The organism is Streptomyces sp. GD-15H (assembly GCF_045291515.1).
Taxonomy (GTDB): domain Bacteria; phylum Actinomycetota; class Actinomycetes; order Streptomycetales; family Streptomycetaceae; genus Streptomyces.
The window spans coordinates 4,572,501-4,684,280 of sequence record NZ_CP149447.1; the positions used below are offsets into that span (position 1 = coordinate 4,572,501).

The following is a 111,780-nucleotide window of genomic DNA, read 5'->3' on the forward strand; positions in this document are numbered from 1 at the left end:
GTGAGACCGACGGGTCGAGCAGGGACGAAAGTCGGGACTAGTGATCCGGCGGTGGCTTGTGGAAGCGCCGTCGCTCAACGGATAAAAGGTACCCCGGGGATAACAGGCTGATCTTCCCCAAGAGTCCATATCGACGGGATGGTTTGGCACCTCGATGTCGGCTCGTCGCATCCTGGGGCTGGAGTCGGTCCCAAGGGTTGGGCTGTTCGCCCATTAAAGCGGTACGCGAGCTGGGTTTAGAACGTCGTGAGACAGTTCGGTCCCTATCCGCTGCGCGCGCAGGAGTCTTGAGAAGGGCTGTCCCTAGTACGAGAGGACCGGGACGGACGAACCTCTGGTGTGCCAGTTGTCCTGCCAAGGGCATGGCTGGTTGGCTACGTTCGGGAGGGATAACCGCTGAAAGCATCTAAGCGGGAAGCCTGCTTCGAGATGAGGGCTCCCACCCACGTGATGGGGTAAGGCTCCCAGGAGATGACTGGGTTGATAGGCCGGATATGGAAGCACGGTAACGTGTGGAGTTGACCGGTACTAATAGGCCGAGGGCTTGTCCCCAGGTTGCTCGCGTCCACTGTGTTGGTTCTGAAACCACGAACGCCGCCATGTGTGGTGCATGGTGTCGGTTGTCGAGTGTTTCGTAGTGTTTCGGTGGTCATAGCGTAGGGGAAACGCCCGGTTACATTCCGAACCCGGAAGCTAAGCCCTACCGCGCCGATGGTACTGCAGGGGGGACCCTGTGGGAGAGTAGGACGCCGCCGAACAATTGTTGTGGAAAGCCCCGTGCCCTTCGGCACGGGGCTTTCCGCGTTTCCCGTTGTGTTTATGACGACTCCACCAGTTTTGTGTCTTACGCCAGGACGACGGCCTGGATGCGGTCCCTTGAGCCCGTCTTCGCGAGGATGCGGCCCACGTGGGTCTTCATCGTCGATTCGGCCAGGTGGAGGCGGGTGGCGATTTCCGTGTTGGTCCAGCCCTGGCCGATGACGGTGAGGATCTCGCGTTCGCGCTCGGTGAGAGAGACCAGGCGGGGGTCGGTGTGCGGGCCTGTGGGCAGGGAAGGGTCCGAGTCCGGGTTCGGGTTGTTCGTCGGCAAGTGGTGGACGTAGGCGTCCAGGAGGCGGCGGGTCAGGTTGGGGGCGACGACCGCGTCTCCGGTGGCGACGGTCCGGTCGCCGTAGCGTTTGGTGAGTTCCTGTGCCGTAATCATGGTTCGATGCTCGTCCGCGCGGGGGCGGCGGGCGTCGGACCACGGGTGGTATTTCGGGTGAGGGCGGTGGTACCCGGGTACTACGGTGGGCCGGTATGAGGACTACGAGTTCCGGGAAGGGGCCGGCACCCCCTTCGGGGAGTATGTGATCCGGCCGGTGCGGGCTGAGGAGTGGCCCGCGGTGAAGGGGTTGCGGCTCATCGCGCTGCGGGACCCGGTCGCGCACATCGCCTTCCTGGACACGTACGAGACGGCGGTGGCGCGTCCCGACACGTACTGGCAGGAGCGGACGGCGGGCGCGGCCGAGGGTGCCGGCGGGGTGCGGCAGTTCATCGCCGAGACGGCGGACGGCACCTGGGCGGGCACGGTCGCCGTGCTGGTCGAGGAGGCCGGCACGACGGACTGGGCCGGGTTTCCCGTCGAGCGGCGGCAGGGGCACCTCGCCGGGGTGTACGTACGGCCCGAGCACCGGGGGAACGGGCTCACCAAGGCGTTGTTCGAGGTCGCGCTGGAGTGGGCGTGGGCGCGGGGTATGGAGCGGGTGCGGCTCATCGTGCACCCGGAGAACGGGCGCGCCCTCGGCTTCTACCGCAAGGCGGGCTTCGTGGAGAGCGGGGTGACCGTGCCGTTGGCGGGGAATCCGGGCGAGCACGAGCTGGAGATGGTCGTCGAGCGCTGAACGTCCCTCAGCGGGAGAGCGTCCCCGCTCACACCGGCAGTTCGTCGTGCGGCCAGCGGGCGCGGGCCTGTTCGCGGGAGCGGAGGAGGACCAGGGTGGGCATGCCCCGGTCCGTGCCGGTGGTCAGGAGCTCCGGGAGCCGGGGGAGCGGGGCCACGGCCGCCACGTCGTCCAGGACCAGCGTGAATGGTGGGTCGAGCCGACCGGAGGATGACCGTTCGGCCATGCGGCGGCCGTGCTCGACCACGCTTGCGGTGAGGGCCGTCAGCAACGGCATCGCACCCGGTTGGGTGCGGGGATCCTCGATGGATTCACCCACCACATAAAGTGTGCCCGTTTCGTGGACGAAGGAACCCAGGGCGAGGGCATCAGTTCGGTTCGGAGTGCAGGCCTCACGGATGTTGACCGTGAGCAGGGCGGACAGCGCGCGCGTCGTCAACTGCTGGGCGATGTCCCGGCGTTCCGGGTAGGCGGTGAGGGTCGCCTCGAGTTCGCCCGCGGCGCCCGGGGCGGCCTTGGGGCTGGTACGCAGGATGCGTACCGCGTCCTGGACCTGGGTGCCCTGCGCCCAGCGGTGGACGTGGCGGATGGTACGGCCGTCGATGGCGGCGGCGTGCAGGTAGCTCCGCAGGAGGGTCTGTGCGGTGTCGCTGATGGCCTGGTCCAGCCGGGAGGCGGGGCGGACCGGGGCCAGCAGGGCGGCGGCGCGTGCGGCGGCCGTCTCCTTGTCCTCGCAGCCGGCCGTGGGGGACCAGTGGAGGCGGGCTGGGGCGTCGCAGAGGTGGGTCGGGTCGTAGAGGTGGGTGGGGCCGAGTTTCGCCCGCGCGTCCTTGGTCTCCGCCCAGAGGGCGGGGTCCGAGGTGACGACGAGGGCGGGGCCCTCCGCGTCTCGTACGGCCGAGGCGGCGGTGGTGCGACGGGTGTCCGGGGGACCGTAGAACACCGGGTGGGCCGAGAGCGCCGAAGACGCCGAGTCCGCCGAGGGAGGGAAAGCTTCAGCGGGGGCGGCTTCCTGCGGCGGTACCGTGACGGCGGGGAGTGGTGCCGTGCCGGGGAGTGGTGCCGTCTCCCGTTCCCGTACGGGCTCGGATCTGGGCTCGGGTGCCGCTCTCGGGGTCGGTACCTCGTGCTGGACCGGCTCCGGCGCCGCAGTCGCGCCCGCCGCCCGCTCCGCCTTCTGCCGGGCCCTTACCGCCCGCCACCGGGCCACCGTGCCCAGGACGAAGAGGGTGAGGACGAGCAACAGCATCAGCTGGCCGATGAACAGGCCCCAGAAAAGCCCGTACCCCGAGAGGGCGGACGCCGGGGTGTCCGGCCAGGCGCCCGGGATGTCGTGGGGCTCGGCGACTAGATGCCGCATGGCGACCGGGGTGCGGGTGAAGGTGACGCCGGACGGCCAGGAGCCGCGGGCGAAGAAGCCCGCGAGGCCGGTGGCCGTCCAGACCAGCAGGGTGGTGCTGAGCAGGAACGCGAGCAACCCGACCAGCAGCCCGTCCGGGATGCCGCCCTGGCCGTCCCGGCCTTGACCCTGCCCGCCACCGTGACCGTCCGGTCTCACGCGCGTTGCCCTCCCTTGTCGCCCCGACGCCCTTACGCCACCGTCGATTCGGAGTCGCCGACGTGCTGCTCCACGAAGGCCGCCGCCCGCTCCTCCGCCTCCAGTTCGGCGGCGCGCAGAGCGTCGTGGGACAGGTCGGCGGAGGACTCGGTCATCGCGCGGTCGGTGAAGACCAGCGGGCGCTCGGTCTCGGTGATCAAGTGTTTGACCACCTGCACGTTGCCGTTGACGTCCCAGACCGCGATGCCCGGGGTGAGCGAGGGGATGATCTCCACCGCCCACCGGGGCAGGCCCAGTACTCTGCCCGTCGCCCGCGCCTCGTCGGCCTTCTGGGCGTAGATGGTCCGGGTCGACGCCATCTTCAGGATGGCCGCCGCCTCCTTCGCCGCCGCCCCGTCCACCACGTCGGACAGGTGGTGGACGACCGCGACGAACGACAGACCCAGCCGGCGCCCGAACTTGAGCAGCCGCTGGAACAGCTGCGCCACGAACGGGCTGTTGATGATGTGCCAGGCCTCCTCGACCAGGAAGATGCGCTTCTTCCGGTCGGGGCGGATCCAGGTGTGCTCCAGCCAGACGCCGACGATCGCCATCAGGATCGGCATGGCGATGGAGTTGCGGTCGATGTGGGAGAGGTCGAAGACGATCAGCGGCGCGTCCAGGTCGATGCCGACCGTCGTCGGGCCGTCGAACATGCCGCGCAGGTCACCGTCGACGAGCCGGTCGAGGACCAGGGCGACGTCCAGGCCCCAGGCCCGTACGTCGTCTATGGCGACGTTCATCGCCTCCGCCGACTCCGCCTCGGGGTGGCGCAGCCGCTCGACGATGTCGGTGAGGACCGGCTGGCGTTCGACGATCGTCTCGGTGACGTAGGCGTGCGCGACCTTGAGCGCGAAGCCGGCGCGCTCGTCCAGACCGTGCCCCATCGCGACCTCGATGATGGTGCGCAGCAGCGCGAGCTGGCCCGTCGTGGTGATCGTCGGGTCGAGCGGGTTGAGCCGGATGCCGTGGTTCAGGGCGGCCGTCGGGTCCAGCCGGATGGGAGTGATCCCCAGCTGCTGCGCGATGAGGTTCCATTCGCCGACCCCGTCCTCGCCCTGGGCGTCCAGGACGACGACCTGGCGGTCGCGGAAGCGCAGCTGGCGCAGGACGTACGTCTTCTCCAGGGCCGACTTGCCGTTGCCGGACTCGCCGAGGACCAGCCAGTGCGGCGCGGGGAGCTGCTGGCCGTAGAGCTGGAACGGGTCGTAGATGTAGCCCTTGCCGGAGTAGACCTCGCGGCCGATGATGACGCCGGAGTCGCCGAGGCCGGGGGCGGCCGTCGGCAGGTAGACGGCCTGCGCCTGGCCTGTGGACGTACGCACCGGCAGTCGTGTCGTCTCGACCTTCCCGAACAGGAAGGACGTGAAGGCGTCGGTGACGACGGACAGCGGATCCCGCATCGGACTCAGCCCCTACCTTCGAATGCCGGTGGCGAACGGGAGTGTGTTCACGAAGGCGCGGTGGTGCTCGCGGTCGCACCACTCCAGCTTCAGGTACGACTTTCCGGCTGAGGCCCGGATGGTCCGCTTGTCGCGGGCCAGCGCCTCGGGGTTGCGGGAGGAGACGGTGATGTAGCCGACGAGGTTGACGCCGGCCGCGCCGCTGGCGAGGTCCTCGCCGCGCTGGTCGAGCCGGCCGTGCGCGGCGATGTCCCGCGGGTCGACCGTGCGGTTCATCTTCGCGGCGCGGGACGCCTCGGCCTCGTCGTTGGTCTTCTCCGTCAGCATGCGCTCGATGGCGACCTCGGTGGGTTCGAGGTCCATCGTGACGGCGACGGTGCGGATCACGTCCGGCGTGTGGACGAGGAGGGGCGCGAGGAAGTTGACGCCCACCGGGGTCATCGGCCACTCCTTCACCCAGGCCGTGGCGTGGCACCAGGGGGCGCGGGTGGACGACTCGCGGGTCTTGGCCTGGAGGTAGGTGGGCTCCATGGCGTCCAGCTCGGCCGGCCAGGCGTTGCGCTTCGTCATCGCCTGGATGTGGTCGATCGGGTGGTCCGGGTCGTACATGGAGTGGATCAGCGAGGACAGCCTGCTCTGGCCGAGCGGCTGCCGTACGCGGATGTCGGCCTCCTGGAGCCGGGAGCAGATGTCGGTCAGCTCACGGGCCATGACGACGGCCAGCCCGGCGTCCCGGTCCACCTTGCGGCGGCCCTGGGTGCGCACCGCGCGGGCCATCGCGTTGGCCTCGGCGGCCAGCTCACGCGTGTAGTGCATGCAGGCGACGAGGTACGCGCGGTGCTGCTCGCTGCTGGTCGACACCATCGACTGCAGCTGGTCGTACGACTGCTGGAGCCACTGCGGCGCCCTCTCGTCGCCGCGGAGGGAGACGTCCTTGGCGTGTGCGTCGGGGTCGGCGGGCAGCGTGCGGGCGAGCATCTGGATGCGGGTCACGAAGCCGTCGCCGTTCGCCACGTGCTTGAGCAGCGTGCCGAAGCGGTCGACGAGCGCCTCCTGGTCCTCGGAGTCGCGCAGACCCACACCGGGGCCCTCGATCTCGATGGCCGCGGTGACCGTCTTGCGGTCCGCGTGCAGTTGCACGGCGATCTCGTCGGGCCCGAAGGGGGCGGCGAGCCAGGTGATCCGCCCGATCCCGGGCGGCGGTCCGACCTCGACCTCCCGGCCGTCCAGCCGGGTGCCCGCTTCCACGACGCCCGAACGGTACGTCGTTCCCCGGCGCACGGTCCGCCGGTAGCTCCGGTTGATCTCGAACCACTTGTAGAACGTGCGGCCCCGGTACGGCACGTACACCGCGGCCAGCGCGATCATCGGGAGGCCCGCGAGCAGCACGATCCGCAGGGACAGGACGGGGACGAGCAGACCGGCCATCATGCCGAAGAACGCGCCCAGGACGATCAGCGCGATCTCTCCGGTCTCCCGATTGCGGCCGACGATCGCGTTCGGCCGGGCCCGGCCGATCAGATACGTACGGCGGGGCGTGACCGGATGGGACAGGTGGGACTCGGTCGTCAACGCCCTTCACCTCCCGTGCTGTTGTTACTGCTGTTGTTGCTCCGGCCGGCGTGCGGCGTACTCACCGGGCTGCCCGAGCGGGGTGCGGGTGCGGCGGAGGGGACAGATCCGCCGCCACCGTTCGAGGGGCGCGAGCTGTGCGCGGCCACTCCGCCGGAGGCTGGATTGGAGGGGCGCGCGCCGCCGGACGACGAGGACTGGCCGCCCCCGTTGCTGTCGGCGCGGGTGCTGTGGGTCTTGATGCCCTGCGCGACGAGGGTCGCCGGGGAGCTCATGACCGCGGCGGCCTTGCTCTCGGCGCCCTGCATGATGCGGTTGCTGCGGGAGTTCGCGATCTCGTCGCCGAAACCCGGCACGAAGCGGTAGATCATCGCGCTGGCGAAGATGGCCAGCAGGATGATCGCCAGACCCGACACCACGGCGGAGAAGGCGTTGGGGCCGTCGTCGGCGGACAGCGCGCCCGCCAGGCCCAGCACTATGACGATGACCGGCTTCACCAGAATCACCGCGATCATGATGCCCGCCCAGCGCCGGACGTGCCCCCACAGGTTCTTGTCGACCAGCCCCGCGTACACGACGGTGCCGAGCAGGGCGCCCACGTAGAGCAGGGCGGCGCGGATGACCAGCTCCAGCCACAGGACACCGGCCGCGAGGATCGAGACCAGCGAGACGATGATCAGCATGATCGGACCGCCGCCGATGTCCTCGCCCTTCTCCAGGGCGCCCGCGAACGTGCCGAAGAACGTGTCCGTCTGGTCGCCCGTCGCCTTCGCCAGGACGTCGGTCACGCTGTCCGTGGCCGACACGATGGTGTAGAGGATCAGCGGGGTGAACGCCGAGGCCAGCACCGTGAGCCAGAGGAAGCCGAGGGCCTCCGAGAGGGCGGTCGTGAGGGGGACGCCTCGTACGGCCCGCTTGGCGACGGCCAGCAGCCACAGCAGCAGCGTCAGGATCGTCGACGCCGCGAAGACGACGGCGTACTGCTGACGGAACGTCGGGTTCGTGAAGTCCACGGCGGCCGTCTTGTCGACGGCGGCACTGAGCTTCTTGATCGTCCAGGACGCGGCGTCGGCGCAGCCCCTTGCCAGGGCGGCGAGGGGGTCGAGGGCGGAGGTGGGGTCGTTGAGGGTGCCGGCCCCGCCGGAACCGCCACCGGAGCCTCCGCCGCCGCCTCGATCGCAGTAGTCCTTGGCGGGGCCGCGGATCAGATCACAAGGGTCGTTGCTGCCCGTCGGGTTCGGTGTGGGCTCGGCGGCCGCGCGGGTGGCGAGCAGCACCACTGCGCCCTGTACGACGGCGACGGCGGCTGTGAGCTTGAGGAAGCGGTGGTTAGCGCGCATACGTGAACCCTCCGAACTCCTCGACAGCCTTCGTCATGTCGTCGGCAGTGGAGGCCTTCTGATCGCGCCCGACCGGGACAGGGCCGTCCCTCTGCTGGAAGTCCGTGACCTTCCAGTCTTCGTCGATCCACGTCAACTGGTACGTGGTCGTGTACCAGCTCTCCGTCACGGGGTTGGTCGAGCCCTCGCCGGACAGACCGAACAAGGACGTGTACCAGACCTCGACGGTGGCGTCGCTGGCGTTGGACTTGGCGACCTTGGTGCCCACCGGGATCACCCGGGAGACGAAGGTCTGTCCGGTGGGTGCCTTGCCGTTCTTGTCGAGACCGATGTTCGTCAGGAACTCCTCGTTGGAGTAGGCCCGGTCAAGGTCCGCCTGCCGAGCGGCGGCGACGTCAGGGGCGTAGACGGCGGTGACGATCTCGCGCCGGCGGTTCTTGTCGAACAACTCGGCGGAACCCAAAGCGATGGAGTAGTTCGCCGCCGCGCTCTCCGCCCCCTGGCGGTTGTGGGCGAAGCCCGAGGGGATGCCGGCTTCCTTCGACTGCACCGGCTTCTCCCCGGAGGGGGCCGTCGCCGCCGCCTTCGGGGAGTCGTCGCCCTCGCCCGTGGAGGAATCGTCTCCTCCACGGTTCGCGAAGGCGATCGCGGCGATCAGGAGCACCACCACGCCGACCACCGTGACCAGGCTGCGGGACGACGTACGGCCGCCTCTGCGCCCACCGGCGTACGGGTTGACGTCGGCCTCCGGCAGGCGGGTGTGCGTCTGGCCCGTGCCGCCGTACCCGCCGGAGTTCCCGTGCTCGTCTCCGAGACTCATACCGCGTACGCCCCCTCAGCGTCGTGCGGAAACACCTCGTACTCCACGTACTCCATGTACGACGGTAGCCGTGCTGGTTCCCGCGCGGGCGCGGTGTTATGAGTCGACATCAGGGAAACGCAACCTCAGCCGGTGGGCGCGACGGGCGGGTGGGGTGGAAGGAGGGACCGGACGGGCCCGGTCGGAGGCATGGGGGGTCTCCTACACGGCCATTCCGTACACGATGGTGAACACCGTGCCCAGAGAGCCGATGATGAAGACCCCTGTCAGGCCCGCGATGATCAGGCCCTTGCCCTGCTCCGCGCTGAAGGTGTCGCGCAGCGCCGTCGCGCCGATGCGCTGCTTCGCCGCTCCCCAGATGGCGATGCCCAGGCAGATCAGGATGGCGAGCGCCATGACCACTTCGATCATGACCTTGGCCTCGTTGCCCAAGCTGCCGAAGGGGCCCCAGTCGGGAGCGATCCCGCCGATGATGGTGTTGATGTCTCCCTCGTCGGCCGCGAAGAACATGTAAGTCACCGCCCCTGTCGGGTCGTTCCGTGCCCTCTGCGGGCATGCAGAGGTCAGGCCCCATTGTCGCCGACGATGACGCCGTCGTATGTCGACTCGGCGTCATTAGTTGGCGGGTTTCGTATGAAGAAAGCTTCTCACCGGCGCGCGCCGGTCCCTGGCAGGGGCGCGGACCGATGGGTGATGAGTCGTATCGTCACTCTGTGTATCACGCTCCGGCCACGAAATGGTCGAACTCACCCGCGCGCACGCCGAGGACGAAGGTGTCCCATCGGCGGCGGTCCGTGGTGACGGTGGTGCCGGGGGTCGCGTCGGCGTGGATACGGACGGTGCGGTCGTCTTCGACGGTCACGTCGAGGGCAGTGGGCCGGTTGCCCGTCACCTCCCTTTCCTCCTTGAGTACCTGAAGAAGTCTCAGGAAGTCGTCGGGCGTAGTGGTGAGTATCGCTCCGGTGGGGTCGGCGGACTCGGTTATGTGGATGGCGGCCCGGGGGGCCGACGTCGCGGCGACGTGGACGCAGGAGTCGCCTTCGCCGCAGTACGACGACTTCTGCCAGCTGAGCTGGGGCATCTCGGGTCCCTTCAGAGGTCTTGGAGGATGGTGTGGATGACGTCCCGCGACTTCTCAGGGGCGAGAGCTCGGGCTTCCACCCGGTCCAGAAGGACGCGGTACTTGTTGAGCTGGGCCTCGGCGTCGAGGAACGCGGGGCCGTGCGCCTGGTCGAGGTGGACGGTGTCGAGCTGGGGGACAGGACCACGTGAGTAGAAGATCGACTGTCCCGACCCCGGGAAGCCTCCGGCGTCGAACGGGATGACCTTGATGGTGATGTGGTCCCGCTCGCTCATGTCCAACAGGTGCCGCAGTTGCGCGGCAGCGGTGGCGGGGCCACCGAACTGCATCCGTAGTGCGGCCTCGTGAATGAGCGCCAAGTAGGGGGTCGCCGGGTTCCCGTAGATCACGGTCTGGCGCTTGATGCGGAAGGAGACGCGGTGCTCGATGTCGGGTGGCGCGAGATCCGGCACGACCTGGCGGAACAGTGCGCGGGCGTGGTCCGTGATCTGGAGCAGGCCGGGGATGTGCGCAGTCACGGAGGCGCGCAGATGCGTCGCGTGGCATTCGAGTTCGGCCAGATCCAGCAGTCCGGCAGGCAGGATCTCGCGGTACTCCTCCCACCAGCCGCGCTTGCGCTCGCCCGTCATCGCGGCGACGGCATCCACCAGGGCCGTGTCGGCGCAGTCGTAGTGGCAGGCCATGGTGCGGACGCGCTCGGGGCTGACGCCCGCTCGTCCGGCCTCCATGTTGCTGATCTGGGTCGGCTTGACGCCAAGGAGTTGACCGGCCTCGACCGCGGTGAGGCCGGCCCGCTCTCGGAGTTTGCGCAGTTCGGTGCCCAAGCGGAGCTGGCGACCCGTCGGATTGCTTCTCACGGGCTGGCCCGCCTCCTAGCCGTGCGTGTCACTCACACGAGTGCAGTTTGAAGGTTTCAATGGAATCTGTGTAAAGGCTTTTACGGAGCCCACTGGCTTAGTTGCAGGCGCCCCCACCCAGAAGCGCACCGATCGACGGATCGGCATGCCACTGGGTCACCACCGTACGCAATCCATCAACTGCCCACTGTGATAGGAGACTTCCATGCCCACCGTAAACCCGCCCTGGTCGTACACCCTTCAGCTCCCGCACGATCCCCGCGCTCCGCGCATCGCCCGCGTCACCCTGCGGACCGTGCTGGGGGCGCACGAACTCGTCGAACTCGTGCCCACAGCGGAGCTGGTGGCCGCCGAGCTCCTCGCCAACGCCCATCCGCACACCACCGGCCCCTACGCCCTGCGGCTGCGCTCGGCGGAGCCGGGGCGGTTGCGGGTGGGGGTGTGGGACACGGACCCGCGTGTTCCGCCCGGGTTCGCCGACGGGGCGCCACTCGACGTACCGCCGGACGAGGCGGAGGGCGGGCGGGGGCTGCCGCTGGTGCGGGCCTGCGCGTCCTCGTGGGGTGTGGGGGCGCTGACCGGGGGAAGCTCTTGTGGGCGGAGTGCGGCTGACGCCGCGCGTCCTGCCCCTTGCGGCGTGTACGTTCCCGCTCCTCCCATGATCACCCCGGAGAGGGACGGGCGCCTCTACACTGACGTGGCTGACGGACTCCCGGACGGTGAGGGGCGGTTGACGGTGCGTAAGGCCTGGATCGCGGCAAGTGTCGCTGTGGGCTCCGCGCTCGCCTTCGTCATGCTGCTCGCCGTCGGCGTCTTCGTCGTCGCGGGGAACCTCGTGGGCGGGGTCGGCGGCGGTGCCGCGAAGACGCTGGCGAGGGGATCCGTGCCGGCCGCGTACCAGGCCCTCGTGCAGAAGTGGGGCAATCTCTGCCCGGCCATCAACCCGGCGCTGCTCGCCGCCCAGTTGTACCAGGAGAGCGGGTTCAACCCGAAGGCGCAGAGTCACGCGGCGGCGCAGGGCATCGCCCAGTTCATCCCCGGCACCTGGGCCACCCACGGTGTCGACGGGGACGGCGACGGCGACCGGGACGTATGGGACCCGAACGACGCGATTCCCTCGGCGGCGTCGTACGACTGCGCCCTCGCGGGCTATGTGAAGGACGTGCCGGGGAATCCGACCGAAAACATGCTGGCCTCGTACAACGCAGGGGCGTACGCGGTCATCAAGTACAGAGGTGTGCCGCCCTACAAGGAGACGCAGAACTACGTCAAGCGCATCCTCTCGCTGGAGAAGAGCTTCGCCGCGCCGGTCGGCCGGGTCGACCCGTCCAAGCAGGCCGCCGGAGCCATCGACTACGCGCAGAAGAAGCTCGGCACACTCTACCTCTGGGGTGGTAACGGCACCGCTGACCAGGGAGGACGCTTCGACTGCTCGGGGCTGACCAAGGCCGCGTACGAGAGCGTGGGGATCACGCTCCCGCGCGTGGCGAACGACCAGTACAACGCGGGACCGCACCCCGCGCGGGACGAACTGCTCCCCGGCGATCTGGTCTTCTTCTCGGACGACCTCACCAATTCACGGGCCATCCGGCATGTGGGCATTTATGTCGGCGGCGGGTACATGATCGACGCGCCGCGTCCGGGTGCCGTGATCCGATTCGACCCGATTGACACACCTGACTACTTTGGTGCCACCCGCGTCACCGAAGATGGCGCGAAAGCGCTCTCCACGACGATCTGAGCGGTGCGTGAACCAGCCTCCTGAGCTGCGACAACGCATCTCTCTTCGATAACGTCTGCGTGATCATTCGATGGAGGGCGGAACGTATCGACGGGGGCCGTGCGTTCCTGTTGTCGTAGCCGAACAGGCCAGCGGATCTACACACCACGGGGGTGGGGTAGCGGCGTACGCAGCGTGCGCCGAGAGAGATGACGAAGGGGCCTCAGCACCATGGCTGGACTCGCAGATTCCGGGTCGAACCCCGACGTCGACCTGCTCTATGACATCAACGGCCTGGCGAAGGCCGCACCACCGTGGTTCGACCGCATCATGGAATTCGTGGGTGAGTTCGGCCTGCTGTTCGCCTTGTTGGCGTTGGTGATGTGGTGCTGGTGGGGCGTCAGACAGCGGGGCGGCGAGGACGCGGCCCCGACCGTGGCGGCCTTGGTGTGGGCCCCGCTCGCGGCGGGCATCGCGGTCCTGGTGAACGTGCCGATACGTGAGTTCGTGGAGCGTCGCCGGCCCTTCCTCGACCATGAGGGGCTCGAGGTCCTGGTCGACGGCAAGACCGACTACTCGTTCGTCAGCGACCATGCGACGCTCTGCATGGCCCTGGCGGTGGGGCTGTTCCTGGCCAACCGGCGGCTCGGGGTCATCGGCCTGGTGCTCGGGGTGGTAGGGGGGTTCATCCGGGTCTACATGGGTGTGCACTACCCGACGGACGTCGTGGGCGGGCTCGCGCTCGGTACGGCCGTCGCGCTGCTGCTGTCGCCGCCCGCCATGGCGCTGTTGACCCCGCTGATGCGGGCGATCGAGCAGTCGCGGCGGGGTGGATGGCTGGTCAAAGGGAACGGGACCGAGGCGCGGGTGACCCCGGGAGAGGCCCGGCCGTCCGGGCCGGAGGAGCGCGACCTGGCGGCGTAGCCCGTCGTCCTGTGTGACGCATGCCATGAGGTGGAGTGGCCCCGGGGGTGGTTTTCCCGGTACGGGTCACTCCACCGAGTGTTTTTGGGCGTCCGTACGGGCCTGGCTTCTGGCTCTCCTCGCGGGGCCGCGCCAGCCGCAGGTGCAGCGGGCGACGCAGAAGCGCCCCTGTTCGGATGTGGTTGTCCTGTGTTCCTGGAGGCTTACCGCGACTCCCTGCTGTTCCACCGGACCACCGTACCGCTCCGCCATGTCTGCGTGACGGGCTCCCCTACCGGTCGTTAACCGGGAGAACAGGCGGCCCGTGTCGGACGTAGCGGGGGTAGGCGGACCATGGCAGGACGAGTACTGCGGCGCGGGCGGACCGGTGATGCGGTCGTTGCCCTCGGAGCTGTCGGCTGTCTGGTGTTCGGCGGTGTCGCGGGGTGCGGCGGCAGGAGCGGGGCGGCGACCGGCGGGTCGTCCGGCAGCTCCGCGGTGGCGGTGGTGCGGGAGGCCGCGGACGCGCTGGTGGACGCGGGCAGTTCGAAGGCGCGCACCTCCATGGAGATGGCCACCGGCGGTACCCGGGTGACCATCCGCGGGGAGGGTGTGTACGACTACCGAAAGCGGCTGGGGCGGCTGAAGGTGCTGCTGCCGCAGGACCCGTCCGGTACGTCGATGCGCCGGCCGATCACCGAACTGCTCGCTCCGGGCGCGCTGTTCATGAAGAACCGGGGCGCCGGGGTGCCCGCCGACAAGTGGGTGCGGGTGGACACCGGGACGCTGTCCGACGGGAACCTCGTCACCGGCGGCGTCACCGACCCGTTCGCCGCGGCCGAGCTGCTGCGCGGGACGCGGTCCGCGACCTTCGTGGGCAGGATGGAGCTGGCCGGGGCCGAGGTGCGGCACTACCGGGGCACGGCGGATCTGCACGAGGCCGCGCGCGCCGCCTCGGACGCGAACAAGGGGCCGCTGGGCGCGGCGGCGACCGGCTTCGCCACCGCCGAGGTCCCCTTCGACGTCTACCTGGACGACGAGGGGCGCATCCGGAAGGTCCGCCACCGGTTCAGCTTCATGAACGGGGAGCAGGAGAAGCCGGTCGCGGTCGCCTCCACCACCCTCCTCTACGACTTCGGCACCCCCGTCGACGTACGCCTCCCGGAGCCCGCCGACATCTACGCGGGCCGCATCGCCGAGGAATGACCGGCGGGAACTAGCCCTTACGTGCCATGCGCGGGGCGTGGGGCGCTGCCTAGGCTGGGGAACCTCTGCCCGTATGACGGTATGGATATGAGGTGACGCGTGTGGCCCCGCTCGGTGGCGGGTTGGTTCAGGACCATGTGGCCCTCGCCGAGATCGAACTGTGCGGAGAGCTGATCATCGCCGCCTCCGCCGCCCAGGGCCGGCTCAGCCTGGAGAACATAGACAAGGTGCTGAAGGTGGCCGAGGCGTGTACGGAGCCGGGGGTCGGCTCACGTCCGTAGCATGCGGGCGATGGCCTGGGTCGCTTCCTTCACCTTGACGTCGATCTCGTCGCCGCCCTTGAGGGCCGCGTCCGCCACGCAGTGGCGCAGGTGTTCCTCCAGGAGCTGCAGTGCGAAGGACTGCAGGGCCTTGGTGGAGGCGGACACCTGGGTGAGTATGTCGATGCAGTAGACGTCCTCGTCGACCATGCGCTGCAGGCCCCGGATCTGGCCCTCGATGCGGCGCAGGCGTTTGAGGTGTTCCTGCTTCTGGTGGTGGTAGCCGTGGATGCCCCGGTCGTGATCGGTCACGAGGGCCGTCGGGTCGGTCACTTCGGTCACGTCCGTCGCTTCCGTCACGCCCGGCATGTCCGTTGCGTCCGGAGAGGAGGGCGCGCCGGCGCTGGCCTTGGTGGTCGTCATCGCGTCCTCCTGGTGCAGTGGCGGGCGACATATACCCCTGGTGGGTATATGGTAGCGAACTTTGCTGGGTATAGGCACTGTGGCTGATGTCCATGACATCAGCCACGTCGCGGCCCTCGGACCGCCCCCGTGCCTGTTGCCGTACTTGATGGGTGACACTGGTGGGCGGCCCGACAGTCGTGGCTGGATGGTGCGCCTTGCATCAGCCTCACCGAAACCGATGCACCCCGAGGACCCCACGTGCGCTTTCGTCTGACCCCCAGGGAGACGAGCTTCTACGACATGTTCGCCGCGTCCGCGGACAACATCGTCACGGGCTCCAAGCTCCTGATGGAACTGCTCGGGGCGGACGGCCCCGCCCGGGTCGAGATCGCAGAGCGCATGCGGGCGGCGGAACACGCGGGTGACGACGCCACACACGCGATCTTCCACCAGCTGAACTCCTCGTTCATCACGCCCTTCGACCGCGAGGACATCTACACCCTCGCCTCGTCCCTCGACGACATCATGGACTTCATGGAGGAGGCCGTCGACCTGGTCGTCCTCTACAACGTGGAGGAACTGCCCAAGGGCGTCGACCAGCAGATCGAGGTGCTGGCGCGGGCCGCCGAGCTCACGGCCGAGGCCATGCCGAACCTGCGCACCATGGACAACCTCACCGAGTACTGGATCGAGGTCAACCGCCTGGAGAACCAGGCCGACCAGATCCACCGGAAACTGCTGGCCCACCTCTTCAGCGGCAAGTACGACGCCATCGAGGTGCTCAAGCTGAAGCAGATCGTGGATGTGCTGGAGGAGGCGGCCGACGCCTTCGAGCATGTGGCGAACACGGTGGAGACCATCGCCGTCAAGGAGTCCTGAGCCCCTTCATGGACACCTTCGCTCTGGTCGTGACCATCGGGGTCGCGCTCTTCTTCACGTATACGAACGGCTTCCACGACTCGGCGAACGCCATCGCCACCTCGGTCTCGACCCGTGCGCTCACCCCGCGCGTGGCCCTCGCGATGGCCGCCGTCATGAACATGGCCGGCGCGTTTCTGGGGTCCGGGGTCGCCAAGACGGTCAGTGAGGGGCTGATCCAGACCCCCGAGGGCTCGACGGGCATGGGGATCCTGTTCGCCGCGCTCGTCGGCGCGATCACCTGGAACCTCATCACCTGGTACTTCGGACTGCCGTCCTCCTCCTCGCACGCCCTGTTCGGCGGCATGGTGGGGGCGGCACTGGCCGGCGGGACGACCGTGTACTGGGACGGGGTGCTGGAGAAGGTCATCGTCCCGATGTTCGTGTCGCCGGTCGTCGGTCTGCTCGCCGGCTACCTGGTCATGACCGCGATCATGTGGATCTTCCGGCGGGCCAACCCGCACAAGGCCAAGCGCGGTTTCCGTATCGCGCAGACGGTGTCCGCGGCGGGCATGGCGCTCGGGCACGGTCTCCAGGACGCGCAGAAGACCATGGGCATCGTGGTGATGGCCCTCGTCATCGCGGACGTCGAGGACTACGGCGATCCCATCCCGATCTGGGTGAAGATCGCCTGTGCGGTGATGCTGTCGGCCGGCACGTACGCGGGCGGCTGGCGGATCATGCGGACGCTGGGCCGGAAGATCATCGAGCTGGACCCGCCGCAGGGGTTCGCGGCCGAGGCGACCGGCGCGACGATCATGTTCGCCACGGCGTACCTGTTCAAGGCGCCGGTCTCCACCACGCATGTGATCACGTCGGCGATCATGGGTGTCGGGGCGACGAAGCGGGTCAACGCGGTGCGGTGGGGCGTCGCCAAGAACATCATCCTGGGGTGGTTCATCACCATGCCCGCGGCGGCGCTGGTGGCGGCGGCCTCGTACGGGCTGGTCCACCTGGCGGTCCTGTAGCGGAAAGGTTCCGCTCCCCGGCAAATGCTCGGGCCCGCCCCCGGTAGTGGGGGCGGGCCCTTCGCGTCCTCGCGGTGGCACCGCCATGCAGCACCGCGAGGGGTTCGGATCAGCCGAAGCGGCCGGAGATGTAGTCCTCCGTGGCCTGGACCGACGGGTTGGAGAAGATGCGCTCCGTGTCGTCGATCTCGATCAGCCTGCCCGGCTGGCCGACGGCCGCCAGGTTGAAGAACGCGGTGCGGTCGGAGACGCGCGCCGCCTGCTGCATGTTGTGCGTGACGATGACGATCGTGAACTGCTCCTTGAGCTTCCCGATCAGGTCCTCGATGGCGAGGGTGGAGATCGGGTCCAGGGCGGAGCAGGGCTCGTCCATCAGCAGCACCTTCGGCTCGACCGCGATCGCGCGGGCGATGCACAGACGCTGCTGCTGACCACCGGAGAGGCCCGAACCGGGCTTGTTCAGGCGGTCCTTGACCTCGTTCCAGAGGTTGGCGCCCTTGAGGGACTTCTCGACGACGTCGTCCAGCTCGGACTTCTTGTACTTGCCGTTCAGGCGCAGACCGGCCGCCACGTTGTCGTAGACCGACATGGTGGGGAACGGGTTGGGGCGCTGGAAGACCATGCCGACCTCGCGCCGCACGGCGACCGGGTCGATCTCGGCGCCGTAGAGGTTCTCGTCGTCGAGCATGACCTTGCCCTCGACCCTGCCGCCGGGCGTGACCTCGTGCATGCGGTTGAGCGTGCGCAGGAAGGTCGACTTGCCGCAGCCGGACGGGCCGATGAAGGCCGTCACGGCGCGGGGCTCGACGGTCATCGAGATGTCCTCGATGGCGAGGAAGGAACTGTAGTAGGCGTTGAGGCCGCTGATGTCGATGCGTTTGGCCATGTGGATCACTGCTTCTTTCGAGTCCGAGTCGCTGATGGCCGCGTCAGCGACCGGTCTGTGGGGCCTTCCAGCGGGCGATGCCGCGGGCCACGAGGTTGAGGATCATGACGAACGCGATGAGCGTCAGGGCCGCCGCCCAGGCGCGGTCGTAGGCCGCGCCGGAGCCGCCGCTGTTGGTGTACTGCAGGTAGATGTACATCGGCAGCGACGCCTGCGGGTCGGAGAACGGGTTGGCGTTGATCACGCTCGTACCCCAGACCAGCAGCAGCACGGGAGCGGTCTCACCGGTGATGCGGGCGATGGCCAGCATGATGCCGTTGGTGATGCCGCCGATGGACGTCGGCAGGACGACCTTCAGGATGGTGCGCCACTTCGGGATGCCGAGCGCCAGTGACGCCTCGCGCAGCTCGTTCGGGACGAGCTTGAGCATCTCCTCCGTGGAGCGGACGACCACCGGGATCATCAGGATGCACAGGGCGAGCGAACCGGCGAAGCCGGAGTAGCCCATGCCCAGCATCACGATCCACAGGCTGAGGATGAACAGACCCGCGACGATCGACGGGATGCCCGTCATGACGTCGACGAAGAAGGTGACGGCCTTGGAGAGCTTGCCGCGCCCGTACTCGACCAGGTAGATCGCGGTGAGCACACCGACCGGCACGGAGATCGCGGTGGCGATGCCGACCTGCTCCAGGGTGCCCAGGATGGCGTGGTAGATACCGCCGCCGGGCTCGCTGTCGGCGACGACGCCCATGGAGTGGCTGAGGAAGTAGCCGTCGAGGACCTTCACACCGCGCTTGACCGTCTCCCAGATGAGGGAGGCCAGCGGGATGACGGCCATCAGGAAGGCGACCCAGACCAGGCTGGTCGCGGTGCGGTCCTTCGCCTGGCGCTTGCCCTCGACCATCGCGGAGGCGGCGTAGGAGCCGACGACGAAGAGGATCGCGGCGATCAGCGCCCACTGGATGCTGCTGTGCAGGCCGGCCAGGCTGCTGATGCCGAGGCCCAGCGCGACGGAGGCCGCGGCGGCCGCCCAGGAGAACCACTTGGGGAGCGTGGCACCGCGCAGGGAGCTCGCGGACTTGGGGGTGAGGGTTGCGTGGCTCATGCGTTGGCCCCCGAGTACTCCTTGCGGCGGGCGATGATCAGGCGGGCGCCGCCGTTGACCAGCAGGGTGATGACGAAGAGCACCAGACCGGACGCGATCAGCGCGTCCCGGCCCATCACGGTGGCCTCGTTGAACTTGCTGGCGATGTTCTGGGCGAACGTGCCGCCGCCCGGGTCGAGCAGGCTGGCGTTGATGTCGAAGGACGGCGAGAGCACCATGGCCACGGCCATCGTCTCGCCGAGCGCGCGGCCGAGGCCCAGCATCGAGGCGGAGATCACGCCGGAGCGGCCGAACGGGAGGACCGACATGCGGATCACCTCCCAGCGGGTGGCGCCCAGGGCGAGGGCGGCCTCCTGGTGCATCTGCGGCGCCTGCCGGAAGACCTCACGGCTGACGCTGGTGATGATCGGCAGGATCATCAGGGCGAGCAGGATGCCCACGGTGAACAGGGAGCGCGGGGCGCCGCCGTTCCACTCGAGGATGCCGGTCCAGCCGAGGTACTCGTCCAGCCAGCCGTAGAGGCCGGCCATGTTCGGTACCAGGACGAGGGCGCCCCACAGGCCGTAGACGATGGACGGCACGGCGGCGAGCAGGTCGATCACGTACGCGATGGGGCCGCCCAGCCTGCGCGGGGCGTAGTGCGTGATGAACAGCGCGATGCCCACCGAGATCGGGACCGCGATGAGCATGGCGATGACCGACGACACGATGGTGCCGTAGACCAGGACCGCGATACCGAACTCCGGCGGGTTGCCGCTGGGGTTCCAGTCGAAGGACGTGAAGAAGTTGGCTTCGTTCTCGCTGAGCGCGAGAACGGTGCGGTAGGTCAGGAAGGCCGCGATCGCGGCCATGATCGCCAGGACGAAAATGCCGGAGCCTCGGGAGAGCCCGAGGAAGATCCGGTCACCGGGGCGGGTGGCGCCGCGGGCGGCGCGCTTCTGCTCGGTGGTGGCGGGCGGGGGACGGGGGGTGGGGCGGTCTGCTGTGTCGATGTGTCCATCAGGGGGTCTCCGGTCTGCGGGGCCTCTCGCTGGTCGAGGGCCCCTGGCGGCGGTGCACCGGACGGTGCGGTCCGGCCCCTGGTCGGGAACCGGACCGCACTCGGGGTCAGCTCAGGCTCGAGATGGTGTCGCGAACCTTGGTGATGATCTCGTCGGGCATCGGGGCGTCAGCCGGCGTCCGCCAGCAGGCCCTGGCCGTCCTCCGAGGCCATGTAGTTCAGGAAGGACTTGGTGGCGGGCAGGGTGTCCGCCTTGTTGCCCTTGTCACAGGCGATCTCGTAGGTCACCAGGACGAGGGGGTAGGCGCCCTCGGCCTCGGGGGTGTAGTCCAGCTCCAGCGCGAGGTCCTTGCCGGTGCCGACGACCTTGGCGGCGCCGATGGCGGCCGTGGCGTTCTCGATGGTGGCCTTGACCGGCTCGGCGGCCTCGGTCTTCATGTCGACGGTCTTGATGCCGTCCTTGGCGTAGGAGAGCTCGAAGTACGAGATCGCACCCTCGGTCTGCTTCACCTGCTGCGCCACACCGGAGGAGCCCTGAGCGGACTGGCCGCCCTTGGCCTCCCACGACTTGCCCGGCTCGTAGGGCCAGGCCTTCGGCGCGGCGGCCTTCAGGTACTTGGTGAAGTTGTCCGTGGTGCCGGACTCGTCGGAGCGGTGGAACGCCTGGATCTTGAGGTCGGGGAGCTTCGCGTCGGGGTTCAGCTTCGCGATCTTCTCGTCGTTCCAGTTGGTGATCTTGCTGTCGAAGATCTCCGAGAGGGTCGCGGCGTCCAGGACGAGCTCGTCGACACCCGGGACGTTGAAGCCGACCGCGATCGGACCGCCGACCATCGGCAGGTCGATGGCCTGGCCGTCGGTGCAGATCTTCTTGGAGTCCTCGATCTCCTCCGGCTTGAGCGCCGAGTCGGAGCCGGCGAACGAGGTCTGACCCTGGAGGAAGGCGGTGATGCCGGCGCCGGAACCGTCAGGACGGTAGTTGATCTGCACGTCCTTGCACGCGGCCGTGTAGTTCTTGACCCAGGCGTCGATCGCGTTCTTCTGCGCGGAGGAGCCGGAGGCCTGGAGCTGGCCCTTGGCGTCGTCGCACTGGATGTTGCCGGTCTGCGCGCTGGCGGAGGAGTCGCCGCTGCCACCGCCGGTGTCGTCCGACCCGCACGCCGTGAGGGCCAGGGCGCCGGAGACGGCGAGAGCGCCGAGAGCGAGGGCCCGCCGGTTCTTGCGCTGAAGCTTCACTTGAGTTCCTTCCAGGTGCCGCCGTCCTGAATTCGGCGGCGTGCGAAGTCTGAAGTCAGAAGTCCGATTGATGCGGGTGCCCGATCGACGGGTGGTTCGCATCGCGTAAGGCCGAAACTAGGCAGAAGAGGTGAAGGCGCCGATTGGCGTAAATGAACGGGAGGTGAACCCCTGAGGGCGGTGCGGTGAGGTCACGGAAAGCTCACGTCAAGGACACAGGCGGATACCGGGCGGGAAGGGGGCAGTCCCGTACGGCCGGGGCCTCGGCCGGATCGTCGTCCGGGCGTTGCCGGAGGGCTGTCTGCGCGTCGCCGGGGGGCGGTTCGGGTGGTGTCAGGGGATTGCTGCGACCCGTGTGGTCGCTGTGATCCCTGTGGTTCCGGGGCTGGTGCGGTCCCTGCAACCCCGGGGGCGGCCTTGGTGGGCGCGAGGGGACGGGCTCTGCGGTGTCGGGCTCTGCGGTGCCGGGCTCTACGGTGCCGGGCGGAAGGTGGCGAGCAGGGCGTCCACCAGGTCCGCGTCCCTCGGCTCGGTGAGCCGGTGGCGGGCCATGCGCGGGGGGAGCCAGAGGACGCGGTCCACCTCGTCGTTGGGGGTGAACGTGCCGGAGACGGCCTCGGCCGCCCAGTACCGGACCCGCTTCGGCCGGCCGTTCGCCAGATAGCGTGCCGACGGGAGTTCCGCGACCGGTACCGCGGAGTGGCCCGTCTCCTCCGCGACCTCGCGCAGCGCCCCGGCGAGCGGGTCCTCGCCGCGCTTCAGCTTGCCCTTGGGCCAGGACCAGTCGTCGTATTTGGGACGGTGCACGAGACACAGTTCGAGCGTGCCCCTCACAGGTGAACGGCGCCACAGGACACAGCCGGCCGCCTGGACGGTCAGCGTGACGGCCGGGCGCGGGCCCGTTCGCGGGCGGGAGCTGTCGGACGGGCTCACCGGGCGCCTCCCTACAACGAGCCGACGACGTCCGTCTGCCAGCAGTGCTGGAACGCGTACCGCGCCGCCTCCACGTCGTGCCGCTGGTCCGCGTGGAGCACACCGAGCGCGTACGCCGTGGCCGGGGCGATCCGCGGGGTACGGGCGGCGTGCGCCGCGGCCGCCGACGCCTCGGAGGCGTCCCGGTGCCGGTCCAGGGCTTCGCCCGCGGCGAGGAGACGGACGTCCGGGGGCGGGGCCGCGGTGGTGCCGCCGATGCTCCCGGCGCGGGCGACGCGGTCCGTGCGGTCTTCGGCGCCGGGCGTGCTGCCGTCGGTCGCGGTCGCGGCTGTGGCGGTGCCGAGGGGGGCCGTGCCGGCGGCGTACAGGACCTCGTGTGCGTACCGGTGCAGGCGCAGCAGCAGGCGGACCCGGTGCCAGGGGGCGTCCTGCGGATGCGGGGCCGGGTCCGGCGACAGCCCGTGGAGCAGCGCCTCCGCGTTGTACGGGCTGCCCGCGGTGACCAGGGGCAGCGCGGCGACGGCGTCGACGAGCCGCTCCCGCGCGGCCTCGGCCAGCGGACGCAGGTCGGCGGAGTCGGCGGCCGAGGTCAGCGGAACCTCGCTGGCCAGCACGGCGACCTTGTCGGCGACCGCGTGGAAACGGGAGGAGCCGAGGGCCTGCAGCGCCGCGGAGTGCGCCCGGGTCCGGGCCAGCGTGAGCTGCCGGTCCAGCAGGGCACCGGCCTTGGCGGCACCCACGGTGAGGCTGCCGCGGTCGGGCGCCGCGGTGGCGGTCGCTCTGCCGGTGGGGCCGGAGGCGGTCGCCGTACTCGTACGCGTGCCCGTACGCGCGCTCGACCCGGTGGCGACGGCGGCCGGGGCGGACGACCGGGCCGTCCCGCCGGCCGTCCCGGTCCCGGCTCCGCTTCCGGCGTTTTCCTGCGCCGGGAACACCGGGCCCGACAGCCGGTGCAGGGCCAGGAGCAGCCGCTCCAGGCGGGCCGAACAGGCGTGTTCCAGGGCCAGGGTGCCGGAGACCCAGGCCAGTTCCGGGCGCATCGCCTCGGACCAGTCGGGGTCCAGGACCGCCTGGAAGGTGTGCAGGCTGCCGCTGATCCGGCGGGCCGAGCGGCGCAGCGCGAGCGCCGCCTCGACGGAACCCTCCAAGGCCGCCGTGCCCGCCCCCGCCTCCCTGTGGAGGCGCAGCGCGCGCAGGAACTCGGTGGCCTGGGCCCGCAGATAACCGGCGAGGGCCTCCGCGGGCACCGGGCCGGTCATCGGGCCGGTCATCGGGTCCGGGCCCGTCGGTTCAAGGTGTTGCTGTGCCACGCCGGCGCCTCCGGGCGTCAATGAGCATCTCCTGGACGTGCCGCAGGGGTCGGCCGTCCGCGTCCACCGCGTGCCGGGTCCACGCTCCGTCCGAGCCGAGGTGCCAGGACGAGGTGGCGTCGGCCATGCCGGTCTCCAGCAGCCGGTTCAGCGCCGCCCGGTGGGCGGGGTCGGTGACCCTGACCAGGGCCTCGATACGGCGGTCCAGGTTGCGGTGCATCATGTCCGCGCTGCCGAACCACACCTCGGGCTCGCCGCCGTTGCCGAAGGAGAAGACACGGGAGTGTTCGAGGAAGCGGCCGAGGACGGAACGGACCCGGATGTTCTCCGACAGGCCCTCGACGTCCGGCCGGATCGCGCAGATGCCGCGCACCCACACGTCGACCGGCACCCCCGCCTGCGACGCCCGGTAGAGGGCGTCGATGATCGCCTCGTCCACCATCGAGTTGACCTTGATGCGGACGTAGGCGGGGCGCCCGGCCCTGTGGTGCTGGGCCTCCTTGTTGATCCGTGAGATCAGGCCGTCGCGCAGGGACTTGGGCGCGATGAGCAGACGCCGGTACGTCTCGCGGCGGGAGTAGCCGGAGAGGCGGTTGAACAGGTCGGAGAGGTCCGCGCCGACCTGCGGGTCGGCGGTGAGCAGGCCGATGTCCTCGTAGAGCCGGGCCGTCTTCGGGTGGTAGTTGCCGGTGCCGACGTGGCAGTAACGCCGCAGCGTCTCGCCCTCCTGGCGAACCACCAGGGACAGCTTGCAGTGGGTCTTCAGACCGACCAGGCCGTAGACGACGTGGCAGCCCGCCTCCTCCAGCTTGCGCGCCCACTTGATGTTGGCGGACTCGTCGAAGCGGGCCTTGATCTCGACCAGGACCAGCACCTGCTTGCCGGCCTCGGCGGCCTCGATCAGCGCGTCCACGATCGGGGAGTCGCCCGACGTCCGGTACAGGGTCTGCTTGATGGCGAGGACGTCCGGGTCGGCGGCGGCCTGCTCCAGGAAGGCCTGGACGGACGTGGAGAACGAGTCGTACGGGTGGTGCAGGAGCACGTCCCGGCTGCGGAGCGCGGCGAAGACGTCGGGTGCGGAGGCCGACTCGACCTCGGCGAGGTCGCGGTGGGTGCCGGCGATGAACGAGCGGTACTTCAGCTCGGGCCGGTCGAGGCCGTGGATCCGGAAGAGGCCGGTGAGGTCGAGCGGCCCCGGCAGCGGGTACACCTCGGCCTCGCCGATCTTCAGCTCCCGCACGAGCAGGTCCAGGACGTCGCGGTCGATGGACTCCTCGACCTCGAGGCGCACCGGCGGCCCGAAGCGGCGCCGCATGAGCTCCTTCTCCAGGGCCTGGAGCAGGTTCTCCGTGTCGTCCTCCTCGACCTCCAGGTCCTCGTTGCGGGTGACCCGGAAGGCGTGGTGCTGCAGCACCTCCATGCCCGGGAACAGCTCCTCCAGGTGGGCGGCGATGACGTCCTCGACGGGGACGTAGCGGCCCGGGGAGCTCTCCAGGAAACGGGACAGCAGCGGCGGCACCTTCACCCGGGCGAAGTGCCGGTGACCGGTGACCGGGTTGCGCACGATCACGGCCAGGTTCAGCGACAGACCCGATATGTACGGGAACGGGTGTGCCGGGTCGACCGCCAGGGGGGTCAGCACGGGGAAGATCTGGTGCCGGAAGAGGGTGAACAGGCGGGCCTGCTCCTTTTCCGTCAGCTCGCTCCAGCGGACCAGGTTGATGCCCGCGTCCGTCAGCGCGGGCAGGACGTCCTCGTGGAAGCAGGCGGCGTGCCTGGCCATCAGCTCGCGCGAACGGCCCCAGATCATCTCCAGCACCTCGCGCGGCTGGAGGCCAGAGGCGGAGCGGACGGCGACGCCGGTGGCGATCCGGCGCTTCAGACCGGCCACCCGGACCATGAAGTACTCGTCCAGGTTGCTCGCGAAGATCGCGAGGAAATTGGCCCGCTCGAGCAGGGGGGTGGCGGGGTCCTCGGCGAGTTCGAGAACCCGCTCGTTGAACGCGAGCCAGCTGCGCTCCCGGTCGAGGAATCTGCCCTGGGGCAGCGGTGCGCCGTCCGTCTGCGCCTCCACGTAGGCATCGAGATCCGGGTCGATGTCGGGTGCCAGGTCGGAGACCGTACCGGCCACGGTGCGCGGCCGGTGTGCGGCGAGGGAGCCCACGGAGGGCTGCGCGTGCTGTACCTGTGCCTTTGCGTGGGTGTTCGGCTGGCTCATGGACCCATTGTTCCGCGTCGGCAGCCGCACGGGCGCGTCGGAAAGCGCGGGTGGGAGAGACGGTGCCCCTGGGACGTCCCAGTCGCCCCTCCGGGGCGGCGGCGGCTCTGACGCGGCGGGATTCATTCGCTGAGCGTCGCAAGGCTGTCTGAATCAGGGGTTACGGAGACATGACGTGCGGGACAGCGGAGGGCGACTCGCGGGGATCGCGTCCGGGACGCGAACCGCACATTCCCGACGGTATGTCCCTCCGTCGATCATGTGTCCCGCCCCGGTCGGTCGTACGGCCCTCCGCCGACCGTATGCGCCCGCTCCCAGCGGGCCCACGCGGGGGCTGGATTCAGGCTCTTGGCAGAGACGTCGGGCCGGAGCCCGGTGAGCTGTTGCGCGCCGTCGCCGTCGCCGACGACGCGGACCGGCGGACCTTCGAGGAGCTGTACCGGCGCTACGCACCCTGGCTGACCGCTCGGATGCGTGTCCGGTGCGCCGACGCGGGGATCGGCGACGACGTCGTACAGGAGACGTTCCTCGCGGTCTGGCGGGGCACGGCCCGTCACCGGGGGAGGGGGCCGCCGGTGGGGCTGCCGCCGGGTGGCTGTGGCGCGGCGCGTCGCGCCGGCTGATCGACGCGCTGCGCGGTGCCGGGGCGCGGGGCCGGCTGCGGCACCGGGACGAGGTGTCGGCCGAGGAGCGCGTACTCGCGGGGGTGGAGCAACGGGGACCTGGCCGGCGCCCTCGTCGGCGACCCCCGGCTTCCTCGTCCTCGACGGGCCCACCGTCGGGCTGGACCCCGAGCAGCGCATGCGGCTCGGCGAGTTGATCGCGCAGGCTGGTGAGGGCCGTACCGTACTGCTGCCCACGCACCAGACCGAGGACGTGGCGATGCTCTGCCACCGGGTCGTGGTCATGGCCGCCGGTGCCGTCCGCTTCGACGGCACCGGCGCCGAGCTGACCGCACGGGCCGCCGGACGGGTGTGGAGCAGCGCCGAACGCGATCCCGGGGCGAGGGCGGGATGGCGCACCGGACTGGGCACCTTCCGCAACGTGGGCGATCCGCCCGACGGCGCCGATCTCTTCGAACCCACCCTGGAGGACGGCTACTTGCTCACCCCCGACGGCGCCGAGGACGACACCGGTACCGGCGCCGGCGCGGGGGTGACGGCGTGACCTCGGCGACCGGGACCCCGGCCGTGACGACCGCGCCGGCCGAGCCGCGCGCGTCCTGGGCGGCGTGCGGGGCGGAGCCGGTACGCCGGTCGGGGGTCCGGTATCTCCGGTCTGTCAGGTCTCCGTCCGGTACATCAGGTCCGTCTCGTGGGTGAGGAAGCCCAGCCGTTCGTAGACGGTCACGGCCGCCGTGTTGTCGGCGTCGACGTACAGCATCGCGGTGGGCAGCCCCTGCCCCGCCAGGTACCGCAGCCCGATCGTCGTCAGGGACTTGCCGAGGCCGCCGCCCTGGGCCTGCGGGCTCACGCCGAGGACGTACACCTCACCGAGGCCCTCCGCCCGGTGCACCTTGGTCCAGTGGAAGCCGACGAGCCGGCCGTCCCGCTCGGCGATGAAGAAGCCCTCGGGGTTGAACCAGGGCTCGGCCTTGCGGTCGTCCAGGTCGCGCTGGGTGAGGGAGCCCTGCTCGGGGTGGTGGGCGAAGGCGGCGGCGTTCAGCGCGAGCCAGGCGGCGTCGTCCCGGCCGGGGACGAAGGCCCGCACGGTCACGCCCTCCGGCAGCACCGGGTCGGGCAGCTCCAGCCCGGCCAACGGCCGCCGCATCTGCCGCAGTTCGCGGAAGAGCGTGAGCCCGAGGACCTGGGCGAGATGACGGGCCGCGGAGTGACCGCCGTGCGCCCATACCCGCAGCCGCTTGCCGGAGGCGGCGAGCAGCGCGGACCCGAGCGCCCGCCCGTGCCCCTGCCCCCGGTGAGAGGGGTGCACGACCAGTTCGGCGGCCGGGGGCTCGACCGGGTCGGTGTCCTCCAGCTGGGCGTACCCGACGAGTTCGCCGTCGCCGCCCTCACTTCCCTCGTGGGCGAGGAAGAGCAACAGGTGGGACACGCCCGCCCGCTCCCCGCCGCGCAGCTGCAACCGCCCCTGCTCGGACACCGCCTGCTGCCCGTCGGTCCGGGCGGCCTCGTCGAGCAGGGCGAGGACCGCCTCGGTCTGCCCCGGGGAAAGCACGGTGTACGTCTGGAGCGAGCGGGTGCGGCCCGGCCGTGCGAAGTCGTCGCTGGTCATGCGTATGAGGGTAAGCGGAGGGCGCCGAAAACGGACGACGACGGCATCGGACGCGGCCCCGGCCGCACGATACGACCAGCGAAGGCGAGGACGTGACCAGTGCCGGGACGCGAACGATGACCAGGATGCAACCACGAACCGTTCCCGTGGGCCGAGCAGGAGTGAGCCCGCTCAGCCGCGCGCCCCGAACGGTCCTGGGCGCTCCCCCGCTGCCTCACGGGCGGGGGAGGTGCCCCGGGCCCCCGGCGTACTCGGCCCCGGGGCGGCGACACGCATCTCGTGCGTGGTCCGGTCCCAGGAGGATGCCGCCGAAGACGACGGAGAGGCCCTGAACCATCACTCCGGTGGAGCAGGGGCTCCGCGCGCCGACACCGCACCCGCGCCCCGGATCGCGCTGCTCGGGCTACGCCAGTCGCACCGGAGCGCCGCGAGCCCGCGAGTGAACCCTCACACGACCGAGCCAAAGCACCCCCTTGTGCGCACCTCGAAGAACAATCACCAACCCCCTGGTGCGCTACGCGCGTTGACCCTAGGCTGCGCCGGGCGGTCGGCGCGCGCCGCACGCGGGCCCGGCCCGGTCCCCCGTGGACAGGCCCCGACCGACTCCGACTCACGCAGACCCACAGGGGGGCGCATGCCAGCCACACCCACGTCAATTTCTCCGGCGTACCACCAGCGCCGCAGACGCCGTACGAACCGTCTCCTCGCGTCCGCCGCCGGTGTGCTCACCGTCGGCGCGCTGGCCGCGGCCGCTCTGCCCGCCGGGGCTGCGAGTGCCGGTGAGGACAGGGGTGGCGGGCCGCACGGCCACCACAAGGGTCACCCGGGCCGCTACCAGGACGTGCAGTTGCTGTCCTTCAACGACCTGCACGGCAACCTGGAACCCCCGACGGGCTCCTCGGGCCGGGTCACCGAACTCCACCCGGACGGTACGACGGAGCCCATCGACGCGGGCGGTGTGGAGTACCTCGCCACCCATCTGCGTGAGGCCCGTAAGGGCAACCGTTACTCCGTCACCGCGGCCGGCGGCGACATGGTGGGCGCGTCCCCCTCGTCTCCGGTCTCTTCCACGACGAGCCCACGATCGAGGCGCTGAACAAGCTCGACCTGGACGTCACCTCCGTCGGCAACCACGAGTTCGACGAAGGCGCCCAGGAGTTGGGCCGCCTGCAGAACGGCGGCTGCCACCCGGTCGAGGGCTGCTACACGGCCAAGGAGTTCAAGGGCGCCGACTTCCCGTACCTGGCGGCCAACGTCCTGGACGAGAAGACGGGCAAGCCCGTCCTGAAGCCGTACTGGGTGTGGAAGCAGAAGGGCGTCAAGGTCGGTTTCATCGGCGTGACGCTGGAGGCCACCCCCGACATCGTCTCGGCGGAGGGCGTGAAGGGCCTGTCCTTCAAGGACGAGGTCGAGACGATCAACAAGTACGCCAAGGAGCTCCAGCGCCAGGGCGTGAAGTCGATCGTCGCCCTGGTGCACGAGGGCGGCTTCCCCGCCTCGTCCTCCTACAACTACGACTGCGACTCCCCGGGCGCCGGCGACGGCGTCTCCGGCCCGATCGCGGACATCGCCAAGAAGGTCTCGCCCCAGGTGGACGCGTTGGTCACCGGCCACACCCACGCGGCGTACGTCTGCACGATCCCGGACCCGGCGGGCAAGCCCCGCACGGTCACCTCGGCCGCGTCCTTCGGCCGCCTCTACACGGACACGACGCTGACGTACGACCGCGTGACGGGTGACATCGCCCGTACGGCCGTGAAGTCGGCGAACCACGTGGTGACGCGGGACGTCCCGAAGGCGCCGGACATGACCCGGCTGATCGACAAGTGGAACACCCTCGCCGCCCCCATCGGCAACCGCCCGATCGGCCACATCTCCGGTGACATCGTCAAGGACGGCACCGAGTCCCCGCTGGGCGACCTGATCGCCGACGCCCAACTGGTGTACGGCAGGACGCTGGACCCGGAGACCGACCTGGCCCTGATGAACCCCGGCGGCATCCGTGCCCCCCTCACCTACGCGGCGAGCGCCGCCGAGGGCGACGGCGTGGTCACCTACGCCGAGGGCTTCACCGTCCAGCCGTTCGCCAACACGGTAAACCTCCAGGACTTCACCGGCGCGCAGTTGATCCAGGTCCTCAAGGAGCAGGTGAGCGGCGCGAACGAGGCCGCGCCGAAGATCCTCCAGATCTCCTCGGGCCTGACCTACACCCTGGACCTGACCAGGACCGGCGCGGACCGGGTGGTCACGGACTCCCTCAAGCTGAACGGTGAGCCGCTGGACGAGGCCGCCACCTACCGCGTGGCCACGAACAGCTTCCTCGCGGGCGGCGGCGACGGCTTCCCGACCCTCGGCGAGGGCACGGCCGACCTGGTCGGCGACGACGACCTGACGGCCCTGGAGCAGTACCTGACAGCCCACTCTTCACCCACCGCACCGATCACCCCGCCGAAGGCGGACCGCATCACGATCGTGCAGTAGCCGACCGACGGCCTGGGGAGGGGCCCGGCACACCTGGCAGGCCGTGCGAGGCCTACGGGTGCCGGCCCCTTCTTCCTGTTCCGGCTCAGGGCCGCTCGGGGCCTGTGAGCGCCTCTCCACTCACGAAGCCCGCGGCGGGACCTTTCGGGAGGGCGACGTCGGTTCCGTGGGGGACCCCGCACGACGCCCGGCCGGCCGGCCTTGCCGGGCCGGGGTTCAGTGAGGACGGTGACGGTGCCCTGTGCGTCGTGGTCGTCGATGATCACCTGCACGGGAATGCCTGCGAGGGCGTATCCACGGCGCTTTCCGACCCGGTCGCGGACCTCGTGGCGCTTTCCGGGAGAGACCACCTCGACCAGCGGGCGAACCACCGCCGTGCCGGCATCGAGCCCGTCCTCGTCCGCGTACGGCTGTGGGCCGCAGATCCACGGTGGAACGCGGGAGATGTCCGGTCGTTAGCCCGCCCGCCCGCCCGCCCGCCCGCCCGCCCGCCCGCCCGGCCCGCCCGGCCCGCGAGCGTGGCGATGCGCTCTGCGGCCGCCGGCCGCACCATGGACATGTTGCCGACCGGCAGACCGATCGGCACCGGCCGGATGTGTAAGGAGGCCCCGCTGTGGGCGAGCTGTACATCGACGGCGAGTGGACCCAGGCCGTGGCCGGCGGACAGCGGGAGGTGGTCAACCCGTTCGACGCCTCCGTCATCACCACGGTCGACGAGGCGGACGCCACCGATGTGGACCGCGCGGTGCGCGCCGCCCGGCGCGCCTTCGACGAGGAGGAGTGGGCGAACACCCCCACCCGCCACCGCGCCGACCTCCTGCTGCGTGTCCACGACCTGCTGCTGCGCGACAGGGAGGAGATCGCCCGCACCGAGACCCTCGACACCGGCAAGACGCTGACCGAGGCCCGCATCGACGTGGAGGACGTGGCGAACGCCTTCCGCTACTTCGCCGAACTCGCGGGCAAGGACGGCGGCCGTGTCGTGGACGTCGGCCCGGACGTCCTCAGCCGTGTCGTCCACCAGCCGGTCGGGGTGTGCGCGCTCATCGCCCCCTGGAACTACCCGCTGCTGCAGGCCTCGTGGAAGGTGGCGCCGGCGCTGGCCGCCGGCAACACCTTCGTCCTCAAACCCAGCGAGACCACACCGCTCACCACGATCGCCATGATCCGGCTGATCGAGGAGGCCGGCGCGCCCCCCGGCGTCGCCAACCTGGTGCTCGGCTCCGGGGCGACCGTCGGCGCCGCCCTGACCGGGCACCCCGAGGTGGACCTGGTGTCCTTCACCGGCGGCCTGGCCACCGGACGCACCATCATGGCCGCCGCCGCCCAGGGGCCGAAGAACATCGCCTGGAACTGGGCGGCAAGAACCCCAACATCGTCTTCGAGGACGCCGACTTCGCCGCCGCCGTGGACTACGCGCTGGACGGCGCCTTCCTGCACTCCGGGCAGGTCTGCTCCGCCGGCTCACGTCTGCTGGTCCAGGACTCCCTGCACGACCGGTTCGTCGACTCCCTCGCCCGACGCGCCCGGGCGATCCGCCTGGGCAACGGCATGGAGGAGGGCACCGAGAGCGGCCCGCTCAGCTCCGCCGAGCACCGTGACAAGGTCGAACGCCACATCGCCGTCGCACAGGAGGAGGGCGCCAGGCTCGTCACCGGCGGCACCCGCCCCGACGACCCGGCGCTGAGCCGCGGCTTCTTCCTGCTGCCGACGATCTTCGCCGACTGCGACAGGTCCATGCGCATCGTCCAGGAGGAGGTCTTCGGACCGGTCGTCACCGTCGAGCGCTTCCACACCGAGGACGAGGCGGTGGAACTGGCCAACGACACGCCCTACGGCCTGGCCGGCGGCGTGTGGACCTCTGACGCGAGCCGCGCCCAGCGCGTCGCCCAGCGGCTGCGGCACGGCACCGTGTGGATCAACGACTTCCACCCCTACGTGCCGCAGGCCGAGTGGGGCGGCTTCGGCCGCTCCGGCGTCGGGCGCGAGCTGGGCCCCACGGGGTTGCGCGAGTACCAGGAGGCCAAGCACATCTACCAGAACCTCGCCCCCGCGCCCTCCGGCTGGTTCAAGGGCTGAGACCGGGCGGCAGCACACCGCACGCCCGCCACCACCCGGCGGCCACGGCCACCGCAGAAAGGCACTCCATGGCCCCCACCACCCCGCACGGCGCCGAGTCCGCCTACGACTACGTCATCGTCGGCGGCGGCACCGCCGGATGTGCGCTCGCCGCCCGCCTGAGCGAGGACCCCGACTGCCGTGTCTGCGTCATCGAGGGTGGCCCCAGCGACATCGGCGACGACCGCATCCTGCGCCTGCGCAACTGGATCAACCTGCTCGGCTCGGAGTTCGACTACGGCTACACCACCGTCGAGCAGCCGCGCGGCAACTCCCACATCCTGCACTCACGTGCCCGCGTACTCGGCGGCTGCTCCTCCCACAACACGCTGATCAGCTTCCTGCCGCTGCCGCAGGACCTCGACGACTGGGTGGCCCACGGCTGCACCGGCTGGGATCCGGCGACGATCCTTCCCTACCGCGACCGGCTGCTCACCCGGATCGTCCCGGTGGCCGAGGCCGACCGCAATCCCATCGCCAAGGACTTCGTCACCGCCGCCGCCCGCGCTCTCGGCGTCCCCGTCATCGACGACTTCAACGCCGCGCCCTTCGCCGACGGCACCGGCTTCTTCTCGCTGGCCTACGAGCCGGAGGGCAACCTGCGCTCCTCCGCGTCCGTCGCCTACCTTCACCCCGTCATGGACCGCCCCAACCTCACCCTCCTCTTGGAGACCTGGGCCCACCGGTTGCTCGACGACGAGTCGGGGAGGCTGACCCGCGTCGCCGTCCGCGGCGCCGACGGCGAGCCCGCCGCCGTGCGCGCCGAGCGCGAACTCCTGCTGTGCGCCGGCTCCATCGACACCCCGCGGCTGCTGTTGCTGTCCGGCATCGGCCCGGCCGACGACCTGCGCGACCTGGGCATCGACGTGCGGGCCGACCTGCCCGGCGTGGGGGAGAACCTGCTGGACCACCCCGAGTCCGTGATGGTCTGGGAGACCGCAGGCCCGCTGCCGCCCAACTCCGCGATGGACTCCGACGCCGGCCTGTTCCTGCGCCGCGACACCGGCCAACCACGCCCGGACCTGATGTTCCACTTCTACCAGGTGCCGTTCACCGTCAACACCGAACGCCTCGGCTACCCCGTTCCGGAGCACGGGGTGTGCATGACGCCGAACGTGCCGCGTGCCCGCTCCACCGGCCGCATGTGGCTGCGCAGCGCGAACCCCACCGAGCACCCCGCCCTGGACTTCAGGTACTTCACCGACCCCGACGGCCACGACGAGCGCACCATCGTGGAGGGCCTGAAGATCGCCCGGGAGGTCGCCGCCACCGACCCCCTGAGCGGCTGGCTCGTCCGCGAGGTCGCGCCCGGCCCGGACGTCACCTCCGACGCCGACCTGTCGGAGTACGGACGCCGCGCGGCGCACACCGTCTACCACCCGGCGGGCACCTGCCGCATGGGCGCGGCGGACGACCCGATGGCCGTCTGCGACCCCCAGCTGAGACTGCGCGGCGTCGAGGGCGTGCGCATCGTCGACGCGTCGGTGTTTCCGACGATGCCCGCCATCAACCCCATGGTGACCGTCCTGCTCGTCGCCGAACGCGCCGCCGACCTGCTCACCGGCCGCTCCGGGCCCGTCGGCCGGGAGGCAGCGCAGTGACCGGGCCGCCGCCTCCCGCGCCCGCGGACGGCTGCCCGGAAGTCAACACATCGGGCCGGTACTGGACCGAAACACCGGGTCGCCAGACACTGTCCTGTGATGTGCGTCACAGACGCTCGAGTGCCGACAAGAGGCCTTCCGCGCTCCGCCGCAGATGCCGTCGGCCGCCGAGAGCCCACGTTCTCGTCCTCAGCGAAGGAGAAAAACGACCGTGTCGACCGCTGGAGAGAAGGGCACCGGAGCGGCGCTGGAGAAGACGTCGCCAGAGGTCGAGCCGACGGGCACGGGCAGGCTCAAACCCGTGGTCTTCTTCGGGTCGGGCGCGTTGATCCTCGCGATCTCGATCTGGGCGATCGTCACGCCCTCCGGTGCGGAATCGGTCATCGGGGTGGCGGTCGACAGGATCTCCTCGTGGTTCGGCTGGTACTACTTCCTCGCCGCGACCCTGTACCTCGCGTTCGTCGTCTTCATCGGTGTCTCCAAGTACGGCACGATCAAGCTGGGGCCCAGGCACTCCACGCCCGACTACGGCCTCTTCACGTGGGGGGCGATGCTCTTCGCGGCGGGCATCGGCATCGACCTGATGTTCTTCTCGGTCGGCGGACCCGTCAGCCACTACCTCGCGCCACCGGAGGGTGACCCGGAGACGACCGAGGCCGCCCGGCAGGCCGTGGTGTGGACCCTCTTCCACTACGGCATCACCGGCTGGGCCATGTACGCGCTGATGGGCATGGCGCTCGCCTACTTCTCCTTCCGGTACCGGCTGCCGCTCGCGATCCGCTCCGCGCTCTATCCGCTCATCGGCCGCCGGATCCACGGACGGATCGGTGACACCGTCGACCTGGCGGCCATCCTCGGCACCGTGTTCGGCATCTCCGTGACGCTCGGTATCGGCGTGGTGCAGCTGAACTACGGACTGAAAGTCCTCTTCGGCGTCCCGGAGGGGCTCTCCGCGCAGATCGGCCTGATCGTCGTGGCGGTGCTCATGGCCACGGCGTCCGCGGCGTCCGGCGTGGACAAGGGCATCCGCCGGCTGTCGCAGCTGAACGTCCTCCTCGCCCTCCTGCTGATGCTCTTCATCCTGTTCGTCGGCGAACCGTTCCGGTTGCTCAACGCCCTGGTCCAGAACGTCGGGGACTACGTCAGCCGCTTCCCGTCGATGACCCTGAACACCTTCGCCTACGACCAGCCCATCGAATGGCTGGACTCGTGGACGCTCTTCTTCTGGGCGTGGTGGATCGCCTGGGCGCCGTTCGTCGGGCTCTTCCTGGCCCGCATCTCCCGCGGCCGCACCCTGCGTCAGTTCGTCGCGGCGACGCTGATCATCCCGTTCATCTTCACCGGCACCTTCCTGTCGATCTTCGGCAACACCGCCCTGTTCGAAGTGCGCGACGGGAACACCGAGTTCGGCCAGACGGCCGTGAACTTCCCCGAGCAGGGCTTCTACGGCCTGCTGGAGCAGTACCCGGGTGCGCTGTTCAGTGCCGGGCTCGCGACGGTCGTCGGGCTGCTGCTGTACGTCACCTCCGCGGACTCCGGGGCCCTGGTCATGGGCAACCTCAGCGCGGACCTGCCCACTCCGGTGACCGACGCGGCCCCGTGGTTGCGCATTTTCTGGGCGGTGGCGACGGGGCTGCTGACTCTTGCCATGCTCATCGTGGGTGGTGTGCAGGCGCTTACCGACGCCACGATCATTATGGGTTTGCCTTTCTCCTTCGTCATGTTCCTGATTATGGCGGGGCTCTATTTGGCGTTCCGTACGGAACGGATGCGGGCGCAGGTGTTGACCACCACGCTGCCGGCGTCGCTTTCCGGGCGTACCGCGCTACAGGGCCCGGTGGGGGCGCGGAACTGGCGGCATCGGCTCGCGCGGGCGATGGCGTTCCCCAATCGGCGGGCGGCCGGTAAATTCGTTGACGAGGTGTGCCGCCCCGCCTTCCAGGAGGTTGTCCAGGAGCTGCGGGAGCAAGGGGCGGAAGCAGAGCTCCTGGAAGGGGTCGATGAGGACAGCGGCCTCGTACATGTCGGTTTCAGCGTCCCGGTCGGTCCCGGAGACGCATTCGTCTACCAGGTATGGCCCGTGGAGTTGCCGACGCCTGCGTTCGCCACCAGGTCGGTCAGCACCCATGACACCTATGTGCGTTTCGAGGTCCAGCTCGCCGAGGGCAACCAGGGTTACAACGTGATGAACTACACCAAGGAGCAGCTCATCGCCGACAGTCTCGACCAGTACGAGCGGCATCTGGAGTTCCTGCGGGTGCGCAACGAGGCGGCTGCCCGGTCGGCCTTCCCCGGCCACCGCCCGGACGCGCCGGAGGCACACCTGCCGGAGTAGACCTCCACGGGGGGCCGTGCCTCCCCATGCCTGCCGGCGCGGATCGACGTCCGCGCCCTCCGGGGATCACCCGGCCGGTCCGCCGTCGATGCCACGTTGCACGAGCAGGGCGGAAAGGGCTTCGACCGCGGGGGAGGTGTCTGCCTCGCGGGTCGTGATGTGGATGTCGTGGGTGAGGCCGGTGGGGCGGGTGACCTCTAGGTAGGCCACGCCCTTGCGCGGTGCTGCGGCCAGGGCGGGAATGAGGGCGACGCCGAAGTCCGCGGCCACCAGCTGGAGGAGGAGCTCGTACTGGTCGGAGCGGAAGGTGATGTCGGGTTCGAAGCCCTCGGCGCGGCAGAGGAGTTCCGTCGCCGCCTGGAAGCCGGAACTCGGCAGCGCGGACAGCCAGGTGGCATCGGCGTAGTCCCGCAGTTCGGCGGTGGTGCGGCCCGCCCGCTGCAGGTGGGGAGGTACGGCCAGGAGAAGCCGGCCCGGTGCAGGAGCACTTGGCGCAGGCCGTGGAGGTCGGGTTTCGGCAGGCGTCCGTACTCGTGGGTGACTGCCAGGTCCAGCTCCCCGTTCGCCACGGCCGGCATGGACGTCTCTGGCTCCGCCTCGGTGAACGTCATGCCGACGTCCTCGTATCGCCGGCGGAAGGCCGTCAGCGTGGGCACGATGAGGCCGGTGGCGACGCTGTTGAAGGCCGCGACGCGGACCTTGCCTCCGCGCAGTCCCGACACGGCCCGCACGGCGGCCTCCGCGGCATCCAGTTCGACGAACACGCGATGGGCGTGTTCCACCAGAACCCGCCCCGCCTCCGTCAGGCGTACGCTGCGGGGGGAGCGCTCCAGCAGGGCGATCCCCAGTTCCTGCTCCAGGGCGGAGAGCTGTTGGGAAGCGGCCGAAGGCGTGCAGTCCGCCAGCTGGGCTGCTCCGGCGATGGTGCCGGTGCGTGCGAGGTCTCGAAGCATGCTGAGCCGACGAGTGTTGAGCATGGGAGAAACATAGGCGCCGGGACGCGGGGGTCAGCCGGCTCCACCGGGGCGGCTGCGCGCGATGAGCGAGATGAGTTCCCAGGCGGTGTGCGCGGCGGCGAGTCCGGTGATGTCGGCGTGATCGTAGGCGGGTGCGACCTCCACGACGTCGCACCCGACGATGTTCAGCCCCGACAGGCCACGGAGCGTCCCGAAGAGTTCACGGGTCGACAGTCCGCCGACCTCCGGGGTCCCGGTGGCCGGGGCGTGGGCCGGGTCCAGGACGTCGATGTCGACGGATAGGTAGACGGGCCGCGTACCCAGCCGCCGCCGGATCCGCGCGACGACATCGCTGATCTTCCGGTCCTGGAACTCCTGGCTGTCGATGATCTCGAACCCGGCCTCCCGGTCATCGGCCAGTTCGCTCGGATCGTAGATGCCGCCGCGCGTTCCGACGTGCTGGCAGTGGTTCAGGTCGATGATTCCCTCTTCGGCCGCGCGCCTGAAGGGCGAGCCGTGCCACACGTTCGCGCCGTGGCAGGTGTCCCAGGTGTCCAGGTGTGCGTCGAAGTGCAGGACCGCCAGCGGGCCGTACGCCGCGGCCGCAGCCCGCAGGAGCGGCAGGGCGACGGTGTGATCACCGCCGAGGGCGACGATGCGCGTTCCGCTGTCCACCAGGCGTCGTGCGGCGGTCTCGATCGCTCCCACCGCCCGCGGTATGTCGTACGGGCCGACCGCGACGTCGCCGGCATCGGCGACTTGCTGCGAGGCGAACGGATGGACGTCGAGGAACTGGTGGTACGGATGCAACTGCCGTGAATTCTCGCGAATGTGCGCGGGACCGAATCGGGCGCCGGGGCGGAAGCTGGTACCGCTGTCGAAGGGAATACCGAGGACGGCCACGTCGGCGTGAGCGACCTCCTCGATGCGGGGAAGCAGTGCGAAGGTCGCGATACCGCCATAGCGAGGCATCTCGGGGTCGTTGCGCTGTCCGACCGGTGCGGAGTCGCCCATCGGGTCATGCCTCTTTCCTTCGGCGGGGGTGTCGGAGTCCGAGCAGCGCCGTGCAATCAAGCCTTCCGGCGGCTCACCGACAGCAGGGCGCTTGGCCGGGCTTTGCGCCTGCGTGACCAGCCTGACTCACCAGTACCGGTAGAAGAAGTAGCTCCGCATGACGCAAACCGTAAGCCGCGCTAATGCTGACTGCCGTGACGGACCACCCGCGGCACGCCGCTGGCGTGGCCGTTCACGCGGCCGACTGCCCGGCCCGCAGCCATGTCCTGCTACGGCACCCCAGGCGGTGGGACAGGCGCCCCCGGGAGGCGGATCGTGGCGGTCGTGCCGCCGCCGTCCGCGCGGGTCAGGGTGACCTCGCCGCCCGCCTGCTGGACCGTGCGGGCCACGATGGACAGGCCGAGGCCCGAGCCGGGGAGCGCGCGGGCGGTCGGGGAGCGCCAGAAGCGGTCGAAGACGTGGGGGAGTTCGTCGGCGGCAACGCCGGGGCCGTGGTCGCGGACGGTGAGGACGCCGTCGGCGAGCCGTACGTCGATCGTGTCGCCCTCCGGACTGAACTTCACCGCGTTGTCCAGGATGTTGACCACGGCCCGCTCCAGCGCGGAGGGCTCCGCGCGTACGTACCAGGGCTGGACGTCCGCCGTGATGGTCAGCTCCGGGCCGCGCAGCCGGGCGCGGCGCAGCGCCGACTCCACGACGTCCTGCCAGGCGACGATCTGCGTACGGCCCTCGTGCTGGCCGGTGTCCGGCCGGGACAGCTCCTGCAGGTCGCCGATGAGCGCGGCCAGTTCCGTCATCTGCGCCTTGACCGAGGCGAGCAGCGCCTTGCGGTCCCCGGCGGGCAGGGGGCGGCCCGTCTCCTCACTGCGGGTGAGGAGTTCGAGGTTGGTACGGAGGGAGGTGAGCGGTGTGCGCAGCTCGTGGCCGGCGTCCGCGATGAGCTGCTGCTGCAGGTCGCGGGAGCTGGCCAGGGCGGACGTCATCGAGTTGAAGGAGCGGGAGAGGCGGGCGACCTCGTCCTCGGAGCCGTCCTCCACGGGGATGCGGACGCCCAGGTCCTCAGTGCGCGCCACGTGCTCCACGGCCTCGGTGAGTTCGTCGACGGGGCGCAGACCGGCGCGGGCGACCGCGAGCCCCGCGGCGGCCGCGCCGAGCACTCCGACGCCGGAGACGAGGAGCAGGATCAGCGCGAGGTCGCCCAGCGTCGACTCGGTGCCCTTGAGCGGTACGGCGACGAGGACGGCGGCCTTGGAACTGGTCAGGGTGCTCGGGTCGTTGATCACCAGCGGCAGCGTCAGCACGCGCACCTCGGCGCCGTCCTGGGCGGTGCCGTCGCGGTAGAGGCCCGTCGAGCCGTTCCCCGCGCTCGCGAGGACGTCCCGGTCGGACTCGGTGACCTCGATCCTGCCCGCCGAGCTGGGGAACAGACACACGGTTCCGTCGTCCCTGACCACCTGGGAGAAGGTCTTCCCGAAGCCTCCGTCCATGCTGTCCCGGGGGGTGTCCGTGCAGTTGTCGAGGGCGCTGCGGATCTCGTCCACCCGCTGCGGGCCCTGGAGCACCGTCGCCTTCTTCAGGTCGTTGTCGACCTGCTCGTACAGCTTTCCCTGCACGATGAACCAGCACGTCACCGACACCGCCGCCACCGCGAACGCCACCGCCGCCGCCACCAGCAGCGACAGCCGCGCCCGGATGGGCAGCGCGCGGAACCGGCGGACCAGCCTGGTCACCCCCCGCCGCCCTGCCGCAGGGCGTAGCCGACGCCCCGCACCGTGTGCACCAGGCGCGGCTCGCCGCCCGCCTCGGTCTTGCGGCGCAGATACATGACGTACACGTCGAGGGAGTTCGACGACGGCTCGAAGTCGAAGCCCCAGACCGCCTTCAGGATCTGCTCGCGCGTGAGCACCTGGCGCGGGTGCGCCATGAACATCTCCAGCAGCGTGAACTCCGTACGGGTCAGCTCCACCCGTCGCGTACCCCGCGTCACCTCGCGTGTCGCCAGGTCCATGCGCAGGTCGGCGAAGGCGAGGACATCGTTCTCCTCCGCGGCGCCGGCCACGGCCGCCGCGTACGAGCTGCGGCGCAGCAGCGCGCGGATACGGGCGAACAGCTCGTCCAGCTCGAACGGCTTGACCAGATAGTCGTCCGCCCCGGCGTCCAGCCCCGTCACCCGGTCGCCGACCGTGTCCCGGGCGGTCAGCATCAGGATCGGCGTGGTGTCGCCGGTGGCCCGGATGCGGCGGGCGGCGGTCAGGCCGTCCATCCGGGGCATCTGGATGTCGAGGACGACCAGGTCGGGCCGGTAAGAGGCCGCCTTCGCCAGGGCGTCCGCGCCGTCGACGGCGACCTCGGTGCCGTATCCCTCGAAGGCCAGGCTGCGCTGGAGCGCTTCGCGCACCGCCGGCTCGTCGTCGACGATCAGGATGCGCTGGGAGTCACGGTCGCCTTCTGCGGGGCTCATGGAGTCGGGGTTCCTCTGTCTGCCGGTCTGCTGGACGGGGCGGGGAGCACGGCTGGGGGCTCGCGCTCCCCGGGTCCCAGGCTCGCATGATTGCCCGGGGAGCGGAGAGCCGCGCTCCGCCGCGGAGCAGCCGTGATCAGGTGCGGATCAGCCGCGTACGGCGGTGTCCGCGCCCGCCGGCGGCCCTGCGGCGGGTCGTGGTCGGGGTGACCTCCGGGACCCGCTGTCCCGGCGCGTGCGGCTCGGCCGCGACCTCCCGCGCGAATGCGAGACCGGCCGGGCCGGCGCCGGGGACCTCGTGGGTGACCTGCTTGATCTGCCCGGCCTGGATGACCACGTCGGACTCCTCGGGTGAGAACCGCGTCGGATCGGGGTGCACCGCGTCAATGTCAGTTCATGGCACCGGACCGCAGGGCCGGGAGGTCCGCCTTGACCGTGTTGATCGGGATGGCGAAGCCCAGGCCCACGCTGCCGGCGTCGGACGAGGAGGAGCCGCTGCCGCTCGACGCGTACATCGCGGAGTTGATGCCGATGATGTCGCCGTTCATGTCGATCAGCGCGCCGCCGGAGTTCCCCGGGTTCAGGGACGCGTCGGTCTGGATCGCCTTGTACGTCGTCGTGGACCCGCTGGTGTCGCCGTTGAACTGCTGCCCGCCGAACTCGAAGGACCGGCCGCCGCCCGGCTGCCCCTGTTGCTGGCCCTGGCTCTCGTCCGTGGAGACGGTCACGTCACGGTTGAGCGCCGAGACGATGCCGCTGGTGACGGTGCCGGTCAGGCCCTCGGGGGAGCCGATCGCCACGACCTCGTCGCCGACCTGTACGCCGTCGGAGTCGCCGAGGGCGGCCGGCGTCAGGCCCGAGGCGTTGTTCAGCCTGATCAGCGCGAGGTCCTTCGCGCTCTTTGTGCCGACGACGTCCGCGGTGTACGTCTTGCCGTCGCTGGTCCGCACCGTGACCGAGGAGGCGCCGGCGACGACGTGGTGGTTGGTGATGATCTCGCCGTCCTCCGTGACGACCACGCCGGATCCTGTGGACGATCCGGCGGGGGAGGCGGCGTCGATCTCGACGATGCTCGGGCTGACCGCCTTGGCGACGCCGGACACCGTGCCCTTCTGGCCGGTCGGCACCACGTGGGTGCTGCTCGCGCTCGACGAGGCGACGGTGCCGTTGCCGGACAGCTCCTGGATGCCGTAGGCGGTGCCGCCGCCCACGGCCGCCGCCACGATCGCCACGGCGGCGAGCAGGGCGACCGGGCCCCGGTTCCGCTTCCGGCGGGCCCCGGCGGTGTCGGTGATGACCGGCTGCCCCGGCGCGAACGCCGGCGGGGGCGGCCACTCGGGGTTCACAGGGGAGGAGAGGTGCCGCGGGCCGCCCGCGTGAGGGCTCTCGTGCTCGCCGCTGCGGTGAAAGGTCTCGGTCATGTCGATGAGCCTCGCGCCCGACCATGAGAGCGCCCTGAGTGTCCGCTGAGAAGCCCGACAGAACCTCGTAGGCCCGAGAGGAGGACGCCCTCGGTGGCCTGGCGACTACGCGCAGCCGCAGGAGCGGCGGACCACCAGGCCGGACGGGAAGACCTTCAGCCGCTCGCGCGGCGAGCCGGCCACCCGCAGCCCGTCGTCGAGGACGAGGTCGACCGCCGCGCGGGCCATCGCCGGACGGTCGGAGGCGACCGTGGTCATCGGCGGATCGGTGAGCGCCGCCTCCTTGATGTCGTCGAACCCGACGACCGCGAGCTCGCCGGGCACGTCGATGCGCAGCTCGCGCGCCGCGCGCAGCACGCCGATCGCCTGGTCGTCGGTGGAGCAGAAGATCGCGGGCGGGCGGTTCGGCCCGGAGAGGACGTCGAGTCCGACGCGGTAGGCGTCGTAGCGGTTGTACGGGGCCTCGAAGAGGCGGCCCTCGGTCGGGATACCGGCCTCCCCCATCGCCCGCCGCCAGCCCTCGACGTGGTCGGAGACCGGGTCGCCGACGGAGGGGGTCTCCGCGGTGCCGCCGACGCAGGCCACGTACGCGTTGCCGTGCTCCAGCAGGTGGCGGACGGCGAGCTGGGCGCCGCCGAGGTCGTCGGTGACGACGGCGACGTCGTCCATGGCCTCGGGACGCTCGTGCAGCAGGACGACCCTGGCGTCCCAGGCGTCGATCTCCGCGGCGGCCAGGTCGTTGAGCGCGTGACTGACCAGGATCAGCCCGGAGACCCGCATCCCCAGGAACGCCCGCAGGTAGTGGACCTCGCGCTCGCCGATGTAGTCGGAGTTCCCGACGAGCACCATTTTTCCGCGCTCGGAAGCGGCCTGTTCGACCGCGTGCGCCATCTCCCCGAAGAAGGGCTGGCGCGCGTCCGGGACGATCAGACCTATCAGGTCCGTGCGCCGCGACGCCATCGCCTGGGCGACCCGGTCGGGCCGGTACCCCAGCTCCTTGATCGCGGCGAGTACGCGTTCGCGCGTGGCCGGGGCGACCGGCCGGGGTCCGTTGTTGATGACATAGCTGACGACGGCGGTGGAGGTACCCGCCAGCCGCGCCACGTCATCCCTAGTCACCTTGGCCACGCGCGGAGTCTACGCGGATACAACCAGTCCCGGCAGAGCAAGAAGGAGCCTTTGAACAGCGGGAAAGCGACTCGTGCCCGCGAACGCGCGCGAACGTGAAGCTGGTACGGGCTCGCACGAGCCGCTGAGGGTCCATATGCGGGCTCATGCGTGCTGACGCGAGCTCGGACGAGCCCGTGGGGGCTCGGGCGGGGACCGCTCACGCCTGCGTCCGCGCCTCTGCGGTGCCCCGGGCGGCCGTCTCGTCCGTATCCGCCGCCTTTCGCCGGTCGGCGGCTCTGCCCCTGCCCTCCTTGGCGGCCCGCTCGTCCTTCTCCGGCGTGACGAATCGGTAACCCACGTTCCGGACGGTGCCGATCAGCGACTCGTGTTCGGGTCCGAACTTGGCCCGCAGTCTCCGTACGTGGACGTCGACCGTGCGGGTGCCGCCGAAGTAGTCGTAGCCCCAGACCTCCTGCAGCAGCTGGGCGCGGGTGAACACCCGGCCGGGGTGCTGGGCGAGGTATTTCAGCAGCTCGAACTCCTTGAACGTGAGATCGAGGACGCGCCCCTTCAGCTTGGCGCTGTAGGTCGCCTCGTCGACGGACAGGTCGCCGCTGCGGATCTCCATGGGGGAGTCGTCGCCGGCGATCTGCAGTCGGCCCATGGCGAGCCGCAGCCGGGCCTCCACCTCCGCCGGTCCGGCGGTGTCGAGGAGGACGTCGTCGATGCCCCAGTCCGCGGTGACGGCGGCGAGGCCGCCCTCGGTCACCACGAGGACGAGGGGGCAGCCGGGGCCGGTGGAGCGCAGCAGCTGGCAGAGGCTGCGGACCTGCGGGAGGTCGCGCCGGCCGTCGACGAGGATGACGTCGGCGCCGGGGGTGTCGACCAGGGCGGGACCCTGTGCCGGGGCCACGCGCACACTGTGGAGCAGCAGGCCGAGGGCGGGGAGTACCTCCGCCGACGGCTGGAGGGCGTTGGTCAGCAGGAGTAGTGAACTCATCGCACCCCTCCCCCGAGATCTCGGCGCCGGGAGCCGAGTTCGCGGAGCCGCCTGTCGGGCTCCCGGTCCGGCGCGGGTGCTGCCCACTTCCGGGTCGTCGTACGGTCGTGCACGGTTCGCTCGCCCATAACGTCTGGTTCCTCCTCGGTCCCTGCGACGGGGGTACCTCCCACGCCATGGGGGCGGGGGAGTTCATGGCATTGCCTCGTGCGTTCGACGGCCCGTACACCGGCGGTTTCCCGCGTCGTACACAATGCTTCCGAAAGCACAAAAGGACCCGGGGGCTTCGCTGCCCGAGTCCTCTCCCCCGCAGAATAGCGGACATGAGCACCGGTCCGGCAGGTCATGTGGCACGTTCCGCCATTCGTCCGAATTCCGAGACGCGTGGCGTCACACGTGGTGGTACGTCTTTGCGGACGTTTCTGCGTACTGCGGACGGCGTACGGATCGATTCCGTTTACGAACCGGCGGCCGAACCGGCGGCGACCGGGAACAACGGTTTCCGGCCGCTCTCCCGTGACCCCTCTCATGACGTGGTTTTCGTGATCGCGCACGGGTTCATCGGGCACGTGGACCGGCCGCACGTACGCAGGGTGGCGCGGGCCTTCGCGCGGCACGGGGCGGTCGTGACGTTCTCCTTCCGCGGGCACGGCGCGTCGGGCGGACGGTCCACGGTCGGGGACCGCGAGGTGCTGGATCTGGCGGCGGCGGTGTCGTGGGCGCGGGGACTGGTGCACGCGCGCGTGGCGACGGTCGGGTTCTCGATGGGCGGTTCGGTGGTGCTGCGGCACGCGGCGCTCGATGCGGGCGGCCCCGGTGGTGCGGACGGTCCGGATGCCGTGGTGTCCGTCAGTGGGCCCGCCCGGTGGTTCTACCGGGGGACGGCTCCCATGCGGCGACTGCACTGGCTGGTGACCCGTCCCTCGGGGCGGTTGGTGGGGCGGTACGGGCTGCGGACGCGGATTCACCACCGGGTGGGGGCACCCCCTGCTCGAAGAGCTTGGGGGAGGGACCCCGTTCCGCTGTCCCCCGTCGAGGCGGTGCCGCGCATCGCGCCGACGCCGCTGCTGGTCGTGCACGGCGACCGCGACGGCTACTTTCCCCTCGACCATCCGCGCATGCTGGCGGCCGCGGCCGGCGGGCACGGGGAACTGTGGGTGGAGCCGGGCATGGGGCACGCGGAGAACGCGGCGCCCGACGGGCTGTTGCACCGGATCGGGGACTGGGTGGCGGCCCGGTCGGGCTAGCCTGGCGGTGTTCACCGTCAACCCGATTGAGGACCAGCAGATGGCAAAGGTCACGGTGCGGTACTGGGCCGCCGCCAAGGCCGCGGCCGGGGTGGCCGAGGAGACGCTCGAGGCGGCCACGCTCGCCGAGGCGCTCGACGCGGCGCGCGAGCGGCACCCCGGCGAACTCACGCGCGTCCTGCGGCGATGCTCGTTCCTCGTCGACAGCGATCCCGTGGGCACCCGCGAACATGAGACGGTACGGCTGGCCGACGGCGGCACGGTCGAGGTGCTCCCGCCGTTCGCAGGAGGGTGAGCGATGACCAACCAGCCGTATCAGGGCCACGACGGGCACGAGGGACAGGGGGCTACGACCCCTACGGGCGGCCCTCACCTCAGCAGCACCAGCATCAGCAGAACCACCAGAACCAGCACCCCCAGCACCTCCAGCACCCTCAGCACCCCGAGTCGCAGGCGTGGCCCGGGGGACAGCAGGGGTGGTACGACGATCCGCACGCCGCCATGCAGGACACGCAGCAGTGGCAGGGACAGACGTGGGAGACGCAGATGCAGCCGCCGGTCCCGGCGGCGACCTCGGCGGAGGAGACGTCGTACCTGCCGCAGACCCCACCGCCCCCGCAGGGACATGGCGGGCCCGCGGTGTACGCCGGGTACGGTGCGGCCTCGACCCACGGGGTCCCACCGGGCGCCGTTCCCGCAACCGGGGCCGGGACCGTTCCCACACCCCCGCCCGCACCCTCCGCTCCCGCTTCCGCGGACGGCCCCGAGTACGGGCCCGCCACCCTCGCCGGGAACACCCGTGTCACGGACGCGCAGCGCGCCCGCGCGGAGGGGCGCTCGCCGATCATCGAGCCCGGCATGCAACCGGCGGCGCTCACCGCGCTGTTGGGGCTGCTGATCGCCGGTGGGGCGGCGCTGGGGACGTACGCCCTGCTCGTACCGCTGGTGGCCCTCCAGGGGCTCACCGCCGCGGGCTGGTTCCGGCTGAACGGGATGTGGCCCGCGCGGCAGGGCATCGCGCTGGGCTTCCTCGGGGCGCTGGTCGCCGACGTGGCGCTGCTGGCGTCCGACCGTTCACCGTCGGCCATCCTCGGCACGCTGGGGGTGTGGGTGGCGCTGTCGCTGGTGCTGCAGCTGCGCTCGCACGCCGACCCCGACGAGCGGATGTACGGCCTGACGGCGACGGTCGCCGCGTCGGCGCTGGCGATCGTGGCGAGCGGATACCTGGCGGCCGACGCCGACGCGGTGACGGTCGGCGGGGTCGCGCTGGCGGCGGCGGTCGTGGCGCGTGCGCTGCCGTTGCCGACGCCGGCGTCCCTCGTGGTCGCGCTGTTCGTGGCGGCGGGTGCGGGCGCGGCGGTCGGCGGGGTGACGGGGTTCGGCGTCTCGGGCGCGCTGATCGGTGCGGGCGCGGCGGTCTGCGCCCTGATCGGGCACCGCGTCGCGAGCTACGACTACCCGTCCCGGTTCGTCCACTTCACGGCCGGGGTGGCCCTGCCGCTGGCCGCGGCGGCACCGGCGGTGTACGTACTGGGGCGTGTCGCCGGCTGACGGCACCGGCGCCCGGCGGACCGGCGACCCCTGTCACAGGTGATCGACAATCCCGTGGTTTCCCTGGTCGTGCGGGTTACCCTCGCGCAGGACGGCTGCCCGGCCGTCCGTGGGGGACTGCCGTCGAAAGCACCTAGGTGGGGAATCAACCGCATGCGCGCACTGCGAATACTGCTGATCATCGTCGTGATTCTCGGTGGCATCTTCGTGATCGTGGACCGGGTCGCGGTCAACTTCGCGGAGGGCGAGGTGGCCGACCGGCTCAAGTCGACCGAGAACCTCGCCACCACTCCCGACGTGTCCATCAACGGTTTCCCCTTCCTCACCCAGGTCGCCGGCGGCACCCTCGACGAGGTGCAGATCGGCATCGAGGGCTACGAGGCCACCACCGGCGACGGCGCGAAGAGCATCCGCATCGACGACCTGCGCGCCGACATGGAGGGCGTCGAGTTCTCCGGTGACTTCAGCTCCGCCACCGCCGCCGCCGCGACCGGCACCGCGACCGTGACCTACGACGAGCTGCTCAAGACCGCCAAGTCCGAGCCGACGCGGGTGGCCCCCGGTGTCACCGCCAGCGTCGTCGGCCTCTCCGACGGCGGCGACGGGAAGATCAAGGTGACGGTGGAGGCCACCGTGCTCGGCACCAAGCTGCCCGAGCCGATCTCCGTGCTCAGCTCCGTGACGGTCGTGGACGGCGACACCGTGCGGGTGCAGGCGGACGCGCTGCCGAAGTTCGGCGGCGTCGAGATCGCCGAGACGCGGGTGCGGGAGATCACCGACTTCGAGCAGACGATCAACGGCCTGCCCGGCGGCATCAAGCTGGACAAGGTCGAGGCGGCGGAGGCCGGCGTCCACATCAACGTGAAGGGCTCCCACGTCCGCCTGGCCGGGTAGGTAGCGGGTGGGCCTCCCGGCGGACCTCGGGCGAGCCCCCGGCGAACCCCAGCGTCCGGCAGGTGAGACGGAGGAGTCCGTAGAGCAGATGTGACGGTGCACGCGGTCCCGCCCGGGGTACACGGGGGCGGACTCGGCAACACGGTCATCCCGCATCGCGGACAAACTTGTATCAGCATGTGACATGCCGGTGACACGCCCGCCCTGCCCTCCCTACGATCGAGGGCATGCAGTGTCAGACGAGCGTCCTCCGAGCGCGAGGACAGGCGGATCTCACGAAGCGGCGGGCAGTGGACCTGTGCCGCGTCTCCGCCATGCTCTGTCGACCCTTCTGAGCGGCCGCATCGCCGTCCGCGTTTCCCGCCCCGCCCCGCCGAGGGGCGTCCGTGCGCCGACCCCGTAGGGGCGCGCAGCCTCTCACCCGCACGCCCCGCCGCAACTGCCCCGGAGGAGACAGAACATGAGCCGTAACGACGTACTGGTCGACGCCGACTGGGTCCAGGAGCATCTGGACGACCCGACCATCGCCATCGTCGAGGTGGACGAGGACACCACCGCCTACGAGAAGAACCACATCAAGAACGCCATCCGGATCGACTGGACCAAGGACCTGCAGGACCCGGTCCGCCGTGACTTCGTCGACCAGGAGGGCTTCGAGAAGCTCCTGTCGGGGAAGGGCATCTCCAACGACCACACGGTGATCCTCTACGGCGGCAACAACAACTGGTTCGCCGCGTACGCCTACTGGTACTTCAAGCTGTACGGCCACGAGAACGTCAAGCTCCTCGACGGCGGCCGCAAGAAGTGGGAGCTGGACGCCCGCGAGCTGGTCGCCGGCGACGAGGTGCCGGAGCGGGCGAAGACCGAGTACAAGGCCAAGCCGCAGGACCTGTCCATCCGTGCCTTCCGCGACGAGGTCGTGGACGCCATCGGCGTGCAGAACATCGTCGACGTGCGTTCGCCCGACGAGTTCTCCGGCAAGCTGCTCGCGCCGGCGCACCTGCCGCAGGAGCAGTCGCAGCGCCCCGGCCACGTGCCGAGCTCCCGCAACATCCCGTGGTCCAAGAACGCCAACGACGACGGCACCTTCAAGTCCGACGAGGAGCTCAAGAAGCTCTACGAGGACGAGCAGATCGACCTGTCGAAGGACACCATCGCCCTGTGCCGCATCGGTGAGCGCTCCGCGCTGTCCTGGTTCGTGCTGCACGAGCTGCTGGGCGTGGAGAACGTCAAGAACTACGACGGCTCCTGGACCGAGTACGGCTCCCTCGTCGGCGTGCCGATCGAGCTCGGCGACGGCAAGTAAGCCCTCCCGCCGACCTGTCCAGCCTTTCCAGACCACTAGACCACTTCAGGAGTACGCCATGTGCGGTGCGAAGGCCGGTGGCCCGGACGCTTCGACGATCAAGCCCGGCGAGACCACCATCCAGGGTCATGTGACCCGTGACGGCGAGCCGGTGACGGGCTACGTCCGTCTGCTGGACTCGACCGGCGAGTTCACGGCCGAGGTTCCGACCTCCGCCACCGGGCAGTTCCGCTTCTACGCGGCCGAGGGCACCTGGACCGTCCGTGCCCTGGTGCCCGGCGGCAGCGCCGACCGCACGGTCGTCGCCCAGCAGGGCGGGCTGGCCGAGGTCGCCATCGCGGTGTGAGGGCTCGGCCCCGCGGTCCGTCCGCGGGGCTCGTGACGCCGAAGGGCCGCATCCCACGGGTTGGACACCGGGGATGCGGCCCTTCGGCGTGCGTGCCTGCGTGTTTGCGTGCCCGGTTCTACCCTGGAGGCATGTACGCGCGCAGGCGGCACGCCTACTTCGTCATGATGGGCACGTGCATCGCGTTGTTCGTCCTGGCCTGGGGCGTCGTGCGGCTGTGGTCGGTGCCGGTGGCCGTGGGCATGTGCCTGGTGGCCATGGTCATCCCGCCGCTCGCCGCGATGATCGCCAACCGGCGCGGCCCCGAGGACCGCTGGTGGGACGACCCCTCCGGCGATCCCGAGTCCGACGCGTGGTGGGACGAACTGGACGGCAAGAAAGGACCACGGCCGCCCCGGTGAGACGTCGGTGGGGGCGGGTGGATCCCTCAGTACACGAGTGCCTGCGTGTCGTCCGCCAGCGCCTCCTGGACGAACACCTGCGCGCCCGCGATGCGCACGCCCTCGATGACGTCCTTCTCCGTGATGTCCCGGCGGGCCGCGCACTGGGTGCACAGGGTGAGGCGGCCACCCACGACGATCGAGTCCAGCAGGTCGGGCAGCGGGGCCGCGTGCGGCAACTCGAACTCCGCGGCACGGCCCGGCAGCGCGAACCACGAGGACTCGCCGGTGAGCCACAGGGATACATCGACACCGCTCGCCACGGCCAACGCCGCCACCGTGAACGCCTGCGAGCAGCGTTCGGGGGCGTCGGCCCCCGCGGTCACCTTGATCACAAGCTTCTTCGCCATGTCTGAATCGTAATCAACTTCCTTACAACTGCTCGTGTGGCCTGTGTGTCTTCTGTGACACGTGATGCGGAACGCGTGCTTCACGTTTTGAGGGGGATGTTATGGAAGATCCCGAAAGATCGGGGACTGCTGGAGCAGTTGAGGTGTCCGAGGCGGCCGAGGTGCCGGAGCCGGTGCTGGAGCCGGATGACATGGGTGAGACGGAAGGGCCGCCGGTGTCCGACCCGGCTGCCCGTCACCGTCCCCGCCGCCGTGGCCGTACGACACTGATGATCGCCGCGGCCGCCGCCCTGGGCGCCGTCGCCGGGACCTGCACCGGCTATCTCGTCCAGGCCGACCGTGAGCCCACCGTGCTGCCGTCGCTCTCCCAGCCCGTGGTCGAGCAGGCCAAGGGCAAGGGCCCGGCCCCGTTGCCGGCCGCACAGGACCGGCGGCTGAAGACCGACGGCGACCTGCGCGAACTACTGTTGAAGAAGCCGCGTGGTGCCACGGAAGAGGAACTGCTGTCGGACGACGGCTGGATGAGCCTCGCCGACTACGCGGACACCTACGATGAACCGGACGAGGCGTTCCACCGACTCGTCAACTTCGGGTTCCGCCGGGCGGCCACGGTCATGTGGGCGCAGGGCGACAGGGTCGTGGAGATCCGGCTCATCCAGTTCAGGCAGGAAGACGACGTCGCGGCCGACGCCCACACCTCCAGCAGCCAGTACTGGGCTGACGAGGACGGTGCCGGCGAATGGGACATACCCGGTTCCGCCACGGGTGGGGCGTACGTCCCGGCCGAGCCCCACGAGGAGCCCGGCTACCTGCCGATGTACACGGCCGAGGCGCATGCCTGGCGCGGTGACATCTCCATGGAGATATGGGTCTCGGACACCAAGCCGGTCCCCAAGGCGACGATCCTGGACCTGGCCGAACGGCAGATGGAGCGGCTGTGAGCGACGACCCGAGCGAACTCCCGAGGCCGGCGCCTGAGGGAGAGCCCGCGAAGAAGCCCGTACGCAGTGGCCGTATCGCCGCCGTCACCGGGGCCGTACTGCTGGCCGTGGCCGTGCTCGGCGGCACCGGCTACACGGTCGTGACCGTCCAGAACGCCGACCGCGACCCGGGTGCCCCCGTGTGGACCTTCGAGAAGACCAAGAGCGCCGAATCCACAGGGAGGGGGACCTCCGCTTCCGGTCTCGCCGGCATGCTCGTGCCGTACGGGACCGACGGCTGGGACCGCGGCCCGGACCGGGGAGAATTCGGTGAGGACGCCGCACTCGGCGGGGAACGGGCAGCGGCCTTGCGCAAGGAACGGCTGAAGGGCCTGCCGCGCTCCACGCGCAAGGAGCTGGAGAAGGCGATCGACCGCCAGCACACCAAGGGGCTGGCGATGCGCAGTTACCAGACGAAGGACGACTTCGTCCGGGGCTCCGCGGAGGGCACCCTCACGATGAGCATCGAACTCGTGCAGTTGGAGGACCGGTCGGCGGTCCGGGACATCTCACGCGTCCAGAGCAGCTTCGTCGAGGCCCTGGACGTCCTGCGTGCGGGGCCGAAGATCAAGGGCCACAAGAACGCCAAGTGCTTCCTGCCGCCGAAGGACGACAAGGCGGACCTGGAAACCATGTACTGCACCGCCTACGTGGGCGATGTGCTGGTCACCGCGACCGCCGACGGTGTCGCGCCGCTCGGGACCAAGGAGGCGGCCGTGCTGCTGCGCGCACAACTCGACCGGATCGCCGAGCCGGGGGCAGCGGTATGACCAACCAGACGACACCTGACCCGGCACCCGATCAGGCGACGGACCGGACGGCTGCGCCCGAGACGCCCGACTCGACGGCTGCGGCCCAGCGGGCCGAGCGGACGTCCGGCCAGGTGCCGGACCCGAAGGCCGGCCCGGCGCCGGGCACGGAGTCCGACGAGCGGAGCGGCGCGCCCGCTGCCACCGGCGGCCTCCCGACCGGCGAAGAGCCGGACGGTCCGCCCGTCGGACCGGACGCTGATCAGCCCTCCGCCCCGCCGGACCGGCGTGTTCTGCGTGGTGTGTTGCGCTGGACGGCCGTCGTCGCCGTCTTCGCCGCGGTCGGGGTTTCCACCGCGTACGGGATCACGCGGATGGAGCGGACCGACGTACCGGGACTGGCCACCGCGTCGGACGGGCGCTGGGACTACCCCACGCTCACGAAGCCCCCGCTGCCCTCCGGCAGCCCCGGGCCGTTCGCGGAGTCGAACACGGCCGGGGCGCACCACGCCGACCTGCGCGCCCTGGTGCTGCCCGCTCCGGCCGGAGCGAAGGAGGACGCGGCGCTGCGCGGCGCGGACGGCTGGCTGAAGACGAAGGTCTTCCTCGAGGAGTACGCGGAGAAGGAGGACCGGGAGGAGTTCCGGGACACGCTCGACTCGCACGCGCTGAGGCACATCGCCGCCCGCGGCTGGACCATGCCGGACGGCACCCGCACGCGGATCTACCTGCTCCGGTTCAACACCGCGGCGGTCGTGGACGAGCTGGTCGAGGACGGTTTCCTCCCGGTCAGCAGCCCCAAGTACCGGCTGCGTGGCGCCGAGGTGAGCGAATTCGACGAGGGGCTCCCGGCCCGCGCCCGGGTCGACGGCGTCCGCCGGTACCCGTACGTCGAGACCGGGGCGCACGGCGCCGAGCAGGTCCGCCAGGCCTACCTCACGGCCGGCGACACCCTCGCCCTGGTGGTCCACTCCCGCAAGGGCGGGGCCGAGGCGGTTCCGTTCCGGCAGACCGTCGTCCTGCAGAGCCAGCTGCTGGGCTGACCGCGGGGCCGCGTGGTGGACCCGGGTGGGTGCACGACAGGGCCGGGCCCCGGCCGCGTAAGCTGGGGGCCGGCCCTGTGCACACGCACCGCACCCGCTCAAGGAGCACCCGTGGAGATCTTCTTCTCAGTCCTGTTGGCTCTGGTCTGCGTCGGCGTCCTCGCCTTCGCCGGGCTCGCCGTGAAGAAGCTGTACCAGGGCCAGCGCTGACCGCCCACGTCCAGGAACTGCCACTGATGATCGAGATCCCGTCCGACCTCCACAAGGACCTCGTGCCGCTCGCCTTCCTGCTCGGCGACTGGGCGGGCGCCGGAGTGCACGACTTCCCCGGCGCCGAGAAGTGCAACTTCGGGCAGGAGGTCTCCTTCACCCACGACGGCCGGGACTTCCTGGAGTACAGCTCCCGCACCTGGGTGCTCGACGCGGACGGCAAGAAGGTCCGGCCCCTGGAGTCCGAGCACGGCTTCTGGCGGATCGACGCCGCCCGCAAGGTCGAGGTGACGATGACCCGCGACGACGGCGTCATCGAGATCTGGTACGGCGAGCTGGCCGACCAGAAGCCGCAGATCGACCTGGTGACGGACGCGGTGGCGCGCACCGCCGCCGCCGATCCCTACAGCGGCGGCAAGCGGCTGTACGGCTACGTCAAGAGCGACCTGATGTGGGTCGGCGAGAAGCAGACCCCCGAGGTCGAGCTGCGCCCCTACATGTCGGCACACCTGAAGAAGGTCGTCACCCCGGAGGACGTCGAGCGCTGGGCCAAGGCCCTGCCCGACGACATGCCGGACGACGGGATCGCCTTCTTCAAGTGAGCCCCGCGCCTTGCCGAGTCCTTTGCATACCCCCCAGGTCATCCGTTCCAATGCCGTTGCTTATGCGGAGTTCGCGCGGTTGGAGCTGTGTCGATATCGCGGCTGGAGCGACTGGGGTCAGGGATCCTGACCCGGTCGTGTCCGCCTGAGCTGGTGGACCAGGTGGTGGATGAGGCGGGTCGCTCGGAGGAGCGCCGACGTCTGTTGTCCGCCCGGTTCACGGTGTACTTCGTGCTGGCGATGTGCTTGTCCCGCAGGCCGACTGCCTGGAAGTCCTCCGGCTGGTGAAGGTCGACGACAAGGGGGTGCGGTCCTGGTCCGGGTGATCGAGTACCGCGTCGACGGGCAGGTTGACATCGTCCGGCTCATCACAGCCTGACCGACCACGAGATGTACCCCGCCGAAGAACTCGCAGTCCTCTACGCCCGGCGTTGGGAGATCGGGCTCGTCTTCGACGAGATCAAGACCCACCAACGCGGCCGCCCGGTCCTCAGGTCGCAGACACCGGGCGGCGTGCGGCAGGAGATCTACGCGCACTTGATCGTGCACTATGCCACCCGGGATCTGTTGGACGAGGCCGCCCGCCCGCACCGCGGCATCGCCGAGCGGACATCGTTCACCCGGGCCCTGCACGTCGTCCGCCGTTCGGTGATCTCACCGAGCGGTTTTCCCCCTCAGCTTGCAAGCGGGACCGACGCTTCGAACTCTCTGAAATCGGTCGCAGTCTGCTGCCCCGCCGCAGATCCCGTGACTGCCCTCGCAAGATCCGTTCCTGCATCACCGACTACGCCAGCAAAGCCCCTGGTGAGCCCTCCAACAGCCGTCGTCCACCGATCGCCTTGGCCTTGAACAACCGGTGACACGACCGCTGAAAGCAACGGCATCGGCCGTAGTGGTTCGGGGGTGTGGTGTCCCGATGGGGTGACGCCCATCCTGACGTGGCTTAACAAAAAACGTCGCATTGCAATGCGCTTATGGTGGAGTGCAGTATCTGACTACAGTGTCGATGTCTTCGTGGAGCGAGTTGCGGGGCTTCGCGAACGCGCGGAACCCCGGTCGCACCACTTCTGCGACCGGGGCTCCGGATGCTGTGTCCTGGGTGGCTTGCACTGCAGAGGCGAGCCCAGAACTTTCGCTGACCACACTAGCACAGCGCACACAACGGGGCGCTGGGGGGAAATGTGACCAATCGCCTGCCCGAATGGATGCTGCGTGACCTGTCCCTGCCGCGGCTGCGGCGGTACATCCGCGCCGTGCACGGCGATGCCCGGGCCGCAGAACGACTGTACTGGTGGAACATCGAGGCATCTGCCGCCCTGCTCGGCCCCCTGCACTGCCTGGAACTGGCACTGCGCAATGCCTTGCACAACGCGCTCGCGCAGTATCACGGCAGACCGGACTGGTGGGTGGTGGCGCCGTTGAACGAACGTGGGCACAAGCTCGTGAACGATGCTCGCCGCACCTGTGGGCGGCGCCTGAGCCGGATCACGCCGGACGACGTGGTGGCGGAGTTGTCCTTCGGTTTCTGGGTCTCGCTGCTCAGCCATGGCTCGGGCTATGACCGGCACTTCTGGGTGCCCGTTCTGCACGCGGCGTTTCCGCTTTACCGCGGACGCCGTGACGGCCTCTACCGTGAACTGACCTCGTTGGTCCTGCTCCGCAACCGGGTCATGCACCACGAACCGGTGCACCACCGGCACCTCTCCGCCGACCATGCCACCCTCTATCGAGTGCTCGGGTACCTGAGTCTGGAGTTGGCCAAGGAGTCAAAGGCCATGGACCGGTTCCCGGCCGTACTCGCCGACCGGGTGGATGTCCTGCGCGGCGCCCGACCGCCGCGGTTCTGACGGAGGAAGCGCTGTGACGGACTTCGACGCAGGACGGTCCGGCACGGGTACCGAGGCGGAGCTCGCCGACGTGCTCGTCTCCCGGCCCGACATCGCGCGACTCGCGGGAGTCAAACGCCCCGCCGTCACCAACTGGGAGCGTCGGCACGCGGACTTTCCCCGACCTGTGACCGTCGGCACCGGAGACGGCGAAGCAGTCGGCGCCGAGAGCGAGCGATTCCGCGCTGACGAATTGCTGGCCTGGCTCTCCGGACGGACCGTTGCCGTGAACGCCCTGCGTCCGGGTGAGCCGGCGGGGACGACCTACGGTGACCGGTTCCGCGCGGGCCTGACCGGGAGCTTGGGTGGAGGGCTGCTTCGGGCGGTCAAGCGGCTCGCGGGACCGGAAGCGGACCGGCTGCGGGGGCCCATGCCGCTGGACCGATACCTTCTGTGGCTGCTGTACCTCGTCCTGAACCAGGTCGTGGAGCCAGGCAAAGGCATGGCCAAGGCCGTGGCCAGCTTCCGCGGGGTGGTGCGTGACTACGACCCTCCGGAGAAAGTGGTTCCCCGTCATCTGCTGGCCACGCTCGCCGACACACTCGGCCGTACCTCCGCGGGCTCCGTGCAGGAGGGCCGCGCGGCGTTCGACCACGTACTGGTGCTGTGGCGAGCCGCACAGGCACGCGAGGGCGGCGCTTTCTTCACCCCGCCCTCTGTGAGCCGACTCATGGCCGGAGCGCTGGCAGCCGTACGACCTGGGGCGGTGCGCGTGCACGATCCGTACGGCCGTACCGGAGAACTGCTTGTGGCCTACCTGGACGCAATCGCCGCGCGGGTCGGCAGCGCACCGCCCCAGGTCGGCGGTCGGGTGCCCGAGCCCTTGGAACGGCGGGTGGCGGAAATGAACCTGCGGGTCCACCACGGTCTGGCCCTACGGCTCGACGAAGGACCGTTCACCCCGGCGCACGACCCCTTCGCCGATCCTCCCGGCGCCTTCGACGTGCTGTTGACCAATCCGCCCTTCGGTCGACGTGTGGAGAACGTGGCGCCGCCCCCGTACTGGACCTTTGGCACCGCCCGCCGGACCGAGTTCGACTGGCTGCAGTACATCGTCTCGCGCCTCGCTCCGGAGGGCCGGGCTGCCGTGCTGCTGCCGGCCGGGGCCTCCTTCAACGCCGGTGCTGCCGAGACGGTGCGGGCCGGACTGGTCGAAACCGGGGCGGTGGAGTGTGTGATCGGGCTTCCTGCCGGGCTCTTCGCGCTCACCGCCGTCAAGACGCAGATCTGGTTTCTGCGGGCACCTGGCTCCGGAGAGACCACGGAGCCCGAGGTGCTGCTCGTGGCGGGTGAGGACCTCGGGCACCGGCTCACCCGGACCCAGTGGGCCCTGACCGATGACGACATCGCACGGTTGGTGGGGGAGTACGTGTCCTGGCACACGGCCAGGGCGGCCGGACGTCCTTTCCCGGGTACCCCCGGCCTGAGCCGAGGGGTGGCGGTGCCGGACATAGTCGATCACGGTCATAGTCTGGATCCCTCGCTGTATGTCAGGCCGCTCGGCTCGACCTCGGCCGCCCGTGCGGCCGGTCCCGCCGAGACCCGGGATCGGCTGGCGAGGCTGACTGAGGAGACCGCGACCCTGCACGCGAGGGCGGAAGCGGTCGACGCTCAGGCGACTCGGTGGCTGAGGAGGTACGGACTGTGACGGCGACCGACGATTTCGTGCCGCCGGTCGGATGGGCGTGCAGCCCTCTGCGGGAACTCTGCGCGTCCATCCAGTCCGGGCCGGGCCGACGTGCCGAGGACAAGGGCCATACCCGGGCGAACGGTGGGCTTCCCCTTGTACTGCCCCGCCACCTTGCGGAGCAGCGGATCGTCACCGACACCGAGGAAGCCGCGGCCGACCCCGCGATCCCTCGGGACCGGGCGCGGACGCTGGTGAAGTACGAGCTGGCCGAAGGGGACCTCCTCCTCACCCGGACCGGCACCGTGGGCCGCTGCGCCCTGGTCACCGGGGAGCACACGGGCTGGCTGTTCCACCCCAACCTGATACGACTCAGGCTGCCTGAGTTGAGGCGGGTGTCGGCCGCGTATCTCACCGCTTATCTGAGCGCGACGGCCGCACAGGACTGGATCAGAGCTCGGACGGCCGGCTCGGTCATCCCGTCGCTGAGTATCCGCACCGTGGGCGAGCTACCCGTTCTCGTGCCACCGGTTGCCGAGCAAGCGATGATCGGTGCCACGCTCGCCGCCCTCGACGCCAAGATCCAGGTACATGCCGAGATCGCTCGCGTGACCCGTGACTACCGCAGCGTGCTCGCCGACGCCCTGATGACGGGTACTCTGCTGGCCGAGCCGTGAACCGGCCAGGCCCTAGACTCGTGGTGTGGTGAGCACCGACTGGAAGAGCGACCTCAGGCAGCGCGGCTACCGGCTGACGCCGCAGCGCCAACTCGTGCTCGAAGCCGTCGACACGCTGGAGCACGCGACCCCCGACGACATTCTCGTGGAAGTGCGCAAGACGGCGTCGGGGGTCAACATCTCCACCGTCTACCGCACGCTGGAGCTCCTGGAGGAGCTGGGCCTGGTCAGCCATGCCCACCTCGGGCACGGCGCCCCGACCTACCACCTCGCCGACCGGCACCACCACCTCCACCTCGTCTGCCGTGACTGCACCCACGTCATCGAGGCGGACGTGGAGGTGGCCGCCGAGTTCACGGCGAAGCTGCGCGACACGTTCGGTTTCGACACGGACATGAAGCACTTCGCGATCTTCGGCCGCTGCGAGGACTGCTCCCTGAAGCGTTCAACTACCGAGTCGTAGGCTAGGGGTATGAAGAGCCCCCTGCTGACCCTGCCCGGCGCCGTCCCCGCCGAGGGCGTGGACGAAGGCGTGGCCGCGCACTACGGCGACCTGTTCCGCGAGCAGCGCGCCCTCGCCGCCGGCACCGGTTTCGTCGACCTGTCCCACCGCGGGATCGTCACCGTCTCCGGGGCGGAACGACTGAGCTGGCTGCATCTGCTGCTCACCCAGCACGTCAGCGACCTCCCGCCGCACCAGGCCACCGAGGCGCTGATCCTCTCCGCGAACGGCCACATCGAGCACGCGCTCTACCTGGTCGACGACGGCGAGACGGTCTGGGCCCATGTCGAACCCGGCACCCAGGACGCGCTGATCGCCTACCTGGAGTCGATGAAGTTCTTCTACCGGGTCGAGGTCGCCGACCGCACCGCCGACTTCGCGGTGGTGCACCTGCCGGCCGGTTCCATAGCGGAGGCGCCCGAGGGCGTCGTCGTCCGGGAGACGCCGTACGGCCGTGACCTGTTCCTGCCCCGCGCCGACCTGGAGTCGTTCGCGGAGAAGGCGGGGCCGCCCGCCGGCATCCTCGCCCACGAGTCGCTGCGGGTCGAGCAGCACCGCCCGCGGCTCGGCTTCGAGACCGATCACCGCACCATTCCGCACGAGCTGGGCTGGATCGGCGGCGCGGTGCACCTGCAGAAGGGCTGCTACCGGGGCCAGGAGACGGTCGCCCGGGTGCAGAACCTGGGCAAGCCGCCGCGCAGGTTGGTCTTCCTGCACCTGGACGGCAGCGAGGTCCACCTGCCGCCGGCCGGGACCGACATCCGGCTCGCAGACGATGGCCCTGACGGCCGCAGGATCGGCTTCGTCACCACGTCCGCACGCCACCACGAGCTGGGCCCGGTCGCCCTCGCGCTGATCAAGCGGAACGTCCCCGTCGACGCCCGTCTGATGGCCGGGGACACGGCGGCGGCGCAGGAGACCGTGGTCGAGCCCTGAGGGTTCAGATCTCCAGCACGACGGTGAACGGGCCGTCGTTGGTCAGCGACACCCGCATCTGCGCGCCGAAGCGGCCCGTCGCCACCGTCGCGCCCAGGGACCGCAGCTGGGCGACCACCTCGTCGACGAGCGGTTCGGCGACGTCCCCGGGGGCGGCGGCGCTCCAGGTGGGGCGGCGGCCCTTGCGGGCGTCGCCGTAAAGGGTGAACTGGCTGATCACCAGGAGCGGCGCGTCGATGTCGCTGCACGACTTCTCGTCCTGCAGGATCCGGACCGACCAGAGCTTGCGGGCCAGCTGAGCCGCCTTCTCCTTGGTGTCCTCATGGGTGACGCCGACGAGGACACACAGCCCCTCGCCCTCGACCACCCCCACCGTCTCGCCGTCCACGACGACGCTCGCACCGTCCACCCTCTGCACCACCGCACGCATACGTCCATCATGCCGGTCGGCGGACGGACGACTGACGGCGGCCCGCGCGGGGCCCCGGTCGGGCTATTTTCACTCCTTACCCCCCATCTGGGGTGGATCAGGGGCACTCGGTCACATAGCGGCCACCGGGGGTGGCACGATGCTGACACATGCCGGTCGAGGGGACGGATGAGGCATATGAGCACACCAGGAACCGGGCAGCAGCCCAGCCCTGTCTCGTCGATCGGAGTGGGGGTCGGGGAACACGGTTTCCACCGTCCGCCCGCCCAGCGCACGGACAGTCCGACACTGGAGCCCGATCTGATCGCGCGCAGCCTGCCCGACCTGCGCGCGCTGCGCCGTGACGCGCAGCGCGACGAGGCCGACCTCAGCTATGTGCGGCGGCTGCTCCAGGGGCGCATCGACATCCTGCGGGCGGAACTGGCCCGGCGTACGTCGGTGGGCGGGTCGGCCGGGGACGGCGCGGCCGGTGTCGGCGCGTCCGGCGCGGGTGGGGGCGTCGCGGGCACCGCATCCGTCTCCGCGCCGGTGGAGGTGTCCGTGGTGGAACGGCTTCCGGAGATCCTGCGGGACACCCCGGCCCGCCACCGTTCCTCCGCCCGCCATGTGACCCTGGGCACCCCGCGCAGCGAGGAGTCCCGGCGGCTGGCGGCGGAGATGCTCGCCGAGGTGGAGCTCTCGGACCTGGGTGCGCGTACGGACGGGGAACTGCGCGCCGCGATGGGCCGGCTCGTGCGGTACGAGGAGCAGGTGTCCCGGCGCCGGCAGGGGCTGCAGCGCACCGCCGACGACTGCGGTGCGGAGATCGCGCGCCGGTACCGCGAGGGGGAGGCCCAGGTCGACGACCTGCTCGGGTGAGGTGGGGGCGCCGGGCGGTGCCCGTGCTCCGGTGCCCGTGCTCCGGTGCCCGTCAGGCGGTCGCACGGGTCGGAAAAGCGCGCGACACCCCGCGCGAGCGCGACCTACCGTGAACGCATGACCTCCAGCGCCGGCAGCTCCCGCACCGACATCGACGTACGCCCGATCACCGAGACCGAGTTCGCGGACTGGAACCGGGCGCTGAACACCGGGTTCCTGCGCGAGCCCACCACCGCCCCGGAGGAGCTCGACACGCGGCGCCTGCAGTTCCAGCCGGGCCGGTCGCTGGGGGCCTTCGACGGCGGCCGGTGTGTCGCGACGCTCCGCTCCTTCGCGCAGGAGCTCACCGCCGTCGGCGGCGCCGCCGTGCCCGCCGACGCCATATCGAACGTCACCGTCAGCCCCACACACCGCCGGCGCGGCCTGCTGACCCGCATGATGGCCCAGGACCTCGCCACCGCGAAGGAGCGCGGGGACGTCGTCGCGACGCTCATCGCCGCCGAGTACCCGATCTACGGCCGGTACGGCTTCGGCCCCGCCACCTGGATGACCGAGTGGACCGTCGACGTCCCGCGCAGCGGCCTCGACCCGCGCTGGGCGGGTCCGCAGGACGGTGGACGCGTCGACCTCGTGGACGCCGGGGACGTACGCAAGCTCGGCCCGGACCTGCACGAGCGGCTGCGCGCGGCCCAGCCGGGTGCCGTCAGCCGTACGGAGCAGTGGTGGAAGTTCGCCACCGGCGCCCTGCGCCACCGCCCGACCTGGACCGAGCCCCACTTCGCCGTGTACCGCTCGGCGGACGGCGAGGTCGAGGGCATGGTCTCCTACCGGGCGGACGACAACTGGGGTGACGCCAAGCAGCCGCTGAACACGGCGAGTGTGAACTGGCTGCTCGCGGTGAGCCCGGCCGCGGAGCGCGCGCTGTGGCGCTATCTGTGCTCGATCGACTGGATCGTGAAGGTGAAGAGCGGCTGGCGGGCCCCCGACGACCTGCTTCCGTTCTTCCTGCCGGACCCGCGCGCGGCAGCCGTGACGTCTCAGGCGGACTGGCTGTGGGTGCGCGTTCTGGACGTCGTACGGGCATTGGAGGCCCGGACGTACGGCGTGGCGGGGGCGCTGGTGCTGGAGGTGGCGGACGGCGCGGGGTTGGCCGGTGGGCGCTACCGGCTGGAGGCGTCGGCGGACGGGACCGGAGCCTGCGCGGCGACCACGGAGGGCGCCGATCTCACGCTGGACGTAGCCGAGTTGGCGGCGCTGTGGCTGGGCGACGAGTCGGCGGTGCGGCTGGCGGCGCTGGGCCGGGTGCGGGAAGAACGAGCGGGCGCCGCCCGTCAGGCCGACGCCCTGCTGCGTACGTCCAGGCGCCCGTGGTGCCCGGACATCTTCTGAGCGCTTCTTCTACCGCCTCCCTCCTCTGTCCGGCCTGTCTGTCGACGGCGGGTGTCCGTTCGTCATCCGTAGCTGCTTGCTGTTCAGTTGTGGTTGTCGTGCTGCCCACGCTGTCGCGCGGTGGTGCTGACCGGCCGGGTTCCCGACTCCCCTCCAGGAGGGAAGCCCGGCCGACTACTCGAGAAGCGGTCCCCGACGTTCACCGTGGGGGCCAACCTCTCAAGAGGTTCGACCAGGTCGCCCAAGTTGGCGACCAACTTCTCTTCGTTTATCTCCGCTTGGAAGCGGTTCATAACCACCTTTCTCTGAACTGCCCAAAGATGGCGGGAAGTTGTAGGGTTTGGTCGTGGACCCGGAATACGCCTCCGTCAATGGACGGAAGAGGTCGCAGCGGCCACAGAGGACACATCGCGAGGTGGCCGACGAGTTGCGCGCCCGGATCAAGTCCGGAGAGCTGCGCCCTGGTCAGCGCCTGCCCACCCGGGCCTGGCTCGCCGACGAGTTCGGCGTCGAGCGCGGTGCCGTGCGCCGGGCGCCGCGCATCCTGCAGTCCGAGAGGCTCCTCACCCACGTCTCCAAGGGCGCCCCGGTGACCGTCGCCACCGACCCCGGGAGCGCGCTGACCGGCCCCGGAGCGCCGCCGCAGCCCACCATGGTGGCCCTCGCGCCCCGTATCGCCGCCGCCTTCGCGGCCGAGCGCGTCGAGATCGACGCCGTCTGCCCGACCGCCATATCCCTCACCCTCGCGATCGGCGAACCGCTGCGCCAGATCCACGCCGGGCGGTTGAAACCGGCCAAGGTCGACGTCCGTGTCCTGCTGCCCGGCCGGGACGGCGACCTCGCCTTCCCGGTGGCGGTCGAGGACCGCGGCGACGCTGTGCACGAGCGGTGGCTGTCGATGCGCAACGCCCAGGGGCAGGTGCTGCGGCACCACCTGCTCGCCCTGCGCGCCACCCACGGCATCGACGTCCGCGTCTCCTTCCGGGCCCCGCCCTTCACCCCGCCGGCGAAGCTGTACCTGCTCAACGGCGCGGAGGCGCTGTTCGCCTACTGCATGCTGGCACGCAGCGAGGCGCAGATCGACCAGGAGAACTTCCAGATGTACGACGCACAGGGCATCCGGTCCGTGCTGTTCGCCTTCGAACAGGGCGCCGGGACGCGGGACGCCACCTTCGTGGAGCAGCCCCGCCTGTGGTTCAACGCACTGTGGGAGAAGAGCAGTTCGGAGCTGCTGCTCACGGGCTGACGTCCCCCGGCCGTGAGGACCGACGGCTCACAGGGCGGGCCGCGCCACCAGCAGGGCGAGCAGGACCGCTCCGGCGGAGCTGACGCCCGGACTGTTGGCCTTGATGCCCACGGTGAGCAGCAGCAGGCCGACGATGCCGGTGATGCCGTACTTCCATTCGACGTACTGCTCGAGGGTGAGGACGACTACCGCGGAGAGGAGGGCGAGGACGGGCACGATATTCCCCCTTCGTGCTTCCCTGGCGGCGGAAGCGGAACTTCCGCCAACTCGGTCAAGTTGGTAACCAACTCTAGGTTGGTTGTCCCCACTTGGCGGGTACATATAAACAACTTCCAAACAACTCCCAAGAGCTGGCGCAAAGTTGTAGTGTTTGGTCGTGACCCAGGAGAACGTCGCAGTGAACGGCAGCAGAAGGAACTCGCCCCAGGAGATCGCCGACACCCTGCGTGAACGCATCCGCGCCGGGGAGCTCAGGGCCGGCGAGCGCCTGCCCACCCAGGCCGAGCTCGCCGTGGAGTTCGGCGTGGAGCGCGGCGTCGTCCGCCAGGCCCTGCGCGTCCTCCAGGCGGACGGCCTCCTGAGCAACGTCAGCAAGGGCAGCCCGCCCCGGATCGCCGAACCGGCCCCGGTCCCCGACGAACCGCAGCGGACCATGATCGGCCTGGCCCCCCGCCTCACCGAGGCATTCTCGGTGGCACACGTCCGCATCGACGTCGTGTGCCACACCTCCGAGACCCTGATGGTCGCCGTCGGCGAACCCGTGCGGCTGATCCACGAGGGCACGATCCGCCCCGAGTCGATCGAGTTCCGTGTCCTCCTGCCGTCCCGGAAGATCAACCTCGCCTTCCCCGTCCTGGTCGACGAGGACACCGGCGACGACGACCCGGTCCACGAGCGCTGGCTGTCGATGCGCAACGCGCAGGCCCAGGTGCTGCAGCACAATCTGCAGGCCGTCCGCGCCACCCACGGCATCGACGTCCACGTCAGGTTCCGGGCGCTGCCCTTCACCCCGCCGATGAAGCTGTACCTGCTCAACGGCGAGGAGGCGCTCCTCGGGTACTACATGCTCGTCAGGCGCGAGGAGGAGTGGGGCAGCCGGACCCTGGACATGTACGACGTGCTCGGCTCCCAGTCCCTGCTCTTCCCCTTCGTCAAGCAGGCCGGACAGCGGGACCGGGCGTTCGTGGAGGAATCCCAGAAGTGGTTCGACGCCCTCTGGGAAACCATCACGACGGACCTGACACTCTCCTATTGACCGGCGCGAGTCCGGACGCCCCCGACGTCCGGCGCGCGGTGGACACCTGCACGGTCACCCTGGCCGTCGCCACCGGCTCCCTGGGCCTGCCCGTCCGCACCATCGCCCACCCGCACCCGGCGCGCGCCCTGGTGTAGCCCGGCCGGCGGGGCTTGTCCGTCCCGAGACGGACGGCAAAAGAAGAGGCAAGGAGGTTTGCCCACTCCTTGCCACTCTCAAGGTATAGCGCACCGGGGGGCTTGCGGCAAGGCCCGGGTCGTGGCGCAGAATCGTCGCCCGAGGTCAGAACCTGGGGAAAACAGGTGTTCGCGAAGTACATGCGCTTTTGCCGGCATGGGGGACGCGCGACGGGGAGAGGCCTGGCCCTCGACATCGTTCATGGGGGTTTTCGTGGTTGACGTCACCGACGTCATTGACGTGATCGTGGTCGGCGGCGGACCGACCGGCTTGATGCTGGCGGGCGAGCTGCGGCTGCACGGCGTGCAGGTGGTCGTGCTGGAGAGGCTGACCGAGCCGACCGAGCAGTCCCGCGGCCGCGGCCTGCACGCGCGCAGCGTCGAGATGCTGGACCAGCGCGGCCTGCTGGACCGGTTCCTCGCGGTCAGTGAGAAGTTCCAGGTCGGTGGTCTCTTCGGCGGCATCATGAAGCCGTGGCCGGACCGGTTGGACACGGCTCACCCGTACGGCCTCTCCACCCTGCAGCCGGTCACCGAGCGGCTGCTCAACGAACGGGCCCTCGAACTCGGTGCCGAGATCCGGCGCGGTTGCGAAGTGGTCGGTCTGAGCCAGGACGAGGACGGGGTGACCGTCGAGTTGGCCCGTGGGGGCACCCCTGCCGAAGAGGGCGTAACCGGCGGGGAGGTAAGCGGCTCCGCGCGCGTTATCTCGTCGGCTGCGACGGTGGCCGCAGCGTGGTGCGCAAGCGGCTCGGCGTCGGCTTCCCCGGCGAGCCCGCCACGGTCGAGACGCTGCTGGGTGACATGGAGATGACCGAGGACGCGGAGACGGTTGCCGCCGTCGTCGCGGAAGTCCGCAAGACCCAGCTGCGGTTCGGCGTCATCCCCGACGAGGACGGGAAGGAGGGCGTCTACCGCGTCGTCGTGCCCGCCGACGGTGTGGCCGAGGACCGCGCGACCGCGCCGACCCTCGAGGAGTTCAAGCAGCAGCTGCGGGCCTGCGCGGGCACCGACTTCGGCGTGCACTCCCCGCGCTGGCTGTCCCGGTTCGGCGACGCCACCCGGCAGGCCGAGCGCTACCGGGTCGGCCGGGTGCTGCTGGCCGGCGACGCCGCGCACATCCACCCGCCGACCGGCGGACAGGGGCTCAACCTCGGTGTCCAGGACGCCTTCAACCTCGGCTGGAAGCTGGCCGCCGCGGTGGGCGGCTGGGCACCGGAGGGGCTGCTGGACAGCTACCACGCCGAACGGCACCCGGTCGGCGCCGCAGTGCTGGACAACACCCGCGCGCAGATCGCGCTGCTGGGAACCGATCCGGGGGCGACAGCGCTGCGGGAGCTGTTCTCGAAGCTGATGGACTTCGAGGAGGTGAACCGGTACGTCACCGAGATGATCACCGCGGTCGGGGTCCGCTACGACTTCGGCGAGGGCCACGAACTGCTCGGCCGGCGGATGCGGGACGTGCGGCTGAAGCAGGGCCGCCTCTACGCGCTGATGCACAGCGGCCGCGGACTGCTACTCGACCAGACCGGCCGGCTCTCGGTGGCGGGCTGGACCGACCGGGTCGACCACGTCGTCGACGTCAGCGAGGAACTGAACGTATCCGCGGTGCTGCTGCGGCCGGACGGCCACGTGGCATGGGCCGGGGAGGACCAGCAGGACCTACTCGGCCACCTGCCCAAGTGGTTCGGCGCGGCCGCCGTGTGACCGAGCGGAACTCGTCACCTGCGAGCCGCACTCACCTTGAACCACCCCGGAGCCGGTGGAAGCCGGTTCGGCCTTCCTGGCTTGTTGGGCGAGTCGGTATGCGTCGGCTTCACGGATGAGTTCCTGGGAGCGGATCCGGTACAACTCGAAGTGCATGCCGTTCGCTCCTCCACGCAGTGCCTTCGGCGACAGTCGGGACGCTTTCGCGAACGCCCCGATGGTCAGCGACCCCATGCCCACTCCTCCTCATGCCGAGCACCTCGCCCGGCCCCACCGATGCTGTGGCCTCCCCCAAGGTGAGGGTCAACGTCCGCGTCCGCGTCCGCCTCGGTGGCGCTCCGTGGAGACGGGCTCCTGTCACATTTGCGCTACGGCAGTGTCTTCGAACGGTGCTGGGTACTCGTGCAATTGGAGCCTCGGCACGCGAAATCGTTCGTTTATGCTCCGTTAAGTCCCGTAGCCCAGAAGGTTCGAACGGTCGTGCGCCTCGCTGCCGCCCGGATTCGCCCCAAGGCGTGTCGGCGGCGACGCTTACGCTCGTTTTATGCGATACCCCAAGATTTTGATCGGACTGGTCGCGGCCGGTCTGCTCACCGCAGGCTGCGGATCGGACGGCGGCTCCTCCGGCTCCAGTGACCGCCCCGCCGGCTCCAGTGACCTCCCCTCCGGTTCGGGCGATGACCAGAAGGCGCTGCCGGTCGCCGTCGACGGTCCTCAGAAGGACGTGGTCGCCAGCAGCGGCGACGACAAGCTCAAGGTCACCCCGGCCCCCGAGAACGGCGCGCCCTTCGCCCAGCAGGTCGAGCACAAGCTGCGCGAGACCGTCCTCCGCAGCGCCATGGTGCCCGGCGAGACCAGCGCCGAGTGCGCCGATGGCGTGACCCGGAAGGCCGGTGCGGTCAGTCGGTGTGTCGCGACGTACGAGGGGGCCGAGGTTCCCTACGAGATCAAGATCAGCGACAAGTACACCGAAGGCAGCATGTTCACCTTCTACGACACCACGCCCGAGAAGGGCCTGTTGGTGGCGAAGTCGGTGTACAACCTGCTGCACGAGAGGTACAGCGCCGAAGCCGGGTATCCGGGCAGCAGCAAGCTCGCCTGCGAGGAGATCCCCGTCGCCAAGGCGGTCGACCTGAACGCCGACACCGGCTACACGTGCCAGTACTGGACCAAGAACGTCAACGACGGCGAGGGCGGCTACACGACCCTGCGGGTCATGATGGGCTCCCGGGGCCCCGGCTTCGAACGGGCCGAGTAGCGTCCCGGCGTCGCTTCGCACCGCGACCACACCCACCGGGGTGGGGGCTCTCCGGCCTGCGCGGCGGAGAATCCCCACCCCGCCCGCGCTCCGGGTGCCGTCACACCCCGCCGCCACCGATCCGCACGTGATCCGACGGGTCCCTTGACGACCCCGTGACCAGGGCGGCGCAGGTTCGGTGAGACGAGCGGAACGGAGGGTGCGCTGTCAGCGGAGGGTGTACTCGCACTTGTGCTTGCCCTCGACGCCGCCCGGGTCCTCGGCGACCTTCTTCCCGTCGACGGTGATCGAGCAAGGAGCTGCGCCGAACTGACCGTTGGACAGCTTCACTGATCCCGGCACGACGGACACGGTGATCCCGACCTTGCGTTCGGTGCTGTTCAAGGTGAGTTCGTCCGACTTCTTCCACGGCAGCGTGACCTGCTCGGAGCGGTTCGTGTCGAGGTTGTAGTAGACGCTGGACTCGCCCTCGCCGCCGACTTCGAAGGTGACCTCGTACGTCTTGTCCTGGCCCTCGGAGGCCGGCTCGGACGACGACGTGGCCGTGCCCTTGGCGGCGCCGCGCTCCTTCTTGCCGTCGTCGCCGCCGCTGCTGCCGCACGCGGTCATCAGCCCGGCTGCCGCGATGAGCGCCGTGATGGTCGTTGCCCTGCGCATGTGTGTGCTCCCATGTGGTACGGGTGTGACCCGGTGTGCGAATGAGGCGTACGAAGCACCCTATGCGTGGCCCCTGGCGTCGGAGGAGGGGCGAAGCCGACGGCGCCGCTTCCAGCCGCTCGGCGTAGTCCGCAGACCTACTGACCTCGGGCTGGCTGGTTGGCGATGAGCAGGGTGGTGCCGGCCATGCGGAAGCCCAGGCGGGCGTAGATACGGGCGACGGCCTCCTCCGCGTAGGCGAGGAAGATGGTGTGCACGCCATGATCCCGGGCGTGGGCAGCCAGTGCCGCCATGACGGCAGCGCCGAGACCCTGGCGGCGGGCTGTGGGAAGAGTGCCGATACCGCCGATCTCGGTGATGCCATTCGCCGGGTGGTAGTGCCCCGCGGCAAGAGGAGTGCCGTCCGGGGCGAAAGCGGCGACGAGGGTTTTGTGGCCGGCGCGGAGGGAGGGACGGATCGTTGTCACCGTGCCGTCCACTGCGAGCTTTTCGGCCGCCGCCGCCAACTCCGCGCGGCCAGCCGGACCTACCGCTGTGCCCTCTGCCGCGAAGGCCAGTCGGGGGATGGCGAGTACGGCGGGCAAGGCCGGATCGTCGGCGCCCAGGGCCCGGATCGTAACGCCCTCGGGCAGGGACTGCGGGGGCAGTGGATGGCGCGGGCCGAGGATCATCAGCGGGCGTTCCGTTACCGGGAGGCCGGCTGCCTCGATGCGGGCGCGCAGCAGTGGCGTCACCTCGGCGAGCCACTCGAAGGACTCCGGCACGCCGAGCTCGCGCTGTCGGGCGCGCACGCGGGCGATGTCGGCGGCGGTGGCAGTCACGGGGCCTGCCGAGGCGGGGCGGGCGTGGTTCGGGCCGCCGTAATACGGGGTTCCCTCGGCCTTTCGCACAAAGAGGCGCAAGGGGCCAAACTCCTCGGCATCGGCGAACACCAATGGCACCGTGGCGTAGTACTGCTCGATGCGGTCACGCAGGGACGGCTCGCTCATGCGGCTCATCCCATCACGGGGAGACGCGGCACCGCTTTCGGAATAAAGGTCCCGAGCGTGAGGCGACCAGGGCCCCGGCTCTTGCACCGTGACCACCACCAGAGCACAGCGGGGATCAATCCCGTGATCGGAAGCGAACGCCCCGCTCGTCCAGCGAGCCAGGTCTGCTGGGAATCCGCCAGTTCGTCCGTCAGGTTCTGCAGGACTCCGCCACGTCTACTGGGAACGGACAATTCGAAGTGCTCGGTCACAGAGGTGCTCCATCCGGTGAGGCGCACTATTGCAAGCGAGTGCTTGCAATAGTTAGCGGCGTGGGGCAGGGTGGGGTCATGGCATCACTCAACGTCGGCAACCTTGGTGAGTACCTGCGGGAGCAGCGGCGCAATGCGCAGTTGTCGCTGCGGCAGCTCGCCGATGCCGCCGGGGTGTCCAATCCGTATCTGAGCCAGATCGAACGCGGGCTGCGCAAGCCGAGCGCGGAGGTGTTGCAGCAGGTCGCCAAGGCGCTGCGGATCTCCGCCGAGACGCTGTACGTGCGCGCCGGCATCCTCGACGCCGAGCGGGACCGGGAGGAAGTGGAGACGCGGGCCGTCGTCCTCGCCGATCCCACGCTGAGCGAGCGTCAGAAGCAGGTGCTGCTCCAGATCTACGAGTCCTTCCGCAAGGAGAACGGGTTTGGGGGCGCCGAGGACGGTGAGGTGATCGGGACCGCCGGTGTCGCCGGTGCCGCTGGTGCTGTCGAGGTGGCTCAAGGGGCGGAGGCCTCGGATGTTTCCGGAGGTGCCGACGGGAGTGGCGGCTCCGGCGGCGATTCCGCGATACGGCAGGGCCGTAAGGCCGGTGGCGGTACGTCCGCCGGGCGCCGGGGCCCCTCCACCAACAGCAGCAACAGCAGCGACATCGGTCCGCAGCAGACGGCCGACTGAGCCGGAGCAGGGCACCGGCCGCCGCCGCGGACCATACAAACCCCCAGCCGAAAACGAACCCGGGAGGACCCTCACCATGGCCATCACCGACGACCTGCGCAAGACCTTCAGCGACCCGACCCCGCTCTACTTCGCCGCCGGCACCGCCGACCTCGCTCTGCAGCAGGCCAAAAAGGTTCCGGGCCTGGTCGAGCAGATCCGTGCCGAGGCGCCGTCGCGTATCGAGGCCGTCCGCAACACCGACCCCAAGGCCGTCCAGGAGAAGGCGACCATCCGGGTCAAGGAGACGCAGGAGACCGTCCAGGCCAAGGTCGGCGAGTTCTTCGGCTCGCTCGACACCGACCTGAAGAAGTTCGGCGAGACCGCCCAGGACCTGGCCCTGCGCGGGGTCGGCGTCGCCGCCGAGTACGCGGTCAAGGCCCGCGAGACCTACGAGAAGGTCGCCGAGCACGGCGAGCAGGCCGTGAGGACCTGGCGCGGCGAGGCCGCCGAGGGCATCGAGGAGGTCGCCGTCGCCGTCGAGGACGTCGCCGTCGCCGTCGAGCCGAAGGCCGAGACCGGACCGAAGGCCGTGACCACGCCGAAGCTCGAGTCGGTCGGCGTCGAGGAGGGCAACTCCGCCGAGGCGACGAAGTCCGCCGCCAAGAAGACCCCGGCGCGCAAGACCACGGCCAAGAAGACGACGCCGCCCGCCCAGTAGGAGCGAGCGGTAGCGGTATCAGCGGGTGGTACGGGCCGGGCACTCTCGTGGTGTCCGGCCCGTTCTACGGGGTAGCGCCAGGCGGTTGCGGGTACGGTGACCGCGTAAAGGACGAGCCGAGTCGGGTGGTGGACGTTGTGCTGATGCAGGGCTTCGCGGGGTTCATGTGGCTGCTGAGCATGGCCCTGATCGTTTTCAGCGGCTTCGCGTTGATCGACGCGGCCATCCGTCGCGAGGACGCCTACCGGGCGGCGGACAAGAAGACCAAGCCGTTCTGGCTGATCATCCTCGGGCTCGCCTTCGTGGTGAACCTGATCTTCAACATCCTGTCGTTCCTGCCGATCATCGGGCTGATCGCGACCATCGTGTACATGGTCGACGTCCGTCCCGCCCTGCGCGGCCTCTCCGGCGGCGGGCGCAGCCACCGGGGCTCCAGCAGCGACGGCCCCTACGGTCCGTACAACGGCGGACGGTAGGAAAGCAGAGCACCCGGCCCTCACGGCCGCGGCGGTGGCACCCGGTCCAGGAGCAGTACCGCCACGTCGTCCGTCAGCTCGCCGCCGTTGAGGTCACGGACCTCGTTGACGGTCGCCCGCAGCAGTTCCTCGCCACGCAGACCGTCCGTGAGCCGGCGGCGGACCATGCCGACCATGCCGTCCTGGCCGAGCCGTTCCCCGCTGTCGCCGACCCGGCCCTCGATCAGGCCGTCCGTGTAGAGCATCAGGCTCCACTCCGTGCCCAGTTCCACCTGCGTACGCGGCCAGCGGGCACCGGGCAGCAGCCCGAGCGCCGGGCCGTTGTTGTCGTACGGCAGCAGCCGCGCCGGTCGGCCCGGCAGGGCGAGGAGCGGCGATGGGTGGCCGGCCAGGCACAGGCCCGCCCGGCGGCCGTCGGGGGAGATGTCCACCGCGCAGAGGGTCGCGAAGATCTCGTCGTCCGCGCGCTCGTGCTCCAGCACCTGCTGCAGTGTGCCCAGCAGCTCGTCCCCGCACAGGCCCGCCAGCGTCAGCGCGCGCCAGGCGATGCGCAGCTCCACGCCGAGGGCGGCCTCGTCCGGGCCGTGGCCGGAGACATCGCCGATCATGGCGTGCACCGTGCCGTCCGGGGTGCGGACGACGTCGTAGAAGTCACCGCCGAGCAGGGCGCGCGAACGGCCCGGACGGTAGCGGGCGGCGAAGTGGAGCGGGGAGCCGTCCAGGAGCGGGGTCGGCAGCAGGCCGCGCTCCAGGCGGGCGTTCTCCTGGGCGCGCAGCCTGCCCTCGGCGAGCCGTCGCTCGGTGGTGTCGGAACGTTTCCGCTCCACCGCGTACCGGATCGCCCTGCTCAGCAGCCGACCGTCCAGCTCGTCGCGGAAGAGGTAGTCCTGGGCGCCCACGCGCACCGCCTCCGCGCCGCGCTCGGCATCGCCCGACGCGGTCAGCGCGAGGACGGCGTGCCGGGGCGCGAGCTCCAGCACGTGCTTGAGCACGGCGAGCTCGTCGTCGCCACCGTTGGCACCGCCGTCGCCGTTGCCGCTGCTGTCCGCCCGGTTGCCGGGTGCGGGCAGCGCGAGGTCCAGGAGGATGCAGTGGACGTCGTCGGTCAGCAGCCGCTCGGCCTCGGTGAGGTTGCGGGCGGTGCGCACGCGGATCGGCTTGCCGGTCTGGTCGAGCAGGTCCGGCACGATCGGCGAGCCCGCCGGGTCGTCCTCGATCAGCAGCAGTGTGAGGTGGGTGGGGGAGGTCGAGGTCGTCTCGTTCCTGGTGCCGTTCTCGGTGTGCTCCGTCGTGCGCGAAGCCGTTGTTCCGGCCTCCGAGGCGTCCTCGGCGGGGCCACCGTTCGGTGATGCGGCGTGCGCCTGACCGCTTTCCACGGCCGGGAGCGTTCTCTGCCGCGGTACGGGTGCGGGCATTGTTCCGGGTTCCTTCCCTCCCCCGAGGGCGTGGTGGGGGCGCGGGATCTCGGTCCGTGTGCCCCGTGCTTTCCACTCCGGGTGAGCAGGGGGTGCCCCTTCCAGCGGGGACGATAGCGGGTGTCGGCGCCGCAGCGGAATGATGCGGAGCACGCCGCTCGGCCATCAGCCGGTGTCATATGCCGCGTTATGGGCAGCAGTTGGACACGGCGGAGATCCGGCCGGGATGACGAACGTCACGCCCACAGGGGTTCGGCCGCGTCATTGGCGTGGACTGGGTCACGTGGTGCAGGTCACGGGTGGCTCAGTCCGCGTCCGTGTCCGCGCTCTCGTCGTGCTCGTCGTTCTCGTCCTCGGTTCAGGTTTCGCTGACGCCGGTATCCGGGCGGACCACCCCGAGGATCGGCATCGAACCGGCCCCCGCGATCGTGACCGTCCGTCCCGGGCGCGGAGCGTGGACGATGGCTCCGTCTCCGACGTACATGCCGACGTGGCTGGCGTCGTCGAAGTAGATGACGAGGTCGCCGGGCCGCATGTCCGTGACGGCGACGCGCTTCAGCTGCTTCCACTGTTGCTGCGAGGTGCGCGGGATGCCCTGCCCGGCCGATGTCCATGCCTGTGAGGTCAGTCCCGAGCAGTCGTACGTCTTCGGGCCCTCGGCGCCCCACTCGTACGGCTTGCCGATCTGCGCGGTGGCGTACGCGAGGGCCTTCCTGCCCTGCTCGGTCGCCTCCGTCTCGATGCCGTCGAGGACACCGGAGTCCAGCCAGGCGGACTGGGCCTTCTGGGCGGCCCGCCGCTCCAGCTCGGCCAGGCGCTCCTTCTCCTCCTGCTCCAGCTCGGACTCGACCTTCTCGGCCGCCGCGATCTGCTTCTCGATCTTCTTCTGCGCCTTGGCCCTGGCCTTGCGGCCCACCTCCAGCTTCCGCCACTGGGCGTCGGCGTCCTGCGCGTACTGCTCCAGGTCCTCCTGGGTGCGCTTCATCTCACCGAGCAGGCCCTCGGCCGCGTGCTGGCCCTGACGTATCCGGCCCGCGCCGACGAGGAATTCCTGCGGGTTGTCGCTCAGCATCAGGTGGGCCTCGGGCGGGAGTCCGCCACCGCGGTACTGGGACGCGGCCGCGGCGCCCGCGCGGTCCTTCAACTCGGCCAGCTTCTCCTTGCCCTTGGCGATCTTCTTGGCCAGCCGGACGACCTCGGTGGACTGCTGCTTCGCCTTCTCCTCGGCGGCGTTGTACTCCTCGGTGGCCACGGCCGCGGCGCGGTAGAGCTTGTCGAGCTCCTTGCGTACGGCTTCGAGCTCCTTGGACGGCGCGCCACCGGCGCTCGCACTCGCGCTCGGGGGCGGCGGGGGAGTGGGGGCCGCGAACGCCGTGCCCGGTGCCGCCAGCACGGTGATCGCGCAGACCACGGTCACCGCCGCCGTGGTCAGCGTGCGCCTGCCCGTCTTCATGCCCCGCCCCCGAACTGATTAACCGTCAGTAACATCCTGCGCTCGGGGGATGCTGCCATGCCGGCGCCTGAAGTGACAGAGGTAACGCTTCCCGTCTCCCCCTCCCCGTCATGACGATCGCCCCGTCGATGTGACGAACGACTCACGGAGATCGTTCCCGGGGCTCATCCCCGGGGTGCCAAGGCCTCCCACCGCACCGTGACTTCGCCCTGCCGCCACCGTGCCGGGCCGTCCGCCACCGGCCAGTCGGCGGTCAGGTCCCGCACCGTGCGGATCCAGCGCTGGCGGGCGCCGTACGAGGCGTAGGGCGCGGCAGCCGCCCAGGCGCGGTCGAAGTCGCGCAGGAAGGCGTGCACCGGTTCGCCGGGGACATTGCGGTGGATGAGTGCCTTCGGCAGGCGTTCCGCCAGATCCGAGGGGCGTTCCAGGGAGCCGAGCCGGGTCGCGAAGGTGACCGTGCGCGGCCCCTCCGGGCCGAGGGCGACCCATACGTGCCGCCGCCCGATCTCGTCGCAGGTCCCCTCGACCAGCAGTCCGCCGCGCGAGCCCCTCCCCGGTTCGGCCGGGGCGAGCCGCGCGCGCAGCAGCTGCCAGACGGCGGCGACCTCGGCCTCGTCGTACTGGCGCAGGACGTTCGCCGCGCGGATCAGCGTCGGCCGTCCGGGGAGTGGGATCTCGAAGCCGCCGTGCCGGAAGGCCAGCCCCTCACGCTCGTACGGGCGGGCCGCCACTACCCGGGCCGGTTCGATCTCGACGCCCGTCACCCGCGCGCGTGGGGCCACGGTGCGCAGGCGGTGCAGCAGTTCGACCGCCGTCCAGGGGGCGGCGCCGTAACCGAGGTCGACGGCGACGGCGTGGTCGGCGCGGCGCAGTTCGGCGCCGTGCGTGGCCGCGATCCAGCGGTCCATACGGCGCAGGCGGTTGGGGTTGGTCGTCCCGCGCGTCACCGCACCCACGAGGGGGATCCCCCCGCTCATGGAGGTCCCGCCTCCCCCGCTCGAGCGGAGTCGGGAGTGGGGGAGAAGCCGAGAGCGGGGGAGGGAGGCGGCGCGGGCAGTCATGCGTACGAGGGTATGCGGGCATCCGGGGCCGGCCGGGGCCGAGCGGGAAGACCGGCCTCGACGCCACACGTCCGACACCCCATGCCCGTACGCACCCGGCACTCGAACGGTTGAGCGAAGTGCGGTAATGATTCGGTAAAGACCCGATCCGGGGAGGTCGCCCGGAAATGGGAACGGGCCCCTCCGGTGTTGGGGAGCTGGAGGGCCCGCAGGCCCCCGGAAGTCAGGCCCGCAACGAGGAGGAACGCCACGTGAGCCAGTACCTCGCCAGGCTCGGGCGGCGCTCCCCCGCCGCACCCCCGCGGCTGCGGCTGCACCGCGGGCCCCGCCGCGTGGCGATGCTCTCCGTGCACACGTCCCCGCTGCACCAGCCGGGAACCGGCGACGCCGGCGGCATGAACGTCTACATCGTGGAACTCGCGCAGCGCCTCGCCGCGATCAACATCGAGGTCGAGATCTTCACGCGCGCGACCACCGCCGCCCTCCCGCCCTCCGTCGAACTCGCGCCCGGCGTCCTCGTCCGGCACGTCGACGCCGGCCCCTACGAGGGCCTGGCCAAGGAGGAGCTGCCCGCCCAGCTGTGCGCCTTCACGCACGGGGTGATGCAGGCGTGGGCCGGCCACCGGCCCGGGTACTACGACCTGGTCCACTCCCACTACTGGCTCTCCGGCCACGTCGGCTGGCTCGCCGCCCAGCGCTGGGGCGTCCCCCTGGTGCACGCCATGCACACCATGGCCAAGGTCAAGAACGCCAACCTCGCCGCCGGCGACACACCCGAGCCGGCCGCCCGGGTCATCGGCGAGACCCAGATAGTGGCCGCCGCGGACCGGCTGATCGCCAACACCGCCGGGGAGGCCGCCGAACTCGTACAGCACTACTCGGCCGACCCGGCCAAAGTCGCCGTCGTCCATCCCGGCGTCAACCTGTCCCGCTTCCGCCCGGCCGACGGGCAAGCCGCCGCCCGCGCCCGCCTCGGTCTGCCCCAGGACGCCCTGATCCCGCTCTTCGCGGGCCGTATCCAGCCGCTCAAAGCTCCGGACATACTGCTCCGCGCGGTCGCCGCGCTGCTCGGCGAGCGCCCCGAGCTGCGCTCCCGGCTCTGCGTCCCCGTGGTCGGCGGCCCCAGCGGCAGCGGCCTCGCCAAACCCGAGGGACTGCAGAAACTCGCCGCCCGCCTAGGCATCGCCGACGTCGTACGGTTCTGTCCGCCCGTCGGGCAGGAACAGCTCGCGGACTGGTTCCGGGCCGCGTCCGTCCTCGTCATGCCCTCCTACAGCGAGTCCTTCGGCCTGGTCGCCATAGAGGCACAGGCGGCCGGCACCCCGGTGCTCGCCGCCTCGGTCGGCGGACTCCCGGTGGCCGTACGGGACGGGCACACCGGCTTCCTCGTCCAGGGGCACGACCCCGACGCCTACGCGCGCGTGCTGATCGGATTCGCCGACCAGCCGCACCTCGCCGACCGGATGGGCGAGGCCGCCGCCCGGCACGCGCAGGCCTTCGGCTGGGACAGGTCGGCCGCGGCCACGGCCGACGTCTACACGGCCGCGACGCAGGCGCACCGCCGTCACGTACGCTCCCACCATGGCTGAAGCGCAACAGCAGCAGGCGGCGGCTCAGGTCGTCGAGGGCGTCCTGAAGGACGCCGGACTCGACTGGGAGAGGCCCGCGTCCGGCACGTACGTCGTGAAGCTCCCCGGCACCCGCAAACTGTCCACCACGGTCTCCCTCATCGTCGGCCGGCACTCGCTCTCCCTCAACGCCTTCGTCGTCCGCCACCCCGACGAGAACGAGGCCGCCGTCCACCGCTGGCTCCTGGAGCGCAACCTCAAGCTGTACGGCGTGAGTTACGCCGTCGACCCGCTCGGCGACATCTACGTCACCGGCCGCTTCCCGCTGCCCGCCGTCACCCCGGACGAGGTCGACCGGCTGCTCGGGCAGGTCCTGGAGGCCGCCGACGGCAGCTTCAACACCCTGCTGGAACTGGGCTTCGCCACCGCGATCCGCAAGGAGCACGCCTGGCGGGTTTCGCGCGGGGAGTCGACGCGGAACCTGGACGCGTTCACCCGGCTGATCGAGCGCCCCTCGGACGAGTAGGGACCGCGCAGCTCACGGCAGAGACTCCGAACGGGCGTGCGGATACGAGCTGTTAACCTGACGCGATCCGGACCCTGTCGGTCAGGGTCCCGTGCATGAAGAGGACGCGCGTGCGCACTGGCAGATCCACCCTCACGGCCGCGCTCACCGGAGCGCTCGCCCTGGGGGTGTTCACCGCACCGCCCGCCCAGGCGGCGGACACCGGCATCAAGATATCGAACGTGGTCGTGAACAAGGGCAAGCCCATCGTCGTGGGGATCACCGACGTGAAGGTGCCCTCCATCAGCTACCGGGCGACCGCGCCCTCGGGCTACACGCACGCCGCGGTGGACACGACCCCGTTCCTGTACCACGGCACCACGGCCGCCAAGGCCTCTGAGACTGACGCCGGCGACGGGCTCATCCAGCACGACCTCATCTACTGCTACGAGGACGGTCGGTACGCCGAGAACTGCGAAGGGGGCCTCCGTATCGACCCCCGCTACAACCTGGACTCGAACAACGATGCCACGACCTGGAAGCTCGCCTTCAACGCGTTCCTCTCGAATAAGGACCGGATCGAGAGCCATGGGTACCTGACCGGCCTCGGCTCCCTCCAGGTCAAGCGCGCCGCGCGGGCCACGGTCAACGCCTCGCCGGAACCGGTCGCCAAGAACAAGACGCTCACCGTGACGGGCAAGCTGACGCGCGCCGACTGGGTGAGGCACGCGTACGTCGGCTACGGCAACAAGCTGGCCAAGCTGCAGTTCCGCAAGGCGGGCACCAGCACCTACACGACGGTCAAGTACGTGCGGGCGAGTTCCACGGGCGCCCTGAAGACCACGGTGACGGCCACCACCGACGGCTACTGGCGCTGGACGTTCGGCCAGACGTCCACGACCGGCGGGGCGACGGCGAAGGGCGACTACGTCGACGTGAGGTGACGCGGCGACACAGCCGCCGTCCGGCCGTCCGGGGCCGGTGGCCCGCTTCCGCAGGGGCTACCGGCCTCCCGCGCGGTACCGGCCCGGTGTGACACCGACCAGCTTCCGGAAATGCCGGGTGAGATGGGCCTGGTCGTGGAAACCGGTGGCCACCGCGACCTCGCTCGGCGGCCCCCCGTCGAGCCGTCGAGCACCAGCCGACGGGCCCGGCCCACCCGGCGCCCGCCCTGCTGCTCCGGGTGGATCCGGCGAGGGGGCTGACGGAGGAGGACTTCGCGGTGACGGAGGAGTGGCTGCGCACGCGTTCACCCCGATGACGAGGCGGCGCGAGCCGGGCGCGGGTCGCCCTGGAAGACCTGCGCGAGATGCCAGGCGCGGTGCGGCGCCGCGACGGGGGCGACCCCCGGCTGCGGGCCGAGGAGGGGCCGGCCGGAGAGCTCGGTGACCTGCGCGCGGGCCGCGGCGCCGTGCCCGACGAAGCGCTGTGAGACCAGGATGCGGTGACTGTCGCCGACCCCGAGGACACCCTTGTCGAAGAGCTTGTGGTGCAGCGAGCACAGACACAGCCCGTTGTCGACGTCGTCCGGGCCCTCGTACGCCCACCAGCGCACATGCGCCGCCTCCAGCCCCACGGACACGCTCCCGAGCCGGCCGTCGTAACCGCAGAAGGCACACCGGTACTCGTACGCGGTCAGTATCAGCTCCCGCATCCGGCGGTCCCGTTGCTGCCTGCGGGAGGACGGGAACGGCCCGGTCTCCGACGGCTCCGGCACCAGCCCGACGGCTTCGCACAGGTCGGAGTGGAGCGAGGGTGGGAAGTTCGCGTCGAGCAGCGCCCGCACCATGCGCCCGAGCAGGGCCGGCTCCTCCTCAGCGCCGTCCGCAACTCCGGCGCGAGCCGCCCGGCGGCGTTCGTCGCCCGCAACTCCCGCACCCCGGTACCCGGACTGCCGGACCCCCGGTCGCTCCGCACCTCCCACACCCCGTCACCGACCAGGTGATGGAACGGGTAGGCGGGCGTGGTCGGGCGGGGCGGCCCGTACTCGGCCAGCAGCCGCTTCAGGTCTTCCTCGACCGCGCTGTAGGCCAGCTCACCGTCGGCGTCCTCCTGAAACCGGCCGAGGGCGTACAGCAGGAGCAGCGGCTTGTGCGGGGCCCGGACCCCGCTCCTGCTCCACTGCCTCAACTCCGTCGCGCGCTCTGCCCAGTCCATGGACCATGATCGTAACGACGGCCCGGCGTGCGGACGGATCGTATGTTGATCACGTGCGGTGTCCAGGTGTCCAGCTACCCAGGTGTCCAGGTGCTCCGGTCGGCCATGGGGGCGAAGGGGACGTCCTCGCCCGGGATCTGAGCCCCTCCCACCGGGTGATCGGCGTTCCCGTCCGGCTCAGTGGTTTCGGCCGCCGGCCCGCACGCGGACGTGGCAGGTCAGGGTGAAGACGCCCAGGGCCGCCGTCGCGCCGAGACCGGTGGCCGGCGCGTCACCGACGTACCGGCCCAGGTCCGGTCGCAGAAGGTCGACGACCCCGAACAGGACGACGACCCCCGCGCAGGCCGCCGCGACCGCGGCCGGCCAGACACGGTGGCGCGTCCAGAACCACTGGACGAGGCCCAGGCACAGGAGGGGCGCGACCGTGAGGCCCGGCTCGTCCAGGGCGGCGAGCACGGCGTACCCCAGACAACTGACCACCCAGCAGGCCAGGGCCACGAGCAGGGCCTCGCCCCAGGAGACGCGCCGGTTCACACGGGCCGCCTCTCGCCCGCCACCCGGCCGGCGTGGCGCTCCCGCCACCGCCAGACCGCTCCGGCCAGCATGGAGAGGACCACCAGTGGCCCGGCGATCCAGCGGATCGGGCCCGACGGCCAGACCGGTTCCTCACCGACCATCCGGCCCACCTCTTCCGCGGCGAGACCCACCCCCAGCAGCAGGTAGCCGAGGCCCCAGGCGCGGACGAGCCAACCGGGCCCCTGCATGATCAGCGGAGACCGCCGGGGCCGACGCAGGGACGTCCATCCCAGCCATGCGCAACCCGCCGCCACGACCGGCATGAACACGTTCATGAACACGTTCACGGCCATGTCCAGCGGTTCTGTCATGGATTCGAGTATCTTCCCCACCGCTTCGCGCTCATTCGGTCAGGAGCGTGGCCGACAGCCCGGCCGAGACTGATCAGCCCTCATGTTGACCGCTCGATCGGGCCCACGCGCCCGCTCGGTACGGCAAAGAGGCCACGCCGCGGCCTTCCGGCACCCGGCAACGCCGGCCGCCCCTCGCCTCCGGCGGATCACCACCCGCTCAAGAGCCGTCCCACATCCCCAGACGCTTGAGCCGGCGCTGCCGAAGCCGCTCCAGGGCGATGAAGGAAGTGTAGACAAGTCCCATGAGCAGCCCGCCGAGCACAGCGAACAGGAAACCGGTGGGTTCCCCTTCGGGCGACACCATCCAGAAGAACAACGTGAAGGGAACAGCCAGGCAGAGACCGGCTCTGACCGGGTGACGGGCCACCCGTTGCTGGGCCCGAGTCGGCCGCCGATGCCCGCCCAGGGCCCGGTCCAGCGCCCAGAAGGCATCGCCCGGAGACCGCCACCACTTCGCCATGCCGGAAGGACAGGACAACTGATCGATCGATCCCTCGGTCATCAACTCATCGCCGGAAAAACGACCTTCCGGCTTTGTTCACGAGCCGCGTGTCATCGAGGAACGCGAGGCGGCGGGCGGTGACTACGTCAGCCCCAGGAGCACGCGCACGTACTCCTCCACACGCCGCATCTCGCTCGGGGCCAGCAGGCCGAGGCGCCGCCGGAGCCTTGGTTTGTCCACGGTGTGCAGGTCGGTGCAGTTCACGTACGACTCGTCGTACTTGGTCACCCCGCAGTCGGGACCGACCGGGACGTGGGTGGAGGCGGGACCGGGTGTCCCGGTGATCACGGCGACGGTCAGCGCCGACAGCGGTTCGGCGATCCGGTTCACCGTGAGGACGACCACGGGGTGCGGGCCGAGGGGGCCAGGGAGGGCGCACCCCCACACTTCGCCCCGCAGTGCGGAGCCGGTGTTCACCACTCGGTCTCGTCCGCTGCCGCCAGTTCGGCCGTCGTCGCGGGCAGAACGCCTTCGGGAGTAGGAGCCTGGGCGCCGCGATAGAAGTCGCGGATCTCCTGAGAGGCGGCGACCTCGGTCGCCTCGCGGGAGAGCAGCCGAAGCCCTTCGCGCAGGGCATCGGAGAGCGAGTGCAACTGGAGGGTCTGCATCACCTGCTGCAGATCCGCCATCTCATCCGGGCGCAAACGCACTTGGGCCACGCTGGTCGCGCCGCTGTCGCCCTGCTTCCGGCGCGTCTGCGGGGTCCGGGCCGTGGTCGAGGTGCGCCTTTTGGCCGTGGCGCCCACGGTGCGACTCTTCTGTCCGGTCTTCGAGGTCATCTCGACCTCCCCTCGTGTATGACAAATGTAGTACATCTAGTGTCGTCCTCGTGTCCGAGCTGGTCAAGCGTCCTGCGTTGCCGGTTCAGGCGGCGGCAGGGCGGTCCTTCTCGCGTTGTCGGCAATCCCGGCAGCGCCCGGGCTCGGGTGCGCGGAAGGCGCGCTCGCAGCCGTCGCAGGTCTGGAAGGGCTGTACGGCCGGGCGGTCGGGGGTCGGCGGGAGCGGAACCGGGGTCGGTGCGGGCAGGGGCGTTTCCCGGAGGCGGAAGGCGAGGATGCCCGCCGGGCGGGTCAGGAAGTGGTCGGGGAGCCGTGCCGTGAGATGTGCGGTGATCTGGGAGGGGGCGACCCCGGCCGCCAGCCACTCGGTGACGGCCGGCGCCAGGCGCACGGCCTCGCGCTCGGACAGGACCAGACGCGGATCGACGCGGCGCAGGGAGGTCAGGACGGCGACCGCCTGCGGGTCGGCGTCGGAGAGCGACGCGTGTTTTTCCGGCCGGTCCGGAGCGGGGGCGGGCGCGGGGGCCGCTTCGAGGACGGCTGCTGAGAAGGGCGTGGCGTGCTCGGCTGCGGGCGACTTCCGGGGCCGGGGCGGCTTCGGCGGTTCCGGGGGCCCGCCCGGGTGCGGGTCGGGGTCCGGGTCCGGCTGGGGAGTACCGCCGGGGATGTCGTGGAAGTACGTCCGGGTGCGGATCTGCCCGGTGGGCAGCCGTACCCGGCGGCGTTTCAGGTACCCGGCCTCCTCCAACTCCCTGAGCGCCCGCGAGATCAGGATCTCGCCCTCGGTGAAGTGCGCGCACAGGGCGGCGATGCTGACGGGGGTGCCGTCGGGCAGGGAGAGGATGTACACCGCCACGCCGATGGTGACCGCGCTGCCGCGCCGCTGCGCGAGGGCGTTGGAGATCACCGTGAAGTCGGCGGTGAGCCGGGTGCGGACGTGGATCACGCCGGAGGTCGGAGCTCCGGCGTCGGCGCGCAGGCGCGCGTTAGACTGCGGGTCAGCCATCGGGAAGGTCTCTTCTTCCTGATCGGTCAGGCCCTCGTCCGGGATGCCACTCCCGGCCGGGGGCCGTATCTATTTGTGGTTGTCGAGCTTGTTGCGGCGAACGTAACCGCCTGTGTCCCGCACCCGCAAGCCGGTCACCCGGACGGGTGACGCGGGCCTTTCGGCGGGGAGGGTGGGTGGGCGGGTAGTTCTTTCCCCCGGTTCTTTAAGGAGGTCAGCGGCCCGCCGGGCCCTCGCGGGCAAGGGCCCGGTGAGCCCGGAAGGCGGACGGCGCCCGCGCCCGGCGGGACGTCATCCCAAAAGCGTGAGCACTTTGGCTGCCACTGTCCTGATGCCGCTCGTTTGAGCGCTCACGTGACACATGCCCGCCGGCTGCTCACGCTTTTCAGCAAGGCGTCCGTCTCCGGCCCCGCGGTGTCGGGACCGCGGAGATCCCCTGCACCACCCGGGCGGGACAGCATCGCCCGGCTGCCTCAGGGGCGGTGCCGGCCAGCCTTCAACTCACCTATGAACAATGCCCAGGAGCCGGCCTCGAAGTGCAGAGCGGGACCGTTCGGGGCCTTGCTGTCACGGACGGGGACGACGCCGGGGAACCCGGCCGCCACCTCCACGCAGTTGCCGCCCTCCTGATTGCTGTAGCTGCTCCTGCGCCACACGACGCCGTTCTGATCGGGACGGGACTTTCGCTCCACGGTGGTTGCCCTCCATCACGGATCGGATCATGCCGAGCGACATGAGCGGGGGCAGGGCTGCCGCCCGCAGCCGATCGTAGGTCAGGGAGAACTTCCTCACCTCGTCCGGATCCTCGATGAGTTGGCCGTAGTGCGCCCCTTCCGTGTACGCGACGTCCGAGCCGTCCGGAAGCGTGAGAACCGTCAACGATCCGCCCATCGCGTCGTGCTCGCCCTGCTCGAAGGGCAGTACCTGGACGGTGATGTGCCGCTCCGCCGCGACATCGAGCAGCCGCGCCAACTGCTCGCGCATCACGGCATGGCCGCCGATCGGGCGTCTCAGCACCGCCTCGTCCAGGACGACCCAGAGAACCGGCCTGTCGTCCGAGCCGAGCCGCTCCTGCCGTCCCATACGAGCGGAGAGCCTTTCCTCCAACTGTTCCTCGCTGCTCAGCGTGACGCCGACCCTCAGAACAGCCCGCGCGTACTCCTCGGTTTGCAGGAGACCGGGCACCACGTGGGACGCGTACTCCCCGATGAACACCGCCCGTTCCGAGTACGCCATGAACTTCCGCGACCAGTCCGGGAACGCCTCCCGGTACACGTACGGCCACAGGTCGACGAGCAGGTTGTCCGCGCCGAGAGCGGCGTCGAGGGCACGTGCCAGTTCCAGGGTGGGTTTGGCTCCCGAGGTCCGTTCGATCTGGGTGATCCGCGATCCCACCACATGGGTCTTCGTGCCGAGTTCCGCCTGGGTCAGTCCGGCCGCCGTACGGAGCTTGCGCACCCGTGAGCCGAACAGGGCGGCCATGGAGGCGCTGGGATCAATTCCGTTGGCCAAAGCGTCACTTCCATCCCTTACCAGCCGAAAGGTAATGCCATGTCACCTTCCGAGCGTAGGGCGGTCACGCGACTCTTGAGCACGGAACGTGACGACTCGTGCGCATCGCGGGGCGTCTCAGGGCTCGACAGGCAAGGACGGGCACGCGGTGCTGACAGGAACGACCACTTCGGGTGACGGATCCGGAAGGGACCCCGACGTCACTCAACCCCAGGAGAAAACCGCCCAGTTCGCCTCCACACCGCGCGGCGCACGGCTCGCCCGGCGCCTCGCCGTGCGGTGCCTGGAGGAGTGGGGGCGCCCGCCGGCCTCGGACGTGTCGTGCACGGTCGCCCTGGTCGTCGGCGAACTCGCGGCGAACGCCGTGCGGCACGGCCGCGTCCCGGGGCACGACTTCCGTCTCCGCATCGCCCTCGACGAGGCGGCGGGCCTGGTGCGGATCGAGCTCGCCGACGCCGCCGCCGCGAAACAGCCACCGGCGGCTCCGCCCTCCTCGTGCCCCGACGGCGAGTCCGGTCGCGGCCTGCTCCTGGTGGACGTGCTGGCCGAGTGCTGGGGCTGGAAGCCCCGTGATCCCGTGGGCAAGACGGTCTGGGCGGAGGTGGCGATCGACGGGACCCGCTGACGACCGTGGTGACCGTCGCCGGGGCGGCTGCCGTGGACGCGGTCACACGACGGGCTCGCCGATGCCCAGCAGGTTCCCCTCGCTGTCACGGAACCAGGCGGCGCGTTCACCGCGGGCGCCCTTGCTCGGATAGTTGCCCTCGATCTCGGCGATCCCGTCCTCCGTCCGGAACCCCGGCAGGTCGACCGCCTCGAACACCACGCCGCGCCGCCTCAGCTCCGACACGACCGCTTCGATGTCGTCGACCTGCCACCCCATCTGGGTGAAGGTGCCGGGCGAGGTCCCCGCCGACCGGAACACGGCGAACTCCGTGCCGCCGCACCGGTACAGCAGCCCGCCCGGCCGTTCGTCCACGGGCTCCAGACCGAGCTTCTCGGAGTAGAAGCGCCGTGCCCGCTCCAGGTCCTGGGCGGGCAGCCTGGTCGCCACGCGCCCCCGGGCCAGAAGATTCCTGCCGTCTGCCTCCATGCCCCCACTGTGCCGTGACCGGCGGCCGATCGGGCGAAGGCAGGCGGGCATCCGGTACGTGTCCGTCGCGGCCGGCTTGGAGGAGCGGCCGTAGCCGCGGACGTCGAGGGCGACCGCGCGGTATCCCGCCGCCGCGAGGCGGATCCGGCCTCCCGGCGAGGGGGCCGACCGGTGGGTGATCTCCGCGGCGTGCTGCGTCATGCGTCTCCTCCGGGCCGTCGGTCCGCCGTGCGCCGGGACGGCCCTCTCCCGCCGCCCCGCCGACTCGACGCCGATGATGCGGAAGGCCCTGCCGGGAGGACGAGCCCGTTTGCCGATTCCGCAAGCCCGGTCCCGCGTCCCGCTTCAGGAGCTCGATCACCACATGTTCCGTACGCGGCCTCCTGAGGAAACCATGTGCTGCACCATGTGCTCATGCGCCGACGGATACCCGATGCCGACTGGCCGGACGCCCCGGACCCCGTACTGGCTTTGGCCCAGGGGGAACTGGCCTTCTACGAGCAGGTGCGGAACTCGTCCCGACGGTGGTACCGCCTGACCGAGCTGGGTGCTCTCGCCACCGCCTCCTCCACCGTGGTGGCGGCGGGACTCAGCGCCCCGGCGTGGCTGACGGCCCTCATCGCCGGCGGGGCCCTCTTCTTCACCGGCTTCCGGCAGGTCTTCGGACACGGCCCCCGCTACGTACTGGCGGCACAGTCGCACGAGGCGCTCCGACGAGCCGTCAACCGCCTGCTGCCCGCGACCGACCGCGACGAAAGAGCGCGGCAGGAACTCCTCGCAACGGTCGAGCGGGTGGGCGACGAGGAACTCCGCCAGTGGGTCGAACAACGGGTCCAGACCTCCCCGACCCTCGGCTCGCCCCCGAACGGCCCACCGCTCCCTTGAGTCGCCGACCGTGGTGGTCGTTTGCGCCGTCCGGGTAGCCGTACTCATGTGGGGATGCGGGCCGAGGCCGCATGCTTTCTCCCGTGCGGTGGGCAGACGAGGGGCGACAGCCGGAACGGCGGCGGCGATGCATTCGAAGTCCCGGTCACGGTGCGGAGACTCAGTCCCCGCAGTTCGGCCGTGACGGCCACTACGAGGGTGACGGCTCCGGCGCTGTAGTGCTGTCCGCGCTGGGCGAGGTACTGACAGGGACCTCGTCGTCCCTTAGCATCGTATCGCCATGCTCACGACAGACAACGGGGAGACGGTATGTGTGACTCCTGCGCGTCAGCAGCTGCGGCCCAGGAAGAACGTCCTCGCGCCGGTCTGTCCCGCCGCGGTCTGCTGGCCGGCGTGGGTCTGGGACTCGGCGTCTCCCTGGGGTTCGTACCGGGGTTGACGGCGACGGCCTCGGCCGCGTCGTTGAAGAACGGCGGCTGGTGCAACCCCGCCCTGGGCTACTTCCCCAATGGCGGTCACTACGGAGCGCCGCGGGGCGGCGCCTCGCACGCGGGCCAGGACATCACCAACTCGACCGGCACCGCCGTCTACGCGGCGGCGGCCGGAACAGTGATCCGCCGCGAATGGGGCGGAGGACTCGGCGGCCGGACCGGCTACGGCATCGTCCTCTCGCACGGCGGCGGGCAGTACACCTACTACGGTCACCTCAGCGTGTACAGGGTCGGCCTCAACGCGACGGTCGGTGCCGGTCAGCGCATCGGCGACATGGGTGCGACCGGCAACGTGACCGGACCCCACCTGCACTTCGAGGTTCACTCCGGCGGGCTCGGCGTCACCACCAACCCGGTCACGTTCATGGCCGGCCGCGGCGTGGACCTGGGCGGCGGCTGGTCCAGGATCGACGCGGGCGCGCGGGGCAAGAGGGTCACCGCCATCCAGTACCTGATGACGCAGCGGGGCTACAGCCTGGCCGCCGACGGCTACTACGGGTCGGTGTCCGTCGACGCGGTGAAACGATTCCAGGCGGCCCGGGGTCTGGTCGCCGACGGCCAGGTCGGTCCCGCGACCTGGCCGCACCTGGTCTACACCCTCCAGCAGGGCCACAGCGGAAACCATGTCCGTGCCCTGCAGACGGTCCTGAACAAGCACAGCGCGGGACTCGTGGTCGACGGCGGCTTCGGCTCCGTGACCACCTCCGCCGTCCGCACCTACCAGAGCGTCAACCGGCTCGTCGTCGACGGCGTGGCCGGCGCCGTGACCTGGCGGGCACTCGTCGGCTGACCGGCCCCGGCCGGTGCGGGCCGTACCCGGCCCGCACCGGGCGCCTGGGCTGCCGAGCTGGGCAATCGGCTGCGCTGCCCCTCTTGGGACTGGACCACTGTCACCGTGGTTCCCCGCTGTTCCCCGCCCGATCCGGTGCGCTTGTGATGCCCCCTGTCGTCCACGGGCCGGCGGCACCTACCGCTCCTGCGCCCTGTAACGCTTCATCAAAGTGAAATCGTATGCACGGGACGGGAGTTCGCCACCCTGTCGGCGGGCCAGCGGCAGGAGGAGGACTGGTCGGATCCTGAGGCCGTCCAGCCAGGAGCGCACCCGTAAGGATGCAGCCGCCGTCTTCGACACGGTCCGGCTGGGGCCCTCCCGCACCTGACGGCCCAGCGGCGGTCCCAGCACAGCAACAAGCCCCCTATTCGCGGAAAACCCACAGGTAGGGGGCTTGCTTGTGCGTACTTACTTCTTCTTGCCCTGGTTCTTGACCGCCTCGATGGCGGCCGCGGCCGCGTCCGGGTCGAGGTACGTGCCGCCCGGGTTGACCGGCTTGAAGTCGGCGTCGAGTTCGTAGGAGAGGGGGATGCCCGTCGGGATGTTCAGGCCCGCGATGTCGGCGTCGGAGACGCCGTCGAGGTGCTTGACCAGGGCGCGCAGGCTGTTGCCGTGGGCGGCGACCAGGACCGTGCGGCCGGTCAGGAGGTCGGGGACGATGCTGTCGAACCAGTACGGCAGCATCCGGACGACGACGTCCTTCAGGCACTCCGTCCGCGGGCGCAGCTCCGGCGGGAGGGCCGCGTAGCGCGGGTCGTCGAACTGGGAGTACTCGGCGTCGGTGTCCAGCGGGGGCGGCGGGGTGTCGTAGGAGCGGCGCCACAGCATGAACTGCTCCTCGCCGAACTCCGCGAGGGTCTGCGCCTTGTCCTTGCCCTGGAGGGCGCCGTAGTGGCGCTCGTTCAGGCGCCAGCTGCGGCTGACCGGGATCCAGAGGCGGTCGGCGGACTCCAGCGCCAGCTGTGCGGTGCGGATGGCGCGCTTCTGGAGGGACGTGTGGACCACGTCGGGCAGCAGGCCGGCGTCCTTGAGCAGCTCGCCGCCGCGCGTCGCCTCCTTCTCGCCCTTCGGGGTGAGGTTGACGTCCACCCAGCCGGTGAACAGGTTCTTCGCGTTCCACTCGCTCTCGCCGTGGCGGAGGAGGATCAGCTTGTACGGTGCGTCGGCCATGGGTCCGAGCGTAATCGAAGCCCTGAGCGGGCCGTGCCCCCGCTCGCTGTGCGGACGGTTGACGGGATCTGCTAATTGAGTGGTGGATCCCTCCGGCTCCTTCGTAAGGTGTGCTCGCTGTTTCAGGTGCTTACATGCGGGGGGTTCCATGGCGTCCGTCGTCCGTGTCAGACGCGCGGTCCGGGAGACCGTGTCCGGGTTGCCCCCGGCGTTCTGGTGGCTGTGGACGAGCACCCTCGTCAACCGGCTCGGTGCCTTCGTCGCCACCTTCATGGCGCTCTACCTCACCCTCGACCGCGGTTACTCCGCCACCTACGCCGGTCTCGTCGCCGCCGTGCACGGCCTCGGCGGGGTGATCTCCTCGCTGGGCGCCGGGGTGATGACCGACCGGCTCGGACGTCGGCCCACGCTGCTCATCGCGCAGGCCTCCACCGCCGTGTCCGTGGCGGCCCTCGGCTTCGTGCGCGACCCCGTCGCCCTCGCCGCCGTCGCCTTCCTCGTCGGCATGGCCAGCAACGCCTCCCGGCCCGCCGTCCAGGCGATGATGGCCGACATCGTCCGGCCCGAGGACCGTATCCGCGCCTTCTCCCTCAACTACTGGGCCATCAACCTCGGCTTCGCCGTCTCCGCCATGGCCGCCGGGTTCATCGCCGAGTACAGCTACCTCGCCGGGTTCCTCATCGAGGCCGTGATGACCATGGCGTGCGCCGTCGTCGTCTTCGTGAAGCTCCCCGAGTCGAAGCCCGTGCAGAGTGCCGAGGAGGCGCGGGAGGACGCCGTGGGGCTGGGGACCGTCCTGCGTGACGGGCGGTTCATGGGGGTCGTCGGGCTGTCCTTCCTCGTCGCTCTGATCTTCCAGCAGGGGGCCGTCGGACTGCCCATCGCGATGGGCGCGGCCGGATTCACCCCGGCCGACTACGGCATGGCCATCGCGGTCAACGGTGTGCTGATCGTCGTGCTGCAGATTCCGGTGACCCGGTTCATCGAACACCGGGACCCCGGGCGGCTGCTGGTGGTCTCCTCGCTCCTCGCCGGGTACGGCTTCGGCCTCACCGCCTTCGCCGGGTCGGTCGGCGTCTTCGCCCTCACCGTCTGCGTGTGGACGCTCGCCGAGATCGTCAACGCGCCCACCCAGACCGGGCTGGTCGTCCAGCTGTCACCGGTCCGGGGACGCGGGCGCTACCAGGGCATGTACACCATGTCCTGGGCCGTCGCCGCGCTCGTCGCCCCGCTGATGTCGGGGCTCGTCATCGACCGGTTCGGGGCGCGGTGGCTGTGGGGCGTGTGCGCCGTCGTCGGCACCGTGGCCGGACTCGGGTACGGGCTGCTGATGCGGCGCCTGCCGGCCCAGGAGACCGCGACCGCCGTGGGGAAGGCCGGCGTGGTGCGGCAGACGCCGGAGGTCAGCGCTCCCTGAGGGGCGCCGCCTCCGGCGGGGATGCGCTCACTGCACCGACAGCGGCACCGCGTGGATCTCGTCGGCCTTGTGGCCGGTGCGTTCGTGGATGCGCTGCACCGCGTCGGCGGAGGGGGCCTCCGAGAGGCAGTAGATCGTGCCGGACTCCGGGTCCGCCCAGGCCTGCCGGAAGTAGACGCTCTCTTCCTCCTGTATCGCGAGGTCGGCCTCGTGCGCCTGCCGCAGCTGGTCCTCCGTAATGCCCTGCATGCCGTGGTGGATGTCCATGAACTGGGTCATGGCCTCGCACCTCCTTCCCGATCCGGGCCGTACGTACCGACTCCGGACGTACTTCCATGCTGCGCCCGCACCGGCCGCCCGGCATGCCGAAGGCCCCGGTGGTCACCGGGGCCTTCGAGTGGGCGTGCTCAGCACTGGCAGGGGCTGCCCGACTGGCAGCCGCAGCCGCAGCCCGAGCCGCAGCCGCACGCGGCGATCAGGGGCAGGCTCCTGATCTCGGCGGGCTGCTCCGTCTCGCGCTCCTGCGTGGGGTCGGGCGTCGTGCCGGGGAAGCTGGGGGAATCGGCCATGGGTCCCTCCTCGAGACTGGTGCCGTGCCTGTGCCCATTGGATGCCCGTTCCGCTGGGCGCATCAACGGCGCATCAACGGCGCATCGAGGCTCCCGCGCGCCCTCGGCCGATTCCCGCGCCCCCGACACCTTCAGGGCAGGCCACTTCAGAGCCACCTCAGGCCCTCAGCCGACCTCAGGCCCCTCAGGCCTCCCGCGCCCCCGGCACCGGCTGGATGTCCGGCTGGATCTCGTCCGCGTGCTCGCCCGTGACCAGGTAGACCACCCGCTTGGCGACCGAGACCGCGTGGTCGGCGTAGCGCTCGTAGTAGCGGCCCAGCAGCGTCACGTCGACGGCCGTCTCGATGCCGTGCTTCCAGCGGTCGTCCATCAGGTGCTGGAAGAGGGTGCGGTGCAGCAGGTCCATCTCGTCGTCGTCCTGCTCCAGCTGGAGCGCCAGGTCGACGTCCTTGGTGATGATCACCTCGGCCGCCTTGGCCATCAGGCGCTGGGCCAGCTGGCCCATCTCCAGAATGGTCGCGTGCAGGTCCTGCGGAACCGCACGCTCCGGGAAACGCAGCCGGGCCAGCTTCGCCACGTGCTGCGCCAGGTCGCCGGACCGCTCCAGGTCGGCCGACATGCGCAGCGAGGTCACGACGATCCGCAGATCGGTCGCCACCGGCTGCTGGCGCGCCAGCAGGGCTATGGCACGGGCCTCCAGGTCGTGCTGGAGCTCGTCGACCTTCTGGTCGCCCTCGATCACGTGCTCGGCGAGCTTCAGGTCGGTGTCGAGGATGGCCGTCGTGGCGCGCCCGATCGCCGACCCGACCAGTCGGGCCATCTCCACCAGACTGTCGCCGATCGAATCCAGTTCCTCGTGGTACGCGTCCCGCATCAGGGTTCCTCTCGTGCGTCTACTCGGGGCTTCGGGAGCCGGGGCTCCCGCGGGGTTCCGGGGCGGATGCCCCCGCCACGCAGCCGACGGTGCGAACCCCGCGCGACCGACGGTGCGAAACTCCACGCTCCCACGTTCCGTTCCCTACGCGTCTGATTCCGTCCCCTTGAATGAACCACCCCTGGCTCCGAGGTGAACTCTGGGCGACGAGTGTTCGAGCTTGTTCTCCCATGGCTGTGGCCACGGGTCGGCGCATGCCTAACCTGGACACATGGACGTGAACGCGGCGGTCGCCGCAGCGGCGGCGATCGCCGGAGTGCTCACCGGCGTCATCGCCGTGCTGGCGTTCCGCTTCAGCGAGCGCGAACAGCGACGTCCCACGCGTTCCTCGCTGCACACGGACCCGGTGCTTCCGCCGGGCGTGGACACCGTGCTGTCCGTACTGCGTTCCTCCGCCGTCGTCCTGGACGAGGCGGACGGCGTGGTCAAGGCGAGTTCCGCCGCGTACGCCCTCGGGCTGGTCCGCGGCGGCGAGCTCGCCGTGGAACCCATGCTGCAGATGGCCCGCGACACCCGGCGGGACGGCGAGATACGGCAGGTCGAACTGGACCTGCCCCGCCGCGGCACCGGGCGCGGCGAGGCCCTCGCGGTCTCCGCGCGGGTGGCGCCCCTCGGCTCCCGACTCGTCCTGCTGCTCGTGGAGGACCTCACCGAGGCCCGCCGCATCGAGGCGGTACGGCGTGACTTCGTCGCCAACGTCAGCCATGAGCTCAAGACTCCCGTCGGTGCGCTCTCCCTGCTCTCCGAAGCCGTCATGGACGCCTCCGACGACCCCGAGGCGGTGGAGCGCTTCGCCGGCCGGATGCAGGGCGAGGCCACCCGCCTCACCAGTCTGGTGCAGGAGCTCATCGACCTCTCCCGCGTCCAGAACGACGACCCGCTCGAGGACGCCGAACCCGTCCACGTGTACGAACTGGTCGCCGAGGCCGTCGACCGCTGCCGCCACGCGGCGGGCACCAAGCAGATCACCATGGCCTCGAACGTGTGGCCGCCCGAGGGGTCCGAAGAAACCGAAGGGCTCGAAGGGCCCGATCAGGAGGGCGGTGGGCACCAGGCGAGCGCCGCCGACCTGCGCGTGTGGGGCAACCGCGGCCAGCTCGCCGCCGCCCTCGGCAACCTCGTCGAGAACGCCGTCAACTACTCACCCGCCCGCACCCGCGTCGGCATCGCGGCCCGTAGGGTTGGCCGACCGAGCGGGAACCTGATCGAGATCGCCGTGACCGACCAGGGCATAGGTATCTCCGAGAAGGAGAAGGAGCGCGTCTTTGAGCGCTTCTACCGCGTCGACCCGGCCCGCTCCCGTGCCACGGGCGGTACGGGTCTGGGCCTCGCGATCGTCAAGCACGTGGCCGCCTCGCACGGCGGGGAGGTCACGGTGTGGAGCGCCGAAGGCCAGGGCTCCACGTTCACCCTGCGGCTCCCCGAGGCCGCCGCGGCCCCCGCCCGCGACCGTGTCCCCACGTCGTCCCACCAGGACGAACCCGAAGGCCTCGACGGCGAGGCCGGACGGTCCACCCCCTCATCCCCCCACTCTTCCGATTCATCCGCGTACGAAACGCTTCCCTCCCCGGAGGTCCTTCCGTGACCCGAGTGCTCGTCGTCGAGGACGAGGAGTCCTTCTCCGACGCCCTGTCGTACATGCTCCGCAAGGAGGGTTTCGAGGTCGCCGTCGCGGCCACCGGGCCCGACGGACTCGACGAGTTCGAGCGCAACGGCGCCGACCTCGTCCTCCTCGACCTGATGCTGCCCGGCCTGCCGGGCACCGAGGTGTGTCGCCAGCTGCGTGGCCGTTCCAACGTCCCCGTCATCATGGTGACCGCCAAGGACAGCGAGATCGACAAGGTGGTCGGCCTGGAAATAGGTGCCGACGACTACGTCACCAAGCCGTTCTCCTCGCGCGAGCTGGTCGCCCGTATCCGCGCCGTGCTGCGCCGCAGGGGCGAGCCCGAGGAGGTCGCCCCCGCCGCTCTGGAGGCCGGCCCGGTCCGTATGGACGTCGACCGGCACGTGGTCACCGTGGGCGGCACCAAGGTCGACCTGCCGCTCAAGGAGTTCGACCTGCTGGAGATGCTGCTGCGCAACGCCGGGCGCGTGCTGACCCGGATGCAGCTCATCGACCGGGTCTGGGGCGCCGATTACGTGGGCGACACCAAGACCCTCGACGTCCACGTCAAGCGGCTGCGCGCCAAGATCGAGCCGGACCCGGGCGCGCCGCGCTACCTGGTGACGGTCCGCGGTCTCGGCTACAAGTTCGAGCCGTAGACGGGCTCCGGGCCATTGCCCGGCACCTGTGGCCGACACCCGTCGGTACGACGGTGGGCGGGACCCCTGCGCAGGGGTCCCGCCCACCGTCGTACCGACGGGTGTCGCTGTCGCTCAGTCGTCGGCCTGGCCTGGCCGAGGCCGCGTCGGACGGGGTGCCCGCCGGAGCGTCCGAGGTGTCGGAGTCGGCGGAGCCCTCGGCCCCGTCGGCGGGGGCGTCGGACGCTTCCGCCGACGGCTCCGTGGAGGTGCCCGGCGCGGCCGGGATCTCGCTCGGGCCCCATCCGCTGAAGAAGCTCTCGGCCGGGTAGACGAACGCGCGCAGGCTCACGTCACCGGTCTCGCTGAAGGTGAACGTGACCTTCTGCGCGTTGCCGTCCTGGACGGCCTCACGGCTGCTGGGCAGGACGGCGGAGGCGTTGTCCGCGCCGCCGAGGATGAGCGAGCCGCCGGCCGGGACGGTCAGGCTGCCGCCCTCGGCGGGGGTGAGCTCGGCGGCCTTGCCGGTGCCGGGGAGGGTGATGGACTCCAGGGTCTGGTCGGTGCGGCCCTCGTTGAACAGGGTCGCGGCGACGACGGCCGGGCCTGTGGACTCGCGGTCCGGCTGGGTGACGACGATGGCGTTCTGGACCTTGATGTCGCCGACGGTCGTCGCGGCGTTGTCCGGCTGGACCTGCAGGGTCTGGGCGTTGTGGCCGGCCGCGCACGCGGAGAGCGAGGCGATCGAGAACGCGATGGCGGCGGCGGCGATGGCGCCGCGTCGAAGGCTGCTGCTCACGGCGGCGGCAACTCCTTGACTCGAGCGAGCGGTGGCGGCCGGGTCGGCCGCCTTTAAGTGTCTGTCAGCAGCCCTCAGGCTATCGAGCCGTTCCCACGCGCCCGCACCCGACCCTCCCCGCGACGTCCGCCGTTCCTCCGGAAGGTGCGCGCGGACCGCGGTCGTCACCCGATCGTCGGCCGTTTCCGCGGCTGTCCGCGCAGCCGCCCGCGTACCCGCGGACGGCCCCGTGGATGACTCGCGTAAGTGACTCGCCGGTTACTTCGGTCACGTACTTCTCCGGCATTCACATAAGTGCGGCCGGGGACGTCCCCCGTCGGAGTGGCGCATATTTCGTGAAGGAATGCGGCGGCGGGCCGGAAAGTGCCGGGGCGGTCCGGAAATTGATCACCGGCCGCTCGCCCCGGAGGGCGTGTGATCAATTCCGGATTCGACCGGAACCCTGCCGCGCACACCGAACGGAGTAGCGGAACTCGAGCACTTGGGGATGGACATATGGGGATGTTTGGCCACCTGTGAGGGCCTCCGGACGCGTGTGACGTACGCGTTTCGCTCGCCCTGAAGGGCCCCTCCGACCTGCGAATACGTACTTCCGCTCGGCGGTCGAAGCACGTTCCTGATGCTGTTGTCAAGCCCCGAGAATGGCCCTGACCTGCGAAAACGCCATTCAGGACACGCCGTATCCGTGTTACCCTGGATAGCCACGGAAGGGGTACCTGTCACATGACGTTCAAGGTTGGCGACACCGTGGTCTATCCCCATCACGGGGCCGCGCTGATCGAGGCTATTGAAACTCGCCAGATCAAAGGCGTGGACAAGACCTACTTGGTGCTGAAGGTCGCCCAGGGTGACCTGACGGTGCGTGTGCCAGCGGACAATGCGGAGTTCGTCGGCGTACGTGATGTGGTCGGTCAGGACGGGTTGGACCGGGTCTTCGAGGTGCTGCGCGCACCGTACGCCGAGGAGCCCACGAACTGGTCCCGTCGCTACAAGGCAAACCTGGAGAAGCTCGCTTCGGGCGATGTCATCAAGGTCGCGGAAGTCGTGCGTGACCTGTGGCGTCGCGAGCGTGAGCGCGGACTCTCCGCCGGTGAGAAGCGCATGCTCGCCAAGGCGCGCCAGATTCTGGTCAGCGAGCTCGCCCTCGCGGAGAAGACCAACGAAGACAAGGCCGAGGCTCTCCTCGACGAGGTTCTCGCTTCGTAAGGCGAGAGGAACGAAGCAGGCGGAGCTTCACGTCGCCAGCACGTACATCGAAGTGCGTCGAAATGCTGCGGTGCCCGATGACGGATGTGATGTCGCCGGGCGCTTCGGCACGTCCGTAACCGGACACCGGCCCCGCATCGACACCGTCCCCCCACCACACCCGCCGCGCTTCCCGGTACGCGCGCCGTGCCGGGGAAAGCGGCACCACGCGTGCCCCCGCCCCTGGGGTGCCGGGCCCGGGCGGCCGACCCGACCAGAGTCACGGAAGGGGCTGGTCAGGGCGGTACTCCCGGTACTCCCCCACTCCGGGAGCAGGGGCTACGCCCAGGCCATACCCACCCAGGCCCTGTCACCAAACTCCCTGGGCCGAGCACACAGACCTGACAGGAACCGATGTCTGACGATTCGCTCCTTCCGCCGCCGTCGAACCCCGTGTCCGGCCGTACGACCGCCCGCACGGCGGCCGTGATCCCGGCCGCCGGCCGGGCGTACGCCTCGGGCCGGGAGCCCCCAAGGCACTCCGCGCGCTGGGCGGCACGCCCATGCTCATCCACGCGATCCGCGCCATGGCCGCCTCCCGCGCCGTCTCCCTGGTCGTCGTCGTGGCCCCGCCCGAGGGCGCCGCGGAGGTCAAGACACTGCTCGACGTGTACGCGCTGCCCGACCGCACCGACTTCGTCGTCGTCCCCGGCGGGGAGACCCGCCAGAAGTCGGTGAAGCTCGGCCTCGACGCCCTGCCGCCCGGCTTCGACATCGTCCTGGTGCACGACGCGGCCCGCCCGCTCGTCCCCGTGGACACCGTGGACGCCGTCGTCGCGGCCGTCCGTGACGGTGCCCCCGCCGTGGTCCCGGCGCTGCCACTCGCCGACACCGTCAAGCAGGTCGGACCGGCCGCCGCCCCCGGCGAGCCGGAGCCCGTGGTCGCCACCCCCGACCGGTCCCTGCTGCGTGCCGTGCAGACTCCGCAGGGCTTCGACCGGGCCACCCTGGTGCACGCGCACGAGACGGTCACCGACAACGTCACCGACGACGCGAGCATGGTCGAGCAGCTCGGCCGGACCGTCGTCACCGTTCCCGGCCACGAGGAGGCCTTCAAGATCACCCGCCCCCTGGACCTTGTCCTCGCGGAGGCGGTCCTGGCCCGCAGGAGGCTCAACGATGGCTTCTGAGTCACTGGCTCACGCGCCGGCTTCCGAGTCACCGCCGGTGCTCCCGCGGGTCGGCGTCGGCACCGACATCCACGCCTTCGAGGACGGCCGGGAACTGTGGTGCGCCGGCCTCAAGTGGGAGGGCCAGGGCCCCGGCCTCGCCGGGCACTCCGACGCCGACGTCGTGGCGCACGCCGCCTGCAACGCCCTGTTCTCCGCCGCCGGCCTCGGCGACCTGGGACAGCACTTCGGCACCGGGCGGCCCGAGTGGTCCGGCGCCTCCGGTGTGACCCTGCTGACCGAGGCCGCGCGGATCGTACGGGCGGCCGGCTTCCGGATCGGCAACGTCGCGGTGCAGGTCGTGGGGGACCGGCCCAAGATCGGCAAGCGCCGGGACGAGGCCCAGAAGATCCTCACCGAGGCCGTCGGCGCACCGGTGTCGGTCTCCGGCGCCACCACCGACGGGCTCGGGTTCCCCGGCCGCGGCGAAGGGCTGATGGCAGTCGCCACCGCCCTCGTCGTCCACACCGGCTGACGACACGGGCCGGGGAAAGGGGAGCGAGGCACCGCCCCGGGCCGACTACCCTGGAGGGGTGACTATTCGCCTGTACGACACCAGCGCCCGGCAGATTCGTGACTTCACCCCGCTGCAGCCGGGTTGCGTCTCGATCTACCTGTGCGGTGCCACCGTGCAGGCGGCACCGCACATCGGGCACATCCGCTCGGGGCTGAACTTCGACATCATGCGCCGCTGGTTCGAGTACCGCGGCCTGAAGGTGACGTTCATCCGCAACGTCACGGACATCGACGACAAGATCATCGCGAAGTCCGCGGAGCAGAACCGCCCCTGGTGGTCCATCGGCTACGAGAACGAGCGCGCCTTCACCGACGGCTACCAGGCCCTCGGCTGCCTCCCCCGACCTACGAGCCGCGCGCCACCGGCCACATCACCGAGATGGTCGAGATGATGCGCGGCCTCATCGAGCGCGGCCACGCCTACGAGGCCGACGGCAACGTCTACTTCGCCGTCACCTCGTTCCCCGAGTACCTGGCACTGTCCAACCAGGAGCTCGACAACCTGCTCCAGCCGTCCGGCGAGGGCGAGACCGGCAAACGCGACCCGCGCGACTTCGCCATGTGGAAGGCGGCCAAGCCCGGCGAGCCGAGCTGGGAGACACCGTGGGGCCGCGGGCGTCCCGGCTGGCACCTGGAGTGCTCGGCGATGGCCCACAAGTACCTCGGTGCCGCCTTCGACATCCACGGCGGCGGCCTCGACCTGATCTTCCCGCACCACGAGAACGAGATCGCCCAGGCCAAGGCCTACGGCGACGAGTTCGCCCGGTACTGGGTGCACAACGCCTGGGTCACGATGAGCGGCGAGAAGATGTCGAAGTCGCTCGGCAACTCGGTGCTCGTCTCCGAGATGGTCAAGCGCTGGCGGCCCCTCGTGCTCCGCTACTACCTCGGCACCCCGCACTACCGCTCGATGATCGAGTACAGCGAGGACGCCCTGCGTGAGGCCGAATCCGCGTTCGCGCGGATCGAGGGCTTCATCCAGCGGGTGGGCGAGCTGACCGGCACGGCCGACGCCGTCGAGCCGGCCGCCGAGGTGCCGCCCGCCTTCGCCGAGGCCATGGACGACGACCTCGGCGTACCGCAGGCCCTGGCGGTGGTGCACACCACCGTCCGGCAGGGCAACAGCGCGCTGGCCGCCGACGACAAGGAAGCGGCCGTCGCCCGCCTCGCCGAGGTGCGCGCCATGCTCGCGGTCCTCGGCCTGGACCCCCTCGACGCGCACTGGGCCGGCGACGGCGACCGCGGCGAGGACCTGAACGGCGTCGTCGACACCCTCGTCCGCATGGTCCTCGACCAGCGCGAGGCCGCCCGCGCCCGCAAGGACTGGTCCACCGCGGACGCCATCCGGGACCAGCTCGGCCAGTCCGGACTGGCCATCGAGGACAGCCCGCAGGGACCACGCTGGAGCCTCGGCACGCGCTGAGGAAGGAAGGGGAACCTCCTGGAATCTCCGGGTTCCCCAAGATCGGGTTGTGCCGTCCGGGCCTCCGCGCGGCACACTTCACAGACGTCACACACACGCACGCGTGCGTGCCTGCGGACGTACATGAGCACGTACGCAGGCACGCGCCAACGACTTCACGGAGACGGGTACATCATGGCCGCGAACAACCGCCGCATGTCCGGCAAGAAGGGCGCGCAGGTCGGCAGTGGCGGCCAACGGCGCCGGGGCCTGGAGGGCAAGGGGCCCACGCCCCCCGCCGAGATGCGCAAGGGACACGCCAAGCAGCGCGCCGCCCAGGCGAAGAGCCGCCGCGCAGCCGGACGCGCCCCGCAGCGGCGCGGCGGCGGCCGCTCGACCTCCGAACTCGTCGTCGGACGCAACTCCGTCGTCGAGGCGCTGCGCGAGGGCGTGCCCGCCTCCACGCTGTACATCCAGCAGTTCATCGACAACGACGAGCGGGTGCGCGAGGCGCTCCAGCTCGCGGCCGAGCGCGGCGGCATCAACCTCATGGAGGCCCCCCGCCCCGAACTCGACCGGATGACCAACGGCCTGAACCACCAGGGCCTGGTCCTCCAGGTCCCGCCGTACGAGTACGCACACCCGGAGGACCTCGTCGTGGGCGCCCACGACGAGGGCCGGGACCCGCTGATCGTCGCCCTCGACGGGGTCACCGACCCGCGCAACCTCGGCGCCGTCGTCCGCTCCGTCTCCGCCTTCGGCGGCCACGGCGTCCTCGTCCCCGAGCGGCGTGCCGCCGGGATGACCGCCGGTGCCTGGAAGACGTCCGCCGGTGCCGCCGCCCGTACACCCGTCGCCCGCGCCACCAACCTGACGCGCGCCCTGGAGGCGTACAAGAAGGCGGGGATCGCGATCGTCGGGCTGGCCGCCGACGGAGAGACGGAGATCGGCGAACTGGACGCGCTGGCGGGCCCGGTCGTGATCGTCGTCGGCAGCGAGGGCAAGGGACTGTCCCGACTGGTCGGCGAAACCTGTGACTTCCGGGTGCGGATCCCGATGCCGGGCGGCGCCGAATCGCTCAACGCCGGTGTGGCGGCGGGAGTGGTGCTGTACGAGGCGGCACGCCGCCGCGCCTGAACGGGCGTTCGGCACCCTCACCCGCACGGGGTGTTCCGGGTGGTCCGGACAAGCTTGACGCGGTCCGGACACATCCGGCGCGTCACAGCAGTGTCCTATCACCACGTCACTCGGTTAGATGAGTGTGGACACCAGAACACCCCGCACACCCACGGGGGACCGCTCGTCGGGACTCGACGACGCTCCCGCGCTGAGCATGGTGAAGGTGCCGAGCGATCCGGCGCAGGTCATCGTCAATCACGCCAGCTTCCGCGTGCAGCTGGGCGTCTCGAAGCGACGCGCCCCCTCCCCGCGGATCGCACAGCACTTGAGCGCCGCCGAGCACACGGCCCGCATCCCCGTCGTCACCACCATGGGCGCCCCGGGCGGAGCCGCGGCCCGTCGGCGCCCCGTCGTCTGGAGCGGTCGCTCCGCCCCCGACGACACCGGCGCGCACCGGCTTCTCCAGGCAGTGCGCCACGAAGGCCTCCACCACGCCGACGAACCGCTCACCGACGCCGGAGCGACCCAGGTCATCCCCCGCGTCGGCGAGGGGTACGGCTACGCCGACGACCCGGACGCCACCCAGCCCATCGAAACGCCCTTCGTCGGCCCCCAGCGCACCCACGGCGGCGCACCGCCCCTGCTGCCACCCCTGCGCACCGTCGGCAGCGCCTACGACGAACCGGCCTACGACGAACCGGCCTACGACGACCGGGGCTACGACGACCAGCCCTACGACAACCAGGGCTACGCCGAACAGGGCTACGGAACCGGCGAGTTCGAGGACACCGGTGGCCACCGGGCCGCCACCGACCGGAAATCCGGCGGCCGTCGGGCCAAGCGCCACCACGACGACCCGGCCCGGCACGCCTACTACCCCGGCCGCCGGATGAACCTCGGCGTCGTCCTGCTCCCGTTGCGCGTCCTCCTCGGCTTCATCTCCGTCTACGCCGGCATGGGCAAACTCTGCGACCCCGTCTACTTCGACGGCGGCACACGCGGTTCCATGGTGACGTGGCTGAACACCCTGCACCCCTGGGAAGTCGCCCGGCCGCTCCAGCAGTTCGCCCTCGAGCACCCCATCGGTGCTGGACTCGTCATCGCCTTCCTCCAGGTCATCGTCGGCGTCCTCACCGTCCTCGGCTGCTGGCAGCGCGTCGCCGCCGGCGTCGGCGCCATGCTCTCCGCCGCGCTGCTGGTCACCGTCAGCTGGAAGAGCGCCCCCGCCTACGACGCGCCCGACATCATCTGCCTCGCCGCCTGGTCCTCGCTGATCATCGCCGGCGCCCCCGTCTACTCCGTCGACGGCCGTCTCGCCGCCCGCGCCTGGCGCCGCCTCGGACCCCGTTCCGACCTCTGGGACCTGCGCCGCTACGTACTGCGCCGCGGTGCCCTCATCACCGTCGTCGTCTGCGGACTCACCCTGCTCGTCGGCTCGCTGCTCGGCGGTGCCGTGCGCGACTCCGACCGCGTGGTCGTCCCCGGGCCAGGTGAGGCCCCGCGCAACGAACTGCCCGGCTCCCCGCTTCCGAAGGAGTCCGGCGAGAAGAGCAGGCAGGGGACCCCGTCCGCCTCCACGTCACCCACCCAGGGCGCCACCCCGGGAACGACCGGCCCGTCCAGCGGCGCCACCAGCCCCGGCGCGACCCGGGACACCGGCGGTGCCGCCACCGGCGCGCCCAGCCAGACCCAGGGCACCTCCGGTGAGGCTCCGCCCCAGCAGTCCTCCCCGGTCGACCAGGCGCCGAGCACCAGCTCCGGGCCCACCTCCGGCGGCGGCACCACGGGCGGCGGCGACGGCGGCATCCCGAGCGGCAGCGGGGGGAAGAGGCCCCGTCCGCAGAGGAGCCCGGCCGGCTCGTGGGCGGCCTCCTGGGATAGCCCGGCCGACCCGCGTACGGCGAGGGCCCCGCACGGTCACCGTGCGGGGCCCCTCGCCGTACGCGGGCGGGTCAGCGGCTCTGGGACGCCAGTTCCTTCGCCGCCTCCGTCAGGTCCTTCGCGGTGTCGATCGCCCGCCAGTAGGAGCCCTGCGGGATCGGGAACCCGGCCAGCCGGCGCTCACGGGCCAGCCGCGGGAACGTGGTGCGCTCGTGGTCGCCACGCTCCGGCAGCAGGTCGGCGAACTCGGGGGAGAGGACGTACACCCCCGCGTTGATCTCGAACGTCGACGGCGGGGCCTCGATGAAGTCGGTGATGTGACCGAACCCGTCGGTCTGCACGGCCCCCCACGGAATGCGCGGGCGGGCCAGGGCGAGGGTCGCGACGGCGTCCCGCTCGGTGTGGAAGTCGGCCATGTCGCGCAGCGAGAAACGGGTCCAGATGTCGCCGTTCGTGGCGTACCAGGGCTGGTCCGGGTGCGGCAGGCGGGTGGCGGCGTACTTCAGGCCGCCGCCGCGGCCGAGCGGCTCCGTCTCGACGACGGTGGTGACGGAGAGGGGAAGGTCGGCGGTCTCCAGCCACTTCTGCAGCACCTCGGCGAGATGGCCGCAGGAGACCACCACGTCCGTGACGCCCTCCTCGGCGAGCCAGGAGAGCTGATGGCCGATGATCGGGGTCCCCGTACCGGGAATCTCGACCATCGGCTTGGGCCGGTCGTCGGTGTACGGACGAAGCCGGGAACCTTGGCCGCCGGCCAGGACGACGGCTTGCACGGGCCGCGACGCGGCGCTCGGATCGGTCATGAACGCACTGTACGTGGCGGTCGGCGGACCGGACGGCGGGCCCTACCGCGGGCCCTGGCTCGGGCCCTGGGACGGGCTCAGCCGTGGGAGGTGAGCACCCCCGACGCGAAGGAGGTGTCGCAGACCGGACGGGCGAAGGACTGGGCCTTGGTGGGGCCGTACACCTGGACCGCCGCCTTGCCCAGCGCACGCGCGATCGACGCGCAGTGCCGCGCCAGCGACGGGCGGTCGTTCACCGCCTGCTGGAGGTGGGTGAGGGCGACGCCCGGGTTCTCCTTCTGCAACTCGACCAGGAGCGTGTCCCGCAACACCTCGTGCGGGGCGCGCGCGGCGGCACGCGAGGAGGCGCCGGACGAGGACGCACCGGACACGGCCGTGTCGGCGGCGGCGAGGACCGGACTCGTAGGGCTCCCCGACCAGTTGACCCGGGCGACCGCGAGGGTCCCGGAGAACACCAGGACGACGGGCAGGACGAAGGCGAGGGTGCGACCGACCCGGCGGCCGGGGCCCCGGCCGCTTCGCGTCTGAGGCGTAGTGGAGTGCTTCACGCGTGTGAGAGTAGCGTCCGGTGATGGCATGGAGACATACAGTCACTGGTTCGGGTGACATGGGCGGGACGTTTCCTGGGTAACGCGTTGACGCACGCTGCTCGAAATGCGGCGAATGCCGGGTATTTATCGACAATGCAGGCGCATTGAAGGGGGCCCCGCAGCGGTCTGCGGGGCCCCCTCATCAAGTCGGGTGAATTACCCGGCGTGGTGTGACGGTTCGGTCACGGCTCTCAGTCGGACAGGCGCGCGCCGGACGACGTCGAGAAGACGTGGGTCTCGCCGGACCGCGGCACGACGTGCAGCGTGCTGCCCTTCTCCGGCACGTTGCGGCCGCCGACGCGGACGACGAGGTCCTTGGACTCGTCGCCGAGCTTGGCGGTGCCGTACACGAACGCGTCGGAGCCCAGCTCCTCGACCACGTTCACGGTGACCGCGAGGCCCTGGTCGGATTCGGCGCCGGCCACGTCGAAGTGCTCGGGGCGGACGCCGACGGTGACGGTCTTGTCGGTGGCGGCGGACAGCGCGTCACGGTCCACGGCCACCACCGAGTTGCCGAACTTCACGCCGCCGTCCGTGAGGGGCACCTCGACGAGGTTCATCGCGGGGGAGCCGATGAAGCCGGCCACGAAGAGGTTGGCGGGCCTGTCGTACATGTTGCGCGGGGTGTCGACCTGCTGGAGCAGACCGTCCTTGAGGACCGCCACGCGGTCGCCCATGGTGAGGGCCTCGACCTGGTCGTGGGTCACGTACACCGTGGTGATGCCGAGGCGGCGCTGCAGGCTCGCGATCTGCGTACGGGTGGAGACACGGAGCTTGGCGTCCAGGTTGGACAGCGGCTCGTCCATGAGGAACACCTGCGGCTCACGCACGATGGCGCGGCCCATGGCGACACGCTGACGCTGACCACCGGAGAGCGCCTTCGGCTTGCGGTCCAGGTACTCCGTCAGGTCGAGGATCTTCGCGGCCTCCTCGACCTTCTGCCGGATCTCCGCCTTGTTGACACCGGCGATCTTGAGCGCGAAGCCCATGTTGTTGGCGACCGTCATGTGCGGGTACAGCGCGTAGTTCTGGAACACCATGGCGATGTCCCGGTCCTTCGGCGGCAGGTGCGTGACGTCGCGCTCACCGATGCGGATCGCGCCGGCGTTCACGTCCTCGAGCCCCGCGAGCATGCGGAGCGAGGTGGACTTGCCGCAGCCGGACGGGCCGACGAGTACGAGGAACTCCCCGTCCTCGATGTCGATCTCGAGCGCGTCCACGGCGGGCTTGGTCGAACCGGGGTAGATCCGGGTCGCCTTGTCGAACGTGACAGTGGCCATGGTGAATGGGCCCCCTTCTACCGGCAGGAACGTGCCGGACGATCCGAGTAGGAAGGTGGTGCCACGACGGGATGTTCCGTTGTGGTTCCGAATGGTGCAGTCCACAGAAGCGAACTGGCACAGGACGGTACCGGCGTTCACCTGATCTGTCAGCACCTGAAGCCCTGTGGACTTCGCGGAGACTTTCGCCGGCAGGCGTCACCGCTCGGCCGCGTAACGCTCGGCGAGGACCTTCACGGCCCCCGCGACCGCCTGCCGCAGCCCCGGCGGACCGAGCACCTCCGCCTCGGTGCCGAGCCGGAGCAGATCGCCGGTGGCGACCGCCTCCGACTCGACGGGCAGTTCCACCTCGACCCACCCCTCGCCGTCCGGCGGCCCCGCCTCCCGCAGCGCCCGTGCACCCGCCGCCCCGAACTGCATCGGCAGCAGCTTCTGTCCGCGGGGCGAGAGCCGCAGCCGGGCGGTGTCCTGCCGCAGCGCCGCCTCCATCCGCCGGGAGGACTCCGCCCAGTACGCGGCGAGAGCGAACCCGGCGGGACGGGTGAACAGGTCGCCCGTCTCCTCCACAGCCCGGAAACGCGACACCCGGTAGGTGCGCACGACGTCCTCGGACAGCGCCACGAGGTACCAGATGCCGCCCTTCAACACGAGCCCCAGGGGGCGCACTTCCCGGTGCACCTCACCCCGCCAGCGCCGGTAGTGGGTTCTCAGCACCCGCCGCTCCCACACCGCCCCGGCGATCCGTTCCAGGTGCGGCACCGGGTCCGCGTCGCGGAACCAGGCGGGGGCGTCCAGGTGGAACCGCTCACGCACCCGCCGGGCCTGATCCGCGAGTGCGCCGGGCAGGGCGGCCTCCACCTTCAGCTGGGCACTCGTCAGCACGGCCCCCAGGCCGAGGTCCCCGGCCGGTCCCGGCAGCCCGGCCAGGAACAGCGAACCGGCCTCCGCGTCCGTCAGCCCGGTCAGCCGGGTGCGGTATCCCTCCACCAGGCGGTAGCCGCCCTCCGGCCCGCGCTCGCCACGGACCGGCACCCCGGACGCGCCGAGCGCCTCGATGTCCCGGTACACGGTGCGCACCGAGACCTCCAGCTCCGCCGCGAGTTCGGGGGCGGTCATCAGACCGCGGTTCTGCAGCAGCAGGAGCAGGGAGAGAAGCCGGTCGGCACGCACGGGAGGCATTCTCCCGCGCCCCGGACGTACCTGACAGGAGATGTCAGGTACGGCTCCCAGGATGGTCGTGCCGGTTCGGCGCGGGACGGTCCTCGCCGGCGGCACGACCGAAGGGGAACCATTCATGCCCACCACCCGGACCACCGGCCACTTCACCTTCGCCGACTGGAAGGAGGTCCCCGTGGGCCCGGAGGAAACCCACCCCCGGCTCGCGCACGCCACCGTCACCAACGCCTTCACGGGTGGCATCGAGGCCGAGTCCACGACCTGCGACTACGCGATCTCCTACCTGACCGGCACGACCGGCTCCTTCGCGGGAATGGAACTCGTCCGCGGCCGTGTCGACGGGCACGAGGGCACCTTCGTCGTAGAGGAGCGCGGGCGCTTCGAACCCGACGGGACCGTCCACTGCTCCTTCGAGGTCGTCGAGGGCTCGGGCACCGGGGAACTGACCGGGCTGCGCGGCACCGGCGAGTTCACCTACCGGCACGGGGAGACGAAGGTGCCGTACACCTTCGCGTACGGACTGGAGTGAGCGGGCGCGTCCGCCGCCCTCGAGTGCGTGGCTCGGCGAAAGCCGCTCTGTGTACAGTGGACCCGCCCTCGCGCGCTCCGCGCGTGCGCGGCGCCTCCTTAGCTCAGATGGCCAGAGCAACGCACTTGTAATGCGTAGGTCGTCGGTTCGAATCCGACAGGGGGCTCCATCCGAAGCCCAGCTCAGACAGTCTCTGAGCTGGGCTTTTTCGTTCAGCGGATGCGACGGCGGCGCAGGGAGCGTGCTGTACGGGTGTCGGCGGTCTCAGTTCTGGTCTCAGTGGGGCCTGGATTCGGGCCCGCCGGAGACGTGGGAAGCGACGGCGGCGGCACGAAGAACTCGCCCATCCGCCGCATGGCGTCCTTGGACAGGTGGGACCGGCCCTTGACGTACCGGCGGGTCTGGCTGATCTGGGTGTGCCGCAAGATCTCCATGATGGTGGGCATGTCGACGCCCAGCTCGTTCAGGATGGTGCCGGCGGTGTGGCGGCTCCCGTCGTACAGGCGGCGGTCATCGATCCCGGCCTCCTTGAGCAGCTCCTTGAACTCCCCGTAGTCGGCGCGGGGGTCCAGCGGTCGGCCGTCCGGCCGCGAGAACACCACGTCGTGCTCCTGCCACAGTTCACCAGCGGTTTCTCGGACCACGTCCTGCTGTGCCTTGTGGTCATGGAGGAAGGGAACGAAGACAGGCGGGATCGGCACGGCGTTCCGGCTCTTCCTGGTCTTGGGCCGGGTGAAGGTGAGCCCGCCCTCTTTGCGCTCGGGGCAGGCACTCGCGTGCTTCGTGCACGTCCTGGTGCACGGCTTCGGGCAACCCCGCTTGTAGCCCCTGTGCGCGGTGCAGTCCGGCGGGCACGGCTCGAAACGGTGCAGACGTCCTCCGCAGGCATGCGGGTCGGCGCATCCGTGGCGCCACGTGAGGCGCTGAAGCTGCCACTCGGGGCGGAACAGCTCTGCCTCCAGGTCGACGTACGACCAGCGCAGTCCGAGCGTTTCGCCCTGCCGGAACCCCATGCCGACACCGACGATCCACCGCATGAAGGTGGGCCGCTTCGCCGCGGTTTCCAGGAACGCTTTCGCCTCTTCCCTTGTGAAGGGGTTGGCTTCGGTCTCGTCCACGCTGGGCGGGTCCACGAGCGTGGCGACGTTCTCCCCGATGATGCGGCGGCGGTGGGCGATCTTCAGGGCGCGGGACAGGATGCGGTGCACCTTCAGGACGTGCGAGGGAGCGTGCCCGGCGTCGAGCATGGCCCGGTACATCCGCTCCAGGTGTTCAGGCTGCAGCTTGTCGATGCGGTGCTTGCCAACGCCGGGAATGATGTCGTTCCGTGTCTTGGACCAGTAGTCATCGAGCGAGCGCGGCTTGAGCTTCAGGCTCGCGATATCGGTGAGATAGGTCTCCATCCACGCGGCGACGGTCGGCTTCCGGCCGGCGGCGGGCGCGCGGCCCTGGTCGCGCTGGCGTTCCAGCTCCCTTACCTTGCGTTTGATCTCGGCCTCGGTGCGGGCCCGGCGGTGGCGACGGTCGGGGCCGCCGTCGCTCTTGACGCCCATCGTCACGCGGCCGTGCCACCAGCCGTCGGCGCCGAAGTAGATGGACGACTCCATGTTGGGCTTGCGGGGGCTCATGTGCTCCTCCATGCGGGAGGCGCCCCGAGCGGGATGCTCGGGGCGCCTCGGTGACGTACTCGGGGTCAGTTGGGCAGCGGGGCGAGGTTGGCCACGTACGCCTCAAGGTCGGCACGACGGATGCGGCGCGTGCGGCCCAACTTGATGTACTTCAGGGCACCTTCGGCCATCAGTTCGTAGACGGTGGAGCGGCCGATGGCGAGCGCTTCGGCGGCTTCCTCGGGCTTGTACAGGAGCCGGTCGACGGGAGCGGCGATCGCGGTGCTCATCCAGGTGTCTCCTAGGGCTTGGGTACGTGTCAGGGCTCTGCTTCTGTCCGAGGTGGGGATTTCTGCGTCACCTGCGTCATCTGCGTCATTCAGGCTCTTGACCTGCGACTTTCGGGTGACGCAGAGGGCCGGGGGTGCGTCATCGGTGACGCAGGCCGTCCGTCATCGGTGACGCAGGTGACGCGGGATGACGCAGACTTCGCCGTCCTGCGTCACCCCTGTATGCGCAGGTCACGCGGCGTTTTCCAGCCCTTGGTGACGCAGGTGACGCAGCATTTCCCACTTAGGAAAAAAGGAGGGGGTGCCTGTGGTGGTGCGGTGCGGCTCAGGGCATGAGGAAGGAGCCGCTGCGCGGCGCGTCCCGCGCAGGGCGGCGCTGCCGCCGAACAGCAAGAGGAGCACGCCTGGCCGGTGGTGCTCCTCTTGCTTGTACGGCGGCGCCGGTCAGAACGTCTGCTGCTCGGGCGGGGGCGGAGCGGGCGCGCGGGTCATCTCGAGGTAGCGGCCCTCCTTGGTGCGGCCCGAGTCGATGAGGACGCCCCGGGCTGCCAGGGTGGGCTGGAGGCGCTTGAGCCGGTCGGAGAGCACCTTGCCGGTGGTCGGCCACCCCTTGGGCAGGGGGCGGAAGTCCTCGCCGCTGTAGAGCCGGGTCAGGCAGTGCAGCCACTCCGTGGACGTCATCCGCTGCGCCGCGCCCGGCTCGATGTCGGCGGCGTGCCGCAGGACGGTCTGTGCCAGCAGGTCGCCCTCGATCACGTCGTCGTTGAGGTCGTCCAGGGCGGCCCGGTAGGCGGCGAGCGCCCCCAGGCCGGTCGCCGCGTCGAGCTGCGCGCACAGGTGCGCGAAGTCCGCCATCCGCAGATCGGTCGGGGTCTCCGCCTCCACCGCGCGGACCTTGACCGTCAGGTCCAGCAGAGACCCCAGGACCACGGGCAGAGCCTCCGCGTACTCCGCCCACAGCTCCGCCTCGGTGCGCCGCACCCGGGGCCGCTCCAGCCGGAGCGGCAGGAGCCGTTCGGCAAGGTCGGGGCGGATGACGCCCACGTCGATGCCGGTCAGCAGCAGGGGGCGGCGGTAGCGGGCGCGGAACACGTCCCCGTCGGTGAAGAGCGCGCGCTTGACGTTCTCGGCGCCGGTGACGATGCAGCACATCGCGTCCGACAGGTCCGGGGTCATATGGGAGAGGTTGTCCAGCGCGGTGACCCAGCCGGCCGCCACCGCCGCGATCAGGTTCTCCTCGTCCTTCGGCGCCCGGCGCAGGTCCCCGGTCATGCCCTCGATGATCCGCACCAGCATCCGGCCGCCGGTGGACTTGCCCGCGCCCTGCGGGCCGGTGAGGAACGGGGCGGGCACGGGCACCGACGGCCCCAGGCAGCCGATGAGCCACGCGATGGCCAGGCACTCGGTCTGAGCGGTGGCGAAGTTGCACAGCCGCAGCAGCAGATCGATGCCCTTGCCGTTGGTGTCCCGGGAGGGCAGGGGCAGTTCGCCGGTGAGCTGGGTACGCCGCCAGCACACCTCCGCCGGGTCGGGGACGGTGACGTCCCACCCGGTGGGGTGGATCCGGACCGACCGCCCGTCATCGCGGCCCAGGTCCAGCCACGTGGCGCCGTCGAAGCCGGGGGCGACGCGGATGTGCACGGGCTGCACGTCCTCGGTCAGCGCGAGGGCTTCGATCAAGTCCAGTGCCTCCTTGAGTGCGGTGCCGTTGAACACGCCCACGCCGTCGCGGAAGAGGCCGACCATGAGTTCCTGGCGGTGGCTGCCGGTGGTGCCCTGGGAGCGGATCGGGCGGGCCACGGGGTGGCCGTTCTTCTGCGCGTACACGGTCCCGTCGGCGGTGCGGAAGTACCGGAAGTGCGCCTGCGCGTAGTCGGTGATGACCTCGCGGGCGGGGGTCTTGTCGTCGTCGGACATGGTCACAGTCCCAACCGGGTGCGGGCGTTGGTCCACGCGTCGGTGCAGTGCCGGAGCGATTCGCCCTTGGCCTGCGCGGCGGTGAACAGCCGCGCCATGTGGGCGTCGGTGAGGCAGTCGCACCGGCCGTGCGTGGACAGCACGGCCAGGAAGGTGCGATAGACGGTGGTGTGGACCGCGCTGGAGGCGGCGGTGATGCGCTGTTCGGCCATGGCGATGCCCCGGTCCAGGTAGGCGGGTGTGCGGTGGCGGCACTCCCCGTTCCCGGACCGTGCGGGCACGGCGACCGCATGCGGCGCGGGGCAGGGCGTAGCGGGTTCCTTCACGGCCAGCGCGCGGACGGCGTCCGGCAGGGCGGCCATCGTGCCGGTGCCGGGCCCGAGGTAGCGGGTGTAGGCCATGGCCGACTTGATGTCGACGCCGTCACGGACCGCGTTGTGCGACGCCATGGTGCCTCGGTAGATCCAGTGCTCACCGCGTGTCGTTGGCACGGTCCGCGTGGCGGGCAGGGTCTCGCGGGCCCAGGCGATGGCCGCGGGGTTGTCCAGGTCGACCACGGTCAGCCCGGCGCCGCCGGGGTGGTAGCCGGCGCAGACGGCTTGCCGCCAGGCCGCGGCCCATGCGGGCGAGGCGATGACGCCGGGGGCGGTGGTGGCGGCGGCCCAGGCGTGGCAGACGCCGGGGCAGCGGCACGGGCCCGCGCTCTTCATGTTCGGCCGGCCGCCGCACGCGTTGCCCGCGCAGGTGCGGCAGTTGCCGAACGGCACCTTGCCCCGGCGCAGGGGCAGCACCGGCACGCCGGACGCCGCGAGGCTCAGCGCGGCGCGCAGGGGATACGGCGTCGCGCTCATGCCGCCACCCCCAGCACCGGGGCGAGCACGGCCAGGGCGGCGCGGCCGATGTGTTCGGCGTAGGCGGGCGGGATGCACTCGCGGATGCCGTCGCGGTTCATCCACGGCACCCCCAGCACCTCGCGGGCGAGCGGGACGCCGGAGAAGTTGCCGACGAACTGCCCGTAGTGGCCGGGCGGGACCGGGCGCCCCATCTTGGCCTGCGGTACGAGGTGGGCGGGGTGGCCGGGCTGCGGGAGGGTGAAGCCGCCGCCGGTCTCGAAGTACCGGTGCCGGTAGTTGGCGAGCCGGAACATCTGCCCGCACAGCATCACCGGGGCGTGC

General features: G+C 70.6%; 104 protein-coding genes, 1 tRNA gene, 2 rRNA genes and 15 pseudogenes (2 of these 122 running past the window's edge). 60 read left to right on the forward strand and 62 right to left on the reverse strand.

The genetic code is table 11. The annotated features are described in order from the left end of the window. Both WJ438_RS21555 and rrf read left to right on the forward strand, forming a co-directional pair. Positions 1-552: ribosomal RNA gene (locus WJ438_RS21555) — 23S ribosomal RNA — on the forward strand (it extends 2,570 nt beyond the left edge of the window). 89 nt (positions 553-641) lie between these two features. Further along, a 5S ribosomal RNA gene (rrf, locus tag WJ438_RS21560) occupies positions 642-758 on the forward strand. 86 nt (positions 759-844) lie between these two features. On the opposite strand, the pseudogene WJ438_RS21565 reads toward rrf, so the two are convergent. Beyond that, a pseudogene (locus WJ438_RS21565) lies at positions 845-1,171 on the reverse strand (LuxR C-terminal-related transcriptional regulator); the annotation flags it as partial. A 178-nt stretch (positions 1,172-1,349) separates the two neighbouring features. On the opposite strand from WJ438_RS21565, the gene WJ438_RS21570 reads away from it, so the two are divergent. Further along, the gene (locus tag WJ438_RS21570; protein WP_406729765.1) at positions 1,350-1,883 is read left to right on the forward strand and encodes a GNAT family N-acetyltransferase; all 534 of its coding nucleotides are present in this window, start codon (positions 1,350-1,352) and stop codon (positions 1,881-1,883) included. A 28-nt stretch (positions 1,884-1,911) separates the two neighbouring features. Here WJ438_RS21570 and WJ438_RS21575 read toward each other — a convergent pair whose 3' ends face one another. The 8 genes from WJ438_RS21575 to WJ438_RS21610 form a co-directional block, all read right to left on the reverse strand. Further along, on the reverse strand, positions 1,912-3,441 hold the full coding sequence (locus tag WJ438_RS21575; RefSeq protein ID WP_406726688.1) for a type VI secretion protein: 1,530 nt from the start codon (positions 3,439-3,441) through the stop codon (positions 1,912-1,914). Positions 3,442-3,473: 32 nt separating this feature from the next. Continuing rightward, a complete protein-coding gene (locus tag WJ438_RS21580; protein ID WP_406726689.1) occupies positions 3,474-4,883 on the reverse strand; it encodes an ATP-binding protein in 1,410 nt (469 codons plus the stop codon). Between the two features lie 12 nt (positions 4,884-4,895). Further along, positions 4,896-6,455 (reverse strand): SCO6880 family protein, encoded by a 1,560-nt coding sequence (locus tag WJ438_RS21585; protein ID WP_406726690.1) that lies wholly within the window; start codon positions 6,453-6,455, stop codon positions 4,896-4,898. After that, on the reverse strand, positions 6,452-7,795 hold the full coding sequence (locus WJ438_RS21590; protein WP_406726691.1) for a hypothetical protein: 1,344 nt from the start codon (positions 7,793-7,795) through the stop codon (positions 6,452-6,454). The genes WJ438_RS21585 and WJ438_RS21590 overlap by 4 nt, the downstream gene beginning before the upstream one ends. Next, positions 7,785-8,615, reverse strand: a complete 831-nt coding sequence (locus tag WJ438_RS21595; RefSeq protein WP_406726692.1) for a hypothetical protein — start codon at positions 8,613-8,615, stop codon at positions 7,785-7,787. Before WJ438_RS21595 ends, WJ438_RS21590 begins: the two co-directional genes overlap by 11 nt. 201 nt (positions 8,616-8,816) lie before the next feature. Beyond that, positions 8,817-9,125 (reverse strand): hypothetical protein, encoded by a 309-nt coding sequence (locus WJ438_RS21600; protein ID WP_042174769.1) that lies wholly within the window; start codon positions 9,123-9,125, stop codon positions 8,817-8,819. 208 nt (positions 9,126-9,333) lie between these two features. Continuing rightward, positions 9,334-9,696 (reverse strand): DUF397 domain-containing protein, encoded by a 363-nt coding sequence (locus tag WJ438_RS21605; protein ID WP_406726693.1) that lies wholly within the window; start codon positions 9,694-9,696, stop codon positions 9,334-9,336. An 11-nt stretch (positions 9,697-9,707) separates the two neighbouring features. After that, on the reverse strand, positions 9,708-10,553 hold the full coding sequence (locus WJ438_RS21610) for a helix-turn-helix transcriptional regulator (RefSeq protein WP_406726694.1): 846 nt from the start codon (positions 10,551-10,553) through the stop codon (positions 9,708-9,710). Between the two features lie 730 nt (positions 10,554-11,283). On the opposite strand from WJ438_RS21610, the gene WJ438_RS21615 reads away from it, so the two are divergent. Together WJ438_RS21615 and WJ438_RS21620 are read left to right on the forward strand one after the other, a co-directional pair. Then, positions 11,284-12,294 (forward strand): NlpC/P60 family protein, encoded by a 1,011-nt coding sequence (locus tag WJ438_RS21615; RefSeq protein ID WP_406729766.1) that lies wholly within the window; start codon positions 11,284-11,286, stop codon positions 12,292-12,294. A 210-nt stretch (positions 12,295-12,504) separates the two neighbouring features. Beyond that, entirely contained in the window at positions 12,505-13,197 is a 693-nt protein-coding gene (locus WJ438_RS21620; protein WP_406726695.1) for a phosphatase PAP2 family protein, read from the forward strand. A 66-nt stretch (positions 13,198-13,263) separates the two neighbouring features. Here WJ438_RS21620 and WJ438_RS21625 read toward each other — a convergent pair whose 3' ends face one another. After that, positions 13,264-13,449: a hypothetical protein gene (locus WJ438_RS21625; protein ID WP_406726696.1), complete on the reverse strand. Its 186-nt coding sequence runs from the start codon at positions 13,447-13,449 to the stop codon at positions 13,264-13,266. An 81-nt stretch (positions 13,450-13,530) separates the two neighbouring features. Here WJ438_RS21625 and WJ438_RS21630 point away from each other — a divergent pair, with 81 nt between their 5' ends. Then, positions 13,531-14,382: a hypothetical protein gene (locus tag WJ438_RS21630; RefSeq protein WP_406726697.1), complete on the forward strand. Its 852-nt coding sequence runs from the start codon at positions 13,531-13,533 to the stop codon at positions 14,380-14,382. 92 nt (positions 14,383-14,474) lie between these two features. Then, positions 14,475-14,663, forward strand: coding sequence for a hypothetical protein (locus WJ438_RS21635; RefSeq protein ID WP_406726698.1), 189 nt, complete (start codon positions 14,475-14,477; stop codon positions 14,661-14,663). On the opposite strand, the gene WJ438_RS21640 is transcribed toward WJ438_RS21635, so the two are convergent. Further along, the gene (locus WJ438_RS21640) at positions 14,652-15,065 is read right to left on the reverse strand and encodes a metal-sensitive transcriptional regulator (RefSeq protein ID WP_406726699.1); all 414 of its coding nucleotides are present in this window, start codon (positions 15,063-15,065) and stop codon (positions 14,652-14,654) included. The genes WJ438_RS21635 and WJ438_RS21640 overlap by 12 nt on opposite strands. A 240-nt stretch (positions 15,066-15,305) precedes the next feature. Here WJ438_RS21640 and WJ438_RS21645 point away from each other — a divergent pair, with 240 nt between their 5' ends. Both WJ438_RS21645 and WJ438_RS21650 read left to right on the forward strand, forming a co-directional pair. Next, positions 15,306-15,926 (forward strand): DUF47 domain-containing protein, encoded by a 621-nt coding sequence (locus WJ438_RS21645; RefSeq protein WP_406726700.1) that lies wholly within the window; start codon positions 15,306-15,308, stop codon positions 15,924-15,926. A gap of 8 nt (positions 15,927-15,934) precedes the next feature. Continuing rightward, the gene (locus WJ438_RS21650; RefSeq protein ID WP_406726701.1) at positions 15,935-16,933 is read left to right on the forward strand and encodes an anion permease; all 999 of its coding nucleotides are present in this window, start codon (positions 15,935-15,937) and stop codon (positions 16,931-16,933) included. 109 nt (positions 16,934-17,042) lie between these two features. Here the strand turns inward: WJ438_RS21650 and pstB are convergent, their stop codons facing one another. From pstB to WJ438_RS21685, 7 genes and pseudogenes are all read right to left on the reverse strand, one after another. Then, entirely contained in the window at positions 17,043-17,819 is a 777-nt protein-coding gene (pstB, locus tag WJ438_RS21655; protein ID WP_406726702.1) for a phosphate ABC transporter ATP-binding protein PstB, read from the reverse strand. A 43-nt stretch (positions 17,820-17,862) separates the two neighbouring features. After that, a complete protein-coding gene (gene pstA, locus WJ438_RS21660; protein ID WP_406726703.1) occupies positions 17,863-18,927 on the reverse strand; it encodes a phosphate ABC transporter permease PstA in 1,065 nt (354 codons plus the stop codon). Then, the gene (gene pstC / locus WJ438_RS21665) at positions 18,924-19,919 is read right to left on the reverse strand and encodes a phosphate ABC transporter permease subunit PstC (RefSeq protein ID WP_406729767.1); all 996 of its coding nucleotides are present in this window, start codon (positions 19,917-19,919) and stop codon (positions 18,924-18,926) included. Before pstC ends, pstA begins: the two co-directional genes overlap by 4 nt. 115 nt (positions 19,920-20,034) lie before the next feature. Then, positions 20,035-21,160 (reverse strand): annotated as a pseudogene (pstS, locus tag WJ438_RS21670) (phosphate ABC transporter substrate-binding protein PstS). A gap of 471 nt (positions 21,161-21,631) precedes the next feature. Continuing rightward, entirely contained in the window at positions 21,632-22,093 is a 462-nt protein-coding gene (locus tag WJ438_RS21675; RefSeq protein WP_406726704.1) for an NUDIX hydrolase, read from the reverse strand. Positions 22,094-22,104: 11 nt separating this feature from the next. Then, positions 22,105-23,403, reverse strand: coding sequence for a CHAD domain-containing protein (locus tag WJ438_RS21680; protein ID WP_406726705.1), 1,299 nt, complete (start codon positions 23,401-23,403; stop codon positions 22,105-22,107). Continuing rightward, positions 23,384-25,621: an RNA degradosome polyphosphate kinase gene (locus WJ438_RS21685; RefSeq protein ID WP_406726706.1), complete on the reverse strand. Its 2,238-nt coding sequence runs from the start codon at positions 25,619-25,621 to the stop codon at positions 23,384-23,386. The genes WJ438_RS21680 and WJ438_RS21685 overlap by 20 nt, the downstream gene beginning before the upstream one ends. A 338-nt stretch (positions 25,622-25,959) precedes the next feature. Between WJ438_RS21685 and WJ438_RS21690 the strand changes: the two are divergent. Then, positions 25,960-26,361 (forward strand): annotated as a pseudogene (locus WJ438_RS21690) (RNA polymerase sigma factor); the annotation flags it as partial. Next, a pseudogene (locus WJ438_RS21695) lies at positions 26,344-26,788 on the forward strand (ABC transporter ATP-binding protein); the annotation flags it as partial. The pseudogenes WJ438_RS21690 and WJ438_RS21695, both read left to right, overlap by 18 nt. A 114-nt stretch (positions 26,789-26,902) precedes the next feature. Here WJ438_RS21695 and mshD read toward each other — a convergent pair. Continuing rightward, positions 26,903-27,853 carry a mycothiol synthase gene (gene mshD, locus WJ438_RS21700; RefSeq protein WP_406726707.1) on the reverse strand — a complete coding sequence of 317 codons (951 nt, stop codon included), beginning with the start codon at positions 27,851-27,853 and terminating at the stop codon, positions 26,903-26,905. 634 nt (positions 27,854-28,487) lie between these two features. Between mshD and WJ438_RS21705 the strand changes: the two are divergent. The 4 genes and pseudogenes from WJ438_RS21705 to betT all read left to right on the forward strand — a co-directional run bounded on the left by WJ438_RS21705 (position 28,488) and on the right by betT (position 36,388). After that, positions 28,488-30,334: pseudogene (locus WJ438_RS21705) on the forward strand (bifunctional metallophosphatase/5'-nucleotidase). Positions 30,335-30,947: 613 nt separating this feature from the next. After that, a pseudogene (locus WJ438_RS21710) lies at positions 30,948-32,413 on the forward strand (aldehyde dehydrogenase family protein). A gap of 68 nt (positions 32,414-32,481) precedes the next feature. After that, a complete protein-coding gene (locus tag WJ438_RS21715; RefSeq protein WP_406726708.1) occupies positions 32,482-34,053 on the forward strand; it encodes a GMC family oxidoreductase in 1,572 nt (523 codons plus the stop codon). A gap of 211 nt (positions 34,054-34,264) precedes the next feature. Then, a complete protein-coding gene (betT, locus tag WJ438_RS21720) occupies positions 34,265-36,388 on the forward strand; it encodes a choline BCCT transporter BetT (RefSeq protein WP_406726709.1) in 2,124 nt (707 codons plus the stop codon). Positions 36,389-36,454: 66 nt separating this feature from the next. Here betT and WJ438_RS21725 read toward each other — a convergent pair whose 3' ends face one another. The 9 genes and pseudogenes from WJ438_RS21725 to WJ438_RS21765 all read right to left on the reverse strand — a co-directional run bounded on the left by WJ438_RS21725 (position 36,455) and on the right by WJ438_RS21765 (position 44,350). Then, entirely contained in the window at positions 36,455-37,015 is a 561-nt protein-coding gene (locus WJ438_RS21725; protein WP_406729768.1) for a LysR substrate-binding domain-containing protein, read from the reverse strand. Further along, a pseudogene (locus WJ438_RS21730) lies at positions 36,901-37,365 on the reverse strand (LysR family transcriptional regulator); the annotation flags it as partial. The gene WJ438_RS21725 and the pseudogene WJ438_RS21730, both read right to left, overlap by 115 nt. Before the next feature lie 30 nt (positions 37,366-37,395). Then, positions 37,396-38,358 carry an agmatinase gene (gene speB, locus WJ438_RS21735; RefSeq protein ID WP_406726710.1) on the reverse strand — a complete coding sequence of 321 codons (963 nt, stop codon included), beginning with the start codon at positions 38,356-38,358 and terminating at the stop codon, positions 37,396-37,398. A gap of 269 nt (positions 38,359-38,627) precedes the next feature. After that, the gene (locus tag WJ438_RS21740; RefSeq protein ID WP_406726711.1) at positions 38,628-40,088 is read right to left on the reverse strand and encodes a sensor histidine kinase; all 1,461 of its coding nucleotides are present in this window, start codon (positions 40,086-40,088) and stop codon (positions 38,628-38,630) included. After that, positions 40,085-40,819 carry a response regulator transcription factor gene (locus WJ438_RS21745; protein WP_406726712.1) on the reverse strand — a complete coding sequence of 245 codons (735 nt, stop codon included), beginning with the start codon at positions 40,817-40,819 and terminating at the stop codon, positions 40,085-40,087. Before WJ438_RS21745 ends, WJ438_RS21740 begins: the two co-directional genes overlap by 4 nt. A 136-nt stretch (positions 40,820-40,955) precedes the next feature. Continuing rightward, positions 40,956-41,198 (reverse strand): hypothetical protein, encoded by a 243-nt coding sequence (locus WJ438_RS21750; protein ID WP_406726713.1) that lies wholly within the window; start codon positions 41,196-41,198, stop codon positions 40,956-40,958. 10 nt (positions 41,199-41,208) lie between these two features. Next, the gene (locus WJ438_RS21755) at positions 41,209-42,240 is read right to left on the reverse strand and encodes a S1C family serine protease (RefSeq protein WP_406726714.1); all 1,032 of its coding nucleotides are present in this window, start codon (positions 42,238-42,240) and stop codon (positions 41,209-41,211) included. Positions 42,241-42,345: 105 nt separating this feature from the next. Then, entirely contained in the window at positions 42,346-43,368 is a 1,023-nt protein-coding gene (locus tag WJ438_RS21760; protein ID WP_406726715.1) for a LacI family DNA-binding transcriptional regulator, read from the reverse strand. 199 nt (positions 43,369-43,567) lie between these two features. Beyond that, positions 43,568-44,350, reverse strand: a complete 783-nt coding sequence (locus WJ438_RS21765; RefSeq protein WP_406726716.1) for a winged-helix domain-containing protein — start codon at positions 44,348-44,350, stop codon at positions 43,568-43,570. 323 nt (positions 44,351-44,673) lie between these two features. Between WJ438_RS21765 and WJ438_RS21770 the strand changes: the two genes are divergently transcribed. The 7 genes from WJ438_RS21770 (at position 44,674) to WJ438_RS21800 (ending at position 50,095) form a co-directional block, all read left to right on the forward strand. After that, a complete protein-coding gene (locus WJ438_RS21770; RefSeq protein ID WP_406726717.1) occupies positions 44,674-45,597 on the forward strand; it encodes an alpha/beta hydrolase in 924 nt (307 codons plus the stop codon). Between the two features lie 40 nt (positions 45,598-45,637). Continuing rightward, positions 45,638-45,892 carry a MoaD/ThiS family protein gene (locus WJ438_RS21775; RefSeq protein ID WP_406726718.1) on the forward strand — a complete coding sequence of 85 codons (255 nt, stop codon included), beginning with the start codon at positions 45,638-45,640 and terminating at the stop codon, positions 45,890-45,892. Next, positions 45,889-47,148: a hypothetical protein gene (locus WJ438_RS21780; RefSeq protein ID WP_406726719.1), complete on the forward strand. Its 1,260-nt coding sequence runs from the start codon at positions 45,889-45,891 to the stop codon at positions 47,146-47,148. The genes WJ438_RS21775 and WJ438_RS21780 overlap by 4 nt, the downstream gene beginning before the upstream one ends. Positions 47,149-47,301: 153 nt before the next feature. Further along, positions 47,302-48,042: a DUF2993 domain-containing protein gene (locus WJ438_RS21785; RefSeq protein WP_406726720.1), complete on the forward strand. Its 741-nt coding sequence runs from the start codon at positions 47,302-47,304 to the stop codon at positions 48,040-48,042. Between the two features lie 460 nt (positions 48,043-48,502). Then, positions 48,503-49,348, forward strand: coding sequence for a sulfurtransferase (locus WJ438_RS21790; RefSeq protein ID WP_406726721.1), 846 nt, complete (start codon positions 48,503-48,505; stop codon positions 49,346-49,348). 58 nt (positions 49,349-49,406) lie between these two features. Further along, on the forward strand, positions 49,407-49,694 hold the full coding sequence (locus WJ438_RS21795) for a DUF1416 domain-containing protein (protein ID WP_351398428.1): 288 nt from the start codon (positions 49,407-49,409) through the stop codon (positions 49,692-49,694). Positions 49,695-49,825: 131 nt separating this feature from the next. Further along, positions 49,826-50,095: a DUF3099 domain-containing protein gene (locus tag WJ438_RS21800; protein ID WP_406726722.1), complete on the forward strand. Its 270-nt coding sequence runs from the start codon at positions 49,826-49,828 to the stop codon at positions 50,093-50,095. 26 nt (positions 50,096-50,121) lie between these two features. Here WJ438_RS21800 and WJ438_RS21805 read toward each other — a convergent pair whose 3' ends face one another. Further along, complete coding sequence (locus WJ438_RS21805; RefSeq protein ID WP_406726723.1) at positions 50,122-50,484, reverse strand: DsrE family protein; 363 nt, start codon at positions 50,482-50,484, stop codon at positions 50,122-50,124. 143 nt (positions 50,485-50,627) lie between these two features. Here WJ438_RS21805 and WJ438_RS21810 point away from each other — a divergent pair, with 143 nt between their 5' ends. The 11 genes from WJ438_RS21810 (at position 50,628) to WJ438_RS21860 (ending at position 59,696) form a co-directional block, all read left to right on the forward strand. Continuing rightward, positions 50,628-51,425, forward strand: coding sequence for a hypothetical protein (locus WJ438_RS21810; protein ID WP_406726724.1), 798 nt, complete (start codon positions 50,628-50,630; stop codon positions 51,423-51,425). Then, the gene (locus WJ438_RS21815) at positions 51,422-52,234 is read left to right on the forward strand and encodes a hypothetical protein (RefSeq protein ID WP_406726725.1); all 813 of its coding nucleotides are present in this window, start codon (positions 51,422-51,424) and stop codon (positions 52,232-52,234) included. Before WJ438_RS21810 ends, WJ438_RS21815 begins: the two co-directional genes overlap by 4 nt. Continuing rightward, positions 52,231-53,256 (forward strand): hypothetical protein, encoded by a 1,026-nt coding sequence (locus WJ438_RS21820; RefSeq protein ID WP_406726726.1) that lies wholly within the window; start codon positions 52,231-52,233, stop codon positions 53,254-53,256. Before WJ438_RS21815 ends, WJ438_RS21820 begins: the two co-directional genes overlap by 4 nt. 236 nt (positions 53,257-53,492) lie before the next feature. Beyond that, entirely contained in the window at positions 53,493-54,068 is a 576-nt protein-coding gene (locus WJ438_RS21825) for an FABP family protein (protein ID WP_406726727.1), read from the forward strand. Between the two features lie 87 nt (positions 54,069-54,155). Continuing rightward, complete coding sequence (locus WJ438_RS21830; RefSeq protein ID WP_406726728.1) at positions 54,156-54,356, forward strand: transposase domain-containing protein; 201 nt, start codon at positions 54,156-54,158, stop codon at positions 54,354-54,356. Positions 54,357-54,443: 87 nt separating this feature from the next. After that, complete coding sequence (locus tag WJ438_RS21835) at positions 54,444-54,917, forward strand: transposase (protein WP_406729769.1); 474 nt, start codon at positions 54,444-54,446, stop codon at positions 54,915-54,917. Between the two features lie 332 nt (positions 54,918-55,249). Then, complete coding sequence (locus tag WJ438_RS21840; protein WP_406726729.1) at positions 55,250-55,915, forward strand: hypothetical protein; 666 nt, start codon at positions 55,250-55,252, stop codon at positions 55,913-55,915. Positions 55,916-55,928: 13 nt separating this feature from the next. Next, positions 55,929-57,602 (forward strand): N-6 DNA methylase, encoded by a 1,674-nt coding sequence (locus WJ438_RS21845; protein ID WP_406726730.1) that lies wholly within the window; start codon positions 55,929-55,931, stop codon positions 57,600-57,602. Beyond that, positions 57,599-58,258, forward strand: a complete 660-nt coding sequence (locus tag WJ438_RS21850) for a restriction endonuclease subunit S (RefSeq protein WP_406726731.1) — start codon at positions 57,599-57,601, stop codon at positions 58,256-58,258. The genes WJ438_RS21845 and WJ438_RS21850 overlap by 4 nt, the downstream gene beginning before the upstream one ends. A gap of 25 nt (positions 58,259-58,283) precedes the next feature. After that, positions 58,284-58,721, forward strand: coding sequence for a Fur family transcriptional regulator (locus tag WJ438_RS21855; RefSeq protein WP_406726732.1), 438 nt, complete (start codon positions 58,284-58,286; stop codon positions 58,719-58,721). Between the two features lie 9 nt (positions 58,722-58,730). Then, entirely contained in the window at positions 58,731-59,696 is a 966-nt protein-coding gene (locus WJ438_RS21860; RefSeq protein WP_406726733.1) for a YgfZ/GcvT domain-containing protein, read from the forward strand. 4 nt (positions 59,697-59,700) lie between these two features. Here WJ438_RS21860 and dtd read toward each other — a convergent pair whose 3' ends face one another. After that, a complete protein-coding gene (gene dtd / locus WJ438_RS21865; protein ID WP_406726734.1) occupies positions 59,701-60,126 on the reverse strand; it encodes a D-aminoacyl-tRNA deacylase in 426 nt (141 codons plus the stop codon). A gap of 177 nt (positions 60,127-60,303) precedes the next feature. Between dtd and WJ438_RS21870 the strand changes: the two genes are divergently transcribed. The 3 genes from WJ438_RS21870 (at position 60,304) to WJ438_RS21880 (ending at position 63,619) form a co-directional block, all read left to right on the forward strand. Further along, positions 60,304-60,984 (forward strand): aerial mycelium formation protein, encoded by a 681-nt coding sequence (locus WJ438_RS21870; protein WP_406726735.1) that lies wholly within the window; start codon positions 60,304-60,306, stop codon positions 60,982-60,984. Positions 60,985-61,101: 117 nt separating this feature from the next. After that, complete coding sequence (locus WJ438_RS21875) at positions 61,102-62,373, forward strand: GNAT family N-acetyltransferase (RefSeq protein WP_406726736.1); 1,272 nt, start codon at positions 61,102-61,104, stop codon at positions 62,371-62,373. Between the two features lie 340 nt (positions 62,374-62,713). Continuing rightward, the gene (locus WJ438_RS21880; RefSeq protein WP_406726737.1) at positions 62,714-63,619 is read left to right on the forward strand and encodes a winged helix-turn-helix domain-containing protein; all 906 of its coding nucleotides are present in this window, start codon (positions 62,714-62,716) and stop codon (positions 63,617-63,619) included. A gap of 27 nt (positions 63,620-63,646) precedes the next feature. Here WJ438_RS21880 and WJ438_RS21885 read toward each other — a convergent pair whose 3' ends face one another. After that, positions 63,647-63,835 carry a hypothetical protein gene (locus tag WJ438_RS21885; protein ID WP_406726738.1) on the reverse strand — a complete coding sequence of 63 codons (189 nt, stop codon included), beginning with the start codon at positions 63,833-63,835 and terminating at the stop codon, positions 63,647-63,649. A gap of 154 nt (positions 63,836-63,989) precedes the next feature. On the opposite strand from WJ438_RS21885, the gene WJ438_RS21890 reads away from it, so the two are divergent. The 4 genes and pseudogenes from WJ438_RS21890 to WJ438_RS21905 all read left to right on the forward strand — a co-directional run bounded on the left by WJ438_RS21890 (position 63,990) and on the right by WJ438_RS21905 (position 68,015). After that, on the forward strand, positions 63,990-64,874 hold the full coding sequence (locus WJ438_RS21890) for a FadR/GntR family transcriptional regulator (RefSeq protein WP_406726739.1): 885 nt from the start codon (positions 63,990-63,992) through the stop codon (positions 64,872-64,874). Further along, positions 64,871-65,011 (forward strand): hypothetical protein, encoded by a 141-nt coding sequence (locus WJ438_RS21895; protein WP_406726740.1) that lies wholly within the window; start codon positions 64,871-64,873, stop codon positions 65,009-65,011. Before WJ438_RS21890 ends, WJ438_RS21895 begins: the two co-directional genes overlap by 4 nt. Before the next feature lie 241 nt (positions 65,012-65,252). Next, a pseudogene (gene rox / locus WJ438_RS21900) lies at positions 65,253-66,757 on the forward strand (rifampin monooxygenase). 544 nt (positions 66,758-67,301) lie between these two features. Beyond that, entirely contained in the window at positions 67,302-68,015 is a 714-nt protein-coding gene (locus WJ438_RS21905) for a hypothetical protein (RefSeq protein ID WP_406726741.1), read from the forward strand. A 207-nt stretch (positions 68,016-68,222) separates the two neighbouring features. Here the strand turns inward: WJ438_RS21905 and WJ438_RS21910 are convergent, their stop codons facing one another. Next, positions 68,223-68,672, reverse strand: coding sequence for a hypothetical protein (locus WJ438_RS21910; RefSeq protein ID WP_406726742.1), 450 nt, complete (start codon positions 68,670-68,672; stop codon positions 68,223-68,225). A gap of 137 nt (positions 68,673-68,809) precedes the next feature. Then, positions 68,810-69,661 carry a GNAT family N-acetyltransferase gene (locus WJ438_RS21915; protein ID WP_406726743.1) on the reverse strand — a complete coding sequence of 284 codons (852 nt, stop codon included), beginning with the start codon at positions 69,659-69,661 and terminating at the stop codon, positions 68,810-68,812. 329 nt (positions 69,662-69,990) lie between these two features. On the opposite strand from WJ438_RS21915, the gene WJ438_RS21920 reads away from it, so the two are divergent. The 3 genes from WJ438_RS21920 (at position 69,991) to WJ438_RS21930 (ending at position 71,763) form a co-directional block, all read left to right on the forward strand. Next, complete coding sequence (locus tag WJ438_RS21920; protein ID WP_406726744.1) at positions 69,991-70,587, forward strand: helix-turn-helix domain-containing protein; 597 nt, start codon at positions 69,991-69,993, stop codon at positions 70,585-70,587. Between the two features lie 76 nt (positions 70,588-70,663). After that, positions 70,664-71,287: a hypothetical protein gene (locus tag WJ438_RS21925; RefSeq protein WP_406726745.1), complete on the forward strand. Its 624-nt coding sequence runs from the start codon at positions 70,664-70,666 to the stop codon at positions 71,285-71,287. Positions 71,288-71,430: 143 nt separating this feature from the next. Continuing rightward, positions 71,431-71,763: a DUF2516 family protein gene (locus tag WJ438_RS21930; protein ID WP_079060893.1), complete on the forward strand. Its 333-nt coding sequence runs from the start codon at positions 71,431-71,433 to the stop codon at positions 71,761-71,763. A gap of 20 nt (positions 71,764-71,783) precedes the next feature. Here WJ438_RS21930 and WJ438_RS21935 read toward each other — a convergent pair whose 3' ends face one another. From WJ438_RS21935 to WJ438_RS21945, 3 genes are all read right to left on the reverse strand, one after another. After that, on the reverse strand, positions 71,784-73,178 hold the full coding sequence (locus WJ438_RS21935) for a PP2C family protein-serine/threonine phosphatase (protein WP_406726746.1): 1,395 nt from the start codon (positions 73,176-73,178) through the stop codon (positions 71,784-71,786). Positions 73,179-73,536: 358 nt separating this feature from the next. Then, complete coding sequence (locus WJ438_RS21940; RefSeq protein ID WP_406726747.1) at positions 73,537-74,631, reverse strand: NlpC/P60 family protein; 1,095 nt, start codon at positions 74,629-74,631, stop codon at positions 73,537-73,539. Between the two features lie 164 nt (positions 74,632-74,795). Then, complete coding sequence (locus WJ438_RS21945; protein WP_406726748.1) at positions 74,796-75,608, reverse strand: class I SAM-dependent methyltransferase; 813 nt, start codon at positions 75,606-75,608, stop codon at positions 74,796-74,798. Positions 75,609-75,943: 335 nt separating this feature from the next. Here WJ438_RS21945 and mshA point away from each other — a divergent pair, with 335 nt between their 5' ends. From mshA to WJ438_RS21960, 3 genes are all read left to right on the forward strand, one after another. Beyond that, a complete protein-coding gene (gene mshA / locus WJ438_RS21950) occupies positions 75,944-77,281 on the forward strand; it encodes a D-inositol-3-phosphate glycosyltransferase (protein ID WP_406726749.1) in 1,338 nt (445 codons plus the stop codon). Continuing rightward, positions 77,274-77,786, forward strand: a complete 513-nt coding sequence (locus tag WJ438_RS21955) for a YbjN domain-containing protein (protein WP_406726750.1) — start codon at positions 77,274-77,276, stop codon at positions 77,784-77,786. Before mshA ends, WJ438_RS21955 begins: the two co-directional genes overlap by 8 nt. Before the next feature lie 110 nt (positions 77,787-77,896). Next, on the forward strand, positions 77,897-78,709 hold the full coding sequence (locus WJ438_RS21960) for a hypothetical protein (protein WP_406726751.1): 813 nt from the start codon (positions 77,897-77,899) through the stop codon (positions 78,707-78,709). A 57-nt stretch (positions 78,710-78,766) separates the two neighbouring features. Here WJ438_RS21960 and WJ438_RS21965 read toward each other — a convergent pair. The 10 genes and pseudogenes from WJ438_RS21965 to WJ438_RS22010 all read right to left on the reverse strand — a co-directional run. After that, positions 78,767-78,930 (reverse strand): annotated as a pseudogene (locus tag WJ438_RS21965) (helix-turn-helix domain-containing protein); the annotation flags it as partial. A gap of 84 nt (positions 78,931-79,014) precedes the next feature. Further along, positions 79,015-79,922, reverse strand: a pseudogene (locus WJ438_RS21970) (phosphorothioated DNA-binding restriction endonuclease). Between the two features lie 177 nt (positions 79,923-80,099). After that, positions 80,100-80,456 carry a hypothetical protein gene (locus WJ438_RS21975; protein WP_406726752.1) on the reverse strand — a complete coding sequence of 119 codons (357 nt, stop codon included), beginning with the start codon at positions 80,454-80,456 and terminating at the stop codon, positions 80,100-80,102. Then, positions 80,453-80,809, reverse strand: coding sequence for a hypothetical protein (locus WJ438_RS21980; protein ID WP_406726753.1), 357 nt, complete (start codon positions 80,807-80,809; stop codon positions 80,453-80,455). The genes WJ438_RS21975 and WJ438_RS21980 overlap by 4 nt, the downstream gene beginning before the upstream one ends. A 199-nt stretch (positions 80,810-81,008) precedes the next feature. Beyond that, the gene (locus WJ438_RS21985; protein ID WP_406726754.1) at positions 81,009-81,353 is read right to left on the reverse strand and encodes a hypothetical protein; all 345 of its coding nucleotides are present in this window, start codon (positions 81,351-81,353) and stop codon (positions 81,009-81,011) included. Positions 81,354-81,434: 81 nt separating this feature from the next. Beyond that, on the reverse strand, positions 81,435-81,770 hold the full coding sequence (locus WJ438_RS21990; protein WP_406726755.1) for a type II toxin-antitoxin system PemK/MazF family toxin: 336 nt from the start codon (positions 81,768-81,770) through the stop codon (positions 81,435-81,437). Further along, positions 81,767-82,132 (reverse strand): hypothetical protein, encoded by a 366-nt coding sequence (locus tag WJ438_RS21995; protein WP_406726756.1) that lies wholly within the window; start codon positions 82,130-82,132, stop codon positions 81,767-81,769. The genes WJ438_RS21990 and WJ438_RS21995 overlap by 4 nt, the downstream gene beginning before the upstream one ends. 85 nt (positions 82,133-82,217) lie before the next feature. Beyond that, complete coding sequence (locus tag WJ438_RS22000) at positions 82,218-83,138, reverse strand: hypothetical protein (protein ID WP_406726757.1); 921 nt, start codon at positions 83,136-83,138, stop codon at positions 82,218-82,220. 473 nt (positions 83,139-83,611) lie between these two features. Then, positions 83,612-83,794, reverse strand: a complete 183-nt coding sequence (locus tag WJ438_RS22005; RefSeq protein WP_406726758.1) for a DUF397 domain-containing protein — start codon at positions 83,792-83,794, stop codon at positions 83,612-83,614. Continuing rightward, positions 83,706-84,620, reverse strand: a complete 915-nt coding sequence (locus WJ438_RS22010; protein WP_406729770.1) for a Scr1 family TA system antitoxin-like transcriptional regulator — start codon at positions 84,618-84,620, stop codon at positions 83,706-83,708. Before WJ438_RS22010 ends, WJ438_RS22005 begins: the two co-directional genes overlap by 89 nt. A 178-nt stretch (positions 84,621-84,798) precedes the next feature. Between WJ438_RS22010 and WJ438_RS22015 the strand changes: the two genes are divergently transcribed. Further along, positions 84,799-85,275 (forward strand): ATP-binding protein, encoded by a 477-nt coding sequence (locus WJ438_RS22015; RefSeq protein ID WP_406726759.1) that lies wholly within the window; start codon positions 84,799-84,801, stop codon positions 85,273-85,275. Positions 85,276-85,317: 42 nt separating this feature from the next. Here the strand turns inward: WJ438_RS22015 and WJ438_RS22020 are convergent, their stop codons facing one another. Continuing rightward, positions 85,318-85,743 (reverse strand): VOC family protein, encoded by a 426-nt coding sequence (locus WJ438_RS22020; protein WP_406729771.1) that lies wholly within the window; start codon positions 85,741-85,743, stop codon positions 85,318-85,320. A 48-nt stretch (positions 85,744-85,791) separates the two neighbouring features. Beyond that, positions 85,792-85,944 (reverse strand): annotated as a pseudogene (locus tag WJ438_RS22025) (alpha/beta hydrolase); the annotation flags it as partial. A 213-nt stretch (positions 85,945-86,157) separates the two neighbouring features. Here WJ438_RS22025 and WJ438_RS22030 point away from each other — a divergent pair. Both WJ438_RS22030 and WJ438_RS22035 read left to right on the forward strand, forming a co-directional pair. Continuing rightward, complete coding sequence (locus WJ438_RS22030; protein ID WP_406726760.1) at positions 86,158-86,628, forward strand: SLATT domain-containing protein; 471 nt, start codon at positions 86,158-86,160, stop codon at positions 86,626-86,628. Positions 86,629-86,937: 309 nt separating this feature from the next. Further along, positions 86,938-87,909 (forward strand): peptidoglycan-binding protein, encoded by a 972-nt coding sequence (locus WJ438_RS22035; protein WP_406726761.1) that lies wholly within the window; start codon positions 86,938-86,940, stop codon positions 87,907-87,909. Positions 87,910-88,359: 450 nt separating this feature from the next. Here the strand turns inward: WJ438_RS22035 and WJ438_RS22040 are convergent, their stop codons facing one another. After that, the gene (locus tag WJ438_RS22040; protein ID WP_406726762.1) at positions 88,360-89,121 is read right to left on the reverse strand and encodes a phosphoglyceromutase; all 762 of its coding nucleotides are present in this window, start codon (positions 89,119-89,121) and stop codon (positions 88,360-88,362) included. Positions 89,122-89,269: 148 nt separating this feature from the next. Between WJ438_RS22040 and WJ438_RS22045 the strand changes: the two genes are divergently transcribed. Beyond that, positions 89,270-90,538 (forward strand): MDR family MFS transporter, encoded by a 1,269-nt coding sequence (locus WJ438_RS22045; protein WP_406726763.1) that lies wholly within the window; start codon positions 89,270-89,272, stop codon positions 90,536-90,538. 27 nt (positions 90,539-90,565) lie between these two features. Here the strand turns inward: WJ438_RS22045 and WJ438_RS22050 are convergent, their stop codons facing one another. From WJ438_RS22050 to phoU, 3 genes are all read right to left on the reverse strand, one after another. Continuing rightward, on the reverse strand, positions 90,566-90,817 hold the full coding sequence (locus tag WJ438_RS22050; RefSeq protein ID WP_406726764.1) for an SCO4226 family nickel-binding protein: 252 nt from the start codon (positions 90,815-90,817) through the stop codon (positions 90,566-90,568). 128 nt (positions 90,818-90,945) lie between these two features. After that, positions 90,946-91,107 (reverse strand): hypothetical protein, encoded by a 162-nt coding sequence (locus tag WJ438_RS22055; protein WP_406726765.1) that lies wholly within the window; start codon positions 91,105-91,107, stop codon positions 90,946-90,948. Between the two features lie 184 nt (positions 91,108-91,291). Beyond that, positions 91,292-91,981: a phosphate signaling complex protein PhoU gene (gene phoU, locus WJ438_RS22060; protein WP_406726766.1), complete on the reverse strand. Its 690-nt coding sequence runs from the start codon at positions 91,979-91,981 to the stop codon at positions 91,292-91,294. Between the two features lie 271 nt (positions 91,982-92,252). Between phoU and WJ438_RS22065 the strand changes: the two genes are divergently transcribed. Further along, positions 92,253-93,626 carry a sensor histidine kinase gene (locus tag WJ438_RS22065; protein ID WP_406726767.1) on the forward strand — a complete coding sequence of 458 codons (1,374 nt, stop codon included), beginning with the start codon at positions 92,253-92,255 and terminating at the stop codon, positions 93,624-93,626. Then, positions 93,623-94,303: a response regulator transcription factor gene (locus WJ438_RS22070; protein ID WP_030403545.1), complete on the forward strand. Its 681-nt coding sequence runs from the start codon at positions 93,623-93,625 to the stop codon at positions 94,301-94,303. Before WJ438_RS22065 ends, WJ438_RS22070 begins: the two co-directional genes overlap by 4 nt. 133 nt (positions 94,304-94,436) lie before the next feature. Here the strand turns inward: WJ438_RS22070 and WJ438_RS22075 are convergent. Next, positions 94,437-95,081, reverse strand: a pseudogene (locus WJ438_RS22075) (DUF461 domain-containing protein); the annotation flags it as partial. A 723-nt stretch (positions 95,082-95,804) separates the two neighbouring features. On the opposite strand from WJ438_RS22075, the gene WJ438_RS22080 reads away from it, so the two are divergent. The 6 genes and pseudogenes from WJ438_RS22080 to WJ438_RS22105 all read left to right on the forward strand — a co-directional run bounded on the left by WJ438_RS22080 (position 95,805) and on the right by WJ438_RS22105 (position 102,413). Beyond that, entirely contained in the window at positions 95,805-96,287 is a 483-nt protein-coding gene (locus WJ438_RS22080) for a CarD family transcriptional regulator (RefSeq protein WP_042168913.1), read from the forward strand. A 393-nt stretch (positions 96,288-96,680) separates the two neighbouring features. Next, a pseudogene (gene ispD, locus WJ438_RS22085) lies at positions 96,681-97,456 on the forward strand (2-C-methyl-D-erythritol 4-phosphate cytidylyltransferase). Then, the gene (gene ispF, locus WJ438_RS22090) at positions 97,446-97,970 is read left to right on the forward strand and encodes a 2-C-methyl-D-erythritol 2,4-cyclodiphosphate synthase (RefSeq protein ID WP_406726768.1); all 525 of its coding nucleotides are present in this window, start codon (positions 97,446-97,448) and stop codon (positions 97,968-97,970) included. Before ispD ends, ispF begins: the two are co-directional and overlap by 11 nt. Before the next feature lie 58 nt (positions 97,971-98,028). Then, positions 98,029-99,434, forward strand: a pseudogene (gene cysS, locus WJ438_RS22095) (cysteine--tRNA ligase). 174 nt (positions 99,435-99,608) lie between these two features. Continuing rightward, a complete protein-coding gene (gene rlmB, locus WJ438_RS22100; protein ID WP_406726769.1) occupies positions 99,609-100,550 on the forward strand; it encodes a 23S rRNA (guanosine(2251)-2'-O)-methyltransferase RlmB in 942 nt (313 codons plus the stop codon). Between the two features lie 118 nt (positions 100,551-100,668). Continuing rightward, positions 100,669-102,413, forward strand: a pseudogene (locus tag WJ438_RS22105) (DoxX family membrane protein). A gap of 71 nt (positions 102,414-102,484) precedes the next feature. Here WJ438_RS22105 and WJ438_RS22110 read toward each other — a convergent pair. The 4 genes from WJ438_RS22110 to WJ438_RS22125 form a co-directional block, all read right to left on the reverse strand. After that, positions 102,485-103,216, reverse strand: a complete 732-nt coding sequence (locus tag WJ438_RS22110) for an NDP-sugar synthase (protein ID WP_406726770.1) — start codon at positions 103,214-103,216, stop codon at positions 102,485-102,487. A 77-nt stretch (positions 103,217-103,293) separates the two neighbouring features. Further along, on the reverse strand, positions 103,294-103,764 hold the full coding sequence (locus WJ438_RS22115) for a hypothetical protein (protein WP_406726771.1): 471 nt from the start codon (positions 103,762-103,764) through the stop codon (positions 103,294-103,296). Positions 103,765-103,997: 233 nt separating this feature from the next. Further along, positions 103,998-105,086, reverse strand: a complete 1,089-nt coding sequence (locus WJ438_RS22120) for an ABC transporter ATP-binding protein (protein ID WP_406726772.1) — start codon at positions 105,084-105,086, stop codon at positions 103,998-104,000. Positions 105,087-105,284: 198 nt separating this feature from the next. Further along, on the reverse strand, positions 105,285-106,265 hold the full coding sequence (locus WJ438_RS22125; RefSeq protein ID WP_406726773.1) for a helix-turn-helix transcriptional regulator: 981 nt from the start codon (positions 106,263-106,265) through the stop codon (positions 105,285-105,287). A 115-nt stretch (positions 106,266-106,380) separates the two neighbouring features. On the opposite strand from WJ438_RS22125, the gene WJ438_RS22130 reads away from it, so the two are divergent. Beyond that, positions 106,381-106,791, forward strand: coding sequence for a DUF3224 domain-containing protein (locus tag WJ438_RS22130; protein ID WP_406726774.1), 411 nt, complete (start codon positions 106,381-106,383; stop codon positions 106,789-106,791). A 92-nt stretch (positions 106,792-106,883) separates the two neighbouring features. After that, positions 106,884-106,960 (forward strand) — tRNA-Thr (locus WJ438_RS22135). A gap of 43 nt (positions 106,961-107,003) precedes the next feature. Here WJ438_RS22135 and WJ438_RS22140 read toward each other — a convergent pair. The 5 genes from WJ438_RS22140 to WJ438_RS22160 form a co-directional block, all read right to left on the reverse strand. Beyond that, positions 107,004-108,419 (reverse strand): tyrosine-type recombinase/integrase, encoded by a 1,416-nt coding sequence (locus WJ438_RS22140; RefSeq protein ID WP_406726775.1) that lies wholly within the window; start codon positions 108,417-108,419, stop codon positions 107,004-107,006. Between the two features lie 65 nt (positions 108,420-108,484). Continuing rightward, on the reverse strand, positions 108,485-108,688 hold the full coding sequence (locus WJ438_RS22145; protein ID WP_107460421.1) for a helix-turn-helix domain-containing protein: 204 nt from the start codon (positions 108,686-108,688) through the stop codon (positions 108,485-108,487). 444 nt (positions 108,689-109,132) lie between these two features. After that, a complete protein-coding gene (locus WJ438_RS22150) occupies positions 109,133-110,605 on the reverse strand; it encodes an ATP-binding protein (protein WP_406726776.1) in 1,473 nt (490 codons plus the stop codon). 2 nt (positions 110,606-110,607) lie between these two features. Further along, positions 110,608-111,456 carry a bifunctional DNA primase/polymerase gene (locus tag WJ438_RS22155; RefSeq protein ID WP_406726777.1) on the reverse strand — a complete coding sequence of 283 codons (849 nt, stop codon included), beginning with the start codon at positions 111,454-111,456 and terminating at the stop codon, positions 110,608-110,610. Beyond that, positions 111,453-111,780, reverse strand: the 3' end of a protein-coding gene (locus tag WJ438_RS22160; protein WP_406726778.1) for an SAM-dependent methyltransferase. The gene runs 365 nt beyond the window's last position; only the last 328 of its 693 coding nucleotides appear in the window; the start codon falls outside the window, past its right edge; its stop codon occupies positions 111,453-111,455. The genes WJ438_RS22155 and WJ438_RS22160 overlap by 4 nt, the downstream gene beginning before the upstream one ends.

Excerpts from the sequence above, each read along its gene's own strand:
- WJ438_RS21580 (WP_406726689.1), bottom strand. The coding sequence starts at position 4,883 with ATGCGGGATCCGCTGTCCGTCGTCACCGACGCCTTCACGTCCTTCCTG.
- WJ438_RS21590 (WP_406726691.1), bottom strand. The coding sequence starts at position 7,795 with ATGCGCGCTAACCACCGCTTCCTCAAGCTCACAGCCGCCGTCGCCGTC.
- WJ438_RS21595 (WP_406726692.1), bottom strand. The coding sequence starts at position 8,615 with ATGAGTCTCGGAGACGAGCACGGGAACTCCGGCGGGTACGGCGGCACG.
- WJ438_RS21600 (WP_042174769.1), bottom strand. The coding sequence starts at position 9,125 with ATGTTCTTCGCGGCCGACGAGGGAGACATCAACACCATCATCGGCGGG.
- WJ438_RS21605 (WP_406726693.1), bottom strand. The coding sequence starts at position 9,696 with ATGCCCCAGCTCAGCTGGCAGAAGTCGTCGTACTGCGGCGAAGGCGAC.
- WJ438_RS21620 (WP_406726695.1), top strand. The coding sequence starts at position 12,505 with ATGGCTGGACTCGCAGATTCCGGGTCGAACCCCGACGTCGACCTGCTC.
- WJ438_RS21625 (WP_406726696.1), bottom strand. The coding sequence starts at position 13,449 with ATGGCGGAGCGGTACGGTGGTCCGGTGGAACAGCAGGGAGTCGCGGTA.
- WJ438_RS21630 (WP_406726697.1), top strand. The coding sequence starts at position 13,531 with ATGGCAGGACGAGTACTGCGGCGCGGGCGGACCGGTGATGCGGTCGTT.
- WJ438_RS21640 (WP_406726699.1), bottom strand. The coding sequence starts at position 15,065 with ATGACGACCACCAAGGCCAGCGCCGGCGCGCCCTCCTCTCCGGACGCA.
- WJ438_RS21650 (WP_406726701.1), top strand. The coding sequence starts at position 15,935 with ATGGACACCTTCGCTCTGGTCGTGACCATCGGGGTCGCGCTCTTCTTC.
- pstB (WP_406726702.1), bottom strand. The coding sequence starts at position 17,819 with ATGGCCAAACGCATCGACATCAGCGGCCTCAACGCCTACTACAGTTCC.
- pstA (WP_406726703.1), bottom strand. The coding sequence starts at position 18,927 with ATGAGCCACGCAACCCTCACCCCCAAGTCCGCGAGCTCCCTGCGCGGT.
- WJ438_RS21685 (WP_406726706.1), bottom strand. The coding sequence starts at position 25,621 with ATGAGCCAGCCGAACACCCACGCAAAGGCACAGGTACAGCACGCGCAG.
- mshD (WP_406726707.1), bottom strand. The coding sequence starts at position 27,853 with ATGACCAGCGACGACTTCGCACGGCCGGGCCGCACCCGCTCGCTCCAG.
- WJ438_RS21715 (WP_406726708.1), top strand. The coding sequence starts at position 32,482 with ATGGCCCCCACCACCCCGCACGGCGCCGAGTCCGCCTACGACTACGTC.
- speB (WP_406726710.1), bottom strand. The coding sequence starts at position 38,358 with ATGGGCGACTCCGCACCGGTCGGACAGCGCAACGACCCCGAGATGCCT.
- WJ438_RS21745 (WP_406726712.1), bottom strand. The coding sequence starts at position 40,819 with ATGAGCCCCGCAGAAGGCGACCGTGACTCCCAGCGCATCCTGATCGTC.
- WJ438_RS21755 (WP_406726714.1), bottom strand. The coding sequence starts at position 42,240 with ATGACCGAGACCTTTCACCGCAGCGGCGAGCACGAGAGCCCTCACGCG.
- WJ438_RS21765 (WP_406726716.1), bottom strand. The coding sequence starts at position 44,350 with ATGAGTTCACTACTCCTGCTGACCAACGCCCTCCAGCCGTCGGCGGAG.
- WJ438_RS21770 (WP_406726717.1), top strand. The coding sequence starts at position 44,674 with ATGAGCACCGGTCCGGCAGGTCATGTGGCACGTTCCGCCATTCGTCCG.
- WJ438_RS21775 (WP_406726718.1), top strand. The coding sequence starts at position 45,638 with ATGGCAAAGGTCACGGTGCGGTACTGGGCCGCCGCCAAGGCCGCGGCC.
- WJ438_RS21785 (WP_406726720.1), top strand. The coding sequence starts at position 47,302 with ATGCGCGCACTGCGAATACTGCTGATCATCGTCGTGATTCTCGGTGGC.
- WJ438_RS21790 (WP_406726721.1), top strand. The coding sequence starts at position 48,503 with ATGAGCCGTAACGACGTACTGGTCGACGCCGACTGGGTCCAGGAGCAT.
- WJ438_RS21795 (WP_351398428.1), top strand. The coding sequence starts at position 49,407 with ATGTGCGGTGCGAAGGCCGGTGGCCCGGACGCTTCGACGATCAAGCCC.
- WJ438_RS21800 (WP_406726722.1), top strand. The coding sequence starts at position 49,826 with ATGTACGCGCGCAGGCGGCACGCCTACTTCGTCATGATGGGCACGTGC.
- WJ438_RS21805 (WP_406726723.1), bottom strand. The coding sequence starts at position 50,484 with ATGGCGAAGAAGCTTGTGATCAAGGTGACCGCGGGGGCCGACGCCCCC.
- WJ438_RS21820 (WP_406726726.1), top strand. The coding sequence starts at position 52,231 with ATGACCAACCAGACGACACCTGACCCGGCACCCGATCAGGCGACGGAC.
- WJ438_RS21825 (WP_406726727.1), top strand. The coding sequence starts at position 53,493 with ATGATCGAGATCCCGTCCGACCTCCACAAGGACCTCGTGCCGCTCGCC.
- WJ438_RS21860 (WP_406726733.1), top strand. The coding sequence starts at position 58,731 with ATGAAGAGCCCCCTGCTGACCCTGCCCGGCGCCGTCCCCGCCGAGGGC.
- dtd (WP_406726734.1), bottom strand. The coding sequence starts at position 60,126 with ATGCGTGCGGTGGTGCAGAGGGTGGACGGTGCGAGCGTCGTCGTGGAC.
- WJ438_RS21870 (WP_406726735.1), top strand. The coding sequence starts at position 60,304 with ATGAGCACACCAGGAACCGGGCAGCAGCCCAGCCCTGTCTCGTCGATC.
- WJ438_RS21875 (WP_406726736.1), top strand. The coding sequence starts at position 61,102 with ATGACCTCCAGCGCCGGCAGCTCCCGCACCGACATCGACGTACGCCCG.
- WJ438_RS21905 (WP_406726741.1), top strand. The coding sequence starts at position 67,302 with ATGCGATACCCCAAGATTTTGATCGGACTGGTCGCGGCCGGTCTGCTC.
- WJ438_RS21910 (WP_406726742.1), bottom strand. The coding sequence starts at position 68,672 with ATGCGCAGGGCAACGACCATCACGGCGCTCATCGCGGCAGCCGGGCTG.
- WJ438_RS21915 (WP_406726743.1), bottom strand. The coding sequence starts at position 69,661 with ATGAGCGAGCCGTCCCTGCGTGACCGCATCGAGCAGTACTACGCCACG.
- WJ438_RS21920 (WP_406726744.1), top strand. The coding sequence starts at position 69,991 with ATGGCATCACTCAACGTCGGCAACCTTGGTGAGTACCTGCGGGAGCAG.
- WJ438_RS21925 (WP_406726745.1), top strand. The coding sequence starts at position 70,664 with ATGGCCATCACCGACGACCTGCGCAAGACCTTCAGCGACCCGACCCCG.
- WJ438_RS21930 (WP_079060893.1), top strand. The coding sequence starts at position 71,431 with ATGCAGGGCTTCGCGGGGTTCATGTGGCTGCTGAGCATGGCCCTGATC.
- WJ438_RS21935 (WP_406726746.1), bottom strand. The coding sequence starts at position 73,178 with ATGCCCGCACCCGTACCGCGGCAGAGAACGCTCCCGGCCGTGGAAAGC.
- WJ438_RS21940 (WP_406726747.1), bottom strand. The coding sequence starts at position 74,631 with ATGAAGACGGGCAGGCGCACGCTGACCACGGCGGCGGTGACCGTGGTC.
- WJ438_RS21945 (WP_406726748.1), bottom strand. The coding sequence starts at position 75,608 with ATGAGCGGGGGGATCCCCCTCGTGGGTGCGGTGACGCGCGGGACGACC.
- WJ438_RS21955 (WP_406726750.1), top strand. The coding sequence starts at position 77,274 with ATGGCTGAAGCGCAACAGCAGCAGGCGGCGGCTCAGGTCGTCGAGGGC.
- WJ438_RS21980 (WP_406726753.1), bottom strand. The coding sequence starts at position 80,809 with ATGACAGAACCGCTGGACATGGCCGTGAACGTGTTCATGAACGTGTTC.
- WJ438_RS21985 (WP_406726754.1), bottom strand. The coding sequence starts at position 81,353 with ATGACCGAGGGATCGATCGATCAGTTGTCCTGTCCTTCCGGCATGGCG.
- WJ438_RS21995 (WP_406726756.1), bottom strand. The coding sequence starts at position 82,132 with ATGACCTCGAAGACCGGACAGAAGAGTCGCACCGTGGGCGCCACGGCC.
- WJ438_RS22000 (WP_406726757.1), bottom strand. The coding sequence starts at position 83,138 with ATGGCTGACCCGCAGTCTAACGCGCGCCTGCGCGCCGACGCCGGAGCT.
- WJ438_RS22010 (WP_406729770.1), bottom strand. The coding sequence starts at position 84,620 with ATGGCCGCCCTGTTCGGCTCACGGGTGCGCAAGCTCCGTACGGCGGCC.
- WJ438_RS22020 (WP_406729771.1), bottom strand. The coding sequence starts at position 85,743 with ATGGAGGCAGACGGCAGGAATCTTCTGGCCCGGGGGCGCGTGGCGACC.
- WJ438_RS22030 (WP_406726760.1), top strand. The coding sequence starts at position 86,158 with ATGCGCCGACGGATACCCGATGCCGACTGGCCGGACGCCCCGGACCCC.
- WJ438_RS22035 (WP_406726761.1), top strand. The coding sequence starts at position 86,938 with ATGTGTGACTCCTGCGCGTCAGCAGCTGCGGCCCAGGAAGAACGTCCT.
- WJ438_RS22040 (WP_406726762.1), bottom strand. The coding sequence starts at position 89,121 with ATGGCCGACGCACCGTACAAGCTGATCCTCCTCCGCCACGGCGAGAGC.
- WJ438_RS22045 (WP_406726763.1), top strand. The coding sequence starts at position 89,270 with ATGGCGTCCGTCGTCCGTGTCAGACGCGCGGTCCGGGAGACCGTGTCC.
- WJ438_RS22050 (WP_406726764.1), bottom strand. The coding sequence starts at position 90,817 with ATGACCCAGTTCATGGACATCCACCACGGCATGCAGGGCATTACGGAG.
- WJ438_RS22055 (WP_406726765.1), bottom strand. The coding sequence starts at position 91,107 with ATGGCCGATTCCCCCAGCTTCCCCGGCACGACGCCCGACCCCACGCAG.
- phoU (WP_406726766.1), bottom strand. The coding sequence starts at position 91,981 with ATGCGGGACGCGTACCACGAGGAACTGGATTCGATCGGCGACAGTCTG.
- WJ438_RS22065 (WP_406726767.1), top strand. The coding sequence starts at position 92,253 with ATGGACGTGAACGCGGCGGTCGCCGCAGCGGCGGCGATCGCCGGAGTG.
- WJ438_RS22080 (WP_042168913.1), top strand. The coding sequence starts at position 95,805 with ATGACGTTCAAGGTTGGCGACACCGTGGTCTATCCCCATCACGGGGCC.
- ispF (WP_406726768.1), top strand. The coding sequence starts at position 97,446 with ATGGCTTCTGAGTCACTGGCTCACGCGCCGGCTTCCGAGTCACCGCCG.
- rlmB (WP_406726769.1), top strand. The coding sequence starts at position 99,609 with ATGGCCGCGAACAACCGCCGCATGTCCGGCAAGAAGGGCGCGCAGGTC.
- WJ438_RS22110 (WP_406726770.1), bottom strand. The coding sequence starts at position 103,216 with ATGACCGATCCGAGCGCCGCGTCGCGGCCCGTGCAAGCCGTCGTCCTG.
- WJ438_RS22120 (WP_406726772.1), bottom strand. The coding sequence starts at position 105,086 with ATGGCCACTGTCACGTTCGACAAGGCGACCCGGATCTACCCCGGTTCG.
- WJ438_RS22125 (WP_406726773.1), bottom strand. The coding sequence starts at position 106,265 with ATGCCTCCCGTGCGTGCCGACCGGCTTCTCTCCCTGCTCCTGCTGCTG.
- WJ438_RS22130 (WP_406726774.1), top strand. The coding sequence starts at position 106,381 with ATGCCCACCACCCGGACCACCGGCCACTTCACCTTCGCCGACTGGAAG.
- WJ438_RS22140 (WP_406726775.1), bottom strand. The coding sequence starts at position 108,419 with ATGAGCCCCCGCAAGCCCAACATGGAGTCGTCCATCTACTTCGGCGCC.
- WJ438_RS22145 (WP_107460421.1), bottom strand. The coding sequence starts at position 108,688 with ATGAGCACCGCGATCGCCGCTCCCGTCGACCGGCTCCTGTACAAGCCC.
- WJ438_RS22150 (WP_406726776.1), bottom strand. The coding sequence starts at position 110,605 with ATGTCCGACGACGACAAGACCCCCGCCCGCGAGGTCATCACCGACTAC.
- WJ438_RS22155 (WP_406726777.1), bottom strand. The coding sequence starts at position 111,456 with ATGAGCGCGACGCCGTATCCCCTGCGCGCCGCGCTGAGCCTCGCGGCG.